This window comes from Actinomyces timonensis, from assembly GCF_040702965.1.
Taxonomy (GTDB): domain Bacteria; phylum Actinomycetota; class Actinomycetes; order Actinomycetales; family Actinomycetaceae; genus Actinomyces; species Actinomyces timonensis_A.
The window spans coordinates 749,521-862,451 of sequence record NZ_CP159989.1 but is presented as its reverse complement, the minus strand read 5'-3'; the positions used below and the strand labels follow the sequence as shown (position 1 = coordinate 862,451).

General features: G+C 71.3%; 104 protein-coding genes and 9 pseudogenes (1 of these 113 running past the window's edge). 23 read left to right on the top strand and 90 right to left on the bottom strand.

The window, feature by feature from the left end:
* Positions 1–265 carry the end of a heparan-alpha-glucosaminide N-acetyltransferase domain-containing protein gene (locus tag ABXS69_RS03780; protein WP_366181229.1) on the top strand. Its footprint begins 1,157 nt before the window's first position, so the window shows 265 of its 1,422 coding nt (coding positions 1,158–1,422); the start codon falls outside the window, past its left edge; its stop codon occupies positions 263–265.
* Between the two features lie 525 nt (positions 266–790).
* Here ABXS69_RS03780 and ABXS69_RS03775 read toward each other — a convergent pair.
* The 15 genes and pseudogenes from ABXS69_RS03775 to ABXS69_RS03705 form a co-directional block, all read right to left on the bottom strand.
* The gene (locus tag ABXS69_RS03775; RefSeq protein WP_366181519.1) at positions 791–1,195 is read right to left on the bottom strand and encodes a DUF2550 family protein; all 405 of its coding nucleotides are present in this window, start codon (positions 1,193–1,195) and stop codon (positions 791–793) included.
* 5 nt (positions 1,196–1,200) lie between these two features.
* Positions 1,201–1,536, bottom strand: a complete 336-nt coding sequence (locus ABXS69_RS03770; protein ID WP_366181228.1) for a F0F1 ATP synthase subunit epsilon — start codon at positions 1,534–1,536, stop codon at positions 1,201–1,203.
* 5 nt (positions 1,537–1,541) lie between these two features.
* A pseudogene (atpD, locus tag ABXS69_RS03765) lies at positions 1,542–3,012 on the bottom strand (F0F1 ATP synthase subunit beta).
* A 90-nt stretch (positions 3,013–3,102) separates the two neighbouring features.
* Positions 3,103–4,047 (bottom strand): F0F1 ATP synthase subunit gamma, encoded by a 945-nt coding sequence (locus ABXS69_RS03760; RefSeq protein WP_366181227.1) that lies wholly within the window; start codon positions 4,045–4,047, stop codon positions 3,103–3,105.
* A 3-nt stretch (positions 4,048–4,050) separates the two neighbouring features.
* The gene (gene atpA, locus ABXS69_RS03755) at positions 4,051–5,682 is read right to left on the bottom strand and encodes a F0F1 ATP synthase subunit alpha (protein ID WP_366181226.1); all 1,632 of its coding nucleotides are present in this window, start codon (positions 5,680–5,682) and stop codon (positions 4,051–4,053) included.
* A gap of 67 nt (positions 5,683–5,749) precedes the next feature.
* Positions 5,750–6,564, bottom strand: a pseudogene (locus tag ABXS69_RS03750) (F0F1 ATP synthase subunit delta).
* The gene (locus ABXS69_RS03745; RefSeq protein WP_366181225.1) at positions 6,561–7,163 is read right to left on the bottom strand and encodes a F0F1 ATP synthase subunit B; all 603 of its coding nucleotides are present in this window, start codon (positions 7,161–7,163) and stop codon (positions 6,561–6,563) included. Before ABXS69_RS03745 ends, ABXS69_RS03750 begins: the two are co-directional and overlap by 4 nt.
* 18 nt (positions 7,164–7,181) lie before the next feature.
* Positions 7,182–7,385: an ATP synthase F0 subunit C gene (gene atpE / locus ABXS69_RS03740; protein ID WP_073451362.1), complete on the bottom strand. Its 204-nt coding sequence runs from the start codon at positions 7,383–7,385 to the stop codon at positions 7,182–7,184.
* 114 nt (positions 7,386–7,499) lie between these two features.
* Positions 7,500–8,319, bottom strand: a pseudogene (atpB, locus tag ABXS69_RS03735) (F0F1 ATP synthase subunit A).
* 129 nt (positions 8,320–8,448) lie between these two features.
* Positions 8,449–8,928: a hypothetical protein gene (locus ABXS69_RS03730; RefSeq protein WP_366181224.1), complete on the bottom strand. Its 480-nt coding sequence runs from the start codon at positions 8,926–8,928 to the stop codon at positions 8,449–8,451.
* Entirely contained in the window at positions 8,925–10,151 is a 1,227-nt protein-coding gene (locus ABXS69_RS03725; RefSeq protein ID WP_366181223.1) for an MraY family glycosyltransferase, read from the bottom strand. The genes ABXS69_RS03730 and ABXS69_RS03725 overlap by 4 nt, the downstream gene beginning before the upstream one ends.
* The gene (locus ABXS69_RS03720; RefSeq protein ID WP_366181222.1) at positions 10,148–10,936 is read right to left on the bottom strand and encodes an L-threonylcarbamoyladenylate synthase; all 789 of its coding nucleotides are present in this window, start codon (positions 10,934–10,936) and stop codon (positions 10,148–10,150) included. Before ABXS69_RS03720 ends, ABXS69_RS03725 begins: the two co-directional genes overlap by 4 nt.
* A gap of 64 nt (positions 10,937–11,000) precedes the next feature.
* Complete coding sequence (locus ABXS69_RS03715) at positions 11,001–12,227, bottom strand: sialidase family protein (RefSeq protein ID WP_366181221.1); 1,227 nt, start codon at positions 12,225–12,227, stop codon at positions 11,001–11,003.
* Positions 12,228–12,243: 16 nt separating this feature from the next.
* Positions 12,244–12,972 carry a response regulator transcription factor gene (locus ABXS69_RS03710; protein ID WP_366181220.1) on the bottom strand — a complete coding sequence of 243 codons (729 nt, stop codon included), beginning with the start codon at positions 12,970–12,972 and terminating at the stop codon, positions 12,244–12,246.
* The gene (locus ABXS69_RS03705) at positions 12,969–14,438 is read right to left on the bottom strand and encodes a PspC domain-containing protein (RefSeq protein ID WP_366181219.1); all 1,470 of its coding nucleotides are present in this window, start codon (positions 14,436–14,438) and stop codon (positions 12,969–12,971) included. The genes ABXS69_RS03710 and ABXS69_RS03705 overlap by 4 nt, the downstream gene beginning before the upstream one ends.
* A gap of 134 nt (positions 14,439–14,572) precedes the next feature.
* Between ABXS69_RS03705 and ABXS69_RS03700 the strand changes: the two genes are divergently transcribed.
* A complete protein-coding gene (locus ABXS69_RS03700) occupies positions 14,573–16,231 on the top strand; it encodes a PspC domain-containing protein (RefSeq protein ID WP_366181218.1) in 1,659 nt (552 codons plus the stop codon).
* On the top strand, positions 16,228–16,794 hold the full coding sequence (locus ABXS69_RS03695; protein ID WP_366181217.1) for a hypothetical protein: 567 nt from the start codon (positions 16,228–16,230) through the stop codon (positions 16,792–16,794). Before ABXS69_RS03700 ends, ABXS69_RS03695 begins: the two co-directional genes overlap by 4 nt.
* Positions 16,795–16,885: 91 nt before the next feature.
* Here ABXS69_RS03695 and ABXS69_RS03690 read toward each other — a convergent pair whose 3' ends face one another.
* From ABXS69_RS03690 to guaA, 4 genes are all read right to left on the bottom strand, one after another.
* Positions 16,886–17,464, bottom strand: a complete 579-nt coding sequence (locus tag ABXS69_RS03690; protein WP_366181216.1) for a DJ-1 family glyoxalase III — start codon at positions 17,462–17,464, stop codon at positions 16,886–16,888.
* Between the two features lie 100 nt (positions 17,465–17,564).
* Positions 17,565–18,365 carry an alpha/beta fold hydrolase gene (locus ABXS69_RS03685; RefSeq protein WP_366181215.1) on the bottom strand — a complete coding sequence of 267 codons (801 nt, stop codon included), beginning with the start codon at positions 18,363–18,365 and terminating at the stop codon, positions 17,565–17,567.
* Positions 18,366–18,454: 89 nt separating this feature from the next.
* The gene (locus ABXS69_RS03680) at positions 18,455–19,273 is read right to left on the bottom strand and encodes a hypothetical protein (protein WP_366181214.1); all 819 of its coding nucleotides are present in this window, start codon (positions 19,271–19,273) and stop codon (positions 18,455–18,457) included.
* Positions 19,274–20,096: 823 nt separating this feature from the next.
* Complete coding sequence (gene guaA, locus ABXS69_RS03675) at positions 20,097–21,707, bottom strand: glutamine-hydrolyzing GMP synthase (protein WP_366181213.1); 1,611 nt, start codon at positions 21,705–21,707, stop codon at positions 20,097–20,099.
* A 233-nt stretch (positions 21,708–21,940) separates the two neighbouring features.
* Here guaA and ABXS69_RS03670 point away from each other — a divergent pair, with 233 nt between their 5' ends.
* On the top strand, positions 21,941–22,204 hold the full coding sequence (locus ABXS69_RS03670) for a hypothetical protein (protein WP_366181212.1): 264 nt from the start codon (positions 21,941–21,943) through the stop codon (positions 22,202–22,204).
* 105 nt (positions 22,205–22,309) lie between these two features.
* Here ABXS69_RS03670 and ABXS69_RS03665 read toward each other — a convergent pair whose 3' ends face one another.
* From ABXS69_RS03665 to iolC, 11 genes and pseudogenes are all read right to left on the bottom strand, one after another.
* Positions 22,310–23,464 (bottom strand): zinc-binding dehydrogenase, encoded by a 1,155-nt coding sequence (locus ABXS69_RS03665; RefSeq protein WP_366181211.1) that lies wholly within the window; start codon positions 23,462–23,464, stop codon positions 22,310–22,312.
* 137 nt (positions 23,465–23,601) lie between these two features.
* Complete coding sequence (locus ABXS69_RS03660; RefSeq protein ID WP_366181210.1) at positions 23,602–24,921, bottom strand: MFS transporter; 1,320 nt, start codon at positions 24,919–24,921, stop codon at positions 23,602–23,604.
* On the bottom strand, positions 24,918–26,507 hold the full coding sequence (locus tag ABXS69_RS03655; RefSeq protein WP_366181209.1) for a sugar porter family MFS transporter: 1,590 nt from the start codon (positions 26,505–26,507) through the stop codon (positions 24,918–24,920). Before ABXS69_RS03655 ends, ABXS69_RS03660 begins: the two co-directional genes overlap by 4 nt.
* Positions 26,508–26,634: 127 nt before the next feature.
* A pseudogene (locus ABXS69_RS03650) lies at positions 26,635–27,505 on the bottom strand (sugar phosphate isomerase/epimerase).
* Positions 27,506–27,545: 40 nt separating this feature from the next.
* Positions 27,546–28,556, bottom strand: a complete 1,011-nt coding sequence (locus ABXS69_RS03645; RefSeq protein WP_366181208.1) for a Gfo/Idh/MocA family oxidoreductase — start codon at positions 28,554–28,556, stop codon at positions 27,546–27,548.
* 69 nt (positions 28,557–28,625) lie between these two features.
* Positions 28,626–29,576 (bottom strand): sugar phosphate isomerase/epimerase, encoded by a 951-nt coding sequence (locus ABXS69_RS03640; RefSeq protein WP_366181207.1) that lies wholly within the window; start codon positions 29,574–29,576, stop codon positions 28,626–28,628.
* Between the two features lie 150 nt (positions 29,577–29,726).
* A complete protein-coding gene (locus ABXS69_RS03635; protein ID WP_366181518.1) occupies positions 29,727–31,220 on the bottom strand; it encodes a CoA-acylating methylmalonate-semialdehyde dehydrogenase in 1,494 nt (497 codons plus the stop codon).
* 290 nt (positions 31,221–31,510) lie between these two features.
* Positions 31,511–33,418, bottom strand: coding sequence for a 3D-(3,5/4)-trihydroxycyclohexane-1,2-dione acylhydrolase (decyclizing) (gene iolD / locus ABXS69_RS03630; RefSeq protein ID WP_366181517.1), 1,908 nt, complete (start codon positions 33,416–33,418; stop codon positions 31,511–31,513).
* 111 nt (positions 33,419–33,529) lie between these two features.
* Positions 33,530–34,433 (bottom strand): annotated as a pseudogene (gene iolB, locus ABXS69_RS03625) (5-deoxy-glucuronate isomerase).
* Positions 34,430–35,303: pseudogene (locus tag ABXS69_RS03620) on the bottom strand (deoxyribose-phosphate aldolase). Before ABXS69_RS03620 ends, iolB begins: the two co-directional pseudogenes overlap by 4 nt.
* Before the next feature lies 1 nt (position 35,304).
* A complete protein-coding gene (gene iolC / locus ABXS69_RS03615) occupies positions 35,305–36,294 on the bottom strand; it encodes a 5-dehydro-2-deoxygluconokinase (RefSeq protein ID WP_366181206.1) in 990 nt (329 codons plus the stop codon).
* Positions 36,295–36,534: 240 nt separating this feature from the next.
* On the opposite strand from iolC, the gene ABXS69_RS03610 reads away from it, so the two are divergent.
* From ABXS69_RS03610 to iolG, 3 genes and pseudogenes are all read left to right on the top strand, one after another.
* Positions 36,535–37,323: a GntR family transcriptional regulator gene (locus tag ABXS69_RS03610; RefSeq protein ID WP_366181205.1), complete on the top strand. Its 789-nt coding sequence runs from the start codon at positions 36,535–36,537 to the stop codon at positions 37,321–37,323.
* Positions 37,324–37,502: 179 nt separating this feature from the next.
* A complete protein-coding gene (locus ABXS69_RS03605; RefSeq protein WP_366181204.1) occupies positions 37,503–38,579 on the top strand; it encodes a transaldolase family protein in 1,077 nt (358 codons plus the stop codon).
* Positions 38,580–38,674: 95 nt separating this feature from the next.
* Positions 38,675–39,665 (top strand): annotated as a pseudogene (gene iolG / locus ABXS69_RS03600) (inositol 2-dehydrogenase).
* A 116-nt stretch (positions 39,666–39,781) separates the two neighbouring features.
* Here iolG and ABXS69_RS03595 read toward each other — a convergent pair.
* On the bottom strand, positions 39,782–40,906 hold the full coding sequence (locus ABXS69_RS03595) for a LacI family DNA-binding transcriptional regulator (protein ID WP_366181203.1): 1,125 nt from the start codon (positions 40,904–40,906) through the stop codon (positions 39,782–39,784).
* Between the two features lie 166 nt (positions 40,907–41,072).
* Here ABXS69_RS03595 and ABXS69_RS03590 point away from each other — a divergent pair, with 166 nt between their 5' ends.
* The 10 genes from ABXS69_RS03590 (at position 41,073) to ABXS69_RS03545 (ending at position 54,435) form a co-directional block, all read left to right on the top strand.
* Positions 41,073–42,071, top strand: coding sequence for a LacI family DNA-binding transcriptional regulator (locus ABXS69_RS03590; protein WP_366181202.1), 999 nt, complete (start codon positions 41,073–41,075; stop codon positions 42,069–42,071).
* 246 nt (positions 42,072–42,317) lie between these two features.
* Positions 42,318–43,514 carry a Gfo/Idh/MocA family oxidoreductase gene (locus ABXS69_RS03585; protein ID WP_366181201.1) on the top strand — a complete coding sequence of 399 codons (1,197 nt, stop codon included), beginning with the start codon at positions 42,318–42,320 and terminating at the stop codon, positions 43,512–43,514.
* A 141-nt stretch (positions 43,515–43,655) separates the two neighbouring features.
* On the top strand, positions 43,656–45,320 hold the full coding sequence (locus ABXS69_RS03580) for an MFS transporter (RefSeq protein ID WP_366181200.1): 1,665 nt from the start codon (positions 43,656–43,658) through the stop codon (positions 45,318–45,320).
* Between the two features lie 144 nt (positions 45,321–45,464).
* Positions 45,465–46,391 (top strand): myo-inosose-2 dehydratase, encoded by a 927-nt coding sequence (gene iolE / locus ABXS69_RS03575; protein WP_366181516.1) that lies wholly within the window; start codon positions 45,465–45,467, stop codon positions 46,389–46,391.
* A gap of 178 nt (positions 46,392–46,569) precedes the next feature.
* Positions 46,570–47,580, top strand: a complete 1,011-nt coding sequence (locus ABXS69_RS03570; RefSeq protein ID WP_366181199.1) for a LacI family DNA-binding transcriptional regulator — start codon at positions 46,570–46,572, stop codon at positions 47,578–47,580.
* A 195-nt stretch (positions 47,581–47,775) separates the two neighbouring features.
* Positions 47,776–48,978: a Gfo/Idh/MocA family oxidoreductase gene (locus ABXS69_RS03565; RefSeq protein WP_366181198.1), complete on the top strand. Its 1,203-nt coding sequence runs from the start codon at positions 47,776–47,778 to the stop codon at positions 48,976–48,978.
* 51 nt (positions 48,979–49,029) lie between these two features.
* Entirely contained in the window at positions 49,030–50,028 is a 999-nt protein-coding gene (locus ABXS69_RS03560) for a sugar phosphate isomerase/epimerase (RefSeq protein WP_366181197.1), read from the top strand.
* A 73-nt stretch (positions 50,029–50,101) separates the two neighbouring features.
* A complete protein-coding gene (locus ABXS69_RS03555) occupies positions 50,102–50,968 on the top strand; it encodes a sulfite exporter TauE/SafE family protein (protein WP_366181196.1) in 867 nt (288 codons plus the stop codon).
* A gap of 176 nt (positions 50,969–51,144) precedes the next feature.
* Positions 51,145–53,199: a phosphate acetyltransferase gene (gene pta / locus ABXS69_RS03550; protein ID WP_366181195.1), complete on the top strand. Its 2,055-nt coding sequence runs from the start codon at positions 51,145–51,147 to the stop codon at positions 53,197–53,199.
* A 45-nt stretch (positions 53,200–53,244) separates the two neighbouring features.
* Positions 53,245–54,435: an acetate kinase gene (locus ABXS69_RS03545; RefSeq protein ID WP_366181194.1), complete on the top strand. Its 1,191-nt coding sequence runs from the start codon at positions 53,245–53,247 to the stop codon at positions 54,433–54,435.
* Positions 54,436–54,624: 189 nt separating this feature from the next.
* Here the strand turns inward: ABXS69_RS03545 and ABXS69_RS03540 are convergent, their stop codons facing one another.
* The 3 genes from ABXS69_RS03540 to ABXS69_RS03530 form a co-directional block, all read right to left on the bottom strand.
* Positions 54,625–55,227 carry a ribonuclease H gene (locus ABXS69_RS03540; RefSeq protein WP_366181193.1) on the bottom strand — a complete coding sequence of 201 codons (603 nt, stop codon included), beginning with the start codon at positions 55,225–55,227 and terminating at the stop codon, positions 54,625–54,627.
* Between the two features lie 110 nt (positions 55,228–55,337).
* The gene (locus ABXS69_RS03535) at positions 55,338–55,604 is read right to left on the bottom strand and encodes an HPr family phosphocarrier protein (protein ID WP_366181192.1); all 267 of its coding nucleotides are present in this window, start codon (positions 55,602–55,604) and stop codon (positions 55,338–55,340) included.
* A gap of 76 nt (positions 55,605–55,680) precedes the next feature.
* A complete protein-coding gene (locus ABXS69_RS03530) occupies positions 55,681–56,856 on the bottom strand; it encodes a GuaB3 family IMP dehydrogenase-related protein (protein WP_366181191.1) in 1,176 nt (391 codons plus the stop codon).
* Between the two features lie 346 nt (positions 56,857–57,202).
* Between ABXS69_RS03530 and ABXS69_RS03525 the strand changes: the two genes are divergently transcribed.
* Entirely contained in the window at positions 57,203–57,967 is a 765-nt protein-coding gene (locus ABXS69_RS03525) for an exonuclease domain-containing protein (protein WP_366181190.1), read from the top strand.
* A 55-nt stretch (positions 57,968–58,022) separates the two neighbouring features.
* On the opposite strand, the gene ABXS69_RS03520 is transcribed toward ABXS69_RS03525, so the two are convergent.
* The 6 genes from ABXS69_RS03520 to groES all read right to left on the bottom strand — a co-directional run bounded on the left by ABXS69_RS03520 (position 58,023) and on the right by groES (position 64,097).
* Complete coding sequence (locus tag ABXS69_RS03520; protein WP_366181189.1) at positions 58,023–59,120, bottom strand: ABC transporter permease; 1,098 nt, start codon at positions 59,118–59,120, stop codon at positions 58,023–58,025.
* Positions 59,117–59,998, bottom strand: a complete 882-nt coding sequence (locus tag ABXS69_RS03515) for an ATP-binding cassette domain-containing protein (RefSeq protein ID WP_366181188.1) — start codon at positions 59,996–59,998, stop codon at positions 59,117–59,119. The genes ABXS69_RS03520 and ABXS69_RS03515 overlap by 4 nt, the downstream gene beginning before the upstream one ends.
* Positions 59,999–60,133: 135 nt before the next feature.
* Positions 60,134–60,778, bottom strand: coding sequence for a response regulator transcription factor (locus ABXS69_RS03510; RefSeq protein ID WP_366181187.1), 645 nt, complete (start codon positions 60,776–60,778; stop codon positions 60,134–60,136).
* Complete coding sequence (locus ABXS69_RS03505) at positions 60,775–62,085, bottom strand: sensor histidine kinase (protein WP_366181186.1); 1,311 nt, start codon at positions 62,083–62,085, stop codon at positions 60,775–60,777. The genes ABXS69_RS03510 and ABXS69_RS03505 overlap by 4 nt, the downstream gene beginning before the upstream one ends.
* Entirely contained in the window at positions 62,082–63,638 is a 1,557-nt protein-coding gene (guaB, locus tag ABXS69_RS03500; protein WP_366181185.1) for an IMP dehydrogenase, read from the bottom strand. The genes ABXS69_RS03505 and guaB overlap by 4 nt, the downstream gene beginning before the upstream one ends.
* Before the next feature lie 162 nt (positions 63,639–63,800).
* Positions 63,801–64,097: a co-chaperone GroES gene (gene groES / locus ABXS69_RS03495; RefSeq protein WP_366181184.1), complete on the bottom strand. Its 297-nt coding sequence runs from the start codon at positions 64,095–64,097 to the stop codon at positions 63,801–63,803.
* A 364-nt stretch (positions 64,098–64,461) separates the two neighbouring features.
* Here groES and ABXS69_RS03490 point away from each other — a divergent pair, with 364 nt between their 5' ends.
* Positions 64,462–65,706, top strand: coding sequence for a class I SAM-dependent methyltransferase (locus tag ABXS69_RS03490; RefSeq protein WP_366181515.1), 1,245 nt, complete (start codon positions 64,462–64,464; stop codon positions 65,704–65,706).
* A 33-nt stretch (positions 65,707–65,739) separates the two neighbouring features.
* On the opposite strand, the gene ABXS69_RS03485 is transcribed toward ABXS69_RS03490, so the two are convergent.
* Positions 65,740–66,252, bottom strand: a complete 513-nt coding sequence (locus ABXS69_RS03485) for a hypothetical protein (RefSeq protein WP_366181183.1) — start codon at positions 66,250–66,252, stop codon at positions 65,740–65,742.
* A 256-nt stretch (positions 66,253–66,508) separates the two neighbouring features.
* Here ABXS69_RS03485 and ABXS69_RS03480 point away from each other — a divergent pair, with 256 nt between their 5' ends.
* Positions 66,509–67,039: a PH domain-containing protein gene (locus ABXS69_RS03480; RefSeq protein ID WP_366181182.1), complete on the top strand. Its 531-nt coding sequence runs from the start codon at positions 66,509–66,511 to the stop codon at positions 67,037–67,039.
* Between the two features lie 27 nt (positions 67,040–67,066).
* Here ABXS69_RS03480 and tsaD read toward each other — a convergent pair whose 3' ends face one another.
* The 11 genes and pseudogenes from tsaD to glmS all read right to left on the bottom strand — a co-directional run bounded on the left by tsaD (position 67,067) and on the right by glmS (position 80,384).
* The gene (gene tsaD / locus ABXS69_RS03475) at positions 67,067–68,113 is read right to left on the bottom strand and encodes a tRNA (adenosine(37)-N6)-threonylcarbamoyltransferase complex transferase subunit TsaD (RefSeq protein ID WP_366181181.1); all 1,047 of its coding nucleotides are present in this window, start codon (positions 68,111–68,113) and stop codon (positions 67,067–67,069) included.
* 186 nt (positions 68,114–68,299) lie between these two features.
* Positions 68,300–69,070 carry a succinate dehydrogenase/fumarate reductase iron-sulfur subunit gene (locus ABXS69_RS03470; protein WP_366181180.1) on the bottom strand — a complete coding sequence of 257 codons (771 nt, stop codon included), beginning with the start codon at positions 69,068–69,070 and terminating at the stop codon, positions 68,300–68,302.
* Positions 69,067–71,100, bottom strand: coding sequence for a fumarate reductase/succinate dehydrogenase flavoprotein subunit (locus tag ABXS69_RS03465; protein WP_366181179.1), 2,034 nt, complete (start codon positions 71,098–71,100; stop codon positions 69,067–69,069). Before ABXS69_RS03465 ends, ABXS69_RS03470 begins: the two co-directional genes overlap by 4 nt.
* Before the next feature lie 9 nt (positions 71,101–71,109).
* Entirely contained in the window at positions 71,110–71,835 is a 726-nt protein-coding gene (locus ABXS69_RS03460) for a succinate dehydrogenase cytochrome b subunit (RefSeq protein ID WP_366181514.1), read from the bottom strand.
* Between the two features lie 311 nt (positions 71,836–72,146).
* Complete coding sequence (locus ABXS69_RS03455) at positions 72,147–72,704, bottom strand: GNAT family N-acetyltransferase (protein ID WP_366181513.1); 558 nt, start codon at positions 72,702–72,704, stop codon at positions 72,147–72,149.
* A 68-nt stretch (positions 72,705–72,772) separates the two neighbouring features.
* A complete protein-coding gene (gene tsaB / locus ABXS69_RS03450; RefSeq protein WP_366181178.1) occupies positions 72,773–73,519 on the bottom strand; it encodes a tRNA (adenosine(37)-N6)-threonylcarbamoyltransferase complex dimerization subunit type 1 TsaB in 747 nt (248 codons plus the stop codon).
* Between the two features lie 24 nt (positions 73,520–73,543).
* A complete protein-coding gene (locus ABXS69_RS03445; protein WP_366181177.1) occupies positions 73,544–74,557 on the bottom strand; it encodes a hypothetical protein in 1,014 nt (337 codons plus the stop codon).
* Positions 74,557–75,168 carry a tRNA (adenosine(37)-N6)-threonylcarbamoyltransferase complex ATPase subunit type 1 TsaE gene (tsaE, locus tag ABXS69_RS03440; RefSeq protein WP_366181176.1) on the bottom strand — a complete coding sequence of 204 codons (612 nt, stop codon included), beginning with the start codon at positions 75,166–75,168 and terminating at the stop codon, positions 74,557–74,559. Before tsaE ends, ABXS69_RS03445 begins: the two co-directional genes overlap by 1 nt.
* Positions 75,169–75,197: 29 nt before the next feature.
* Positions 75,198–76,572, bottom strand: a pseudogene (alr, locus tag ABXS69_RS03435) (alanine racemase).
* A gap of 51 nt (positions 76,573–76,623) precedes the next feature.
* Positions 76,624–78,321: an NAD(P)H-hydrate epimerase gene (locus ABXS69_RS03430; RefSeq protein ID WP_366181175.1), complete on the bottom strand. Its 1,698-nt coding sequence runs from the start codon at positions 78,319–78,321 to the stop codon at positions 76,624–76,626.
* A 137-nt stretch (positions 78,322–78,458) separates the two neighbouring features.
* Complete coding sequence (glmS, locus tag ABXS69_RS03425) at positions 78,459–80,384, bottom strand: glutamine--fructose-6-phosphate transaminase (isomerizing) (protein WP_366181174.1); 1,926 nt, start codon at positions 80,382–80,384, stop codon at positions 78,459–78,461.
* Positions 80,385–80,505: 121 nt separating this feature from the next.
* On the opposite strand from glmS, the gene coaA reads away from it, so the two are divergent.
* Positions 80,506–81,483 (top strand): type I pantothenate kinase, encoded by a 978-nt coding sequence (gene coaA, locus ABXS69_RS03420; RefSeq protein ID WP_366181173.1) that lies wholly within the window; start codon positions 80,506–80,508, stop codon positions 81,481–81,483.
* Between the two features lie 62 nt (positions 81,484–81,545).
* On the opposite strand, the gene glmM is transcribed toward coaA, so the two are convergent.
* The 5 genes from glmM to ABXS69_RS03395 form a co-directional block, all read right to left on the bottom strand.
* A complete protein-coding gene (glmM, locus tag ABXS69_RS03415) occupies positions 81,546–82,901 on the bottom strand; it encodes a phosphoglucosamine mutase (RefSeq protein WP_366181172.1) in 1,356 nt (451 codons plus the stop codon).
* A gap of 189 nt (positions 82,902–83,090) precedes the next feature.
* Positions 83,091–83,588 carry a 30S ribosomal protein S9 gene (rpsI, locus tag ABXS69_RS03410; protein ID WP_366181171.1) on the bottom strand — a complete coding sequence of 166 codons (498 nt, stop codon included), beginning with the start codon at positions 83,586–83,588 and terminating at the stop codon, positions 83,091–83,093.
* Positions 83,589–83,631: 43 nt separating this feature from the next.
* Entirely contained in the window at positions 83,632–84,075 is a 444-nt protein-coding gene (rplM, locus tag ABXS69_RS03405; protein ID WP_017177291.1) for a 50S ribosomal protein L13, read from the bottom strand.
* Between the two features lie 384 nt (positions 84,076–84,459).
* Positions 84,460–85,476, bottom strand: coding sequence for a tRNA pseudouridine synthase A (locus ABXS69_RS03400; protein ID WP_366181512.1), 1,017 nt, complete (start codon positions 85,474–85,476; stop codon positions 84,460–84,462).
* Between the two features lie 168 nt (positions 85,477–85,644).
* A complete protein-coding gene (locus tag ABXS69_RS03395) occupies positions 85,645–88,062 on the bottom strand; it encodes a GDSL-type esterase/lipase family protein (RefSeq protein ID WP_366181170.1) in 2,418 nt (805 codons plus the stop codon).
* Positions 88,063–88,257: 195 nt separating this feature from the next.
* Between ABXS69_RS03395 and ABXS69_RS03390 the strand changes: the two genes are divergently transcribed.
* The gene (locus ABXS69_RS03390) at positions 88,258–89,016 is read left to right on the top strand and encodes an ROK family protein (protein WP_366181169.1); all 759 of its coding nucleotides are present in this window, start codon (positions 88,258–88,260) and stop codon (positions 89,014–89,016) included.
* Positions 89,017–89,161: 145 nt separating this feature from the next.
* Here ABXS69_RS03390 and ABXS69_RS03385 read toward each other — a convergent pair whose 3' ends face one another.
* The 20 genes from ABXS69_RS03385 to rplN form a co-directional block, all read right to left on the bottom strand.
* Positions 89,162–90,724, bottom strand: coding sequence for an Ig-like domain-containing protein (locus tag ABXS69_RS03385; protein ID WP_366181168.1), 1,563 nt, complete (start codon positions 90,722–90,724; stop codon positions 89,162–89,164).
* Positions 90,725–90,979: 255 nt separating this feature from the next.
* Positions 90,980–91,714 (bottom strand): 50S ribosomal protein L17, encoded by a 735-nt coding sequence (rplQ, locus tag ABXS69_RS03380; protein ID WP_366181167.1) that lies wholly within the window; start codon positions 91,712–91,714, stop codon positions 90,980–90,982.
* A 31-nt stretch (positions 91,715–91,745) separates the two neighbouring features.
* Positions 91,746–92,744 (bottom strand): DNA-directed RNA polymerase subunit alpha, encoded by a 999-nt coding sequence (locus ABXS69_RS03375; protein ID WP_080461926.1) that lies wholly within the window; start codon positions 92,742–92,744, stop codon positions 91,746–91,748.
* A gap of 168 nt (positions 92,745–92,912) precedes the next feature.
* Complete coding sequence (rpsK, locus tag ABXS69_RS03370; protein ID WP_017177296.1) at positions 92,913–93,314, bottom strand: 30S ribosomal protein S11; 402 nt, start codon at positions 93,312–93,314, stop codon at positions 92,913–92,915.
* A gap of 66 nt (positions 93,315–93,380) precedes the next feature.
* Complete coding sequence (gene rpsM / locus ABXS69_RS03365) at positions 93,381–93,755, bottom strand: 30S ribosomal protein S13 (protein ID WP_366181166.1); 375 nt, start codon at positions 93,753–93,755, stop codon at positions 93,381–93,383.
* Between the two features lie 175 nt (positions 93,756–93,930).
* Entirely contained in the window at positions 93,931–94,044 is a 114-nt protein-coding gene (gene rpmJ / locus ABXS69_RS03360) for a 50S ribosomal protein L36 (protein ID WP_005987264.1), read from the bottom strand.
* A gap of 31 nt (positions 94,045–94,075) precedes the next feature.
* Positions 94,076–94,297 (bottom strand): translation initiation factor IF-1, encoded by a 222-nt coding sequence (infA, locus tag ABXS69_RS03355; protein WP_111835832.1) that lies wholly within the window; start codon positions 94,295–94,297, stop codon positions 94,076–94,078.
* A 230-nt stretch (positions 94,298–94,527) separates the two neighbouring features.
* Complete coding sequence (gene map, locus ABXS69_RS03350; RefSeq protein ID WP_366181165.1) at positions 94,528–95,433, bottom strand: type I methionyl aminopeptidase; 906 nt, start codon at positions 95,431–95,433, stop codon at positions 94,528–94,530.
* Between the two features lie 68 nt (positions 95,434–95,501).
* Complete coding sequence (locus ABXS69_RS03345) at positions 95,502–96,086, bottom strand: adenylate kinase (protein ID WP_366181164.1); 585 nt, start codon at positions 96,084–96,086, stop codon at positions 95,502–95,504.
* A complete protein-coding gene (gene secY / locus ABXS69_RS03340; protein ID WP_366181163.1) occupies positions 96,083–97,372 on the bottom strand; it encodes a preprotein translocase subunit SecY in 1,290 nt (429 codons plus the stop codon). The genes ABXS69_RS03345 and secY overlap by 4 nt, the downstream gene beginning before the upstream one ends.
* 406 nt (positions 97,373–97,778) lie before the next feature.
* Positions 97,779–98,282 carry a 50S ribosomal protein L15 gene (rplO, locus tag ABXS69_RS03335; RefSeq protein ID WP_366181162.1) on the bottom strand — a complete coding sequence of 168 codons (504 nt, stop codon included), beginning with the start codon at positions 98,280–98,282 and terminating at the stop codon, positions 97,779–97,781.
* Position 98,283: 1 nt separating this feature from the next.
* The gene (gene rpmD, locus ABXS69_RS03330; protein WP_017177303.1) at positions 98,284–98,487 is read right to left on the bottom strand and encodes a 50S ribosomal protein L30; all 204 of its coding nucleotides are present in this window, start codon (positions 98,485–98,487) and stop codon (positions 98,284–98,286) included.
* Positions 98,487–99,191 (bottom strand): 30S ribosomal protein S5, encoded by a 705-nt coding sequence (gene rpsE, locus ABXS69_RS03325; RefSeq protein ID WP_017177304.1) that lies wholly within the window; start codon positions 99,189–99,191, stop codon positions 98,487–98,489. The genes rpmD and rpsE overlap by 1 nt, the downstream gene beginning before the upstream one ends.
* Positions 99,192–99,225: 34 nt before the next feature.
* Positions 99,226–99,600: a 50S ribosomal protein L18 gene (gene rplR / locus ABXS69_RS03320; protein WP_366181511.1), complete on the bottom strand. Its 375-nt coding sequence runs from the start codon at positions 99,598–99,600 to the stop codon at positions 99,226–99,228.
* A 2-nt stretch (positions 99,601–99,602) separates the two neighbouring features.
* Positions 99,603–100,142: a 50S ribosomal protein L6 gene (gene rplF, locus ABXS69_RS03315; protein ID WP_366181161.1), complete on the bottom strand. Its 540-nt coding sequence runs from the start codon at positions 100,140–100,142 to the stop codon at positions 99,603–99,605.
* A gap of 23 nt (positions 100,143–100,165) precedes the next feature.
* On the bottom strand, positions 100,166–100,564 hold the full coding sequence (rpsH, locus tag ABXS69_RS03310) for a 30S ribosomal protein S8 (protein ID WP_017177307.1): 399 nt from the start codon (positions 100,562–100,564) through the stop codon (positions 100,166–100,168).
* A gap of 58 nt (positions 100,565–100,622) precedes the next feature.
* Positions 100,623–100,808, bottom strand: a complete 186-nt coding sequence (locus ABXS69_RS03305; RefSeq protein ID WP_017177308.1) for a type Z 30S ribosomal protein S14 — start codon at positions 100,806–100,808, stop codon at positions 100,623–100,625.
* 1 nt (position 100,809) lies between these two features.
* Complete coding sequence (gene rplE / locus ABXS69_RS03300; RefSeq protein ID WP_366181160.1) at positions 100,810–101,367, bottom strand: 50S ribosomal protein L5; 558 nt, start codon at positions 101,365–101,367, stop codon at positions 100,810–100,812.
* Positions 101,367–101,711: a 50S ribosomal protein L24 gene (gene rplX, locus ABXS69_RS03295; protein ID WP_080461935.1), complete on the bottom strand. Its 345-nt coding sequence runs from the start codon at positions 101,709–101,711 to the stop codon at positions 101,367–101,369. The genes rplE and rplX overlap by 1 nt, the downstream gene beginning before the upstream one ends.
* A 2-nt stretch (positions 101,712–101,713) precedes the next feature.
* Positions 101,714–102,085, bottom strand: coding sequence for a 50S ribosomal protein L14 (rplN, locus tag ABXS69_RS03290; RefSeq protein WP_366181159.1), 372 nt, complete (start codon positions 102,083–102,085; stop codon positions 101,714–101,716).
* 363 nt (positions 102,086–102,448) lie between these two features.
* On the opposite strand from rplN, the gene ABXS69_RS03285 reads away from it, so the two are divergent.
* Positions 102,449–103,546, top strand: a complete 1,098-nt coding sequence (locus ABXS69_RS03285; RefSeq protein ID WP_366181158.1) for a hypothetical protein — start codon at positions 102,449–102,451, stop codon at positions 103,544–103,546.
* Between the two features lie 181 nt (positions 103,547–103,727).
* Here the strand turns inward: ABXS69_RS03285 and rpsQ are convergent, their stop codons facing one another.
* The 13 genes and pseudogenes from rpsQ to ABXS69_RS03220 form a co-directional block, all read right to left on the bottom strand.
* Positions 103,728–104,015 (bottom strand): 30S ribosomal protein S17, encoded by a 288-nt coding sequence (gene rpsQ, locus ABXS69_RS03280; protein WP_017177313.1) that lies wholly within the window; start codon positions 104,013–104,015, stop codon positions 103,728–103,730.
* A complete protein-coding gene (gene rpmC, locus ABXS69_RS03275; RefSeq protein WP_017177314.1) occupies positions 104,012–104,257 on the bottom strand; it encodes a 50S ribosomal protein L29 in 246 nt (81 codons plus the stop codon). The genes rpsQ and rpmC overlap by 4 nt, the downstream gene beginning before the upstream one ends.
* Complete coding sequence (gene rplP, locus ABXS69_RS03270; RefSeq protein WP_017177315.1) at positions 104,257–104,676, bottom strand: 50S ribosomal protein L16; 420 nt, start codon at positions 104,674–104,676, stop codon at positions 104,257–104,259. The genes rpmC and rplP overlap by 1 nt, the downstream gene beginning before the upstream one ends.
* A gap of 3 nt (positions 104,677–104,679) precedes the next feature.
* Positions 104,680–105,492, bottom strand: a complete 813-nt coding sequence (rpsC, locus tag ABXS69_RS03265) for a 30S ribosomal protein S3 (RefSeq protein WP_017177316.1) — start codon at positions 105,490–105,492, stop codon at positions 104,680–104,682.
* Positions 105,492–105,869, bottom strand: a complete 378-nt coding sequence (gene rplV / locus ABXS69_RS03260; RefSeq protein ID WP_366181157.1) for a 50S ribosomal protein L22 — start codon at positions 105,867–105,869, stop codon at positions 105,492–105,494. Before rplV ends, rpsC begins: the two co-directional genes overlap by 1 nt.
* A gap of 31 nt (positions 105,870–105,900) precedes the next feature.
* Positions 105,901–106,179 (bottom strand): 30S ribosomal protein S19, encoded by a 279-nt coding sequence (gene rpsS, locus ABXS69_RS03255; RefSeq protein WP_009748893.1) that lies wholly within the window; start codon positions 106,177–106,179, stop codon positions 105,901–105,903.
* 12 nt (positions 106,180–106,191) lie between these two features.
* On the bottom strand, positions 106,192–107,028 hold the full coding sequence (gene rplB / locus ABXS69_RS03250; protein ID WP_366181156.1) for a 50S ribosomal protein L2: 837 nt from the start codon (positions 107,026–107,028) through the stop codon (positions 106,192–106,194).
* A 27-nt stretch (positions 107,029–107,055) separates the two neighbouring features.
* Positions 107,056–107,361 (bottom strand): 50S ribosomal protein L23, encoded by a 306-nt coding sequence (gene rplW / locus ABXS69_RS03245; protein WP_366181155.1) that lies wholly within the window; start codon positions 107,359–107,361, stop codon positions 107,056–107,058.
* Positions 107,358–108,009, bottom strand: a pseudogene (gene rplD, locus ABXS69_RS03240) (50S ribosomal protein L4). The gene rplW and the pseudogene rplD overlap by 4 nt, the downstream one beginning before the upstream one ends.
* 4 nt (positions 108,010–108,013) lie before the next feature.
* Complete coding sequence (gene rplC / locus ABXS69_RS03235; RefSeq protein WP_366181154.1) at positions 108,014–108,682, bottom strand: 50S ribosomal protein L3; 669 nt, start codon at positions 108,680–108,682, stop codon at positions 108,014–108,016.
* Between the two features lie 11 nt (positions 108,683–108,693).
* Complete coding sequence (rpsJ, locus tag ABXS69_RS03230) at positions 108,694–109,002, bottom strand: 30S ribosomal protein S10 (RefSeq protein ID WP_005987219.1); 309 nt, start codon at positions 109,000–109,002, stop codon at positions 108,694–108,696.
* 345 nt (positions 109,003–109,347) lie between these two features.
* Positions 109,348–110,772, bottom strand: a complete 1,425-nt coding sequence (locus ABXS69_RS03225; protein WP_366181153.1) for a class C sortase — start codon at positions 110,770–110,772, stop codon at positions 109,348–109,350.
* 216 nt (positions 110,773–110,988) lie between these two features.
* The gene (locus tag ABXS69_RS03220) at positions 110,989–112,632 is read right to left on the bottom strand and encodes a SpaH/EbpB family LPXTG-anchored major pilin (RefSeq protein ID WP_366181152.1); all 1,644 of its coding nucleotides are present in this window, start codon (positions 112,630–112,632) and stop codon (positions 110,989–110,991) included.
* Positions 112,633–112,931 lie beyond the last annotated feature (299 nt).

Sequence of the window (112,931 nt, the reverse complement as noted above, 5' to 3'; positions counted from 1 at the left end):
CGCTCAGACGAACAGGCCGCTGATGACCATGATGGGCATCCTGGCGGCCTTCGCGATGGCCTGGCTGGCCGTCTTCACCCGCGGGCCGATGGAGCACGTCGTGCATGTCATCTCCCTGCGGGCCACCCGGGCCCCCAGCACCCGCCCCCTCTCCCTCCCCCTCACCGAGACCGGTCGAAAACAGGAGCGAGACCGGTCCACCTCCCGCACTCCCGAAGGCGTCCCTCGCGGCGCCGCGTCTCGCTCAGATCACGGAAAGGTCTAGCGCGTCAGCGGGGCTCTGCTGTGAGCCCGACGGCGCAGGCGCTGGCGTCCGACCTCCAGCGGCGCGGCGAGCTCAGCGTCGTCGTGCGCTGAGCCCAGGCGCGCCAGGAACCTGTCGCGACGGCCTTCCTTGACCGCTATCCGCACGGCCGGAGGCAGTACAAGCCTCGCGCAAGTACGGGCTCATGGCGTAGGAGGGGCAGACCGGGCCCATTAGTGCGCCAAACACCCAAATGCTCGTCGCCATCGCAACGAAGAGTCCCCCTCTGGGCACCAGAACCCAAAACGTCAGGAGCCAGGCTCGGATCCGCCCTCTCAGCCATGTCACGCGCCTGTCGAGAATCGCGCAGGAGCGTCGATTCCGCCAGGGCCGACCACCGACTCGCGCATCTCGCACTGAGTGGTGCCGTTTGCACCGAGCGGTGCGCGCTACCCGCACCGCTCGGCGCGAATGGCACCAGTGGGTGCGAAAGGCACCGCTCGGCGCGAATGGCACCGCTCAACCGGTCTCGCTCATCAGAGGGGATTAGAAGAGGGTGGGCTGGGTGGGGGCGGCCGACTCCAGCCAGGCGACGAGAGCGGAGTGGGAGGCCTCGTGCATCGCCAGCTTGTAGCGCTGGCCCGCGATGGCGCAGGGGACCTCGAGGACCTTGCCGCTCTCGAAGCGCCTCACGGCCTGGCCGAGCTCGATCGACTCCCGGGCCCAGAGGGCGGCGGGCCGAGGGGACACCGAGACGAGCCGGTACCACCGCAGGGTGTCATCGGTGAACAGCGCGAGCCCGGAGGTCCAGGTCATGCCTCCCGGCCGCAGCAGAGCGCACTCGAAGGAGCCCACGCGCCCGGCGATCGAGCGCAGCCGGGTCAGGAAGATGACGAGGGGGACGACGACGAACAGGGCCACCAGCGCGAGAGCCATCAGCACCTGCCCCATCTTCGTCACTCCGCGCTCGTCATCGTGCCGCTCGACTCGCCAGCGCTCCCGGGGGCGGCCCCAGCGGCGGCGACCTCAGCCCCTGCCAGATCGGCCGCCACGGTGATCGTGTTGTGGTCCACGGAGCAGAAGCCCCTGGCGACCGGCACCTCGACGGGCGTCCCCTCCACGGTGGTCAACCGGACGGTCCCGGTGCCCAGCAGCGCCAGGACCGGCTGGTGCCCGGGCAGGATGCCCATCTCGCCGTCGTCGAGCGGGACGGAGACCTGGGAGGCCTCGCCCTCCCAGGCCGTGCCCCCGTTGCGGGAGACGATCTCGACCGTGAGCACTGCGGGCGCCATGGCGCTCACTTCCCGGCGAGCTCGGCGGCCCGGCGCTCGAGGTCCTCGATGCCGCCGATGTTGTAGAAGGCCTGCTCAGGGTAGGAGTCGTAGTCGCCGTCGCAGATCCGCTTGAAGGCCTCGACGGTCTCGGCCAGGGGCACGGTAGAGCCGGGCACGCCGGTGAACTTCTCCGCCATGTAGGTGTTCTGGCTCAGGAACTGCTCGATGCGCCGGGCGCGGGCCACCGTGACCTTGTCCTGCTCGCTCAGCTCATCGACGCCGAGGATGGCGATGATGTCCTGGAGCTCCTTGTTCTTCTGCAGGATGGACTTCACCCGGGTGGCGACGTCGTAGTGCTCCTGACCCACGTACTGGGGGGCGAGCAGGCGCGAGGAGGAGGCCAGGGGGTCCACCGCGGGGTAGATGCCCCGCGAGGCGATCTCGCGGGAGAAGCTCGGTGGTGGCGTCCAGGTGCGCGAAGGTCGTGGCCGGGGCGGGGTCGGTGTAGTCGTCCGCGGGCACGTAGATGGCCTGAAGGGAGGTGATGGAGTGGCCGCCGGCCGACGTGATGCGCTCCTGGAGCAGGCCCATCTCATCGGCGAGGTTCGGCTGGTAGCCCACGGCGGAGGGCATGCGGCCCAGCAGCGTGGAGACCTCGGAGCCGGCCTGCGTGAAGCGGAAGATGTTGTCGATGAACAGCAGCACGTCCTGGTTCTGGACGTCGCGGAAGTACTCGGCCATCGTCAGGGCGGACAGCGCCACGCGCAGGCGCGTGCCCGGCGGCTCGTCCATCTGGCCGAAGACGAGGGCGGTCTTGTCGAAGACGCCCGCCTCCTCCATCTCGACGATGAGGTCGTTGCCCTCGCGGGTGCGCTCGCCGACGCCGGCGAACACGGAGACGCCCCCGTGGTTCTGGGCGACGCGCTGGATCATCTCCTGGATGAGGACGGTCTTGCCCACGCCGGCGCCGCCGAACAGGCCGATCTTGCCGCCCTGGACGTAGGGGGTGAGCAGGTCGATGACCTTGATGCCGGTCTCGAACATCTGCTCCTTGGACTCCAGCTGGTCGAAGCTGGGGGGCTGGCGGTGGATGGGCCAGCGCTCGGTGACCTCAAGGGTCTCGCCCTCCTTGAGGTTGAGGACCTCGCCGGTGACGTTGAAGACGTGGCCCTTGGTGATGTCGCCGACCGGCACGGAGATGGGGGCGCCCGTGTCGCGGACCTCGGTGCCGCGCACGAGCCCGTCGGTGGGCTTGAGGGAGATGGCTCGCACGATGTTGTCGCCCAGGTGCTGGGCGACCTCGAGGGTGATCTCGCGCGCCTCCTCGCCCTCGCTGGTGGCCTGGATGGTCACCTTGAGGGCGTTGTACATGGCGGGGATCGCGTCCGGCGGGAACTCGACGTCGACGACGGCGCCGATGATCCGCGTGACGCGGCCGGTGCCGGGGCCCGCCTCGGTGGTGTCCGGGGCGGCCTGGGTGGTGGTGTCATCCATGATGCGCTCTTCCATGTCTGAGTCTGTCGATGCCTATTGACGTTGAGTCGGGTCTTGCTGGCGGCGGGGCCGCCGGGGTTGTCGGTGGGTCTATTCGGCGGCGAGGGAGTCGGCACCGGAGACGATCTCGGAGATCTCCTGAGTGATATCCGCCTGGCGGGCCGCGTTGGCGAGCCGGGTGTACGTGGTGATGAGCTCCTCGGCGTTGTCCGTGGCCGTGTGCATGGCCTGCTGGCGGCTGGCCAGCTCGGAGGCCGCCGACTGGAGCAGGGCGTTGCGGATGCGCGAGCCCACGTAGCGGGTGAGGAGCGCATCAAGCACCTTGGAGGTGGAGGGCACGAACTCGTAGAGGGGCTGGGTTCCTTTGATGGCGGAGAGGTGGACCGCCTGGGTGGCGGCGATGTCCTCGCGGTTGATCTCGCCCGGGCCGCCCAGGTCCACGACCGTCAGCGGGAGCATCCGGCGGACCTCTGGCACCTGGGAGACCATGGAGACGTAACGGGTGAAGACGATGTGGACCTCGGCCACCCCCCCGGCGTCGGCGGGGGCGAGGAAGTGCTTGAGGAGGACGGAGGCGACCTCCTCGATGTGCTCGGCGCTGGGGCGGTCGGAGTCCCCCGTCCAGGAGTGCTCCACGGTGCGACCGCGGAAGGCGAAGTAGCTCTGCGCGCGGCGCCCGTAGGTGAACAGGATCGGCTCCTTGCCGTCCTCCACGAGCTGCTCGATGAGCCGCTCGGACTCGCGCAGGATGGTGGCGGAGTAGGCGCCGGCCATGCCGCGGTCGGAGGTGACCACGACGACGGCCACCCGATCGGTGTCCTCACGCTCGCGAGTGATGGGATGGTCGAGACCGGAGTAGGTTCCGACGGCGGCCACGGCCTGGCTCAGCGCGTGATCGTAGGGCCCGGCCTCAGCGGCGCTGCGGCGCGCGGCGCCGATCCGGGAGGAGGCGATGAGCTCCATGGCCCGGAACACCTTCTGGAGGGTCTGGGTCGACCGGATGCGCTGCTTGTAGACGCGCTGGTTGCCTGCCACGGGTCAGCCCCTCTTGAGCACGATCTGCTCGCTCGTGCGCTCGGCGACGGCCTCGTCCCCGGCGTCGGCGACCTCGCCGGAGAGCATCCGCCCGCCGGAGAGGTAGGTAGTGCGGAAGGACTCGACGGCGGCGCGCAGCTCGGCCTCGGTCTCCTCTGAGAGCTGCCCGGTGTCTCGGATGGTCGCCAGGACGGTGGAGCTGCGGCGCAGGTGGTCCAGGAGAGCCGCCTCGAAGGGCAGGACATCGGCCACCTCGAGGTCGTCAAGGTACCCGTTGGTGCCCGTCCACACGCTCACCACCTGCTCCTCAACCGGGTAGGGGGTGAACTGGGACTGCTTGAGCAGCTCCATGAGGCGCTCGCCGCGGGTCAGCTGGGCGCGGGTGGTGGCGTCCAGGTCGGAGGCGAACATGGCGAAGGCCTGCATGGAGCGGTACTGCGCCAGCGTGATCTTGAGGGTCCCGGAGACCTTCTTCATCGCCTTGACCTGGGCCGCTCCGCCGACTCGGGAGACCGAGATGCCGACGTCGACGGCGGGGCGCTGATCGGAGTTGAACAGGTCGGACTGCAGGAAGATCTGCCCGTCGGTGATGGAGATGACGTTGGTGGGGATGTAGGCCGATACGTCGTTGGCCTTGGTCTCGATGACCGGCAGGCCGGTCATCGAGCCGGCGCCCAGGTCGTCGGAGAAGCTGGCGCAGCGCTCGAGCAGGCGCGAGTGCAGGTAGAAGACGTCACCGGGGTAGGCCTCGCGGCCCGGCGGGCGGCGCAGGAGGAGGGAGACCGCCCGATAGGCCTCGGCCTGCTTGGACAGGTCGTCGAAGACGATGAGGACGTGCTTGCCGGCGTACATCCAGTGCTGGCCGATGGCCGAGCCGGTGTACGGGGAGAGGTACTTGAAGCCGGCGGGGTCGGAGGCCGGGGAGGCGACGATGGTCGTGTACTCCAGCGCGCCGCGCTCCTCCAGGGCCGCGCGCACGGCGGCGATGGTCGAGCCCTTCTGACCGGTGGCCACGTAGATGCAGCGGACCTGCTTGTCGGGGTCGCCGGTCTCCCAGGCCTCCTTCTGGTTGAGGATGGTGTCCAGGGCGATGGCGGTCTTGCCGGTCTTGCGGTCGCCGATGATGAGCTGGCGCTGACCGCGGCCGATGGGGATCATCGAGTCGATGGCCTTCAGCCCCGTCTGGAGCGGCTCGTGAACGGACTTGCGGGCCATGACGCCGGGGGCCTGGAGCTCCAGGGCGCGGCGCCCCTCGGCGGCGATCTCGCCCAGGCCGTCGATGGGGCGGCCCAGCGGGTCGACGACGCGGCCCAGGAAGGCATCGCCCACCGGGACGGACAGGACCTCACCGGTGCGGCGCACGACCTGGCCCTCGTCGACGCCGGCGAAGTCACCCAGGACGACGACGCCGATCTGGCGCTCGTCGAGGTTCATGGCCAGTCCGGCGGTGCCGTCCTCGAAGGTGAGCAGCTCGTTGGCCATGACGCCGGGCAGGCCCTCGACGTGGGCGATGCCGTCGGCGGCGAAGACGACGTGGCCGACCTCCTCGGCGGCGACCCCCGCGGGCTTGTAGGCCCGCGCGAAATCACTGAGCGCCGAGCGGATCTCCTCGGCCTTGATGGTCAGCTCTGCCATCTTTGGTCTCCTTTGCAAAGCATTGAGTCGGTGGGGGCGGCCTGCGCCCGGTGGTGGGGCGCGGGGCTCATCCCGCGAGCTGGGCGCGCAGGTCGGCGACGGCGCTGCGCACAGTGTGATCGATGATGTGGCTCTTGATGGCGATGCGCGCCCCGCCGATGACAGCGGGGTCGATCGAGGTGTTGAGCTCGACCTCGGTGCCGAGCCGCTTGGTGAGGATGGCCAGCAGCCGGGCCTCCTGCGCGCTGGTCATGGGGGCCGCGGTAACGACGTCGGCGATGGTGCGGCGCTGGAGGGCCGCGGCGCGCTCGACGACGCGGCGCAGGTTGCGCCGGGGGCCGCCCTCCGCGTGGTGACGAACGCACCAGCGCACCAGGCTCATGGCGGGCGCGGACAGGTGCGGGCCGAAGACCTCGTCCGTCAGGCGCACTCGCTGCTCGGTGGTGGTGCGCCGCGAGGGCTCCAGCGCCTCGCGCAGCTCGCGGTCCTGGCCGATGATCTCCGAGGCCTCGAAGACCTCCCGCTCGACGTCGGCCACGGTCCCATCGGCGTGGGCGCCGACGAGGATCGCCTCGATGCCCAGGTCATGCAGGGCCGAGACGAGGTCGACGGGCTTGGACCAGCGCCCGCGCGCCATACCGCGCAGGAGCTCGACGACGCGCTCGTCGAGGCGGCCGGAGAAGAGCCGGGAGGCGAGCGCGGCCTTGTCCTCACCGCTCCGACCGGGGTCGGTCAGCGGCCCGCGCAGTCGGTGCTCAGCGATCTCGTGGGCCATGGCCAGGATCTGCTGGCCCAGCCCTGGCCGTAGGCTCCCGCGTCGCGCAGGACGGGAGTCCATGCGGCGCGGGTAGCGGCGCGGGTCGCGGATGTGCCCTGGTTCACCGGAGCTCCTCCACGGAGGCGCCGCCGTCCACGCCCGGGGCTACGGGGGCGGCCTCGAGCTCATCGAGGAAGCGATCGATGACACGGCTGGACAGCTCGGTGTCCTTGAGCTGCTCGCCGACGATCCGCTCGGCGAGCGTGGAGGCCAGCAGGCCGACCTCCGCGCGCAACGAGATCTGGGCGGCCTGGCGCTCGGCGAGGATCTGGCGCTGGGCGGCGTCAAGGGCCCTGCCCGCCTCCCCCTGGGCCTCGGCGCGGGCGGCGGCCACGATGGAGGCGGCCTCGCTCTGAGCCTTCTCCCGGATGGAGGCCGCCTCGCGGCGCGCGTCCTCCACGAGGCGGGCGGCCCGCTGCTCGGCGCCGGCCTGGTCCTTCTTGGCCTTGTCCGCGATGGCGAGGCCCTCCTCGATGCGCGCGGTGCGCTCGTCGAGGACCCTCGTGAAGCGGGGCAGGACGTACTTGATGAGCACCAGCGCCACGATGGCGAAGGAGATCGTGCCCCAGACCAGGTCATAGGCGTGGGGCAGGAGGAGGCTGTGCTCCTCCCCGGACGCCGTCTCCGAGGCCGCGGCGAGGGTGGTGATCATGACGGGGGCCATGGGGATGACCGTCGCCGATCAGAAGGCGAAGCCCGCGGCGAAGCCCAGCAGACCGAGGGCCTCGATGAGGGCCGCGCCGATGAACATGTTGGTGCGCAGGGCGCCGGCGACCTCGGGCTGGCGAGCGGTGCCCTCCTGCGTCTTGCCGACGAGGATGCCGATGCCGATGCCGGGGCCGAGGGTGGCCAGGCCGAAGCCGATGGTGGCGATGGATCCGGTCATGTTGCTTCTCCTTGAGAGTCTGAACGAGGGTTCTCGTCGTCCCCGGGTGGGCCCGGGTGGCTTGCTGGTGAGTGGGTTGTCGGTGGGGGGCCGATGCCCCCCCTACGGGAGCGATCAGTGGGTGTTGATCGATGAGTCGATGTACACGGCGGTCAGCAGGGCGAAGATGTAGGCCTGGAGGGCAGCGACGAAGATCTCGAAGAGGACGAACGCGAGCGAGGTCCCGAAGGTGAGCGCCCCCAGGCCCTTGAGCGCCCCGGCGGCGTGGATGAACAGGGCGTTGGTCGCCGCGTAGCACAGCGCCAGGAGGAAGTGGCCCGAGACCATGTTGGCCAGGAGCCGGATGGTCAGGGTCACCGGTCGCATGACGAGGTTCGAGAAGAACTCGATGGGGATGATGAGGATCCACAGCGCCTTGGGCACGCCCCCGGGGAGCACCGGGGAGCACCTGGGAGCGCAGGTACCCGAGGACGCCGTGGTTCTTGATGCCCGCGTAGGTGAAGGCGATGTAGGCGACCACGGCGAAGACGATCGGCATGCCGATGACGCTCGTGGCCGCGATGTTGAGCCCGGGGATGACGCCGGAGATGTTGAGGAACAGCACGCCCAGGAAGATCGTGGTGATGATCGGGACGTAGGGCGCGGCCCTGCGCTTGCCGATGATCTCCTCGGCGATGTTGACGCGGGCGAAGTCGATGAGCATCTCGCAGGCGCCCTGGAAGCGCCCCGGCACGACGCGCGCCCGCGAGGCGCCGATCGTGAAGAGGAGGACGAGGACTCCGGTCATGATGAGGCGGATCATCATGATGCGGTTCATCTCGAAGGGCGTGCCGACGAAGGCGAAGCCCTCCGGGAAGAAGTCGGAGATCGACGGCGGCTCGAAGCCCTCCCGCGAGGCGGGCGCGAGCGCGCTGACCACGAGAGTTGCGCTCATTGGCACAGGGCCTCCTCAAGGCAGTCCGGGGCGATCGACCAGGGCGAGAGTGCCGGCGCCGTCCGCCGGGGGCGGCGATCACTGGCATCGCGTCACAACATTACTCCACGTTGCCCGGCGCGACGACAGCTATCTCACATCGGTGGGGCGCGGCAGGGCGAGATCGGCGCCCCTGTCGCTCTCGACGGTCAGGGCTTGCCCGACCGCCAGGGTCACGACCTCCACGATCGTCACCACGATGAGGATGAGCGCCAGGCAGGCGAGGAACCATGGGCGGGAGAGCCCCTCCCGATGGGGCCCGGCCAGCAGGACCACTGCCACCATGACGGCGATCTTGGCCGCGAACGAGAGCATGACCCCGGCCGAGGCCATGAGGGGGAAGCGCTGCCACGGCATGAGCAGGACGACGGCGGTGATAGCGGTGACGACCAGGCCCGCGCCGGCACCCCAGGCCGCTCCGGCCAGGGCCCGGCCGCCACTGGCCGCCCCGGCGGCGAGGCAGGCGACGGCCAGTGCGGTGCCGATGGCCGCGACCCGCCGCCCGGCGGCGCGGAAGGCCGTCTCGGCGGTCCGGGCGGTGGGGGGCCTCACTCCGTCGGGCGCGCTCACGGGCGCTCCCCTGCCGCGGGGACGGCGTCGGGCGCCCGGGACCCCTCGGCGGGGTCGGGGGCCGCGCGGGGGTGGGATCTCCGGGGCGACGCGGATCGGAGCGCCCGGGAGGCCTGGTGGCGGGCGCGCTTCCTGGCCCCGGGACCGACGCCGGGGATGAGGTCGGTGGTCAGGGCCAGCGCGATGACGACGGCGACGAGGGCGCCGCAGGCCACGCGCGGCCAGGGCTGGATCGCGAGCGCCACGACGGAGAAGGACCCGATGGCGGCCCACAGGTACATGGTGAGGACGGCCTGGCGATGCGAGTGCCCGCCCGCGAGGAGCCGGTGGTGCAGGTGGAGCTTGTCGGGGTGGAAGGGGCTCTTACCCGCCAGGGTCCGACGGGTGACGGCCATGAGCATGTCCGTCAGGGGGATGAGGAGGATGGCGACGGGCAGGATGAGGGGCAGGAACACGGGCACGGCCGAGGAGCCGGTGATCGTGCCGGGGTCGATCTGGCCGGTGACGATGATCGTTCCCACCGCGGAGACGAGTCCGAGCTGCATGGAGCCGGAGTCGCCCATGAAGATCGTGGCGGGGTGGAAGTTGTGGGGCAGGAAGCCCAGGCACACGCCGATGAGGGCCGCCATGACGGTGGCAGCCAGCGAGGTGTAGGCCTGGGGGCTGGTGGCCCTGGTGAGGATGTAGACGTAGATGAAGAAGGCCGTGGCGCCGATCCCGATGATCCCGGCGGCCAGCCCGTCGAGCCCGTCGACGAAGTTGACGGCGTTGATGGCCACGATGATGACCAGAACGGTGGCAGCCAGGGAGAGCCGGGAGGAGCCGATGGTCAGGCCCCCCACCGGGAAGGTGATGAGCTGGATCCCCATGGAGGCCATGACGCCGGCGGCGAGGATCTGGCCGGCGAGCTTCGTCATCCAGTCGAGCTCCCACAGGTCGTCGACGACGCCCAGGAGGCACACGAGCCCCGCGCCGATGACCACCGCCCCGGCGCTGGCGTCGATCGTGCTGGCGAGGTAGGGGATGCGCGAGGCCACGGCGATGGCGGTGGCCAGGCCGACGAACATGGCGACGCCGCCGAGCCGGGGGACCGGCGCGGTGTGGACGTCCCGGTCCCGCACGGGGGTGAGCGCGTGGGAGACGAGGGCGATGTGCCGCACGATCGGCACGGAGACGTAGGTGGCCGCGGCGGCGATGAGCAGGATGAGCAGGTAGACCCTCATGCGCGGCCCCCCTCTGCCGGCCCGGGCGCCGCGCCCGCCTGGGCGGCGAGCAGGGGCGCGAGGACCTCCTCGATCCGGCGGGCCGGGATGAGGCCCTCGCGCAGGACGCGGGGCCTGGAGGCGTCGTCACCGGCCAGGGAGACGATGGTCGAGGGGACGGGGCCGGGCGTGGGCCCGCCGTCGATGAGCAGGATGCTGGGCCGGCCGTCCTCGGCCACGAGCGCGCCGGGGGCATCGGTCACGCGACCGGGGAAGGCCCGCCTGGCGCTGGCGGCATCGGTGGCCGGCGGCTCCCCCGTGCGGTTCGCGCTGGTGACGGCCATGGGGCCGGTGGCGCGCAGGAGGGCGAGGGCCAGGGGGTGGTCGGGCATGCGCACGGCGATGGTCCCGCCGGTCGCCCCCAGGTCCCATACCAGCGCGGGCGCGGCGTCGAGGACGAGGGTCAGGGCGCCGGGCCAGAGGGCGTCCATGAGGGCGCGCGCCGCGTCGGGGGGATCGGCGACGACGCCGTCGAGCTGGTCTCTCCCCGCCACGAGGACGGGTGGGGGCATCTGGCGGCCGCGCCCCTTGGCCTCCAGGAGGCGCGCGACGGCGGTCGCGTCGGCGGCGGTGGTGCCGATGCCGTAGACCGTGTCGGTCGGGGTGATGACCAGGCCCCCGGCCCGGGCGCGCTCCGCCGCGGCGGCGATGACGCCCGCGCGGTCGTCGGCGCTCTCGCCGTGGCCGCCGCCGTCGCCGTCGCGCTCGGGGACGGCGGCGCCCATGGGGGAACTCGTCTGGGTCACGCCCCGTATCCTCGCACGGATCGCGTGACGGCCCAGGCGCTGCTCGCGGCTTGTCACGGGGCGATCATCGCAAGTCGATGGCGAGGATCGCCAGGCGCGTCGCGCTCTCGTCGGCACCGGGCTCCTCGGCGGCGACGAGGGCGCGCACCGGGCCCGGCTCACCGGGGGCCCCCTGGGAGCCGGGCAGGATCACCAGGTCGGAGTAGCCGAAGGGCTCGTCAGGACCGGTCAGCCCCGCTAGCGCGCGCCACTGGCCGTCGGCTCCCCGCGTGGACAGGCGGCCGGCGCGCCGGGCGGCGGGGTCCGAGGAGTGAGACAGGAGGAGCGAGCCGTCGGGCAGGCCCGCCATGCCCGCGTTGCAGCCGGGGTCGCTCAGGGCGGGGACCGCCTCGGGGCGCGCCCACGTCATGCCCCCGTCGACGCTCGTGGACTCCAGGCGGGTGCCGCCGTAGGAGGCGTCGCGCGCGCTCATGACGAGCAGGTCCCCAGCGGGGGTCGCGGGGGCGACGGCGTGCTCGTCGGTGCCGCTCGTGGCGGCGCCCCCGGCCAGGCTCGCGGCGGCGCCGTCACCCAGCGGGACGGGGTCGCCGAGGCGCCAGGCGGCGCCGTCGCTGGACAGGAGGCAGGCCGAGCGCAGGGGCCGCGAGCCGTCCTCGCGCGGGGCGAGGGCGACGACCACGGGCTGGACGAGGCCGGCCGGCGTGGCGATGCCGTGGCCCGAGACCGGGAAGAGGACGGCGCCGTCGGGCCACCGCGCGCTGGGCAGGGCCGCGTCGGTGGCGTCGCGCCAGCGCCAGGTGGCGCCCTCGTCGGAGGAGACGGCGTGGAGGAGGCGCATGGTGCCGGGCTCGGGGGGCTCGCCGCGGCTCCAGGGGAGCCGGGGAGGGCGGGCGCCGAAGAGGCCCACGCCCGAGCCGGCCGCGGCCAGGAGGTGGAGGGCGCCGTCGGGGGCGGCGATGAGGGAGGGGTCCGAGATCCCCGTGATCCCGGGCAGGACGGCCGGGTCGGGGTCCAGCGGGACCGGCTCGTCCCAGGTGGCGCCGCCGTCTCCGGAGCGGCGCAGGAAGAGGCGGTTCGGGTTGGGCAGGTCGTCCGGGAGGGCTCCGCCCGCGGATCGCCAGGCGTCGCCGTCGGGGCGCGGGCGCAGGTCGTGGACGAGGAGCAGATCGCCGCCCGGGCGGGCGAGGAGCGCCGGGACCCGCAGGGATCCGGCGGGGGCGCCGTCAGCGCCGCGCGGGGCGGCCAGGACGGCCAGGCGCTCGACCCGGCCGGCGCGCCAGGGATGGGACATGGGGCTCGGGATCCTCTCAGACGATCCGGTGGGCGGCGGCCCAGCGGGTGAGCTCGTTGCGGTTGGACAGCTGCAGCTTGCGCAGGACGGCGGAGACGTGGGTCTCGACGGTCTTGACGGAGATGAAGAGCTCGGAGGCGCACTCCTTGTAGGTGTAGCCGCGGGCGATGAGACGCATGACCTCGCGCTCGCGCGCGGAGAGGCGGTCGAGCTCGGAGTCGGCCACGGCCACTTCCCCGGCCTGCGCGCCGAAGGCGTCGAGGACGAACCCGGCCAGGCGCGGGGAGAAGGCGGCGTCCCCGGCGGCCACGCGCCTGATCGCCATGACCAGGTCGGTCGTGGAGATCGCCTTGGTGACGTAGCCGCGCGCGCCCGCGCGGATGACGGCCACGACGTCCTCGGCGGCGTCGGAGACGGACAGCGCCAGGAAGCGGGTCCCCGCGGCGTCCGCGCAGCTGGCGGCGACCTCCGCCCCTCCCCCGCCGTTGCCGCCGGGCAGGTGGACGTCCAGGAGCACCACGTCGGGGGCCAGGGCCCGCACGGCGGCGATAGCGCCCTCGACGTCGTCGGCCTCGGCGATGACCTCGATGCCCGGGGCGTGGGCGGCGAGCTCGGAGCGCACCCCGGAGCGCACGAGGGCGTGATCGTCGACGACGAGGACCCTCAGGCGCGGGGCCGCCGACTGCGCGGGGAAGGCGGAGGGGTCGGATCGTGGCCCGGCTCCGGGCGGCTGGGCATGGGTCATGACGGGCTCTCCTGGGTCGCGCGGGAGGTCGCATGGGTGGGGAGCGCGAGCCGGACCTCGGTGCCGTTGCCGAGGCGGCGGATGCGCGCGGTTCCACCATATCGCTCCATCCTGCCGATGATGGACTCGCGCACGCCGTGGCGGTCGGGCGGGGCCTCCCCGGGGTCGAAGCCGGGGCCGTGGTCCCGGATGAAGGCCTCGATGAGGCTCTCGGAGGCCTCGACGTACAGGGAGACGGGGGGCTCCCCGTGGCGCACGGCGTTGGACAGGGCCTCGCGGCTGGCGGCGACGACGACCTCGGTGCCGCGGTCCGGGGCGCGGTCCCCGACGCAGACGACGTCGACGGGCACCCCGTGGAGGTCCTCGATCTCCCCGGCGAGGTCTCGGAAGGCGTCGGCGGTGGAAGTGCCGGCCTCGGGGCGGTCGGTGTAGAGCCAGGCCCGCAGCTCGCGCTCCTGGGATCGGGCCAGGCGCGCCACCGTCTCGGGCTCACCGGCGCGCTTGCGGATGAGGGTGAGGGTCTGCAGGACGGAGTCGTGGAGGTGGGCGGCGATATCCGCGCGCTCGGCGGCGCGGGCCTCGGCGGACCTCGTGGCGGCCAGGTCCCGGCTCGTGCGCAGCCAGAAGGGGGCGAGGATGGTCGCGATGCCGAGGACGAGGGCGCCGCCGGTCAGGCCGGCTGTGAGCATGGCGCGCGGGGGGACGTCGGAGGCGAGCCGTATGAGGATGCCGGTCGCGGCCAGGACGAGTCCGACGGCCAGGCGGGCGAAGGCCCAGCGGTCGCGGGGCCCGCCGGGGCTGGTGACGGCGTCGAGCTGGGACCACGCCAGGCCCGCGCCCATGGCGATGACGAGCGCCGGGAGAAGCGCCCCCTCGCGCGGCAGCAATTCGAAGCGCCAGGACGCGAGCAGGAGCGCCGCGGCGAGGAGGATGACGGCGCCCTGGAGCGCCCGATTGCCCTCTCCGCTCGCGCCGCGGCGCAGTGAGCGCCAGGCGCGCGCCGCCCGGTGCTCGTCGCCGGGGCCCCTGCCCGGCACGGCCGCCTGGCGCGGAGCGAGGCGGGAGCGGTCCGCGGGCAGGGCGGGCTCGGATCGGGCCGCCTCGGCCCAAGGGTCGCCCGCGGGGACGAAGATCCACAGCACCGCGTAGAGCATGGGCCCGATCCCCGTCTGCGCGCTCAGCAGGACGAAGGCGAGGCGGATGAGGAGGGGGCCGGCCCCCAGGTGGGCCGCGAGGCCCGCGGCGACGCCGCCGAACCAGCGCCCGGAGCGCCGGCTGCCGTCGGGGGCGAGGGGGGAGCGGCGGCCCGGCCTCCGCAGGGGCAGGCGCTGAGGGAGGGGGGACCGCGGCACCGGAGCGCCCGGCAGGGAATCGTGATGAGAGCCCGGCGCGGGGCCTCCCTCCGGGAAGGGGGCGGCCCCGGGCCTCCCCCAGGGCTCGGGGGCGGGGGCGCTCGTCGTGCTCACGGCGCCATCGTGGCACGCGGGCGGGCGCAGGGGGGCGCTTGAGAGGGGGAACCAGGGACGCCCCGGGAGGATTCAGGGTCGGCTCAGGGTGTCCCCCGATCGATCGCGGGGCCGGCGGGAGCCAGGATGGAGACATGAGCACGACCCCCTCTCCCCCAGGAAGCCCCTCCCAAGATCCTCTCGGCGGGCAGGGCGGGCCGTGGGTGGGCCCGCAGGCCGGGCCCGCCCAGCCCGACCGCCCCTTCATGGCGGGCCTGTTCGACTCCCTGCGCCGCAGCGGCGCGGTGCGCGCCGAGAAGCGCGTCGTCGGCGGCGTGTGCGGGGGCCTGGCCCAGCGCCTCGGCATCGACCTCATCCTCGTGCGCTGCGTCGTCTCCGTCCTCTGCCTCGTCATGGGGCTCGGCCTGCTCGCCTACGGCCTGGCCTGGGCCCTGCTCCCCGAGGAGCGCGACGGGCGCATCCACCTGCAGCAGGCGCTCAGCAGTGATATGAGCGCGGGCTTCCTCGGCGCGGTCGTCTGCGTCATCGCCGGGGCGGCCCGTCCCGACTGGGGCCTGGGCGAGGGCGTGGTCCTCGGCGTCGGCTGGGCCGGCGCGACCTGGGGCCTGCTGTGGACGGTCGGCGTCATCGGATCGCTCATCTGGCTGATCAGCTCGCGGCGCCAGCGGCGCGCGGATCGGTCCCCGCAGTCGGCCCGGCCGGTGGCCGACGGGGCATGGTCGGCCCCGACAGGGCAGCCCCTGCCCGCATGGGAGGCGGATCAGGGCGCGCCGGCCAATGGGGCGGCGAGCGGTCCCGCCTGGTCGGAGCCCATCCCGGGCGGTCCCCACCCGCGGTCGCCGTACGGACCGCGGGGTGTCGGCCCCGCTTACGCCCGCCCGCCGCGCCGTCCTGGTCCCGGGCGCAGGCTGAGCGCCGTCGTCGGCGGCCTGCTGCTCCTCGCCCTGGCGGGCATGGCGCTGGCCGAGCGGCATCACATGCTGGACAGGCTCTCCTACTCGCACGCGCTCATCGCCGTCGGCACGGTGACGGCCCTCCTGGGCGCGGGGGTCCTCATCGCAGGGCTGATCGGGCGCCGTGGGGGCTGGCTGAGCGCGCTGGGCGTCCCAGCGGCCCTGCTCGCCCTGCCCATGCTCGCCGCCAACCCCCTCGCGAGCCATGGCCTGGACCGCCTCGTCGCCGACGACGTCGTCATCGCCCCCTCTGATGAGCGGCTCTCCACGGGCGACGTCGACCTGGGGTCCTTCGGCGCCGGCCATGCCGTCATCGACCTGCGGGGCCTCGGCCGGGCGCATAGCGGCGCCACGGCGCGCGTGTCCCTCGGCAGCGGGGAGCTGCGGATCCTCGTGGATCGCGATCAACCGGTGAGGATCCGCGCCAGGGTCGGCGCCGGCGAGGTGAGAGCGCTCGCCGAGCGGAAGTGGGAGATCGAGGGGGCCCGGGGCAAGCGCGGCGCCGGCTCCACCTGGCGGGGCGCTGACGATGACGGGCCCGGCGGGGCGGCGTCCATCGACGGCGTGCGCATCGACGCCGTCCTGGCCCCCGAGGGGGCCCCCTCCGATGCCCTGACGATCGACACGAGCGTCGGCGCTGGTGACATCACGGTCGAGGAGTCCGCCCGCGCCTGGGCCCCCTCATCGGCCACGGCCTCCCCCTCCGCGACGCCGAGCGCGTCGTCCCCAGCGCCCTCGCCGGGCGCGAGCCCAACGGCTCCCTCCGGCGCGGCGGCCCCGAGCCCCGCCGCGCCCAACCCCCACGCACTGACCGCGCCCACGGAGACGAGACAGCCATGAGCAGCAGCACGAGCAGCATGAACGACCGGGACGACCTGTCGGTCGACGGCACCCCGACCGAGTCCCTCGCCGAGCCGGTGACCGAGTCCCTCCCCCGGCCCGAGGCGCCCGCTGAGAGCCCCGATAGCATCGAGAGCCCGCGGGAGCCCGTCCCGGGGGGCGCCCCGACCGGGCCCTTGAGCGCAGCGGCCCCGGCGACCGCGCCGCTCGGCACCCGCCCTGGGCCGGGCGCGCCCACGGGGGGCGTGTGGTCGGCCGCCACCGCGAGCGCCACGGGAGCGCCGGACCGTCCGGGGACGGCGGGCGCCCGGTCGGCGGGCGGTTGGACTCCCGCCCAGGCGCGGGGCCCGCTCCCGGGCGCGCCTGAGACGGGTCGGCGCGCCAGCACGGGCACGATCATCTGGGGGGCGCTGCTCCTCGCCCTGGGAGCCCTGGCCATCGCGGCGGGCGCGGGCCTGCGCGTCGACCTGCAGCTCGCGATGATCGGGGTCCTGGGCCTCCTGGGCGCGGCCCTCCTGATCGTCGCGGTCATGCCGCATCGAGGCCGGAGGGATCATCCCTGAACGGCAGTCATCCGCGTCCGACGTCAGCGGCGCTAAGAGCGGCCCCGCGCCGCCCCTCCGCGGGGGCGGCGCGGGGCCGCCGGCACGCACTTCAGCGCTGGAAGACGACGGCCTTCGCCACGGCCTCGGCGGCGTCGTCGCCCAGGTAGTGCCGGACGATCTCGAAACCGAGCTCGGCGGCGGTGGCCATGCCTCGGCTGGTGAGGATGGTACCGTCGACGACGACACTGTCCTGGCTGGTGATCGCGCCGTGCTCCTCCAGCACATGCATGAAGCCGGGGTTGGAGGTGGCGCGGCGCCCCTCGAGCAGTCCCAGCTCGGCGAGGATCGAGGGGGCGGCGCAGATCGCGGCCACCGGGCGCCCGGCGCGCGCGCGCTCGGTGACGGCATCGGTGATGGCCCGGCTGGCCTTGAGATTGGGGGTGCCGGGGACCCCTCCGGGCAGGAAGAGGAGGTCGTAATCGTCCAGATCTGTCTCGGCGAGGGTCTTCGCGCAGGTCAAGATGATCTCGTGGGAGGACACGACCGCGCGCTCCTCGGCGACGGCGATCATGTCGCAGGGAATGCCGGCGCGGTAGAGCACATCGACGACGGCGAGCGCCTCGACCTCCTCCAGTCCCGGTGCGATGAGGGCCGCCACCCGCTTATCGGTCTTCGCCTCGAATGCCATGGCGCTGTCCCTTCCCGCGCGCGGCGCGCGCTCGACTGTCCTGCTGCGGCTCCCGCGCCGCGCCCCCAGACTACTCCCGTCCGCGGGCACGGCCCCGGGCTCAGTCCTCAAGGATCCCGTTCCAGGCCAGGAACGCGGCGCTGGCGGACACGGCCGTCTCCCAGCGCTCATCGCCGAAACCGTGGCCGGCGCCGGGGATGACACGCAGCTCGGCGTCGCGCAGCTCGCGCTCGGCGCGCCGGGAGAGCGCCAGGGGGACGGACCCGTCGCGATCCCCGTGGACGAGGAGGACGGGTCGCGGGTAGCGGGCGAGCTCGGTGACGGCGTCGATGTCCCAGGCGTCGCGGGCGTAGGCCTTGGACAGACGGCTGCCCTTGTGCTCGAAGCGGTCGGGGACCTCGGTCAGGCTCCGGAAGCGGGCGCGCAGGCCGGCTCCGGGCTGGAGCGCCGGGTACCACAGGACGAGCGCGCCGATCTGCGTGGGCCGCCGGGCGGCCGCGAGCGCGGCGACCGCCCCGCCCAGGGAGAGCCCGAGCAGGGCGATGCGAGAGGAATCCGCTTCGGGCCAGGCTGCCACGGCGTCGATGACGGCGAGCAGGTCGGCGAGCTCGGTCAGCGGCGTCATCGCCATGGGGTCACCGCCGTTGTCGCTCCCGCCGCCGCCCCGGAAGTCGGGGCAGGCGGCGATGGCGCCCGCAGCGGCCAGGCGCCGGGCGATGGGGGCCACGCGCATCCAGGAGCCGTCCATGCCGTGGCAGCACACGACGAGTGGGCGGGGGCCGGGCAGGGGCCGCCCGCTGGGCCCGGAGGGCAGGTAGGCGGCGCCCCCGAGCCGCTGCCCGCCCACGGTCAGGTCCAGGGCGCGAGTGGCGAGGGGAGCCGAGGGGGATGCCGGGTTCACCGGCTCATCCTAGGGGCGCGCCCGCCCCGCCTCCGCGATCCCCCCTTGACCCCGGCGATCCCGGGCCCCTCGATGACGAGCGCGCCGGCCTACTTCACGCTCACGAACTTCTTGTCCACGAGGAGCCCCGGCCGCACCGAGAGAACCCCGTTCTCGACGCCGTCGGACGGAACCTCGAGAACGGTGCTCCCTGTGACGGATCCTCCGTTGTACAGCGTGGTCAGCGTGTCGATCTCGTCGGAGGCGACGGCGAATGTGCTCGAGGTGCCGATGGAGACTCCCCCAGGGGTGACGTACTCGACGCTCTCGAAAGGCGTGGACCCACTGGGATCGTCACCGGTGTAGGTCACGGTGTAGTTGACGAGGATGTACTCATTCCCCTCCGCCGGCGGTTGATTGAATCTATTCGCGGCAGCGACCTGGTCATTCGCGTGCAGAGTCACGGAATTGACAACGATCTTCCAGTCCTTGGAGGAGATCTCCATCCCCAGCGGAAGCGGGTTGTCCCGGCTGGTTCCTGCGGCATCCGAGGCGGCACTCCCACTACCAACCCCGGCGGAGCCGCTGGGGGCCGCCGCGGACGCGGTAGGCGAGAACGCCTCATCAACCGCCTTGTCGACTGCCTCGCCCAAGAAGGCGATGAAGACGATCACGCCGACGATCGTGCCGACAACGGCAAGCACGACGGCTGTGACGGCCTGCCATTGGGTCTCGCCCTTCCGGAAGAGCGCCACCAGCCCGAGGATGAATGACACCGGGAGCAGGATCCAGCCGATGATGAGTGCCCCTGGGACGCAGGCGAAGATGAAGCCGATGATCGCCAGGATCATGGCGACCAGTCCGAGGGTGTTCCTGCGGCGCGGCCCCGCTTGAATGGGAGCAGGGTATTGGAGGGAGGAATTCGACATGGAAACTCCTGCGTTCAATCTCGGAAGGAATGAATTCGCAGGAATCGCCCCCCCCCGCGAGAGGACCCCCATCGCCCATATGGTCATAACGCAACCTGGATGAGATCGCTTCGAGACGCCGGGCTCGAGGGCCCGGGCGATGACGGACCGAGCCCCCTCAGGGCCGATCGCCCACTGGCGCCTGTCGAGGAAGACCTCGCCGAAGCTCATCCCGCCTCTGCGCAACCGGGGGATCGTGACGTCCGGCCCGACCCAGGGTGGTGCGCTCCATGATCGCCCTTCAGGGCCGTCAACCGGCGCTTCGGCGGCTGCTGCGTCCGGGCGAGGACTCGGCGCGCACCCTCCTCTCAGTCGGCCCGCGCCTTGTGCGGGCAGCGGGGCGCGGGGCGCCGATTCCGGTGGATCGGGTTCGCTCTCACCCGCGCGTCCTGCGCGGGTCCACGCCAGCCCGCCGCTACCACCTTTGCCCAGCAATGGCGGAGCGCAGCCACTAGTCGCGGCGCTCCAGGATAGGCTCCACGGCCAGGTCCGGTAGCGTGGAGCGGCTCCTGCGGCGGCCCGTGCTCCCGGGTTGCACGCTCACGCTCTCCGCCCTTCGACAGAATCCGCGGAATCCCGCAGTTTTATGGATCGACGCTCTCGAGTCATCGTGCTCCCATGTGCACGAGCGGCCTTCACGCACACGGGAGCCTCAGAGGCTGTTTCAACCAAAAGGCCTAAACGGCGGAATATCAATGAAAAGTCCGAATCGGCCGAATCGCACCAGTGCCGTGAGCGTGCGAGCCCCCGCCCGACGCCCCGCGTCACCGGCCAGCGCCCGGCCTCACTCCCACTCGATGGTGCCCGGGGGCTTGCTGGTCACATCCAGCACCACCCGGTTGACCTCGGGGACGGTATTCGTGATGCGCGTGGAGATGCGGGCCAGCACGTCATAGGGCAGGCGGGTCCAGTCCGCCGTCATGGCGTCCTCGCTGCTCACGGGTCGCAGCACCACGGGATGGCCGTAGGTGCGCCCGTCGCCCTGGACGCCGACGCTGCGCACGTCGGCGAGCAGGACCACCGGGCACTGCCAGATCTCCCCGTCCAGCCCGGCAGCGCTCAGCTCCTCGCGGGCGATGGCGTCCGCCGCGCGCAGGACGCGCAGGTTCTCGCGCGTGACCTCCCCGATGACGCGGATGCCCAGTCCCGGTCCGGGGAAGGGCTGACGGGCCACGATCTTCTCCGGCACGCCCAGCTCGCGGCCGATGGCGCGCACCTCGTCCTTGAACAGCTCGCGCAGCGGCTCGATGAGCTCGAAGTCGAGATCCTCGGGCAGGCCCCCCACGTTGTGGTGGCTCTTGATGTTGGCCGTACCCTCTCCGCCGCCGGACTCGACGACGTCGGGGTAGAGCGTTCCCTGGACGAGGAATCGGATCTCGCCGCCGGCGGCGCCCACCTCCTCCACGACGCGGCGCTGGGCGGCCTCGAAGGACCGGATGAACTCCCGGCCGATGATCTTGCGCTTGGCCTCGGGCTCCGTCACTCCCGCGAGCGCGGCGAGGAAGCGCTCGGACTCGTCGACGGTGATGACGCGGATGCCCATGCCCTCGGCATAGTCGCGCTCGACCTGCTCGCGCTCGCCGTCACGCAGGAGGCCGTGGTCGACGAAGATGCAGGTCAGCTGATCGCCCACGGCGCGGTGGACGAGGGCGGCGGCCACCGAGGAGTCCACTCCCCCGCTCAGCCCGCAGATGACATGGGCGCCCCCCACCCGCTCGCGGATCCGGGCCACCTGCTCATCGATGATGCTGCCGGCGGTCCAGGCGCCGGGGATCCCGGCGCCCACGTGGAGGAAATTGGCCAGGGCGGCCTGACCGTGCTCGGAGTGGAGCACCTCCGGGTGCCACTGGAGGCCGAAGAGGCGACGGCCCTGGTCCTCGAAGGCCGCCACGGGGGTCTGGGACGTGGAGGCGGTGACGGCGAAGCCCTCGGGGGCGGCCTGGACGGCGTCGCGATGGCTCATCCAGACCGCCTGCTCGGCGGGGGCCCCGGCGAAGAGGCAGGACCCGGGGGCCACCGCGGCGTCGGTCCGCCCGTACTCGCGGGTGCCGGTGCGCCCCACCGACCCGCCCAGGGCCTGGGCCATGATCTGGAAGCCGTAGCAGATGCCGAGCACCGGCACCCCTGCGTCGAAGATGGCGGGATCGATGCTGGGGACGCCCTCCTCGTACACCGACGACGGACCGCCGGACAGGATGATCGCCGCGGGGCGCCTGGCGAGCATGGCCTCCACGGGCATCGTGTGGGGGACGATCTCGGAGTAGACGGAGGCCTCGCGGACGCGGCGGGCGATGAGCTGGGCGTACTGGGCGCCGAAGTCGACGACGAGGACGGGGCCCGTGGCGCCCGCGGGAGCCACGGCGTCGGTCGCCTGGGCAGTGCAGTGGGTGATCACCGGGCCAGGATAGCCGCCCGGCGGCCGGTGGCGCCCATCACACGATCGACATCACATACAGTTGTCTAGACAATTGGTGGACGAGAGTCCTAGATTATCAACCAGCGGGGGAGCCCATCCCCCACCCCGGGGCCACCCGGACGCACAAGGACCGTGCAGGGACGCACGGCCCGAAGGCCGACGAGGATCCCTGCGCGGCACGCAGACAGACCGCGCAGTCAGAAGGAATCATCATGACCACCACCCTCGAGCGCACCGCCGAGCCCACCGCGACCGCCACCCAGGTCCAGACCACCCCCGCCGCCACCCAGACGGCCGCGGAGGCCGACCGCCTGACCTTCGCCATCGCCATCATCGCCGTGGCCACCACGATCCTGCTCATGGCCGTCATCGGCGCCATCACCGCCTCCCCGGCGATCCTCTTCACCTCCGCCGTCCTGGGCGTCATTACCGCCCTGGTGGGCGTCTACACCAGCGTCAACCTGCTCGCCCGCTGAGTCCGGGCTCTCGACAGACCGGGTCCCCCGGCGCCTCACCGGCGCCGGGGGACCCGCGCGCTCCAGGCCGGCCGGGACGATCGGTCGGCGCCCCCGGGCGCGGCCCTACAGGGACATGTCGACGACGGCGCGCCCCTGGATCTGACGGTTGCGCAGCGCCTCGTACCCGACCCCGGCGTCCCGCAGGGGGAAGCACCGGGACACCACGTCCTTGTAGTTGATGACGCCGCGCGCCGCGAGGTCGACGACGGCCGGCAGGTCCTGACGGGTACGGGCGCCGTAGGAGCCGAGGATCCTCTGGCTGCGGCGCACGGTGCGGTTGATCTCGACGCCCGCGGTCTGCACGCCGGCGCCCAGGCCGATCGGCACCATCCGGCCGCCGTCGGCCAGCACGTCGAGGGCGGTGGTCCAGGTGGCGGGGACGCCCAGGGCCTCGAAGGCGACGTCGACCCCCTTGCCCCCAGTCAGCCTGAGGACCTCCTCGCGGGCGTTGTGGGTCGCGGAGTTGACCACGGCGGTGGCGCCGTAGCCCGGCATGGGGGCGAGCTTGTCATCGGAGACGTCGATGGCGATGACCTGGCTGGCCCCGAAGGCGCGGGCGATCTGCACGATGTTCGTGCCAACCCCCCCGGTGGCGACGACGGCGACCGTCTCCCCGAAGCGCAGGTCCGCGCCACGGCGCACGGCCCCGTAGCCAGTCATCGCGGCGCAGCCGAGGATGGCGGCGGGCACCATGTCGATCGAGTCGGGCACGACGGCCACGGAGGTGGACGGGACGACGGCGTACTCGGCCAGGCCGCCCATGGAGTACATGGCGACGCTCTCGCCCTCCGGGGTGGCCAGCCGGGTGGCGCCGTCGTAGAGGACGCCCTTCAAGCGGTTGAGCTCGAAGAAGGGGCCGCACAGCTCGTCACGCCCCTCGGCACAGGCATCGCACTGCCCGCACGGCATGAGGAAGCCCCCGGCGACGTTCTGCCCGACGGCCAGGCCGGTGCGCTCATTGCCGGGGCCCACCTCGACGATGGTGCCGGTGACCTCGTGGCCGAGGACGGCGGGCAGGGGGAAGGCGATGGCGCCGCCGATGACGTGAAGATCGGAGTGGCACAGGCCGCAGGCAGCGACCTTGATGAGGACCTCACCGACCTTGGGCCGGGGAGTGCGCAAGGTCTCGATCTCGAGGCCCTTGGCGGTGTCGCGCAGGACTGCCGCGCGCATGGTATCGGGGATGACAGGGTTCTGGACTGCGTCGTTGCTGGTCATGACCGCAAACCTCTTTCGGTGGTGGCAGGCCCGCCGCGCAATGGCCGGCCTCGTTGGCATGCGCCTCCAGCCTATCTTGTTTGTCCGGACATTTATCGAGGGACTAATGGCCTGAGTCCCGGCACTCCGGGACCGCGTCATCCCCCGATGACGCTGCGCGGCAGGCGCAGGAGGACGACGACGAGCACCAGGGCCTCGAGGCCGAGCAGCGCGTAGGCGGCCGTCTCCGCGCCGAGCCCCTGGACGACGACGATCGGGAGCAGGATGGTCACGAACCGCGCGATCGACTCCCCCAGCGCGGTAGCGCGCCGCTGCGCCGCGACGAGCCACGGCGGCACCCTGGGGTCGATCGCTCCCCGGCAGGCGGGCTCGACGCCGATCCACTGCGCTGCGACGAGCCCGAGCAGGCCCACCGTCGCCCCAGCGCCCCGCCCAGCCCCCGTGGGCGCCGAGGCGCTGGCGACGAGGACGGTCGCTGCCAGGACCGCCAGGGCCACGCCGAGGACGATCCTCGCGAAACGCAGCCCGTCCACCCTCAGGACGAGGAGCAGCGCCAGGGAGGAGACGGCGATCCAGCCGACGCTCAGGGCGAGGACCCATGCCGTGGGAGCCGTGCTCGCGCCTACGGCGTCGGCCACCGCGCGCAGTCCCAGCACCAGCGCCGCGGCGCCCAGGGGCGCCTCTCGCGCGAGCACGAGGACGACGCCGGTCAGCACGGCGCCGCGCACCTGGGGGACGCGCAGGTCCGTGCCGGTCAGGGGCTGCTGCTCGGCGAGCATCTCGGCGTCGAGGCGCACCCAGTCGATGGCGACGGCGGCCTCAAGGGGGCCGTGGAGCGCCTTGAGGGCGGCTACGGAGTGCTCGAGGCGTCCTCGCGAGGCGTTCCACACCGGGGATTCCGGCAGGCCTGCGGCCAGGATCGCGTGGACCGCCCCCAAGCCCAGGACGAGGAGCCAGGCGGTCATGACCGCGTCCGGCGTCCACCCGCAGATGAGGGCGCTGGCCGCCGCCCCGGCGGGGATGAGGGCGAGGGCCTGCGGGGTGAGGCGGCGGTGCCCGCGCAGGGAGAGCTCGTGGGCGATCTGGGGCAGGACGAGCAGGAGGGCTCCCGCGCCCAGTCCCGCGATGGCGGCGCCCGCGAGCGACCAGGGGCTGGGCAGGAGGGCGGCGCCCAGGGCTGCGGGGGCGATGAGCAACCCGCTGGCGAGGTTGACCGGTCTGCGCCCCAGGTGGTCGCTCGGCCAGCGGGCGACGAGCGCGCCCAGGGCCATCCCCAGCCCGAGCGCGATGACGAGCGCGGGCACGCCCTCGGCGCGGGCGCCCAGGCTGATGGCGATGACTCCGTGGAAGGCGCCCAGCAGCAGGCCGGCGAGCCAGGCGCAGGCCCGCAGGCGCAGCGGTCCGGGCGCCGGGGCGACCCCGGCGCCCGGACGCGCGTGGGAGGGGCTGGCGATCAACTGTACTCCTTCTCGAAGCGCATCTCGAGCTCCTCGAGGGAGTCGTACTTCGTCTCGGGCACGACCTTCCAGTAGAAGAGGAGGGAGCCGACGTTGATGAGGGCGAAGATGAGGTAGGTGCCCGCCGCGCCGATGCGCTCCATCATGACGGGGAAGACGTAGGCGACGATGCCGTTGGCGATCCACAGGGCCGCGACCGCCAGGCCGAGCGCGGTGCCGCGGACCTTGGCCGGGAAGATCTCGGACACGAGCACCCAGGTCACCGTGCCGGACTGCTTGGCGAACACGAACAGGCACACGATGATGAGCACGAGGATCGGCGCGAACGAGTTGAAGCCCGCGGCACTGGTGTCGATGAACCCCTCGGAGTCCTGGAAGGGCTCGACCATGAAGTAGAAGACCGCCGCGAGGGCCGTCAGCGAGACCACGATCGAGGCCTCCTGGTAGATGCCGACGTGACGGCGGGCGAACTTGGTCACCAGCCACAGGCCCACGGCGGAGCCGATGAAGGAGATGCCGCCGGAGATCACGTTGAGGGAGATCGAGTCGGTCACGGAGAAGCCCGCGGCGGCCAGGACCTTGGGCGTGTAGTACATCGCGGTGTTGATGCCGGTGAACTGGTCCGCCAGGCCCAGGATGATGCCGATCCACAGCAGTTTGCGGGTCCACGGGGTGGCCCAGATCTGGGACAGCCCCCACTTCTCCTGCGCCGCCTCCTGGCGCTGGACCTCGATCATCTCGTCGACCTCGTTGGCGATGGGGCCGTCCTTGGCCTCGTCCCGCACTCGCTTGAGGGCGCCGATTGCCTCGGGGATGCGCAGGTTCGCCACGTACCAGCGGGACGACTCGGGCATCATGCGGATGCCGATCCACAGGAAGATCGCGGGCAGCGAGGCGATGACGAGCATGTAGCGCCAGGCCGCGCCGTTGCCGCCATCGATCATCGCCAGGTTGACGGTGTGCTTGACAGTCTCCCACTGCTGCTCCTCGCCGTTGACGTGGACGGCGGGGCCACCGTGCACCTGGGCGAGGGCGGCGTTCATGGAGAAGGCGACGAACTGCCCGAAGACGATCATCATCTGATCGAGGGCAACGAGGGTGCCGCGAATGCGCTTGGGCGCCGTCTCGCCGAGGAAGACGGGCACGGTGGCCGAGGCGCCGCCGACGGCGAAGCCCAGCACGACGCGGAAGAAGTAGAGGATCCAGATGTTCGGGGAGAAGGTGCATCCCAGCGCGCCCACGAGGAACACGATGGCCAGGACGGTGATGTTGTGGCGGCGCCCGTACATGTCGGACAGGCGCCCGCCGAGCCAGGCGCCCAGGGCCGCGCCCAGGCACAGCATGGCGCCGACGAGCCCCTCCTCGGTGGCGTTGATGTTCAGGCCGCCCGCATCGGTGGGCAGGTACATGTAGGGCAGCGCCCCGGAGATCACGCCGGTGTCATAGCCGAAGAGCAGCGATCCCAGCGTGGCGACGATGGCGATCGCACCCAACGAGCGCTTCTTGCCGGATGGTGGCGTCTTGTCCACCAGCTCCTTGATCTTGTCATGGGTGTAGTAGTCCACCGACGTCGTCTGATCGGACATGGATGCGGTACTCCTTGATTGGGTCCGGCCCGCGCCTGTGCGGGCCTGGGGTGAAGTATCGCGGACTCAGCGCTGAGACCGCCAGGGCCCGGGTCCGGCCCGCCGGACGGGCCGGACCCGGGCAGACTCAGCCGAGCTCGGTCTTGAGCCGGTCGAGCATGGCGCGGTTGATGTCGTCGGCCCGCTCGTGCCAGCCGAAGACGCATACGGAGACGACGCCGTCAAAGCCCACGTCGCGCAGCGTGGAGAAGACGGTCTCCCAGGGGACCTCGCCGTTGCCGATCTCATTGTGCTGGTGCACGGTGACATCGGCGCCCGGCGGGTTGATGATGTAGCGGTTGCCGTCGTTGGCCCTGTGGTTGAACACGTCGGCCACGTGGACCTCGCGGAGCTTGCCCGCGTCGGAGGCCGTGCGGATCATGCGCTCCACGTCGCCCGCGCCGTCGGAGAGGTGGAAGGCGTGCGGGCAGCAGAACTCGTAGCCGATCCAGTCCTTGTTGACGGCGCGCACGAGGCGCAGGGCGTCGTCGTGCAGCTCGATGAAGTCGTAGGGGTGGGCCTCCATGTTGAGGCGGATCCCGTACTTCTCGAAATGCGGGATGAGCTCCTCGATCGAGCGGAACCACTGCTCCTCGCTGCCCTTGGCGTTGTTCCGGTCCCCGGAGAACTCCGAGGTGATCTCCCGGACGTCCAGGGCGTCAGCGAGCTTCGAGCAGGCGCCGCCAGTTGGACACCTGGGCGGCTCGCTCGCGCTCGTCGAGGGAGGACCAGTTGAACACGGGGTTGAGGGTGCGGACCTTGACGCCAGTCTCCTTCTGGGCCTTGTTCAGCTCGGCGACGAAGGAGTCATCGGCGGCCGGGCGGTGGTGCCAGAAGTGGAAGTCGGCGTTCGGCGAGAGCTCCACGTGCTCGAAGCCCAGCTCGGCCGCCTTGTGGAGGGTCCGCGGCGTGGGCATCGTGCGGTAGTACATGTTGGGGTCGAGCGCGATATCGACCATGTCGATCTCCTTGTCTCCTTCGTGTGGCGCGGAGCGGGGCTCAGGCGTAGAAGGCCGGCTTGTCGATGAGCTCGACGTCGACCAGCGGCGAGCCGCCATCCTCATGGGACTTCACCGCGGCGTCGACGACGCAGGTGGCGGCGTAGCCGTCCCAGGCGGTGGATCCGGTGTGGCGGTCCTCCGCGACCGCGTTGATCCACTCCTGGACCTCGCGGTTGAAGGCGGCCTGGAAACGGTCGATATGCGACTGGCACATGGCGTTGCGGTTGCCGTGGGAGTCGCGGATACGGATCTTCTCCTGGTCGCCCAGCCGCACGGCGGCGGTCTCGAGGACGAGCTCGCACTCGATGGAGTAGGCCCACTGGAGGTTGACGTTGACCTCGTCGTCGATGCGGACGCCGGACTCGGTGTAGGCCACGACGACGATGGGGTCGATGAGGTGGTCGAAGCGGTGGGTGGTGGGCTTGGGGCGGTCGACGCGCACCTTGACGATCTCCTCGCCCAGCAGCCAGCGCATCGTGTCGAACTCGTGGATGGCGGTGTCGTCGATGGCCATGCGCGAGGTGTAGTTCTCCGGCACGGAGGGGTTGCGGTGGCGGTTGTGGACCATGAGGGCCTGGCCGTGCTCGCCGGAGTCGAGGACCGCCTTCATCTCGTTGTAGGCGGCATCGAAGCGGCGCATGAAGCCGACCGTCACGAGCCTCTTGCCGGCCCTCTGCTCCGCCTCCATGATGGCGACGCAGTCCTCAGCGGTGGTGGCCAGAGGCTTCTCGCACAGGACGTGCTTGCCGGCCTCGATGGCCTTGATGACATCGGGGGCGTGGACCTTGCCGAAGGTGGCGATGAGCACGGCGTCGACGCCGGGATCATTGATGAGCTCATCGGATGTGGCGTAGGCCTTGGCGCCGTAGGGCTCGGCGGCGGACTTCGCGGCGTCGAGGTTGATGTCTGCGACGGCGACGATCTCACCGCCCGAGAGATCGTCGTGGATGCGGGCCAGGTGGGCGCGGCCCATGCCGCCGGCGCCGATGAGGCCAATACGGACAGTCATTGTCTTCTCCTCGTTGAGAGTCGTGGTACGGGGTCGTGGTGGGCAGGGATCGGGCTCGCCGCCCCGGGGTCAGGCCAGCCCCAGGCCGCACTCGGCCAGGTACGTTCGCATGTTGATGGCGTTGGCCTTGGGGAAGGACGGGTCGCAGGGGTAGCAGTCCTGCTCGCAGATGGCGTAGATGGGCTTGTCGAGGGCCGCCAGGGCGTCGACGAACTCGTGCATCTCGGGCAGGCCGGCGGGCGGGCAGACCGAGGCGCCCTTGGTGACGGCCTCGCCGAAGGGCCAGTCCTTCTCGTGGGCCTCGCGGGTGATGGCCTCATCGAAGGCCTTGATGTGGACGTAGGTGATGCGCTCGGGGTACTTCCGGCACAGCTCGACGGGGTCGCCGCCGCCGTAGACCACGTGGCCGGAGTCGAGGCAGAGGTTGACGTAGGCCGGGTCGGTGGCGTCGAAGATCCGGGCGATCTCCTCAGGGGTCTCGATGTGGGAGTCGCCGTGGGGATGGAGCACCATCTTGAGGCCGTACTCGTCCAGCAGCATCTGGCCCAGGGCGTTGGCGTGCTCGACGTAGAGCCTCCAGGCGTCGCCGGACAGGACGCGGTCATCGGTCCACTCCCAGGTCTTGTCATCGCGGTAGAGCGGGGGGAGGTGGACGATGTACTCCGCCCCGACGGCGGCGTGGGTCTCGGCGATGGCGCGGAAGGTCTTCAGCGTGGTCTCCCAGGCCTCCTGCTTGTGCAGGATCCCCCAGCCGGTGCCGGCGACGACGCGCATGCCGAACTCGTCACACCACTTCCGCAGCTCCTTGGGGTCGGTCGGGAAGTAGCCGTAGGGGCCGGTCTCGATGACCTCGAAGCCGGCCTCGGCCATCTCCTCCCAGGCCTGGCGGGGGTCCATCTGCTTGGGGTCCTCGGGGAACCAGACGCCCCACTGGTCCGGGCAGACGCCGATCGTGAGCTTCGAGTACTTCGGGTCGTTGGTGTTGACAGCCTTCGAGTTCGTCGTCGTTGTCGTCGACATCGTGGTGCTCCTTCGCAACAGATGTTCCGAATCGTTTCGGAACCGCGCTCAGCATACAGTCCCCACCGTCACAGGGGAAGGTTTTGTGCGGACAAACCTGCCCGATGACGCCGCGGGGCGGCGCGCTCCGGATCCGCCCTCAGCGCGCCATCACTCCTCGCGCTGGAAGGACATGGTGGCGGCGTAGGTCTTCTCGCTGGGCCAGCGAGCCGTGACGGCCTTGGCGCGGGTGTAGAACCTGACGCCCTCGGGGCCGTGGATGTGGGTGTCGCCCAGCAGCGACTCCTTCCAGCCCCCGAAGGAGTAGTAGGCGACCGGCGTGGGGATCGGCACGTTGACGCCGACCATGCCCGCCTCGACGTCGAGCTGGAAGCGACGGGCGACGCCGCCGTCGTTGGTGAAGATGGCCGAGCCATTGCCGAAGGGCGAGGAGTTGACGATCTTGATGGCGTCGTCATAGGTGTCGGCGTGCACGATGGAGAGCACCGGGCCGAAGACCTCCTCGCGGTAGAGGTCGGAGTCGAGCGGCACGTTGTCCACGATGGTGGGGCCGAGGAAGTGGCCGTTCTCGTGGCCGGGGATCACCAGCCCGCGACCGTCGAGGACCACCTGCCCGCCCTTCGACTCGCCCTCGTTGATGAGGCCGACGATGAACTCCTTGGACTTGGCATCGATGACGGGGCCCATCTCGACGCCCTCGTCCATGCCGTAGCCGACCTTGATCCTCTCGGCGTGGGCCTTGACGCGCTGAGCGAGGTCGGGGCCGCAACCGCCCACGGCCACGACGACCGGCAGGGCCATGCAGCGCTCGCCCGCGGCGCCGAAGGCGGCGGCGGAGATGTGCTGGGCGGCGAAGTCCAGGTCGGAGTCGGGCATGACGATGGCGTGGTTGTTCGCCCCGCCCAGGGCCTGGACGCGCTTGCCGTTGGCGACGCCGGTGTTCTGGATGATGTGGGCCACCGGCGTGGAGCCGACGAAGGAGATCGCGTCGATGCCCGGGTGCTCCAGGATCTTGGTGACCAGGGCGCGGTCGCCGGACACGACGTTGAAGACGCCGTCGGGAAGGCCCGCCTCCTTGTAGAGCTCGGCCGTCAGCAGCGCCGCCGACGGCGTGGCGGAGGCGGGCTTGAGGATGAACGCGTTGCCGGTGGCGATGGCCACGGGGTGCATCCACATGGGCACCATGGTGGGGAAGTTGAAGGGGCAGATGCCGGCGACGACGCCGACGGGCTGGCGGACGGTGTGGATGTCGACGCCGGTGGAGATGTCGAATGAGTACTCGCCCTTGAGGGCCAGGTTGATGGCCGTGGAGAAGTCGAGGGTCTCACGGCCCCGCTGGATCTCGCCGATGGCGTCGGAGTAGTTCTTGCCGTGCTCCTCAACGATGAGCCGGGCCATCTCGTCGGTGTGGGCCAGCACCAGCTCGCGCATCTTGAACATGATGGCGGTGCGCTTGGCCAGGGAGTAGCCGGCCCAGCTCTTCTGGGCCTCCCTGGCCACCTCGACGGCGTGGTCGAGGTCGGCCTCAGAGGCGTGGAGCAGCTCCTTCTCCACCTCACCGGTGCCGGGGTTCTCGACGGGGAAGCGGCCGATCGGGCTGCCCTCGTAATACGCCCCATTGATCCAGTGCTGGATCGTCTTCATCGTCATTGACTCCTTCGATTCGAGGGGTGGGGCCGGCGATCGTCGCTGGCCGCCGTCGAGACCGGCCGCTTCGCGCGGGCGCCGGGTGTGACGTCCTCACACTACGACATCCTGGGACCTTTGTCAGCACATTGTGACCTTCGGCCCAGAGTCCGGACGGCGCCCGTGAGACCCTCCCGCGCCCCAGGCGCCACGATGGCCCGACGCGCCCGCGCGGTGCCTGGCGCATTGGCCAGCGGATCACGCAGATCCGGGTTCGGCCCGACGCGCCCGCGCGGCGCCTGGGGCGGTCACAGGTAGTGGCGCTGCGGCTTGCGGTCGCGGCAGTAGTCCTCGTAGGCCCTCTGCGTGGACTCCAGGCGCGAGACGCCCGAGACGGGCACGTCCCACCAGCTCGACCCGGGCGGGTTGGGCCCGTAGAGGTCGGTCTCGATGTGGATCATCGAGGGCTTGTCACTGGCGACGGCCTTGGCGTAGGCCTCCCGGAACTCGGCGATGGAGTGGGCCTCGTGGACCTCGAGGCCCCACGAGCGGGCGTTGGCGGCGATGTCGACGCCGGGGATCCGCTCCTCGTCGGCCAGGTGGCCGCCCGCCCCGCGCCTGCGGTACTTGGTGCCGAAGCGCTGGGAGCCGCGGGACTCCGATAGCGCCCCGATGGAGGCGAAACCGTAGTTCTGCAGCAGGACGTAGATGACCTTGACGCCCTCCTGGACCACCGTGGCCAGCTCCATGGGGAGCATCTGGTAGGTGCCGTCGCCGACGATCGAGACGACCTCGGACTCGGGGCGGGCGAGCTTGCAGCCCAGGGCCGCGGGGACCTCGTAGCCCATGCAGCTGAAGGCGTACTCCACGTGGTACTGGACGGGGGTGCGGGCCTGCCACAGGGCCTGGAGGTCACCGGGCATGGAACCGGCGGCGTTGATCATGATGTCCTCGTCGCCCATGAGCTCGTTGAGCGCCCCGAAGACCTCCGTTTGGGCGGGCAGCGGGCCGTGGCCCAGGTGGTAGCACTCGGCGGTGCGGGCCAGCCACCCCTCGCGCTCGGCGGTGATCTCGGCCGAGTAGGCCTCGTCCACGCGGTAGCCGTCCAGCGCCGCCGTCAGGGCGGCCAGGGCCTCGCGGGCGTCGGCCACGACCATCTCGGCGCTCTCCTTGGCGGCGTCGAAGGCGCAGACATTGATGTTGACGAAGCGGACGTCGGGGTTCTTGAACTGCGTCTTGGAGGCCGTGGTGAAGTCGGAGTAGCGGGTGCCCACGCCGATGACGAGATCGGCCTTGTCGGCGATGTGGTTGCCCGAGTCGCCGCCGGTGGACCCCACTCCCCCGATGGCGCAGGGGTGGTCGAAGTTGATGGCCCCCTTGCCCGCCTGGGTGTCGGCCACGGGAATGCCCGTGGCGGTGGCCAGCGCCCGCAGCTCCTCGCTGGCCTCCGAGTAGATCGTGCCGCCGCCGGCGATGATCATCGGCCTCTTGGCGGCCTTGATCATGTCCACGGCGCGCTCCAGGGCGGCCGGCTCGGGCACGGGACGGCGCACGTGCCACACCCTCTTGCGGAAGAGCTCCACCGGCCAGTCATGGGCCTCGGCCTGGACGTCCTGGGGCATGGCGATGACGACGGCGCCGGTCTCGGCGGGGTCGGTGAGCACGCGCATGGCACCGAGGAGCGAGGGGATGAGCTGCTCGGGCCGGTTGATGCGGTCAAAGAAGCGCGAGACGGGACGGAAGGCGTCGTTCACGGTGACGTCGAGCGTCGTCGGGTCCTCGAGCTGTTGGAGCACCGGGTCCGGCACGCGGGTGGCGAACTGGTCGGAGGGGAAGAGCAGGACGGGGAGGCGGTTGGTGGTGGCCAGGGCGGCCCCGGTGACCATGTTGAGGCTGCCCGGGCCGATGGAGGCGGTGCACATGTAGGTCTGCATCCGGTTCTTGACCTTGGCGAAGGCGGCGGCCGCGTGGACCTGGCCCTGCTCGTTGCGGGGCATGATGTAGGGCATCGGCGCCTCGCCGTCGACGGGCTCGATCTCGTTCTGCAGGAGCGCCTGGCCGATGCCGGCGACATTGCCGTGGCCGAAGATGCCGAAGGCGCCGGCGATGAGGCGCTGCTCGACGCCGTCGCGCTCGGAGTACTGGTTGGACAGGAAGCGGATAGTTGCCTGCGCCACGGTCAGGCGGATGGTTCCCGAGTAGGCCTCATTGCTCACGTTCGCGGTCTCTCTCTCGTGCGGCATCGGACGATGCGCAAAGCATGTCATATCAAACGGTCATTTGGAATGGAGGGGCCGCGGGCGGCACCGGGCCGGCCCGCCCGGGCCTCAGCGCGCCATGGGCAGCCTGGGGTCGACCTCCTGGGCCTCCCAGGTGGCGCGGATCCAGTGATGGGACGGGTCATCGGGGGCGAGCCAGACGAGGTCCTCATCCGGTCCGGCCATGACGTTGAGGTAGTACATGTCGTAGCCGGGGGCCGCGACGCAGGGGCCGTGGTAGCCGTAGGGCACGAGAGCCACGTCCCCCTTGCGCACGGGGACGCACAGGTCGATCGGGCGGTCCTGGCGCGCGGCGTAGGTCGCGTGGAGGCCGAAGCCGGGGTTCCCCTCCGGGCTGTCGGCGATCTCGAAGTAGTAGATCTCCTCGAAGCTCGCGCTCAGCCTCGGAGCGCTCGTCGTGCTTGTGGGCGGGGTAGGAGGACCAGTTGCCCCCGGGGGTGAGGACCTCACAGCACAGCAGATGGCTGGTCTCGACCCCATTGGCCAGGCAGTAGTTGTTGACCTGGCGCGAGCAGTCGCCGGCGCCGCGCAGGTCCACCCGCACCTGCTCGCGCCCGTAGTAGGCCACGGGCAGGTCGCGCGTGGCGATCGCCGAGGGGAGGGCGAAGCGCCCGCCTCCGGGCGAGGAGAGGGTGAAGTCCTTGCGGCGGGGGATGTAGAGGAAGTCGGTGATGCCGGTGAAGACACTGGCACGCCCGTCGAGCTCGTAGCCCTGGCCATCGACCTCGACGGCGCAGCCGCCCTCGAGCGGGAGCACGAGCAGCTCGGATTCCCCGGTGGACAGGGCCTGCGAGGCGCCCGGCTCGAGCACGGCCACGCGCAGCCCGGAGTAGGTCCACCCCGCACGCTCGGGGGTGATGTCGACGGCGAGGCCGTCGTGGCCGGAGGAGCCGGCAGGGATGTGGATATCGGAGACGCTGGGGACGGGGATCGCGGTGTGTCCAGTGGTCATGAGAGCAGTCCTACGGTGGAGTCGACGGCGGCGGCGACGTCGTCGTCGGGCGGATAGAGAAGTGAGCGGCCGATGACGAGGCCCTTGACCGTTGGCAGGGCCAGCGCCCGCGCCCAGGCCTCGCGCGCCTCGCCAGCGCGCTCGCTGACCGCGCCCCCAAGGATGAGGGCCGGCAGTGTCGACGCCTCCATCACCCGCTCCATCTCCGCCACGGCGGGGAAGCTTGAGCCAGGTGCGGGCCGAGGTGCGCCCCAGTCCGGAGGCGATGGCCATCGATGAGATGACCGCGTCGGGGCTCAGGTCGTTGATGATACGTCCTCCCTCCCAACGGGAGATGAAGGGCTCGACCATCGCCATGACCCGGTTCTCAGCGAGCTCGTCGACGGCGCGCGCGCAGGCCGCCAGGGTGCTGGCCGTGGCCGGGTCGGAGTAGTTGATGCGAAGGAGCATCTTGCCGCCGTCGAGACCGGCCCCGACGACGCCGCGGGCATCGTAGCCGGTGAAGCGGTCGTCCATCTCGAAAGAGGCCCCGGCCAGACCTCCCCGGTTCATCGAGCCGTAGACGAGCTTGCCGTCCAGGGCGCCCAGCAGGGCGAGGTCCTCGATGAGGTCGGCGGTGCCCAGGAAGCCGTTCACACCGGGGCGGCCCAGGGCCTCGACGCAGCGCGCGAGGACATCCTCGCGCGAGGCCATGGCCATGGGATCAGGCCCGGCCGAGAGCGCGCCGCGGGCGGGGTGGTCGCAGGCGATGATCATGAGCTTGCCGCCATCAGCGGGCAGGGCGCCGCGGGGACGATCGGCCAGGGCCCGGGCGATGCGCCCGGGGTCATTGGCCCGGATCTCGACGAGTCGTTCGGTCAGTCCTGACATGTCACAGATCCTTCAGGCTCGGGGCGCACCGGTCGCGGTAGCGCCGCATGACGTTGAGCAGCTCGGGCTCAGTGGGCATCGCCGTCGAGCACTCGATGCGCTCGCAGACGATGGCGCCCGCGGTGGAGGCGGCGAAGATCGTCTTCTCCAGGGACCAGCCGGACAGCAGGCCGTGGCAGATGGCCCCGCCGAAGGCGTCCCCGGCGCCCAGGCCGTTCTTGGTCTCAGCGGGGGTCACGGGCATCTCGATGCGCTCGTCGCGGGTCTTGGCCAGGGTGCCCAGCGGCCCCTGCTTGACGATGGCGAGCTCGACGCCCGCCTCCAGGAGGGCGTCGGCGGCGCGGTCCGGCTCGGTCTGACCCACGGCGACCTCGCACTCCTCGCGGTTGCCGATGGCGACGGTGACCTTGGGCAGGATCCTGGCGACCTCCTCGTGGGCGGTGGCGCGGTCGGGCCAGAACATCTCGCGGAAGTCGAGGTCGGCGATCGTGTGCGCCCGCCGGCCCCGGGCCTCGAGCGCGGCGTGGTGCGCCTCGCGGGACGGCGACTTGCTCAGCCCGGTGACGGAGACCCAGAAGATGCGGGCGTCGCGCACCGCGTCGAGGGGGATGTCGGCGCCATCGAGCTCGAGGTCCGGGGCGGAGGGCTCGCGGTAGAAGTAGAGGGGGAAGTCGTCCGGCGGGAAGATCTCGCAGAAGGTGACCGGCGTGTTCATGCCGGGCTTGGGCACGACGTAGTCGTCGTAGACGCCCAGGGCGCGCATCTCCTGGCAGACGAAGCGGCCGAAGGGGTCGTCCCCCACGCCGGTGATGACGGCCGAGCGATGGCGGTAACGGGCGGCGGCGACGGCGACATTCGTCGGGCTGCCGCCAAGGAACTTGCCGAAGGACTCGACATCCTCCAGGCCGACGCCGATCTGGAGGGGGTAGATGTCGACTCCGCAGCGACCGATGGTCAGGACATCCAGGGGCGGGGTGGTCGAAATGGTCATGGCTTCCCTTCCACGTCGTCGGGGCGGGGCGGGAGCCTGCTCAGCGCCCCCGGCCCAAGCCTGCCCTCGCCCCTCATCGCTGTCAACATTTGTCCGAACAAATGCTGAACATGACAAACGCGCACATAGTCAGGTAATATCACTGGGCGCCCCGACCATCAGGACAGGGGCGCGCCACCACCCATCGCGCCCGGGCGAGACCCGCCGGGCCCACGAGCCGAAGACCAGAGAACGCCGATCATGCCTGATCCGAGCCCCACGCCGCGCCAGACTCCCCCCACTGGGGGCAAGGCGCCGAGGGTCGTGGAGATCCAGCTGGACCGCAAGAGCCCGGTACCGCTCTACTTCCAGATATCCGAGCCGATCGCGGAGGCGATCCTGAGCGGGGACCTCCCCGTGGGCACGCGGCTGGAGGACGAGCTGTCCATGGCCAAGAGGCTCGCGGTCTCCCGGCCCACGGCCCGCCAGGCGCTCCAACGGCTCGTGGACCGCGGACTGCTCACCCGCAGGCGGGGCGTGGGCACCCTGGTCTCCCCCACGCGGGTCCACCGCCCCATGGAGCTCACGAGCCTCCACTCGGACCTGGAGTCCGCCGGCCACAAGGTGTCCACCGAGGTCCTGGAGCACGACGAGCACCCCGCGGACGCGGCCGAGGCCGCCAGCCTGGAGGTGGCCGAGGGGACGCCGATCGTGAGGCTGTCCCGCCTGCGCACGGCCGACGGCGAGCCGATCGCGATGCTGACCAACCTCATCCCGGCGGACATCTGCCCCTCCCGCCAGGCCCTGGCCACCGGGGGCCTGTACGACCTCCTGCGCGCCGAGCAGGTCATCCCGACGACGGCGCGCCAGACCATCGGCGCCCGCCCCGCCACAGCCTCCGAGGCAAGGGCGCTCGGAGAGAATCGCGGCGCCGCCCTCCTCTCCGCCACGCGCACCACCTACGACGCCTCGGGCAGGGTCATCGAGTACGGCACCCACGTCTACCGCGCCTCGCGCTACTCCTTCACCACCACCCTCTTCTCCACCTGACCCCACCCCCCTGAGCGAGACCGGTCGAAATCAGGAGCGAGACCGGTCACGGTGAAGGATTTGTCTGGACAATCGGTTGACAGGGGCGACGGCGTCGGCTTGAATGGGACCCGCAGCCAGGCAACGCCGCCAGGCGACTGCGGTTGAACACTGCGGGAACCCGACCAGGAGAGCAGCAGATGACCATCGAACACACACCCGGCCCACTTCTCGAGGCCGCTCAGAGCTTCCCCACGGCGCTGTGGAACGACTCAGCGGATCCAGACGAGCTCCGCCAGTCCATCTCCTTCGGAGGCGTGGGCGCCACCTGCAACCCGACCATCGCCTTCACGTGCATCAACCAGCGCAAGGACGTGTGGCTGCCCCGGATCGCCGAGCTCGCCGAGGAGATGCCCGACGCCTCCGAGTCCCAGATCGGCTGGCAGGTCGTGCGCGAGCTGAGCCTCGAGGCCGCCAAGCTCCTCGAGCCCGCCTTCGAGGAGCACAAGGGCCGCAACGGCCGCCTCTCCATGCAGACCGACCCCCGCCTGGCCCGCTCCGCCAAGGCCCTGGCCGACCAGGCCGAGGAGTTCTCCAAGCTGGCCAAGAACATCATCGTCAAGATCCCCGCCACCTCGGTGGGCATCGAGGCGATCGAGGACGCCACCTACCGCGGCGTGTCGGTCAATGTCACCGTCTCCTTCTCGGTCCCCCAGGCCGTGGCCACCGGCGAGGCCATCGAGCGCGGCCTCAAGCGGCGCGAGGCCGAGGGCCTCGACACCTCCACCATGGGCCCGGTCGTCACCCTCATGGTCGGCCGCCTCGACGACTGGATCAAGACGGTCGCGAAGAAGGAGGGGCTCTTCCTCGACCCCGGCCACCTGGAGTGGGCCGGCATCGCCGCCTTCAAGCGGGCCCACGCCGAGTTCCAGGCCCGCGGCCTGCGCGCCCGTATGCTCGCCGCCGCCTTCCGTAACGTCATGCACTGGTCCGAGCTCGTCGGCGGCGACGTCGTCATCTCCCCGCCCTTCAAGTGGCAGGAGATCATCAACAAGTCGGGCTACAAGCCCACCAACCGCCTGGACGTCCCCGTCGACGACGCGATCATGACGACCCTGCTCGGCATCCCCGAGTTCGTGCGGGCCTACGAGCCCGACGGCATGACGCCCGTCGAGTTCGACGCCTTCGGCGCCACGGTCAACACGCTGCGCGGCTTCCTCCAGGCCGACGCCGACCTGGACGCCCTGGTCCGCGACGTCATCATGCCCAAGCCGTGAGCCGGAGCCGGCCGGGGGAGGCGGCGAGCGCCCCTCCCCCGGCCGGTCCCGCCCGCGCCCCGTCCACACCCCCGCGAACAACCTGAGGAGCAACGATGCTCAGAATCGCCGTCATCGGCGCCGGCCGCATCGGCCACGTCCACGCCAAGACCATCGCCGCCCACCCGCAGGCCGAGCTCGCCCTCGTCTGCGACCCCATGGGCACGGCCGCCGAGGACCTCGCCGGTCTCCACGGGGCCCGCTCGTGCAAGGAGGCCGAGGAGGTCTTCGCCGACCCGGACGTCGACGCCGTCGTCGTCGGCTCGCCCACCCCCCTGCACATCCCCCACCTCCTCGCGGCCGCCAAGGCCGGCAAGGCGGTCCTGTGCGAGAAGCCGATCGCCCTGGACATGAAGGACGTCGAGGCCGCCCGCGCCGAGCTCGATGCCGTGACGACCCCCGTCATGTTCGGCTTCAACCGCCGCTTCGACCCCTCCTTCGCCGCGGTCCACGCGGCCGTGGCCGACGGCCGCATCGGCGCCCTGGAGCAGCTGACCATCATCAGCCGCGACCCCGCCGCCCCGCCGGTGGAGTACATCAAGGTCTCTGGCGGCATCTTCCGCGACATGACGATCCACGACTTCGACATGGCCCGCTTCTTCCTGGGCGACATCGTCGAGGTCCACGCCGTGGGCCAGAACTTCGACGAGGACATCAAGGCCGCCGGCGACTTCGACGCCGCCGTCGTCACCCTCAAGTCCGCCTCCGGCGCGGTGGCCACGATCATCAACAACCGCCACTGCGCCTCCGGCTATGACCAGCGCCTGGAGGCCTCGGGCCGCGACGGCGCCCTGTTCGCCGAGAACATCCGCGCCACCACGGTCCGCCTGTCCAACGCGACGGTGACCGACGCCCAGGAGCCGTACCTCGACTTCTTCCTGGAGCGCTACGCCGACGCCTACCGCCTGGAGCTTCTCCGCCTTCATCGAGGCCGTCGAGGCCGGTACGACGCCGCCCACGAGCATCGACGACGCGATCAAGGCCCTGCGACTGGCGGAGGCCGCCACGGCCTCCGCCAAGAGCGGCCAGCCCGTGCTCCTCGACTGAGCCGCCGCGCTCCCGCTCAGGCGGGGCATCCCAGCGGGCGCCGTCGCCTCCCGCGTCCTCGCGGGCGACGGCGCCCGTCGCACGTCATCACCGGGGCGCGCCCGCCGGGGCCGGGCTCAGCGCGGGGCCCGGGCGGGATGAGCGGCCGGGGCCGCCTGGCTGGTCCCCCGCATGACGAGCCTGGGCATCACCGAGTACAGGAGCCCTCCCTCGGGGCGCTCCTGGACGACGACGCCGTCGGGCATCGCCGGGGGCGCCACCGCCGGGGCTCCCGCGCCGCGACCCCCCGCTCCCCCGCCCTGGTCGCGCACCTCCATGCGCGCGACCAGGGCCCGCACGGCGACCTCGGCCAGGAGCAGCGCGTCCTGCTCGATGGTGGTCACGGAGAAGGCCGTCAGCCCGGTGGCGGGAATGCCGTCATAGCCGGTGACCGCGACATCCTCCGGCACGCGGACCCCGCACCGGCGCAGCTCCATGAGGGCCCCGATCGCCTGGTGGTCGTTGAAGCACAGGATCGCGTCGGGCAGGGCGCGGGCGTCGAGGATGACGCGCACGGCCCTCGTGCCTGACTCCTCGTCGGAGCCGCCTTCGAGCACGCGTGCCCCGTCGCCCAGGCCGTGCTCGGCCGTGGCCGCGAGGAACGTGGCGCGGCGCATGGGGGCGGAGCTCGCCCCTCCGCCGTCGACATGGGTGATCCGACGGCGCCCGGTGAGCACGAGATGGTCGACGAGCGCGGTGATGCCCACATCGTCGCGAGAGCGCACGAGGTCGGCGTTCGGCAGTCCCGACTCCCGGCACACCATGACCACCGGCACGCGCGCGGCGGCGTCGGCGACGATGTCGTGCCCCACCCAGGGATCGACGAGGATGAGCCCCTCACAGCGCTCGGTGAGCAGGGAGCGCAGCCCCTCGGCCTCGTCGCGGTGCGGGGTCGAGGCCGCCAGCACGAGGGAGCGCCCGTGCTGGGAGCAGCTGCGGTAGAGGCCGTCGATGATGCCGCCCTGGAAGGCCTGGTTGATGTCGAAGCTGGCGCCGATGAGGCCCGTGCGCCGCTGCCGCAGGAGGCGCGCCCGGGGGTCGGCGTTGTAGCCGAGCTCAGCGGCCACGGCCAGGATCTCCTCGCGGGTCGCGGGGGCGACGCCGGCCGCGCCGTTGAGCGCGGCGGAGACGGTGGAGATCGAGCGCCCGCAGCGCGCTGCCACCGTGGAGATCGTGACCCGTCCGTCACGGCCTGTGGTCATAGGGCTCTGTCCTCCTCGAGGGTCGCTGGCCGGCTCGCCCCTGGCGGGGTCGCCCGATCGTATCCTGGCCCCGTGAGGAGGCCCGGGACCCGTTCCGGGCCGATCGATCATCCGTCGAGGCGTGGCCCCGGGGCGGGGCGGCGCGGACCGCTGGGGGGGGGACGATATGGCGATTGCCGACGGCGCGCCGCGGGAGCACGCGACCCAGTCCGACGTGGCGCGGGCGGCCGGCGTGTCCCGGGGGCTCGTCTCGCTGGCCCTCAAGGGCGGCGGGCGGATGTCCAAGCGCACCCGTGAGCGGATCCTCCAGGCGGCCCGGGACCTCGACTACCAGCCCAACGGCGCGGCGGCGCAGCTGGCCGCGCGCCGCTCCAGCCGCCTCGTCATCGTGCTGCCCTACCTGGACAACCCCTTCTTCGACATCCTGGTGCGCCATATCCGCCGGGAGGCGGCGCGGGTGGGCCACAGCCTGGTGGTGCTCGTCTCCGATCTCGAGGCGCACCTGGAGGGGAGCACGATCGCCGACGCCCTGCGGATGCGCCCCGCCGGCCTCATCCTCCCCGGCACGCGCATGGGGGCCGAGGCCCTGGAGCGGCTGGGGGGCCGCCTGCCGGTGTGCCTGCTGGACCGCGCCCTGCCCGGGCACGTCGTGGCGACGGCCCATATGGACGAGACGAGCGCGGCCGACCAGGTCATGGAGCACCTCGCGGGTCTCGGCACCAGGCATATCGCCTACCTCACCCCCGCGCGGATCCTGCATGAGCGGCTCGTCGACGCTCGCGGTCTCGCCTGCCGCGCGGCCGCCCACGCGCGCGGGATGTCCTTCTCCTCGGCCTCCTGCGCGGGCGGCGCGCCGCCAGCCCTGGACGCGGCTCTCACCGGCGCCGCGGGGCCCGCGGCGATCGTGGCCTACAACGACCTGCTGGCCATCGACGTCGCCGCGGCCCTGTACCAGCGGGGCGCGCGCCTCCCGCTGGCCAGCTATGACAACACGCGCTTGGCCTCGCGCCCGGAGTTCTCCCTGACGAGCGTCGACCAGGACCCTGCGGCACTGGCGAGGGCGGCGGTGGGGATGGTCACCGGCGCGGGGCCGGCCCCCCGCGTCGCCACGATCGCCCCGAGCCTCGTCATCCGGGCGTCGACGACGCCGGCGGCACCGGCCTGAGCGGCGCCCCTCGCGCGCGGCCCCGCGGCTCATCGACTCCCTCTCGCGCGGACCCGCGACGGGGCCGGGAACAGCCCCGAACCGGTCTCGTCGCTGTTTTCGACCGGTCTCGGCGGGAGGGGGAGGAATTCCTTGCGGAGCCGCCGAGCTTCCTGCTATTGTCAGGACAACGCCGTGATGACGCGCGTTACCATCATCACTCCAGCACTTCTATGACAGAGACGTCGGAAGGAAGAAGGAAGTCGGATGAGTACGAAGAAACCCTTGGGAATCGGCGTGATCTCCCTAGGATGGATGGGGCGGCTCCACGCGCGCTCCTACCGGTCCCTGCCCGAGCACTTCCCTGAGCTCGGCATCGCCCCCCGCCTCGTCGCCGCGGCGGACCCCCTCAAGGAGGCCCGCGCGGCGGCCGTCGAGGACCTCGGGTTCGAGCGCGCCTACGCCGACTACCGCGAGCTGCTGGCCGACCCGGACGTCGAGGCCGTGTCCATCTGCTCCCCCAACTTCCTGCATCACGAGATCTCCATGGCCGCCATCGAGGCGGGGAAGCCCTTCTGGATCGAGAAGCCCATGGGGGTCAGCGCCCAGCAGTCCAAGGAGATCGCCCAGGCGGCCGAGGCCGCCGGCCTCGTGAGCGCCGTCGGCTTCAACTACCGCCACACCCCCGCGATCGAGTACATGCGCCACCTGGTGCGCTCGGGCGAGCTGGGCCGCATCACCAACGTGCGCGTGTGGTTCATCGCCGACTACAACTCCTCCCCCATGGGCCCGCTGACCTGGCGGGCCTCGCGGGAGAAGGCGGGCGCCGGGGTCGTCCCCGACCTCATGAGCCACGGGGCGGACCTCGCCCAGTACGTCGTCGGGCGGATCGCATCGGTCTCGGCGGCCACCGGCACCTTCATCACCGAGCGCCCCATCCCCACGAAGATGGGCATCGGCCACTCCGGCTTCGAGATCGGCGATGAGGTCGGCCCCGTGGAGAACGAGGACTACGTCGCCATGCTCGTGCGCTTCGACGACGGCGCCATCGGCACGATGGAGTCCTCCCGCGTCAGCGTGGGACCGCGCGCCGAGTACGTCGTCGAGGTCTACGGCACGCGGGGATCGGCCCGCTGGAACTTCGAGCGGCTCAACGAGCTCGAGGTCTGCGTGGGCGTCGACGGCGGCCCCACCCACGGCTACACCCGGGCCATGGCGAACCCCGCGTGGGGCCAGTGGCACCGCTACCAGCCCGCCATCGGCACCTCCATGGGCTTCGACGACATGAAGTCGATCGAGGCCGCCCAGTTCATCGAGTCCGTCACCACGGGCGCCCAGATCGCCCCCTCGGCGGCGGACGCCTGGTGCGCGGCGGAGGTCGATGAGGCCGTCGTCGCCTCCGCCGCCGACGGCCAGTGGCACGAGGTGGCGCGAGTCGACGGCGCGACGACCTTCGACCGCTGAGACGCGCCCCCAGTCCCCCGGCGGCCCTCCGCCGGCGGCTCCCCGGCCCCCGGCACCGTTGCCGGGCCGGGGGACACCCGGGCGATCCCGCCCATATCTCGATTCCCCGGCGCCCCCGCCGACCACCCAAGGAAGCCATTCATGAGTCAGACCAGCAGCGGCCTCTCCCTGAGGGGCATCACCAAGGACCAAATACGCCAGGCGGTGGCCGAGACGCCGCCGTCGGGCAAGCACCGCGGCATCGGCGCCGTGGCGGCCGTCGCCACCCTCGGCTCCCTCCTCTTCGGCTACGACACCGGCGTCATCTCCGGGGCGCTGCCCTACATGTACATGCCCCATGACGCCGCCGGTCTCCAGCTCACCAGCGGCCAGGAGGGCGCGATCGGCGGCACGCTGCTCATCGGCGCGGCCCTCGGCGCGCTCTTCGGCGGGCGCCTGTCCGACCGCTACGGGCGCCGCCACAACATCACGATCCTGGCCATCGTCTTCCTCCTGGGGGCGCTCGGCACGGCCACCGCGCCCAGCATCTGGCTGATGTACGTCGCCCGCTTCATCCTGGGGCTGGCCGTCGGCGGCGCCTCCGCCACCGTGCCGGTCTACCTGGCCGAGACCGCGCCCAAGCGCATCCGCGGCTCCATCGTCGCCATCGACCAGCTCATGATCGTCACCGGCCAGCTCCTCGCCTTCGCCATGAACGCCGCCATCAGCGCCGCCAGCGGCGGCCCGAGGATCACCGTCGAGGCGGACCCCTCGGGCTCTGGGCTGGTCAGCCTCGGCGAGCAGTCCTTCGACAACCTCGCCCACCTCCAGGCCTCCCAGGGCGGGCCGCTGTCATCGGCCGAGTACCACGAGTTCCTCAACCAGCTCGTCATCTCCCACGGCAATGGCGAGACCTGGCGCTACATGCTCGTCCTGTGCTCCATCCCGGCCGTCGCGCTGTGGATCGGCATCCGCCTCATGCCCGAGTCCTCCCGCTGGTACGTGGCCAAGGAGCGCCTCTACGACGCCATCGGCGCCCTCAAGCGGGTGCGCGACGAGGCCAAGGACGGCCCCCTGGAGGACGAGCTCATGGAGATCGCCGAGGCCCGCCAGCACGAGCTGGAGATCCAGTCCAAGCGCCTCGGGCTCGGCTACGTGTGGAGCACCCCCTGGCTGCGCAAGCTCATGCTCGTCGGCATCTTCCTGGCGATCGTCAACCAGACCACGGGCGTCAACACGGTCATGTACTACGCGCCCAAGGTCCTGGAGTACGCCGGCATGTCCTCCTCCTCGGCGATCATCGCCCAGGTGGCCAACGGCGTCATGAGCGTCATCGGCTCGGCGATCGGCATCTGGCTCATCATGCGCTTCCGCCGCCGCCAGATCCTCATCGCCGATGTCACCGGCGTCGGCGTCTGCCTGCTGGGCATCGCCGCCACCTTCACCCTGTTCATCGCCCCGCACATGGACAACGGCACGCGCCCGCCGTCCTGGGCGGCCTTCCTCATCCTGGGCCTGATGTCCGTGTTCATGCTCATCGTCCAGTCCTCCAACGGGACCGTCGTGTGGACGATGCTCGGCGAGATCTTCCCCGCCAACGTCCGCGGCATCATGAACGGCACCGCCGTGTTCTGCATGTGGATCGCCAACGCGATCATCACCTGGACCTTCCCGCGCATGATGGAGACCCTGGGCGGCGGGATCACCTACACGATCTACGGCGTGCTCAACCTCGTCATCGCCCTCATCCTGCTCAAGATGATGCCGGAGACCTCCGGCAAGTCCCTGGAGCAGATCGAGCACGAGATGGAGGAGCGCTACTCCTGACGGCCCCACGGCCGCCAGAATGCCCCGCAATCGTCCTGACAAATCGGCACGCCCGCCGCGGCGGGCTCGCGAGGAGGGCCTCGTGAGCCCGCCCGGGCGCCACCGACGGCGCCCGGGAGCACCACCCAGCGAAAAGGAGCAATGATGTCCTTCACCCTCGACCCCACCACCGCCATCACCGACCCCCACGGCATCACCTGGGGCATGCACCCCATCACCTGGCGCAATGACGACATCCCCGAGGTCGGCGCCTTCAACACCCTGGAGGACATGCTCCTCGACCTGGCCGACACCGGCTACCGGGGCACCGAGTGCGCCGGCTTCTTCCCGCCCAAGGAGGAGGTCAAGGCCGCGGCCGAGGCCCGGGGGATCAAGATCGTCGCCCAGTGGTTCTCCTCCTTCATCGTGCGCGACGGCGTCGAGGCCGTCATCCCGGATTTCGAGGCCACCTGCTCCTACCTGGAGTACCTGGGCGCCACCCGCGTGGTGGTCTCCGAGCAGACCGGCTCGGTGCAGGGCAAGCGCGACGTCTGCATCTTCACCAACAAGCCCACCTTGACCGACGAGGAGTGGGGCGTCCTGGCGGACGGCCTCAACCGCTTGGGGGACATCGCGCACGCCCACGGCCTGGAGCTCGTCTACCACCACCACCTGGGCACGGTCGTCCAGACCAAGGCCGAGACGATCCGCCTCATGGAGGCCACCGACCCGGCCAGGGTCTCCCTCCTGTTCGACACCGGGCACGCCTACGTGGGCGACGGCGACGTCATGGGGCTGCTCGAGGCCTGCATCGACCGCGTCAAGCACGTCCACTTCAAGGACGTGCGCCCCGAGAAGATGGCCGAGTCCAAGGCCGCCGACCGCTCCTTCCTCGACTCCTTCCTGGCCGGGATGTTCACCGTGCCCGGGGACGGCACGATCGACTTCACCGAGCCCTACCGCTTCCTCGTGGACCACGGCTACGACGGCTGGATCCTCGTCGAGGCCGAGCAGGACCCGGCCATCGCCAACCCGCTGGAGTACGCCCGCAAGGCGCGCGCCTACATCGAAGGCACGCTGCTGAAGGCGTGATCCCACCCCGGGGCCGCGCCAAAGGCCCCCGGGGCCAGCACCCGCGCCGATCGCGTCGGCCGCGGTCCCTGACGGCGCCCCCATCCGGACAGCGGATGGGGGCGCCGTCGTCCCCGTGGAGCCCGCCCCACGACCCCGGATAGACTGCTACCGCACGCAGTCGCCAGTCAGGAGCCGCATGAGCCCGCACGCCGCCACGCAGAGCGATATCGCGCTCGCCGCGGGCGTCTCCCGCTCGCTGGTCTCCCTGGCCCTCGCCGGATCGCCGAAGGTGGCCCGCCACACGCGCGAGCGCATCGAGGAGGTCGCCCGGGACATGGGCTACCGCGTCAACGTGGCCGCCTCCTCGCTGGCGCGGCAGAGCTCGTCGATCATCGGGCTGGTGCTGCCCAACCTGCGCAACGCCTTCTTCGAGCGCATGGCCAGGTGCCTCAACGAGGCGACCTCCCAGCGAGGCATGACGCTGTTCGTCACCGTTGGCTCGGAGGACCCCGTGGCGCTCCACCGGGCGATCGACTCCCTCCTGGGCGTGCGGGTGGCGGGGATCGCGATGGTCTCGCCGTGGCTGCCCGCCCAGGACGTGGTGGCCGTGGGCGAGGAGGTCGCCACCTGCGTCATCGGGCGACGGAGCCCCGGCGGCAGGATCGACGCGGTGCACATCGATGAGCGGGCGGCGGCCGGGCTCGTCGTGGCTCACCTGCGCGAGCGAGGGGCATCGTCGCTCGTCTACGTGCGCCCCGGGACGGGCGACGGGGCCTCCCGCCTCGAGCGGGAGATCGCCCTGGCCGACGCCGCGCGGGAGGCGGGACTGCCGCTGGCCGTCCACTGCTGCGCCGACGAGGCGGGGCCCATCGTGCGGGCCGCCGAGAGCGCGCACCCCGAGCCACTGGGCCTGGTCATGCACAACGACGTCCTGGCGATCGACGCCGTTGCCGCCCTGCGCGCCGCGCGGCGCGGCCAGGACTCCCCCGTGCTCATCGCCTCCTACGACAACACCTACCTCGCCCAGCGCGAGGAGTTCTCGCTGACGAGCGTCAACCAGCCCGAGCCCGTCATGGCGGCACGGGCCATCGAGTTCCTCTGCCAGCGGGCGGGACTGGGGGCCCAGGGCCCCCTGGCCGACGACGAGCCGGCGCGCAGCGTCGTCCTGGCCCCCACTCTCGCGATCCGCTCCTCCTCGGCGCGATAGCGGCGCGGCGGGAGCGCCGCCCGGCGACACCGAACCCCATGTCAGGACAAAAGATCAGACCTCCGGCCGGGCCCTTGACACCGAATGACGCCGGTGAAAGCATCTCCCATACCGATTCACGCGCGTGAATCACGGGGGTCCCGCACCAGCGGGCCCCCATCCGCATCCGTCAATGAGGACAGGAAGGCCAACCCCATGAGCGCACCACCCGCCCCGCTGTCCGTCGCCGTCATCGGCGCGGGCATGGCCGGCACCACCCACGCCAACGCGTGGCGCCAAGTCGGCACCGTCTACGACCTCGGCCTGCCCAAGGTCCGCCTGGCCGCCATCGCCGACGCCTACGGACCCTTCGCCGTCGACGCCGCCGAGCGCTACGGCTACGAGAAGGCCGTCACCGACTGGCGCGACATCGCCGATGACCCCAGTATCGACATCGTGTCCATCGTGGTGGGCAACGCCGCGCACCGCGAGATCGCCGAGGCCCTCATCAAGGCCGGCAAGCACGTCCTGTGCGAGAAGCCGCTCGCGGACACCCTCGACAGCGCCAAGGCGATGGCCGAGGCCGAGCGGAGTGCCGGCGTCGTCACCGCCGTGGGCTTCACCTACCGGCGCAACGCCGCCGTCGCCGAGCTCGCCAAGCTCGTCGACAGCGGGCACCTCGGCGAGATCAACCACTTCGACGGCCGCTACTGGTGCGACTACGGCGCCGACCCCGCCACGCCCATGGCCTGGCGCTACAAGGGCCCCATGGGCTCGGGCGCCCTGGGCGACGTCGGGAGCCACCTCATCGACACCGCCGAGGTCATCTGCGGGCCGCTGGTCAGCGTCGCCGGCGCGGCCATGACGACCTCGATCAAGCGGCGCCCCGTCGCCAGCGGCCACGTCACCCGCGGCACGGCCCTGGACACCGCCGACGCCGTCTACGAGGACGTGGAGAACGACGACGTCGCCACCTTCACCGCGCGCTTCGCGGGCGGCGCGGTGGGCACCTTCTCCTGCTCGCGCGTGGCATGGGGGCTGCCCAACTCCCTCATGGTGGACGTCCTGGGCTCCAAGGGCCGAGCCTCCTGGGACCTCGCCCGCTGCGGCGAGATCAAGATCGACGACACCAACTCCCCCGCGGGCCTGGGCGGGGCGCGACGGGTCCTGGTCAACCCGGACTTCCCCTACTTCGCCCGCGGGTCCTCGATGGCCTTCGGCGGGGTGGGCCTGACCCAGATCGAGCAGTTCACCTACCAGGCCCACGCCTTCCTCCAGCAGGTCGCCGGCGTCACCGGCGAGGGCGCCCTGCCGCCCTGCGCGACCTTCGCCGACGGCTACCGCGAGATGCTCATCGCCGACGCCATCGCCCGCTCCGCCGCCAACGGCGGCGCCGAGGTGGACGTCTCGGCCTTCTGAGCCCCGCCCGCCCCCTCCCGCCCACCTCTTGATCGAAGGAGATCACCCACCATGGCACTCAATTACGGCGCCTACACCGCCTGCCTGTCCGACCGCCCCCTGACCGCCGCCCTCGACGTCCTCAAGGAGGCGGGGCTCACCGGCGCGGAGGTCAACGTCGGGGGCTTCATCCCCTCGCCCCACTGCCCCGTGGACGCCCTGCTCGCCTCGAAGGCCGCGCGGGAGGACTACCTCGGGATATTCACCGAGCGCGGCATGAGGCTCTCGGGCCTCAACACATCCGGCAACCCCACCTCACCGCTGCCCAATGAGGGTCTCAAGCACGCCGAGGACATCCGCAACGCCATCCGCCTGGCCGGGGCGCTGGGCGTGAGGGAGATCGTCACGATGTCCGGCACGCCGGGCACCGACCCCACCGCCAAGTACCCCACCTGGGTGGTCAACCCCTGGAACGGCATCGACATGGAGATCCTGGACTACCAGTGGGGCGTCGTCGTGCCCTTCTTCAAGGAGATCGACGCCCTGGCCCGGGACAACGACGTGCAGGTCTGCCTGGAGCTCCACCCGCGCAACCTCGTGTTCAACGTGCCCTCCTTCGAGAGGCTCGTCGAGGAGACCGGCGCCACCAACATCAAGGTGAACATGGACCCCTCGCACCTCTTCTGGCAGCAGATGGACCCCATCGCGGCGACCAAGCGCCTGGGCGGGCTCGTCGGGCACGTCCACGCCAAGGACACCAGGATCTTCCCCGGCGCCGCCTACCGCGGCGTGCTCGACACCGACTTCGGCCACGTCGCCGCCGACGCCGAGGGCAGGGTCCCGGTGGCGTACGGCTACTGGTGCAACGCCTGGCCCCAGGACCCGGCCTGGCGCTTCGTCGCCTTCGGCCTGGGCCACGACGCCGACTACTGGGCCGAATTCCTGCGCGCCATCGAGCAAGTCGACCCGGAGATGAACGTCAACATCGAGCATGAGGACGCCGAGTACGGCAACGTGGAGGGCCTCAGGCTCTCCGCCACGAACCTCCTGGCGGCCGCCGCCAAGCTCTGACGCGCCGCGACCAGGGCGTAGTGTTCCGCTAGATCCCCTCATCGACACCTTCTCACCCGACGGCGGGCCAGTCATGCACGCATCCCTCCTCACACGAGCGCTCGTGGCCGCGCCCGCCGTCGGCCCCCTCCCCGACGTCGTCACCACGGGGCCGGCGGCGGCCTGGACCCTGCTCATCGTCAGCGCCCTGCTCGTGGGCCTGTCCAAGACCGCCCTGCCCGGCGTCACCACGATCGCCGTGGCCATGCTCGCCCAGGTGCTCCCCGCCAAGGAGTCCACCGGCGTCATGCTCCTCCTGCTCCTGAGCGGGGACCTGCCCGCTATCTGGGCCTACCGCCGTGACGCCGACGCCGTCATGCTCAAGCGGCTCCTGCCGGCCGTCGCCTGCGGCGTGCTGATCGGCGCCCTCTTCCTGCGCGCGGCCTCCGACGACCTCATGCGCCGCGTCATCGGCTGGCTGCTGATCGTCCTCATCGTCATCACCCTCGCGCAGCGCGGACGCGGTCGGCGCCGAGGCGGTCCCGCGGCTCGGGCCGCGAGCGGGGGAGCCCCATCGAGCGGCACGGGCTCGGACTCCCGGGCCGGCTCCTCGCCCGTCGCCCGCATGGTCCACGGGGCGCTCGCGGGCTTCTCCACGATGGTCGCCAACGCCGGCGGGCCCGTCACGAGCCTGTACTTCCTGGCGTGCCGCTACCCGGTCAAGGCCTTCCTGGGGACGACCGCCTGGTTCTTCTTCCTGGTCAACCTCACGAAGCTCCCCTTCAGCATCGCCCTGGGGATCATCCACGCGGACGCCCTGGCGCTCGTGGCGATCCTCATCCCGGCGGTCCTCGTGGGAGCGCTGGCCGGCAGGCTCCTGGCCGACCGCATGCCGCAGCGCGTCTTCGACCCCGTCGTCATGGTCCTCACCATCGTCGCGGCCCTCCCCCTCGTCGCCTGACCGCCTCCCGGCCCGGGCCCCTCCGGAGCCGCCTGTGGGTGTTCCCACAGGCGCTGGGGCGCGCGCTTGGAGGGCCTTGGTCGCCCTCGGGCGCGGAGAGGGGCACAATCGGTCATGAGCGCCGGCCGCCTCCCGGCGCCGCCGCTCGACGTCGAGATGAGAGAAGGACCAACACCGTGGCGCGCAGCATCTACATCGCATCCCCCAGCGCAGGAACCGGCAAGTCGACCGTGGCCCTCGGCCTGGTCACCGTGCTCGCCAAGGTCGTCGCCAAGGTCGGCGTCTTCCGCCCCTTCGTGAACTCACGCGCCGAGCACCCCTTCCTCGACCTCCTCCTGGCCAACTCCGGCTCCTCGCTGCCCGCCGAGCAGTGCCTCGGCGTCACCTGGGACGAGTTCCACGCCGACCCCGAGGAGGCGCTGCCCCGGATCGTCGACGCCTACCGCGCCGTCGCCCGCGAGCACGACGTCGTCATCATCGACGGCTCCGACTTCACCGACGTCGAGGGCAACCCGGAGCTGTCCTTCAACGCGCGCGTCGCTGCCAATATCGGCGCCCCCATGCTCCTGGTGGTCTCCGGCGCCGGGGCCCCAGAGGATGTCCGGGCCAGCGTCGAGGTCTCCATGGCGGAGATCTCCGACAACCTCGGGCGCACCGCCGCCGTCCTGGCCAACCGCTGCCCCGAGGCCTCCCGCCAGGCGATCGCCGAGGCCCTGGCCGGCATCGGGGGCGTCACCGCCTCCACCCTCCCCGAGGTGCCCCTCCTGTCCGCCCCGTCGGTCGGGGAGGTCCTGGGCGCGGTGGAGGGCACCCTCATCTCCGGGGACCCCGCCCTGCTGGAGCGCGAGGCGGAGTCCGTCCTCATCGGCGCCATGGACATCTCCCACCTCCTGGACCACCTCAAGGAGGGCCAGCTCGTCATCGTGCCGGCCGACCGCTCGGCCGTGCTCATCTCCCTGGCGGCCGCCCAGGCCTCCTCCACCTTCCCCACGCTGTCGGGCCTCGTGCTCAACGGCGGCTTCGACGTCGCCCCGCACGCCCTGGACATCGTCAAGGGCCTCGGGCTGACCCTGCCGATCATCGCCTCGCCCATGGACACCTACGCCGCCGCCTCAGCGGCCGGCTCGGTCAAGGGCTACCTGGCCAACGCCTCGAAGCACAAGCTGGACGTCGCCATCACCGCCTTCGAGCAGGAGGCGGACATCGCCTCCCTCATGGCGGCCCTCGAGGTCGAGCCCTCCGACGTCGTCACCCCCATCATGTTCCAGGCCGAGCTCGTGGAGCACGCCAAGGCCCGCACCACGACGATCGTCCTGCCCGAGCCCGACGACGACCGCGTCCTGGAGGCCGCCGACGCCATCCTGCGCCGGGGCATCGCCGCCATCGTCCTGCTCGGCGAGGAGACCACGGTCCGCTCGCGCGCCGCCGAGCTCGGCCTGAACATCTCCGCGGCGCGAGTCGTCTCGCCCTCGGACCCCGAGCTGCTGGAGAAGTACGCCGCCGAGTTCGCCCGCCTGCGCGCCAAGAAGGGCGTCACCCTGGAGCAGGCCCGGGAGAAGGTGCAGGACGTCTCCTACTTCGGCACGATGATGGTCCACATGGGGGACGCCGACGGCATGGTCTCCGGCGCCGCCCACACCACCGCCCACACGATCGTCCCCTCCTTCCAGATCATCAAGACCAAGCCGGGGACCTCCATCGTCTCCTCGGTCTTCCTCATGCTCCTGGAGGACCGCGTCCTCGTCTACGGCGACTGCGCCGTCAACCCCGAGCCCACCGCCGAGCAGCTCGCCGACATCGCCATCTCCAGCGCTCAGACCGCCCGCCAGTTCGGCATTGAGCCGCGCGTGGCGATGCTGTCCTTCTCCACCGGGACCTCCGGCCAGGGCGCGGACGTGGACAAGGTCCGCGAGGCCACCGAGCTGGTGCGCGCCAAGGCGCCCGAGCTCGCCGTGGAGGGCCCCATCCAGTACGACGCCGCCATCGACCCGACGGTCGCGGCGAAGAAGGCCCCTGGTTCGGCGGTGGCCGGCAAGGCCACGGTCTTCATCTTCCCGGACCTGTCCAGCGGCAACATCGGCTACAAGGCCGTGCAGCGCTCATCGGGCGCCGTCGCCGTCGGCCCGGTCCTCCAGGGTCTCAACAAGCCCGTCAACGACCTGTCCCGCGGGGCGCTGGTCGAGGACATCGTCAACACCGTGGCCATCACCGCGGTCCAGGCCCAGGGCTGACCGGCCCGTCGCGGTCTCCCCTCCCCCTCCCCACGAAAGGCAGATATGACCACCCGAACCGTCCTCGTCATCAACTCCGGCTCCTCCTCCATCAAGTACCAGCTCATCGACCCGGACTCCGGGGCATCCCTGGCCTCCGGCCTCGTCGAGCGCATCGGCGAGCCCGAGGGCGCCATCAAGCACAAGCACGGCGAGGAGGTCACCGAGCTGACCGAGCCCGTGGCCGATCATGGCGCCGGCCTGACCGAGGTGCTGCGCCTCTTCAACGAGAAGGGTCCCACGCTCGCCGAGGCGAACATCGTGGCCGTGGGCCACCGCGTCGTCCAGGGCGGCAAGTACTTCTCCGGCCCGGCGCTCATCGACGACGACGTCGTGGCCACCATCGAGAGGCTCGTGCCGCTCGGCCCCCTGCACAACCCCGCCCACCTCAAGGGCATCGAGGTGGGCCGCGAGCTCCTCTCCGATGTCCCGCACGTCGCCGTCTTCGACACCGCGTTCTTCCAGGACCTGCCCGAGGAGGCCGCCCGCTACGCCCTCAACCGGGAGGTCGCCGACGCCTACGAGATCCGCCGCTACGGCGCCCACGGCACCTCCCACCAGTACGTCTCCGGCGTCGTCGCCGACATGCTGGGCCGCGACGACCTCAAGCAGGTGGTCCTCCACCTGGGCAACGGAGCCTCCGCCTCCGCCGTCGTGGCCGGACGCGCCAAGGACACCTCCATGGGACTGACCCCGCTGGAGGGCCTCGTCATGGGCGGGCGCACCGGTGACATCGATCCCGCCGCCGTCTTCCACCTGGCCCGTGTGGCCGGCAAGAGCGTGGACGAGATCGATCGCCTCTTCAACCGCGAGTCAGGAATGAAGGGCCTGGCCGGGGACAACGACATGCGCGCCGTCAGGGCCCGCATCAACGCCGGGGAGTCCCAGGCCCGCGAGGCCATGGACATCTACCTGCACCGCCTGGTCAAGTACGTCGGCGCCTACACCGCCGTCATGGGCGGCCTCGACGCCCTCACCTTCACGGCGGGCATCGGCGAGAACGACGCCATTCTTCGCGCCGAGCTCTGTGAGCGCCTCGCCTACATGGGAGTCAGGATCGACGGCGAGGCGAATGCCCTCCGCTCGGCTGAGGCGCGTATCATCTCGACTCCGGAATCCACTGTCACCGTACTCGTGGTTCCCACCAACGAGGAGCTCGCCATCGCGCGCCAAGCGATGACCCTGGTTCGAGGCTGATCTGAGGCGTCCTCCGGCGCTGGCGACAGCGGCTCCTCGAACGGGCCCGGCCGCAGCACCCCGCTGCGGCCGGGCCCGCTGGTTCCTCCCAGGAGCCCGGGGCGCATACGACCGCGCGGGATCCCCCGCACGAGGGCCGTCGGGCACCGGGGCACGCCCGGGGCGGATCGGCCTGAGGGCCGGGGCCCCTCAGAAGAGCGTGCCGCGCTCGGCGCGCAAGCGGGCGCGTCGGGCGGCAGTGGCGCCGGGCACCACGGTGGACGTCTCGGTGGGTGCTGCAGGGGCGCCGGGTGCGCTGGCCGGCCGCGCGGTCGAGCCGGCGCCGGGCCAGCCCGGCCCACTGGGAACCGCGCAGCCCCGCTGGTAGGCGGTGGCGGCGGCGCGGGCGCGGGTATCGGCGGCCTCATTCATGGGATGGCCCACGTGCCCCCGTACCCACTCGAAGCGCACCCGCCGGCCGGCCAGGGCCTCGTCGAGGGCGCGCATGAGGTCCTCGTTGAGGACCGGCTTGCCGTCGGCCTTGCGCCAGCCGCGCCTCTTCCAGCCGTGGCGCCACTTGGTCAGGGAGTTGATGACGTACTGGGAGTCCGCCTGGATGAGGAGGTCCTCGCCCGCCAGCCCGGCGGCGGCGGTCGCCCGCAGGAGCTCGAGGACGGCGGTGAGCTCGCCCCGGTTGTTCGTGGACTCGGGCCAGCCACCGGCGGCCCAGCAGTCGTCGCTCACGTACCACGCCCAGCCGGCGGGTCCGGGGTTGCCAAGGGCCGAGCCGTCCGCGGCGGCGATGATCGTCATGGCGCACACCCTACCGGGGCGATGACGGTTCCCCGGAGGGGCGCCCCAAGCCTGTGGGGCGCCCCTCCGCCTCGGGAGGGGCGCCCCACAGGCGCGAGACGCGCGAAGCCTCAGGCGTCGAGGTCGGTCTCGAGCAGGGCCTTGAGGTCGGCCAGGGCGGAGTCGGCGCCGTCGGCGTCCGAGGCCAGGGTGACGACGTCGCCGAAACCGGCGCCAAGGGTCATCACGCCGAGGATGGAGGAGGCGTCGACCGGCGCACCGCCCTCCTTGGCGATGGTGACGGGGACGCCCGTCTCGGCGACGGCCTTGACGAAGGTGGCGGCGGGACGGGCGTGAAGACCGACCTTGGAGGCGATGGTGGCGGTGACCTGAGCCATAGTTGTGCTCCTTAGGATGAGGGACAGGCGCGCGGGCGCAGCGTCCTGATGGTGTGCAGCGATCCCGCTGAACGTGTCACAGCCTATCCGTTTTGCTTCTCCGCGGCATGTCGCGCGTGGGATCAGTCACGGATGGCATGTAGGGGGCGACGACGATCTGGGCCCGCTGGAGCTCCTTGACGTCGCCGTAGCCGGTGGTGGCCAGGGTGCGGCGCAGGGCGCCCATAATGTTGAGCGTGCCATCAGCGCGGTCCGAGGGGCCGTTGAGGATCTCCTCCAGGGTCCCCACGGTGCCCACATGCGTGCGGTAGCCGCGCGGGAGCCGGTCGTGGTAGGCCTCCGAGCCCCAGTGGTAGCCGCCGCCCGGCGCCTCGGCCGCCCGGGCGAGCGCCGCTCCGAGCATGACGGCATCGGCCCCGCAGGCGATGGCCTTGACGACGTCACCGGAGTTGCCCACCGAGCCGTCGGCGATGACGTGCACGTAGCGGCCGGCCGACTCGTCGAGGAAGTCGCGGCGTGCGGCGGCGACGTCGGCGACGGCCGTGGCCATGGGCATGTGGCGGCCGAGGACCTGGCGGATGGACGAGGACGCCCCGCCGCCCTGCCCCACGAGGACCCCGGCGGCCCCGGTGCGCATGAGGTGGAGGGCCGCGGTGTAGGTGGTCACCCCGCCGACGACGACGGGCACGTCGAGCTCGTAGATGAAGCGCTTGAGGTTCAGGGGCTCGACCGTGCCAGAGACGTGCTCGGCGGAGACGGCGGCGCCGCGGATGACGAAGAGGTCGACGCCGGCGTCAACGACGGTGCGCCAGTGCCGCTGCGTCTGGGCGGGGCTGAGCCGACCGGCGACGACGACGCCAGCGTGACGGACCTGGGTGAGGCGGGCGGTGATGAGCTCGGGGCGGATCGGGGCGCGGTAGACCTCCTGCATGACGCGCGTGGCCTCACCGGGACCGGCCTGGTGGATGCGGGCGTAGGCCTCTGAAGGGTCCTCGTAGCGGGTCCACAGGCCCTCGAGGTCGAGCACGCCGACGCCGCCGAGCCGGCCGACAAGGACGGCGGTCTCGGGGCTCATGACGGAGTCCATAGGGGCGGCCATGATGGGAAGGTCGAGGTGGTAGGCGTCGAGCTGCCAACCGACACGCACGTCCTGGGTGTCGCGGGTGCGCCGGGCGGGCACGAGCGCGATGTCGTCGAAGGAGTAGGCCCGGCGGGCGCGCTTGGAACGCCCGATCTCGATCTCACCGCTCATGGGCTGATGGTAGCGGCGGGACGGCAGCGGCGGGCACTGGGTGGTTGGGGCAGCAGCGGCAGGCGCATCGAGCGAGGTCGACGTGGCCTTCCCGGGCGCACCTCTCCCCCACTTCGGAACGTGGTCCGTATCGCGGGAAAGCTGTCCATTCCGCGCGGAGCTGGTCCGTACCCGGCGCCAGCCGCGTCACCAGCATGGCCACACGCGCTGCTGGAGTCTGACTACTACCACCCCGCGCGCACGCCAGATAGCCGACCAGCCCACCACTGGACAAGGTCTCTGCGCCCCACCACCCCCGCACGTCGGGCAGGCATTCACGTCCGAGGGTAGTGGCACACTCGGTGCCATGAGCCACACGACGCGTAGCGCCCCTGCCCCTTTGCCCGTCGGCAGCTGGGCCCACGGCCCACTGCTGGGCTTCGACACGGAGACCACCGGGGTGAGCCCCACCCAGGACCGTCTCGTGACAGCGGCACTCGTTTCCCGGGGTCCGCTGAGCTCCGACGGCACCCGCGCTCAGCAGGTGCGCACCTGGCTGGCGGACCCGGGTGTGGAGATCCCCGCCGCGGCGGCGGCCGTGCACGGGATCACCACGGAGCGCGCCCGTGCGCAGGGGCGGCCTGCGGCTGAGGTGCTGGAGGAGGTCGCCGGGACCCTGGCCACGGCGATGGCCCAGGGCACGCCGGTGGTCGCTTTCAACGCCTCCTTCGACCTGACGCTCATGGAGGCCGAGCTGGCCCGTCATGGCCTGGCCACCCTGCGCCAGCGCCTGGGCGGTCAGATCGCCCCGGTGCTGGACCCGCTCGTCCTGGACCGGGCGGTGGACCGGTGGCGCAAGGGCAAGCGCCGCCTGGGGGACATGTGCGCCGTCTACGGCGTGCAGGTGGACGAGGCACTGCACACGGCGGAGGTGGACGTGGCCGCCACGCTCGACGTCCTTGAGGCGATGGCCCACGCGCACCCGCAGGTGGCCGGCACGGACCTGGCGGCCCTGCATGACATGCAGGCTCAGGCCCACCGCGCCTGGGCACAGTCCTTCAACAGGTGGCTCACCCGCCAGGGCCGCACCCCCGACGCCGACCCTTCCTGGCCGCTGGCCAGCAGTAACTGATGTGGCGTCCGGCCCCGTGGCCCGGCCGCCCCGTCGCTCGGGACTCCGACGCGACTCAGGAGGCCCGGGATAGGGCCGCCTTCCAGGCCATTGCCTTGCCGGTGTGGAGCAGACCGCGGTCGTAGACGCGCGCGCCCAGGATGATGACGGCGGCTGTGGTGGCGATCAGCAGCGCCACGGACACCACCGGCTCCCACCAGGACACGCCGCCTAGGTACATCCGCACAGGCAGCGCGATGGGCGAGCTGAAGGGGATGTAGCTGAGCACCGTCATGAAGGTCGCGTTCGAGCCGCCGAAGACCACCCCGAAGTAGGGCAGCATGATCATCCAGATCATCGGCTGCAGAACACTCTGCAGGTCCTCGTTGCGCGAGACCAGGGCCGCGCCGGCGGCGAACATGGAGGCGATCATGACGAAGCCGATGATGAACAGCACGATGAACCACAGCACCGGCCCCACGAGGTCACCCGCGGGCAGGACCTCGTCATTGATGGCCAGGCCCAGCAGCACGGCCCCCGCAATGAGGAGGAGCTGCGCCAGTGCCGCCAGCGAGTTGCCCAGGATCTTGCCGGTGAGCAGGGCCGTGGAGCTGATGGAGGCCAGCAGGATCTCGACGATGCGCGTCTCCTTCTCCTCCACCACCGACTGCGCGATGGTCATGCCGAAGCCCAGGGCGGCGGTCATCCACACGAGGGCGAAGCCCAGCGGCAGCAGGTAGCGGATCACAGGGCTCGGGGCGTCGGGATCGAGCAGCTCCACCGCCGGGGAGACCGACAGCCCCTGGATCAGCTTGTTCGGCGCGTCGCTGAGCGCAAGGACCCGCAAGCCCACGGGGTTGCCCGCCTCGGGCACGACGGCGGCGTCGGCGCTCTCGTCCAGGACGGCCTGGCGGGCGGCCTCGGCGTCGGCAACCGCCAGGACTTCCACGTCCGGCAGGTGCTGCAGCACGGTCGCCTCACCGGGTGCCGCGGCGACGGTGGTCGGCCCGCCGGCGATGAGGTCGCCGATCCGCGGGCCCAGCACCACCCCCAGGAGCATGAGCACCACGGTGATGAGCGTGGAGATGATGAAGGCCTTGGACAGGAACCTGGCCGTGATCTCTCGGCGTGCGACGACGGCGACAGTGGTCCTGAAACTGGGTCGGGTGCTCACTTGGTCATCTCCTTGTAGGTCTCGTGCAGGGAACGGGTCACACGCCCGAAGGCCGTGACGGTGCCGCGCCCGAGCGCCTGCGCCAGGACCCGGTTGGCGGCGTCGACGTCGGCGGCCCGGAAGCGGACGTAACCGCCGTCGTACTCGACCACCTCGGTGCCGGTGCCCCCCACCCACCCGGTGTCCGAACCGGTCTCCATCTCCCACTCGTTCGTGGTGGCGGCCTCCAGCAGCTCGGCACGGGTGCCCGCGGCCCGGATCTCGCCGTCGCGGATGATGATGAGCCGGTCGCACAGGCGCTCGACGACGTCGAGCTGGTGGGAGGAGAAGAGCACGGGGGCACCGGCGGCGGCGTACTCGCGCAGCACCTGGACGGTTGCGTCCACGGACTCAGGGTCGAGCCCGGAGAAGGGCTCGTCGAGGATGAGGGCTGCGGGCCGGTGGACGAGGGCCGCCGCGATCTGCACGCGCTGCTGGTTGCCCAGGGACAGGGACTCCAGGGTGTCGGTCGGATCACCCTTGAGCTGGAGGCGCTCTAGCAGCTCCAGGCCGTGGCTGCGGGCCTCCGCGGCCTCCAAGCCGTGCAGGCGCGCGAGGTAGACGAGCTGGTCGATGACCTTCATCTTGGGGTACAGGCCCCGTTCCTCGGGCATGTAGCCGATGGCGGCGCGCTGATCCGCGGTGATGGGAGCGCCGTCGACGAGCACCTGCCCGCTCTGAGCCGCCAGCACACCCAGGATGATGCGCATGGCGGTGGTCTTGCCTGCGCCATTGCCGCCGACGAAGCCGGTCATCATCCCGCGGTGGACATCGAAGGACACGTCCTTGAGGACGTGCTTGTCACCGTAGTACCGGTGAACGTTGCGTACGCTGATCATGACATCAGGCTAGGCGGAGCCCTGCCCCGCCACCTCCCGCAGCAGGGTGAGAGCGCCCCTCCCCCGTGCGGGGGACGTGCGGAGGATGAGTATCGGCCTTGGAGACGATGTCCTGGGCGTCCAGGCTCCCGGGGATCAGGCGGCGATGCCGTGCTTGAAGGCCCAGATGACGGCGGCCACCCGGTCGCGCAGGCCGAGCTTGGCCAGGATGCTGGACACGTGCGTCTTGACGGTCTCGGTGCTCACGTACAGCTCGGCCGCGATCTCCGCGTTGGTCATCCCTCTGGCCAGGCACCGCAGAGTGTCAACCTCCCGTTCCGTCAGTTCCGACGGCGCCCGCGCGCCCCGGCCCGCGCCCTGGGTGCCGGAGTAACGGGTGAGGACCCGACGGGTGACCTCGGGCATGAGCAGGGCGTCACCGCGCCCCAGAACCTGCACGGCCTCGATGAGCTTCTCCGCCTCGGCCGTCTTGAGCAGGAAGCCGCTGGCCCCGGCGTCCAGGGTCTCGAAGAGGAAGTCGTCACGGTCGAAGGTGGTGAGGATGAGCACGGCGGCCCGGCAGCCGCGTGCGACGAGCTCGCGGGTGGCGGCGATGCCGTCCATGACCGGCATCTGCACGTCCATGCAGATGACGTCGGGGTCCAGCCGCGCGGCCAGGTCCAGGGCCTCGGCCCCGTTGGCCGCCTCCCCCGCCACCTCCAGGCCTGGCTCGCTCTCCAGGATGGTGCGGAAGCCGGCCCGGATGAGCATCTGGTCGTCCACGAGCAGCACCCGGGTCATACGGCCGCTCCCACCGGGATCCGGGCGCGCACGCGGAATCCACCGCGGGGCTTGGCGCCCGCCTCCAGGGTGCCGCCGACGGCGAGGACCCGCTCACGCATGCCAACCAGGCCCGTGCCGGTCCCGGGAACGGGGCTGGGACCACCGTAGCCGTCGTCGGAGACCTCCAGCTCCACGAGGTCAGGACGCACCCGCAGGCGCACCGCCACACTGGCCCCGGGGCCCGCGTGCTTGGCCGCGTTGGTCAGACCCTCCTGCGCCACCCGGTAGAGGACCAGCCCGATGACGGGGCTGACCCGTACCTCGCCGCCGATCTGCTCGAAGGTGGTGCGGGTGCCAGCCTGGCGGGACTGCTCCACCAGGTCCGGGATGTCATCCACGGTGGGCGCTGTGTCCTCCTGGCCGTCGCTGCGCAGGGTGAGCACCAGGGTGCGCAGCTCGGCCACAGCCTGGCGGGCGGCGGACTCGATCTGCTTGAGAGAGCCGACCGCCTGGTGGGGCTCGTGCGTCTGCGGGCTGCGTTCCAGCAGGCGTCTGGCCGCTGCGGCCTGGACGGACATCGTGGTGACATGGTGGGCGACGACGTCGTGCAGCTCGCGGGCGATGCGCAGCCGCTCCTGCCCGACGGCGGCGTCCACGAGCTCGGCGCGCAGCTCGCGGATGTCCGCGTAGGCGTGCTCGAGCTCGACGAGCGCCACGGCCCGCGCCCACTCCCGGTTGCCGAAGTACCAGGCCCCGGTGAAGAAGGCGACGTTGATGAATAGCCGGTACGCCAAGCCCGCCAGGAGTGGGCGGACGGCGAAGGCCTCCGTCGAGCCCAGGGCCTCGAAGTACAGCCAGATGCCGGCGGCGACCAGCCACACCCCCATGCCCACGCAGATGATCACGCGCACGCGCGTGGCCCACTGACGCTGCGCGGACCAGGCACCGATCGAGAAGAAGGACATGAACAGCAGCACCTGAGAGGTGTTGGGGTCGAATCCGGTGAGGTAACTGAGCACCCCGTAGGCCAGCGCGTGGATCAGCCCGACGCTCAGCGGCCACCGCCGACGCCAGATGAGCGGCACTGCCAGCAGCACGCTGCCCAGCACCTGCAGGTGCACCTCGTGCTTGAAGAAGCCGACACCGCCCGTGAGGGACAGCCAGGACATCAGGGCGCCGAACAGCGCCAGCCCGGAGGCGGAGATCGCGTCGGCGCGCAGGTAGTCGGCGGGCAGTGGCCGGGCTGACGCCACAGGGCACTGCAGCCCGGCCGAGGCGTCGGCGTCGCCCGGGCCCCCGGCCTTACCCGCCGGCAGCCTGGTCACCCGCGGCCCGAGTAGTTCGGGGCCTCGACGGTCATCTGCACGTCGTGCGGGTGGGACTCCTTCAGGCCCGCGGCAGTGATGCGCACGAACTGGCCGTTGGCCTTGAGCTCGGGGATCGTGCGGGCGCCGACGTAGAACATCGACTGGTGCAGGCCGCCGATGAGCTGGTAGACGACGTCGGCCAGCGCACCGGAGAACGGCACCTGCCCCTCGATGCCCTCGGGCACGATCTTGGAGTCGCTGGACACGTCCGCCTGGAAGTAGCGGTCCTTGGAGTAGGAGCGGCGTCCGCGCGAGCTCATGGCGCCCAGTGACCCCATGCCGCGGTAGCGCTTCCACTGCTTGCCGTTGACGAAGACGAGGTCCCCAGGGGACTCGGTGCAGCCAGCCAGCAGGGAGCCGAGCATGACGGTGTCCGCCCCGGCGACCATGGCCTTGGCGATGTCGCCGGAGTACTGCAGGCCGCCGTCGGCGATGAGGGGCACACCGGCGGGGGTGCAGGCGCGGGCAGCCTCGTAGACGGCGGTGACCTGCGGGACGCCGACGCCGGCGACGACGCGGGTGGTGCAGATCGAGCCCGGGCCGACCCCGACCTTGACGGCGTCGACGCCCGCGTCGATGAGTGCCTGGGCGCCCTCGCGGGTGGCGATGTTGCCGCCGATGACCTCGATGCCGGCGAAGCCGGAGTCGTTCTTGATCCGCGAGATCATGTCGAGGGCGAGGCGGGCGCCGCCGTTGGCGGTGTCGACGACGAGGACGTCAACGCCAGCCTCGGCCAGGGCGGTGGCCCGCTCCCAGGTGTCACCCCAGTAGCCGACGGCGGCGCCGACGACGAGGCGGCCCTCGGCGTCCTTGGTGGCGTTGGGGTACTGCTCGGTCTTGACGAAGTCCTTGACCGTGATGAGGCCGGTGAGGTGGCCCTCGCTGTCGATGAGGGGCAGCTTCTCGATGCGGTGCTCGGCGAGCAGGGCCTTGGCGTCGTCGCGCGAGATGCCGGCGGGGCCGGTGATGAGTCGCTCGCGCGGGGTCATGCAGTCGCGCACGCGCAGCTCGGTCCAGCGCTCGGCGGGAACGAAGCGCAGGTCGCGGTTGGTGATGATGCCGAGCAGGTTGCCGCCGCCGTCGACGACGGGCAGGCCGGAGACCTTGTAGTGGCCGCACAGCTCGTCAAGCTGGGCGATGGTGGCGTCCGGGGTGATGGTCACGGGGTCGGAGACCATCCCGGACTCCGAGCGCTTGACCCGGCGCACCTGGTCGGCCTGCTCCTCGATGGACAGGTTGCGGTGGAGGATGCCCATGCCGCCCTGCCGGGCCATGGCGATGGCCATCTCCGACTCGGTGACAGTGTCCATGGCGGCGCTGAGCAGCGGCGTCGACAGGGTGATCCCGCGGGTCAGACGGGAAGTGGTATCGACCTCGGAAGGGATGACGTCCGTCAGCCTGGGCAGGAGGAGCACGTCGTCGTAGGTCAGTCCGGTGGGGGCGTAGATATCGGGGCTGGTGATCGAGTCGCTCACGGTCGCATCGTAGGTCGGCGGCGGGGCCGGGCGCATCCCAGGTCCGCCTGCCGCGATGAGGGCCGCTCACCGGGGCGGGCGGCAGGGCCGGTCCCATGCCCCGCGGACCGGACCGGGCGCCCGAGACGCGCGGATCCCCCGGCGGCCGAGACGGCCCCTCCGGGGGATCCGTAGAGACGCGGGCAGGGCCCGCGGGAGTCACTTCGTGACGATCGCGAGGACGTCGCGGGCGGAGAGGATGAGGTACTCCTCGCCCTCGTACTTGACCTCGGTGCCGCCGTACTTGGAGTAGATGACGACGTCGCCCTCGGCGACATCGACCGGGACCCGGTTGCCGTTGTCGTCGACGCGGCCGGGGCCCACGGCCACGACCTTGCCCTCCTGCGGCTTCTCCTGGGCGGTGCCCGGCAGGACGATGCCGGAGGCGGTGACCTGCTCGGCCTCGACCGTCTGGACGACGATCCGGTCCTCGAGCGGCTTGATGGAGATCGACATTGCGGACCTCCCCTTCTCGCTAGTGGGTGGATGACATTGTCTGCCGCGCTCGATGCGCGCTGTGCCGCCGTCGCGGGGTTCGGCAAGCGCTCCTGAGTGCGAGCCGCGGGGCCGGTGGGCCCCGTGCCAAGAACGAATCTACGTCCGCGATTAGCACTCAGTCAACGCGAGTGCCAAGCAGGCGGGAGGCTTTCGCCGACGGCGTGGCAGGGGCGGCTCAGCGGTGCTCTCGGGTCCAGGCGACGGCGAGCGCCGGGCCCATGACATGATCGGGGGGATGACTGACTCCCAGCGCGGCGCCTCCCCGACCGAGCCCGCCCAGCCCGAGCCCGCTACCCCCTCCGACCCCGCGGCGCTGGCCCTCATGCCCCTGCTCACCCCGGAGGGCTGGGCGCTGCTCGGCTCGCTGCCCCCATACGACGAGGCCGAGGCGCTCCGCCTCGCCGAGTCCCTGCGCGAGGAGGGCCACTCCCCCGGGCTGGTGGCGGCGGCGCTGTCCCAGCAGCGCCTACGGGCTCGGGCGGAGGCCAAGTTCGGCCCCTTCGCCGCCTCCATGCTCTTCACCCCCGACGGGCTGGAGCAGGCCACGCGCCTGTCCGTCGCCGCCAGGCACGCCGCCCGCTACGCGGCGGCCGGGGTGGGCGGGGTCGCGGACCTCGGATGCGGCATCGGCGGGGACGCCATGGCCCTGGCGGGACTGGGACTCGATGTGCTCGCCGTCGAGCGCGACGAGGCGACGGCGGCGCTTGCCACGGTCAACCTCATGCCCTTCGACCGGGCGCGGGTGCGCTGCGCCGACGCCCTGGGGATCGACCTCAGGGCCGAGGGCGTCGACGCCGTCTTCGCCGATCCCGCCCGCCGCGCCGGCGGGCGCCGCGTCAAGGACCCCGAGCAGTGGTCCCCCGCGCTGTCCGAGCTGCTGGCCATGCGCCAGGCGGTGCCCGCCCTCGGGCTCAAGGTGGCGCCGGGCCTCGACCACGGCGCGATCCCCGACGACGCCCACGCGCAGTGGGTGAGCGTGGATGGCACCGTCGTCGAGGCCGGCCTGTGGTTCGGGCCGCTTGCGCCGGAGGGCCCGGGGCGCTCGGCCCTGGTCCTGTCCACGGGCGCCGACGGCGAGCCACGGGCCCGGCGCCTGACCGACCCGGCCTGCACGGACCCCTCCGCAGCCCCGGAGCAGCTCGAGCCCGTGTCCTCCACCGCGCAGATCGGCGAGCTCCTCCTGGAGCCCGACGGCGCCGCGATCCGTGCCGGGCTGGTCGCCGAGCTGGCGCGCCGCACGGCCTCGCGCCCCGTCGGCACGCGCATCGCCTACCTCACCGGCGACACGCTGCCGGACGAGTCGCTCACCGCCTTCCTGCGCTGCTGGCGCGTGCGCGAGGTGCTGCCGCTCAATCTCAAGGCCCTGCGGGCGCGGGTGCGCGAGCGCGGCATCGGGCGCCTGGAGATCCACAAGCGGGGCCTGCCCGTGTCCCCCGACACCCTGCGAGCCTCCCTGCGTCTCAAGGGCGACGGGGCGGAGACGTGGGTGGCGACCCGGGTGGGCGTGCGCGACGAGCGCGACCGGGGGGCCGTGCTCGTCGTCGAGCCCGTGCCCACGAAGCGCTGAGCCCGCAGGCAGGTCGGGCCGACGACGGGCGGTTCACGACGCCGTCGGCTCCCAGCCGACCCGCTGCTCCCCCTCCTCTCGGATGACCGTCGCCAGGCTGACGCCGGGCAGGCCGAGGACGCGGGAGTCGATGGCGATGGGCGCCTGGTTGCGGGAGGCTCGCTTCAGCATCGCCTGCCGCCGTCGCGGGTCCGCGATCATCTGCGCCAGCGCCTGCTCGGGGTGGCGGAGGAAGACGTGCACGTACTGGTTGCGGCCTGAGTTGGCCGACACCACGCGCAGCCCGGCGATCTCCTCCCAGGGAATGAGTCCGACAGCCTTGGGACCCGTGGCGTCGTGGACGCCGCGGTCGTCGATGACGACGCGCGGGCGCGGCCCCTTCTCGTGGCGCGCAAAGGACACGAGGGTGGCGAGCGCGCCGACGGCGCCGGCCACGACCAGGCCCGGGCCGAGCACGGACCCTCGTCTGGTGCTGTAGATGAAGTCCGGCTGCCACACCATGAGGACGATCCCCGCGCATATTGTCGCGAGGGCGACGGCGATCATGCGGATATCGTTGCTGCGAGCCTGCGAGCCTCGTTCGAGGACGCGCGCCGGGGCGCCGGCGGACGAGGGAGTGGGGGACTGGGTCATCGTGGGTCCTGTCTGCGTGTTGGCGCGCCGGTCCGCGGGCTTTCACACGGGCGCCGGCGCGCGCACCGTCGCGAGGCGAGCGACGGCTGCGAGCGAGCGGGCACGGAGGACAGGAGCGGGAACCGGCGGGAACGGTTTGCTTGCACGGGTCACCTTATACTTCGTGTCTATGTCCTCCCCCGTGTCCAGCTCCCCGCACGCCCCCGCCGCCCGACCGCCCCTCGTCATTCGCCCCGGAGCCACCGCCTGGGTGAGCGCATCGATCCTGTCCGTCGTGGCTCTGGCCCTCCTCGCCGTCGCCGTCCTGCTGGCCGGTGCCGGTGTCGCGGCCGAGGGAGCGGGCCCCCAGGACGTGCCGAGCCCTGCCCTCATCACCGTGCTCACGGCGATCGGCTTGGGGTTCCTCCTGCTGGCCGTCGTCCCCCTGCGTGCGCGTCTGATCGTCGACGCCACCGGGCTGCACGCCCGTACGGCGCTGCGCACCCGTCACTACCCCTGGGACGAGGTGCACGGCCGCCTGTGGATCGAGCGGGTGAAGATCCACCGCGGGTTCACCGTGCACGTCCACAGGCTCGCTCTCGCCACCGAGACGGCGGAGGTGCGCCTGCCCGTCGCCCGCCAAGGGCTGTCCCGCAGGCGGACCGCCCGGGCCATCGACGCCATCCACGAGCGGATCACGTCCTACGACCCACTGTCCTGACCCGCGCCGTACGCCCGGTAGAAGCTGTCAGCGGGCGACGACGGTCTCCAGTGGCATACCTGAGTCGGGGGCGAAGTCGAGCGGGCTGGGCGCCACGCCGGCGCGCACCGCGGCGGCCCCGAGCGCCGCGATCTGGGCCCCGTTGTCCGTGCAGTAGCGCAGCGGCGGGATGCGCAGAGTGATGCCCGCCGCCTGGCAGCGCTCAGCCGCGAGCTCCCGCAGCCGCGAGTTCGCGGAGAACCCTCCGCCGATGACGAGGGTCCCGCAGCCCGTGTCGAGGCAGGCGGCCACCGCCTTGGCGGTCAGTGAGTCGTTGACGGCCTCGGAGAAGGCGGCGCAGATATCATCCACCGGCACTTCTCTCCCGCCGTCCTCCAAGGACTCCACATAGCGGGCCACGGCCGTCTTGAGGCCGGAGAAAGAGAAGTCGTAGCGGTGGCGCTCGCGGTCCTTCGCGGCGGCCAGCCCCCTGGGGAAGCGGATCGCCTCGCGGTCGCCGTCCCGGGAGCAGCGGTCCACGTGCGGCCCGCCGGGGTAGGGCAGCCCGAGGAGGCGGCCGACCTTGTCGAAGGCCTCCCCCGCAGCGTCGTCGAGGGTGCCACCGAGCTCGATGACGTCGGTGGCGATGTCGCGGATGCTCAGGATGCTCGAGTGCCCGCCGGAGACGATGAGCCCGATGAAGCGGTCGGGCAGGGGCCCGTCCACGAGCTCGTCGACGGCGAGGTGGCCGATGACGTGGTTGACGCCGTAGACGGGCCTGCCCAGGGACGCCGCCAGGGCCTTGGCCGCGGAGATACCCACGGTGAGCGAGCCGATGAGGCCGGGGCCCGCGCACACGGCGATGGCGTCGATCTCCTCAAGGCCCACCCCGGCGCGCTCCAGGGCCGCGTCGAGGGTGGGGACGAAGGCCTCCAGGTGGGCGCGGGAGGCGATCTCGGGGATGATCCCGCCGAAGCGGGCGTACTCATCCATGGATGTGGCGGTGACGTCGCCGAGCAGCTCGCGGCCGCGGACGAGGGCCACGCCGGTCTCGTCGCAGGTGGACTCGATGCCGAGGATCAAGGGGGCGCTCACGGCGCTCAGCCTATCCCCTGCCCGGCGGGTGCCCGCACCGCGCCCACCACAGAGCGCGGCGGGGCCCGGTGGCGGGCCCCGCCGGCGACTCGGCACGGGCGCCGCCCGGCCGCCGTCATAGCGAAGCGGGGCGCGGACTCCAATGCGCCTCCGGGCGTCAGCGGGCCCGCGGGCCTCAAGTGCGGCCTAGTGGGCCTTCTGCCCCTTCCACAGCGCGTGGCCGAGGTCGCGGTTGAGTCGCGAGATGACCTCGATCGGGACCGACTTGGGGCACACCGCGGCGCACTCGCCGATATTCGTGCAGCCGCCGAAGCCCTCGGCGTCGTGCTGGTTCAGCATGGAGACCACGCGGGCGAGGCGCTCGGGCTGGCCCTGCGGGAGCAGGCCCAGGTGGGAGATCTTCGCCCCGGTGAACAGCATGGCGGAGGCATTCGGGCAGGCGGCGACGCAGGCGCCGCAGCCGATGCAGGCCGCGGCCTCGAAGGCGGCATCGGCCTTCTCCTTCTGGACGGGCACGGAGTGGGCCTCGGGGGCGCCCCCGGTGTTGACCGAGATGTAACCGCCGGCCTGGACGATGCGGTCGAGGGCGGAGCGGTCGACCATGAGGTCCTTGAGGATCGGGAATCCCGTCGAGCGCCAGGGCTCGATGGTGATCGTGGAGCCGTCCTTGAAGGAGGGGTCCTCGGCGAGGTGGCGCATGTGCAACTGGCAGGTGGTGGAGCGGATCGGCCCGTGGGCCTGCCCGTTGATGACGACGCCGCACTGGCCGCAGATGCCCTCGCGGCAGTCGGAGTCGAAGGCGACAGGCTCCTTGCCCTCGGCGAAGAGCTGCTCGTTGAGCAGGTCGAGGACCTCGAGGAAGCTCATGTGCTCCTCGACGCCGGTCATCGAGTACTCCTCGAAGCGGCCCTTGGCGCTCGTGTTCTTCTGGCGCCAGATCTTCAGCTTGATGTTCACTTGTAACTCCGCTGCTTGAGCTCGATGTCCTTGTAGATGAGGTCCTCCTTGTGGAGGATCGGGGGCTGGTTCTCGCCGCCCCACTCCCATGCGGCGACGTAGAGGAACTCGTCGTCATGGCGCAGCGCCTCGCCCTCGGGGGTCTGGGACTCGGCCCGGAAGTGCCCGCCGCAGGACTCGCGGCGGTGGAGGGCGTCGACGCACATGAGCTCGGCGAGCTCGAAGAAGTCGAGCAGGCGCCCGGCCTTCTCCAGGGCCTGGTTGACCTCCATGGCCTCGCCGGTGACGCGGCCGTCCCTCCAGAACTCCTCCTTGAGGGCGCGGATCTGCTTGATGGCCTCGCGCAGTCCGGCGTCGCGGCGCTCCATGCCGCAGTACTCCCACATGATGCGGCCCAGGGCCATGTGGAAGTCGTCCACGCTGCGGTTGCCGCGCAGGGCCATGAGGCGGTTGACGCGGTCCTCGGCCGAGGCCTTGGCCTCGGCGATCTCGGGGGCGCTCGGGTCGACCTTGCCCAGGCGGAGCATGTCGGCCAGGTAGTCGTTCATGGTGTCGGGCAGGACGAAGTAGCCATCGGCCAGGCCCTGCATGAGGGCCGAGGCGCCGAGGCGGTTGGCGCCGTGGTCGGAGAAGTTGGCCTCCCCGCCGACGTAGAGGCCCGGGATGTTGGACTCCAGGTCGTAGTCGACCCACAGCCCGCCCATCGTGTAGTGGACGGCGGGGTAGATGCGCATCGGGACCTCATAGGGGTCGTCGCCGGTGATGCGCTGGTACATCTCGAACAGGTTGCCGTAGCGGGCGGACACGGCGTCCTTGCCCAGGCGGCCGATGGCCTCGGAGAAGTCGAGGTAGACGCCCCGGCGCATCATGCGCTCGGTGCCGTCAGCGTCCTTCTCCTTGATGGCGGGGCCGACGCCGCGGCCCTCGTCGCACATGTTCTTGGCCTGGCGCGAGGCGATGTCGCGGGGCACGAGGTTGCCGAAGGCCGGGTAGATGCGCTCGAGGTAGTAGTCGCGGTCCTCCTCGGGGATCTGGCGCGGGTCCTTGTCGCAGTCCTCGGCGCGCTTGGGCACCCAGATGCGCCCGTCGTTGCGCAGCGACTCGCTCATGAGGGTGAGCTTGGACTGGAAGTCGCCGGACTGCGGGATGCAGGTCGGGTGGATCTGCGTGTAGCAGGGGTTGGCGAAGTAGGCGCCCTTGCGGTGCGCGCGCCAGATGGCGGTGCCGTTGCACCCCATGGCGTTGGTGGACAGGAAGAAGACGTTCCCGTACCCGCCGGTAGCCAGCACGACGGCGTCGGCCAGGTGCGTGGAGATCTCGCCGGTGACCATGTCGCGGGAGACGATGCCGCGGGCCCGGCCGTCCACGAGGATGAGCTCGACCATCTCGTGGCGGCGGAACTCCTTGACCGTCCCGGCGCGCACCTGGCGCTCCAGGGCCTGGTAGGCGCCGATGAGGAGCTGCTGGCCCGTCTGGCCGCGGGCGTAGAAGGTGCGGGAGACCTGGACGCCGCCGAAGGAGCGGTTGTCGAGCAGGCCGCCGTACTCGCGGGCGAAGGGGACGCCCTGGGCGACGCACTGGTCGATGATGTTGGCGCTGACCTCGGCGAGCCGGTAGACGTTGTCCTCGCGGGCGCGGTAGTCGCCACCCTTGACGGTGTCGTAGAAGAGCCGGTAGACGGAGTCGCCGTCGTTGCGGTAGTTCTTCGCGGCGTTGATGCCGCCCTGGGCCGCGATGGAGTGCGCGCGGCGGGCGGAGTCCTGGTAGAAGAAGACCTGGACGTTGTAGCCCTGCTCGCCGAGCGAGGCCGCCGCCGCGCCACCGGCCAGGCCGGATCCGACGACGATGATGTCGAGCTTGCGGCGGTTGGCGGGGTTGACGAGCTTGGCGTTGAACTTGCGCTGCTCCCAGCGCCGCGCGATCGGGACGTCGTGCGGGGCCTTGGTGTCGGCGATGCTGTCGCCCTCGTAGTAGAGGCCGTCGACGAGCTGCGCCGTCGGGGCGGGGGTCGATGCGGTGGTGTTGCTCATGTCTTTCACTTACCTACCCATCCAGTTGATACCCGCGTTCGCGGCCTCGACGGCGTACCTCGCGGCGTCCATCGGCTCAGGGGTCAGGCCCAGGAGGATCGCGGTGGGCACGCACATGAAGACGAGGAAGAGCCCGAAGGCGACGATGAACGCGATGAGGCGGACGAAGGGGATGACGTTGCCGCGGATCGCCCCGAGGGTCTGCAGGGCGGACCACACGCCGTGCCACACGTGCAGGCACAGGGCGACCAGCGCCACCGCGTAGATCAGCCAGACCCACCACAGCTGGAAGCCGTAGTACATGTTCATGTAGGCGCGGCCGTGCTCGTAGTGCCCGCCGGGCGTCAGGTGGAGGGTGGTGAACTGCAGGATGTGCCAGATGATGAACAGCAGGAGGATGACGCCGCCCCAGCGCATGGTGCGCATGGCGTAGCGGGAGGCGAAGTACTCCGCGTTGGACTTCTTCACGGCGTAGGCGTCGTTGCCCCGGGCCTTGACGTTGCGGTGCCACAGGTGGAAGGCGCTGCCGGCGTGGGCCGCGAGGCACAGCAGGAGGGCAACGCGCAGGATCCACAGGAACCCGCCGAAGGGGAGGATCGGGACGAGCAGCTCGCGCAGGAAGTACGCGTAGTGGTCGTAGGCGATCTCACCCTCGAAGTAGTGGGTGTTGCCGTAGGCGTGGAACAGGACGAAGAGCAGGAACACGATGCCCGAGACCGCCATCATGCGCTTCATGAAGACGGTCGTCGTCAACGCGCTCCGCTTCTTGGGGGGAACAGTCGCTTTGGTCACGTGACGAGCCTACGGACCCGCCGGGACAGATGTTCGGGACCCTTGGGCCCAGAACGTCAGATAAGCCTTCTGACCGCGCGCTTCCAGGCGAAACCCAGGACGATTCGTCGCCACGGGGCCCCTGACGCACCCCTGGAGGGGGCCTGGTCACCGCCGGAGGCGCCCGGCATTTCGTCACGCCCGCGTCAAGGAAATAGTGATGGAGATCCTATTCGACGGCGCCCCCGGGCGACGCGGAGGACGCCTCAAGCCGGTCAGACCACTTCCGAGCCCACGGGGCCGATGCCCGCGGGGCGGTCAGCGCCGCCGGTGGCCTGACGACCGGGCTCGCTGAGCGCCAGGCGCATGACGACGGCGTCCTCAGTGGGGGCGGAGTAGTAGCGGCGGCGCCGGCCGATCGGCGCCAGGCCCCGCGAGAGGTAGAGCGCCTGGGCGGCTTCGTTGGAGGCGCGGACCTCGAGCAGGACGGCGCCGCAGCCGGCGCCCCGCGCCCGGTCGATCAGGTGGTCGAGCATGGCCCGGGCCAGGCCGAGGCGCCGGGCGCGCGCCGCCGTCGCGATGGTGAGCAGGTCAGCGTCCCCCCGGCCGTCCCCGAACCAGAGCCCCGCGTAGCCAAGGATCGCGCGCGAGCCGTCGACGCCGTCAGCGCCATCAGCCCAATCAGCGCCGCCCTCGACGACGACGTAGTGGCGGTCCGCCCCCTGGCCCTGACTGGCTGCGAGCTCGGCGCTCAGCAGCTCCGGGCTCCAGGCCTCGCCCCCGAAGAGCTCGGCCTCGAGGGCGGCGACGGCGCCGAGGTCGCCGGCGCGCATCTCGCGCAGGCGCGCGCCGGTGCGCGCGAGGCGCTCCAAGGACCCGGGGAGCATCTGGGCGCGCGGGCTCAGCACGCGAGGGGGCGCTTGCGGCCGGTGGGCGCCTGGGCGTCCGCCAGACGCAGGTAGAGGGGCTCCGTTCCGAGCCCCTCCCCCTCGGTGAGCCGGGCCAGCGCGATGCGGACCTGCGTCTCAGCGCTGCCGGAGGCCGGGGCGAGCACAGGGCGGCCGTCCGCGATCTCGGGGTAGAGGACGCAGCCCGAGCCGGCGGGGACGGCGGCGGGGCCGAGCCCGGCCAGGCGCTCGGCGGCGGCCAGCGGGGTGGTGACCGCGGGGGCCGTGAGGGGCTCGACGTCGTCGGCGCCCCGGCCGCGGTAGACGGCGCAGTAGACCTCCTTGCGGCGCGCGTCCGTGGCCACGAGGACGGTCGCGGCATCGGCCGCCTCGCGCCCCTTCTCGGCGGTGAGCTCGTCGAGGGCCCGGCGGGCGACAGCGTCGAGGCTCGGGACTCCGCGCGCGGGGATGGAGCGGGAGCGGGCGAGCGCGCGGGCGGTGACGAGTCCGGCGCGCAGACCGGTGAAGGGCGCGGGGCCGGTGGCGACGACGACGGCGTCGAGCGGGGCGCCGTCATCGGGGGCCGCGAGGGCGGCGGCGAGCATCGGCCCGAGCGACTCGGCGTGACGGCGGGAGTCCTCCTGCGCCCGGGCGGACAGGATCCTCAGGGCGCGCGGAGCGCCGTCGGCGGGGGCGCCGGGCTCGGCGTCGCACAGGAGGAGCTGGGTTCCGAGGGATGAGTCGATGGAGAGGATGCGCACGGGGCGAGCCTATCCCCGCACGCGTCAGGGCTGCTCGGGCGTCCTGGCCATCTCGGGCGTCTTGATGGTCTCCGGGGCGTCGTCGTCCTGCTTGGCGGGGGCCCGGTCCGGGCGGACGGGGGCGGGCGCCCTCCACGGCCTGGTCCTGGCAGGGGGCCTGGAGGGGGCGAGGACCCGCCGCTCCCGGCGCACGGTGAGGATGATGAGGAGCAGGCCGATGGCCACGGCGACGGCCACCTCCGCCTGCTGATCCGGGCTGAGCGCGGAGTCCTCGCCCTTGCCGATGGCGGGGGCGGGGGGCGTCGTCTGGGAGCGCTGGAGAATGGCGGCGGAGTAGTCGCGCAGGGAGATGGGACCCGCGAGCATCGCCTGGGCGCCGTGGGAGGCCGCCCGGACCTGCCCGCCCGAGACCAGGTACCAGTCGGTGGACTGCCCGAGGACGATGATCGCGCCCTGGGCCTCCGAGGGGGGCGCAGCCGACGTGGAGGAGGGCGCGGGGCTGGTCGGACGCGTCCGCGCGGTGGAGGGCGCCTGGGAGGCGGGGGCCGCGGCCCGGGGAGAGGCGGCCTCCACGAGCGCGGCGGCGAGGAGGCCGTCCTCAATAGTGGTCCCCTCGGCCGTGGAGTCGGCGACGATGACGACGATGGCGCCGACGGGGTCGCCGTCGACCAGGACGGGCGCGGCCCAGAGAGCGGCCGCCGGCAGGGGAGCCTCCGGCGCGCTGCCGTCGAGGAAACCGGCGGACCAGCGGTGGACCTGGACGGGCTCGCCCAGTGCCGCCTGGCCGTCGGCCGCGGCCAGGCCGGAGGCCAGGGATGGCCCCTGGGCCTGGAGCCAGGCGCGCGCGATGCCATCGTCCCCGGGGGCGGGATCGGCGGCGGCGCGCGGGTCCGGAGCCGATGAGGGGGACGGGGCGAGGGCCTCGGGCGCCGCCGGGCGCGCGGGCAGCTCGGGTGATGCGGCGGCCCTGGGGGCGATGAGCATGACGATGAGCACCGTGAGCGCCGCGGGCGCCAGGAGGCGGAGGGCCGCGCGCATCAGCCGACCAGCGCGCCGAGGTCCACGCCCGCCCAGCGCCGCCCGTGGGCCTGGATCGTGATGGCGCGGCGCCCGTCGTCGACGCCGTCGAGGTCGAGGACCGGACGGGCTGCGGGATCGGCGGGCTGACCGGGGGCGGAGGATGGGGCGCCGTCGGCGGCGCCATGGCCGCCCTCAGCCGCGCCCCCCGGGGCGGGGAGGCCTCCGTGGGGGCGGTCCACGGAGATCTCGAGACGGTCCTCGGCGAGGCCCTCGACCTTGTTCTGGCCCCACTCGACGAGGGTGACCGAGCGCTCCATGGAGGAGTCGAGGTCGAGGGCGTCGACCTCCTCGAGACTGGACAGCCGGTAGGCGTCAACGTGGATGAGGTCCGGCCCGTCCCCGAGGGCGGGGTGGGCGCGGGCGATGATGAAGGTGGGCGATGAGACGCGGCCCCGCACGTCCATGGCGGCGCCGATCCCCTGGGCGAGGGTGGTCTTGCCAGCGCCGAGCCCGCCGGTGAGGAGCACGAGGTCGCCGGCTCGGAGCAGGGCCGCGAGGCGCGCGCCGAGGGCGCGGGTGGCCTCCGCATCGGCCGTGCGCACCACGATCTGGCGCGGGCTGTCTGACATCTCGGGTCCTCTCAACGGGGAACGGCGGATCAGACTCTATCCTCCCAGCCAACTCCCAGGTAAACCCGGGGCACGCGCGCGCCGAGACGGGTGACGATCTCATAGTTGATGGTGCCGCATGCGCCGGCCCACTCATCCGCGGTCGGGATGCCCGCCGGATCAGCGCCATCGCCCCACAGGACGGCGGTGTCACCGGCACGGGCCGGAGCCTCATCCCCGGCGGCGCCATCGACGGGGGCCGCGGGCCCGAGGTCGATGACCATCTGGTCCATGCACACGCGGCCCACGATCCTGGTGTGGATCGGGGTCGGGGCGGCGCCGTCGTCGGCGCTGGCTGATGAGCGGGCCGGGGAGGGGATCACCGTGACGGGGGCGCCGGAGGCCGCGCGCGGGATGCCGTCGGCGTAGCCGAGGGGGACCAGGCCGATCCAGCGGCTGGTGGGAGCGGTCCAGGTGCCACCGTAGGATACTGCTTGGCCAGCGAGGATGCGCTTGACGAGCGTCAGGGGGGCTTCCAGGCGCATGGCGGGGCGCAGCCCGAGCTCGGCGCTGGTGGCGACGGCGGGGTCGGGCGAGAGCCCGTAGAGCCCGATACCCGCGCGCGCGAGGCCGAGGCGCGCGCCGGGGTGCCAGAGCAGCCCGCCAGTGGCCGCGAGGTGGCGGACGACAGGCGCGAGCCCCGCCGCGGTGACGACGGCGTCGGCGGCGCGGAAGCGGGCCAGGTGGTCCTCGGTGGAACCGGAGCGGGGCTCGTCGGCGCGCGAGAGGTGGGACCACAGGCCGACGACGGCGAGGCTCCCGGCGCGCTCGGCCTCGGAGAGGGCGGACGCCAGCGCGGGGGAGCTCGGCGTCGGTCGCGCCGGCGCGGGACATGCCGGTATCGGCCTTGAGGTGGACGCGGGCGGCGCGCCCCTCGGCGTCGGCAGCGGCCGCGATGGCGCGGGCCTGGTCGGGGGTGGAGACGGAGAGGTCGAGGTCGGCGGCGATCGCCGCGCGCAGGGGGGAGGCCGGGGCGGCGGCGCCCTCCGGGGTGAGGACGGGGGCGAGCCAGGTGAGGATGCGCGGAGCGCCCGGCGTCGGTAGTGAGCGGAGCGCGGGGGCGGGGCGCGCGGTGCCCGTGGCGTCGAGGAGGGAGCGCAGGTGGAGCGCCTCGGCGAGCTGGGCGACGCCGAGCCAGGTGGCGCCGGCGCCGAGGCAGGCGCGCGCGACGGGCTCCAGGCCGTGCCCATAGGCATCGGCTTTGACGACGGCCATCCAGGGGGTGCCGGCGGCCCGGGCGAGGACGCCGGCATTGTGGGCGATGGCGCCGAGGTCGATGACGGCCCGGGAGGTGGTGGCGGGGACCGGCGGTGCGGTGGGAGGTGCTGTCGCGCTCACGCCGCGATTCTCCCACTCCCCTTTCATCGAGACCGGTCGAAAATAGGAGCGAGACCGGTCCGCGGACCGGTCTCGCTCCTATTTTCGACCGGTCTCGGCGAGGGCGCGGAGGCGCTGGCGGGCGCGAGGGAGGTGATCAGCGACGTCGAGGGCCGCGATGGGGCGGCCCTCATGCCCCCGCCCCGACGCCTCCCCGCTGGCCAGGCGGCCGGCGTCGGCATGGAGGCGCACGGCCGCGGACGCCGCGAGCGCGACCGCGTCCCCCAGGGGCAGGCCCGCCGCGCCGATGCCGGGCTCACCGCGCTGACGGCCCTCACCGCGCTCGCGATCGGCGCGCACGGCCGCGAGCACCGCCCCGAGGGCGCCCGCGAGAACGTCCCCGCTTCCCGCGGTCGCCAACCAGCCCGGCCCGGCGTCGAGCGAGAGCAGGGGCCCGCCGCCGGGGCGCGCGATGAGCACGGGCACGGCTTTGAGGATCACCGTCGCCCCGGTCGCCTCGGCGAGCCCTCGCGCGGCCGAGGCGGGGGCGGCCTCGACCTCCTCACGCGTCGTCGGCAGCCCGAGGCCGCTGAGGAGAGCGGCGGCCTCCCCCGCGTGAGGCGTGAGGACGTGCTCTGGGCCGCAGACGAGCCCCTCGATGAGCAGATCGGGCAGGAGCGGGAGCGCCCCGGCGTCGATCACCGACCACTGGCGCTCGCCGCTCCCCCGGCGCAGCGCGGCGCGCAAGACGCCGCGCACCTCCTCGGCCCGGGGCTGATCGGCGGGATGAGTGCCGGGACCGACGACGATCGCCTGGCACCTCCCAGCAGCGGGGACCGCCTCGGGGCGGGAGGCGAGGACGAGGTCGACGGCCCGCCGGGGCGCCTGGACACGGGCCATGCCGGCGCCTGCTCGGATGGCGCCGCTGACGGCGAGCACCGCGGCCCCGGGATAGGCCTCGCTCCCCGCGTGGAGGCCGACGACGCCGCGCGTGTACTTGTGGTCGGCGGCGCCGGGGGCGCGCAGGAGCGCGGCGAGCAGCACCGGGTCGGGGGCCGAGGCGAGGGGCTCGCTCCCCGCCGGCACCGGCAATCCGAGATCGACGACGTCCACGCGCCCGCTCAGGGGCGCGGCGGGCGGCAGGAGGTGGGCGCCGCGCGGGCAGGTGAAGGTGACGGTGCGGTCGGCGGCGAGCACGGGGCCCGGCAGGGCGCCGTCGTCCACGCCGACGCCGGACGGGACGTCGACGGCGAGGACGCGGAACGCCCGTTCCCCGGGCGCGCCCGCGGCGCCGAGGGGCACGATGAGCGCGGCGGCTGGCGGGCGCAGGGGCCCGCTGGCGCCGATGCCGGTGAGCCCGTCGATGACGAGGTCGGCCGCGGCGCCGCCGACGACGGGTGCGGGGGTGGGGGCGACCGCGACCGTGACCCCGGCGGCGCGGGCCTCGCTCAGCGCCGGCCCGTGCGGGTGGTCGGTGGCCAGTCGGGCCTCCACGCGGGCGCCGCGGCGGGCGAGGAGGGCCCCGGCGAGGAGGGCGTCGCCCCCGTTGTGCCCTCCGCCGGCCAGGACGAGGACCCGGCTGCCGGCGACCGCGCCGCGCGACTCGCGCAGCTCGGCGAGGCAGGCGCTGGCGACGGCGTGGGCGGCCCGCCGCATGTACTGGTCGGTTCCGGTGGTCAGCGGGGCCTCGGCCCGTGCGATAGCCCGAGCCGGGTGAGCGTCGCGGCGGGCGAGCGTGAGGATGGTCGCGGGCTCGGCGGCCTCGGGGACGCGGGCGTCGCTCATGGCAGTGGTCATGCGCCCATCCTCGCCCGCAGCGGGTATCTCATGCCAGGGGATCCCTGGGAGGCGTGACGATCCGAGACGCCGCCCAGGGCACGCGCTCTGAGCGGCGTTGGACGGGAGCGGAACGGCTGGCGGTGGCGCGCCCCTCCTCACTCCACGGTGACGGACTTGGCCAGGTTCCTGGGCTGGTCGATGTCCAGTCCCTTGGCGCCCGCGAGCGCGGCGGCGAAGATCTGCAGCGGGACCACGGTGAGCAGCGGCGCCATGAGGGTGGGAGTGGCGGGGATGCGGATGATGTGCTCGGCGAAGGCGTCGACGGCGTCGTCCCCCTCCTCGGCCACCACGATGGTGCGCGCGCCGCGAGCGCGGATCTCCTGGATGTTGGACAGGACCTTGTCGTGCAGGACGGGGCGGCGCGGGGTGGGCACGATGACGAAGACCGGCAGCCCCTCCTCCACGAGCGCGATGGGCCCGTGCTTGAGCTCTCCCGCCGCGAAGCCCTCGGCGTGGACGTAGGCGAGCTCCTTGAGCTTGAGCGCGCCCTCGAGCGCCACCGGGAATCCCACATGGCGGCCCAGGAACAGGAAGGAGGAGCGATCCGCGAGCTCGGCGCCCAGCGCCCGCACCGCGGTCTCCTGCTCATCGAGGATCCACTGGACCTTCTCGGGCATCTCGCCGAGCTTGGCGAGGTAGTCGGACACCTCGTCGGGCCACTTGTTGCCGCGCAGCTGCGCCAGGTAGAGGCCCAGGAGGTAGCAGGCGGTGATCTGGGCGAGGAAGGCCTTCGTGGAGGCCACCGCGACCTCGGGCCCGGCGTGGGTGTAGAGCACCGCGTCGGCCTCGCGGGCGATGGTGGAGCCGTAGGTGTTGACGATGGCGAGCACGCGGCTGCCCTGCTCGCGGGCGTGGCGGATGGCCTGGATGGTGTCCATGGTCTCCCCGGACTGGGAGACCGCCACGGTGAGGGTCTTCTCGCTCACGACGGCGTCACGGTAGCGGAACTCGTGGGCGAGCTCGATCTCCACCGGCACGCGGCACCAGTGCTCGATGGCGTACTTCGCGACATGACCGGCGTAGGCGGCGGTGCCGCAGGCGATGACGATGATCTTGTCGACGCTGCGCAGGACCGCGGGGTCGATGCGCATCTCGTCGAGCTGGATCTCGCCGCGCTCGTCGACGCGCCCCCGCAGGGTGTCGGCGACGGCGGCGGGCTGATCGTGGATCTCCTTGTCCATGAAGGTCTCGTAGCCGCCCTTGACGGCCGCCGAGGCGTCCCAGGACACCTCCCAGCGCTTGGGCTCCACGACGCCGCCGTCCTTGTCCCACACGGTGACCGAGTCGGGGCGCAGGAGGAGGATCTGATCGTCGTCGACCTCTGCGGCGCGGGAGGTGAAGGCCACGAAGGCGGCGACGTCGGAGCCCAGGAAGTTCTCGCCGTCGCCCAGGCCGATGACCAGCGGGCTGGAGCGGCGGGCGGCGACGATCGCCTCGGGCGCCAGGGGCGTGACGGCCAGGAGGGCGAAGGCGCCTTCGAGGCGCTCGGTGACGGCGCGCATGGACTCCACGAGGACCCGCGCGGGATCGGCCGAGGGATCGGCGGCGGTCGCCTCGGCCAGGCGGGCGGTGAAGTCCATGTCGAGGATGTGGGCGGCGATCTCGGTGTCCGTGTCGGACAGGAGCGCGCGGCCCGCCTCCTCGACCTCGGCGCGCAGGGCGCGGAAGTTCTCGATGATGCCGTTGTGGACGACGGCGATGCTGCCGGCGCGGTGCGGGTGGGCGTTCTCCGTCGTCGGCCCGCCGTGGGTGGCCCAGCGGGTGTGGCCGATGCCGGCGGTGGCGGGAGCGGGCGGCTCGGCCGCGAGGGCGGCGCGGAGGTTCTCGAGCTTGCCCGCCGCCTTGGCGACCTGCATCCCGGACGGGCCGACGAGGGCGACGCCGGCGGAGTCGTAGCCGCGGTACTCCAGGCGGCCCAGGCCGTCGAGGAGGACGGAGAGGGTGCGCCCCTCCTCCTCTGGGGTCGCTGCGGAGGAGATGACGGGGGCGAGGGGGCGGACGTGCCCGACGATTCCACACATGGGGTGATCGAATCATGAGTGGAGCGCTCAGGAAAAGATCATCCGCCGGGTCTTCTGTGATTCACGGCAATCGACTGCGCGGACCTGAGCGCGATCTTGACGCATGCGTCAGACTTGGGCAGTGACCTCCTCGCTCTCCCCCTACATCGAGTTGTCGCGCGAGCAGTGGCGGGCCCTGGCCTCCTCCACCCCCCTGCCCCTGACGCAGGACGACGTCGTCAAGCTCCGCGGCCTGGGGGACCCCACGGACCTCACGGAGGTCGACGCCGTCTACCGCCCCCTGACCGCGATCCTCCAGGACTACATCCTCACCTCCCGGGAGCGGGCGCGCCGCACGGCCGATTTCCTGGGCGTTGATACCCGCCCCACGCCCTTCGTCATCGCGGTGGCCGGATCGGTCGCGGTCGGGAAGTCGACGGCAGCCCGCCTCATCGCCCACCTCCTGGCTCGCTTCCCGGGCACGCCTCGCGTGGACCTGGTGACTACCGATGGGTTCCTCCTGAGCAACGCCGAGCTGGAGGCGCGCGGGCTCATGTCGCGCAAGGGCTTCCCCGAGTCCTACGACCGGCGCGCGCTCGTGGACTTCGTGGCCGCGGTGAAATCCGGGGCGCCCCGCGTGGAGGCCCCCGTCTACTCCCACAAGGTCTACGACATCGTCCCGGGTCGCAGCGTCATCGTCGAGAGGCCCGACGTCCTGGTCCTGGAGGGGCTCAACGTGCTCCAGCCCGCGCCGAGGGGACGCGCGGCCGCCGAGCACCCCGATGAGCCGGGAGGCCACCCGATGGCCTCCGCGCTGGCGGTGTCGGACTTCATCGACTTCTCGATCTACGTCGACGCCGATCCCGCCGATATCCGCCGCTGGTACCTGGAGCGCTTCCTCACCCTCAAGCGCACCGCCTTCAATGACCCGGACTCCTACTTCCAGCGCTTCGCGTCGATCCCCGATGACATCGCCCTGACGGCGGCCAGTGGGATCTGGGAGTCGGTCAACCTGGTGAATCTGCGGGAGAACATCGCCCCTACCCGTGGGCGGGCGACCCTCGTGCTGGTCAAGGGGCCCGATCACCACATGCGCCGCGTGCTGCTGCGCAAATCGTGAGCCCGTCGGGCGCGGGGCCCCGGCGCGATGCCGGGGCCCCGCGCCCGCCTCCACGACTCGGCTCAGAGCGCGAGGCGCTCCTTGACGACGCCGGCGAGGCGGCCGGCGACGGCGTCGGCCCGCTCCTGGGTGGCGGCCTCCACCATGACCCGCACGAGGGGCTCGGTGCCCGAGGGGCGCAGGAGGACCCGCCCGGTCTCGCCGAGCTCGGTCTCAGCGGCGGCGACGGCGTCCTGGACGCCCTGGTCCGTGCCCGCGGCGCCCTTGTCCACACCCTTGACGTTGATGAGGGTCTGGGGCAGGCGGGTGACGATGCTGGCGAGCTCGGCGAGGCTCTTGCCGCTGCGCTTGACGCGGGCGGCGATGTGCAGGGACGTGAGCACGCCGTCACCGGTGGTGGCGTGGATGGTGTCGATGACGTGGCCGGACTGCTCGCCGCCGAGCGTGTAGCCGCCGGCGAGCATCTTCTCCAGGACGTAGCGGTCGCCCACGCCGGTCTGGACGGTGCGGATGCCGTGGTCGCGCATGGCCAGGATGAGGCCCAGGTTGCTCATGACGGTGACCACGAGGGTGTCGGAGCCGAGCGTGCCGTCGGCTTTCATGCCCAGCGCCAGCAGGCCCATGATCTGGTCGCCGTCGACGAGGTTGCCGTCGGCGTCCACGGCGAGGCAGCGGTCCGCGTCACCGTCGTAGGCCACGCCCATGTCCGCGCCCACGGAGGGCACGTAGCGCTGGAGCTGCTCGGGGTGGGTGGATCCGCAGTCGGCGTTGATGTTGAGGCCGTCCGGGGAGGCGTTGATGACGATCACCTCGGCTCCCGCCGCGCGCAGGGCGGCGGGGCCCACGGCGCTGGCGGCCCCGTTGGAGGCGTCGACGACGATCCGCAGGCCCGACAGGTCCGTGGCCACGGAGTCGACCAGGTGGTTGATGTAGTTCTGGTCAGCGACCGTCTCGCCCTTGATGACCCGGCCGACGTCAGCGCCGGTGGGGCGGTCCTCGACGCCCCCGAGCAGGGCCTCGATCTCATCCTCGACGGCGTCCTCGAGCTTGTAGCCGCCGCGGGCGAAGAACTTGATGCCGTTGTCGGGGAAGGGGTTGTGGGAGGCGGAGATCATGACGCCCAGATCGATGTCCTGGGTGGCGGTCAGGTGGGCGATCGCCGGGGTGGGCAGGACGCCGACGCGAGTGACGTCCACGCCGGAGGAGGCCAGGCCCGAGCTGATGGCGTGGTCGAGGAACTCGCCGGAGGCCCGGGTGTCGCGCCCGACGATCGCGCGGGGGCGGGCGCCGCGGGAGCGCGCGCGGGCCTCCTTGGTCAGCACGCGGGCGGCAGCCTCGCCGAGCTGGACGGCGAGGGCGGGGGTGAGCAGGTCGTTGGCCAGGCCCCGAACGCCGTCGGTGCCGAAGAGTCGTGCCATGGATGGGCTCCTCTCGTGTCTGGATTCCGAGGATCATCCTCCCACTGTCCGCCGCCTCGCGCACCGGCAATGGCGCTGTCAGCGCGCCAGCGCATGACGAGCATCGCCCCGTCGGCCTCGCACGAGAGCGGGCGGACGGGGCGACGTCGTCGGTGAGGCGGCGGCGTGGGGCCGCCGACTCGGGACGGATCAGCGCTTGGAGTACTGCGGGGCGCGGCGGGCCTTGTGCAGACCGGCCTTCTTGCGCTCGACGATGCGGGCGTCACGGGTCAGGAAGCCGGCCTTCTTGAGGGCCGGGCGGTTGGCCTCGCGGTCGATCTCGTTGAGGGCGCGGGCGATGCCCAGGCGCAGGGCGCCGGCCTGGCCGGAGACGCCACCGCCGTTGATGCGGGCGACGACGTCGAAGCGGCCCTCGAGGTCGAGGATCGTGAAGGGGGCGCGCACGAGCTGCTGGTGCAGCTTGTTGGGGAAGTAGTCCTCCAGAGTGCGGCCATTGAGCGTCCACTTGCCGGTGCCGGGGACGAGCCGGACGCGGGCGACGGCCTCCTTGCGGCGGCCAAGGCCCGCCCCGGGAGCGGTGATGGACTGCCCGCGGCCCTCCACAGAGGTGCCGCCGGTCTCGGTGGTGTAGCTGGAGGGGGCGTTCTCCTCATCCAGCGCGTCGATGTCGACAGTGGTCTCAGCCACGATGTGTCCTTTGCTTGTCGCGGGGTGCCGAGCGCTGGAGCGCTTACTGGGCGACCTGGGTAATCTCGAAAGCCTGCGGGTTCTGCGAGGCGTGCGGGTGCTCGGGGCCGGCGTACACCTTGAGCTTCTTGAGCTGGGCGCGGCCGAGCTTGGTGTGAGGCACCATGCCCTTGATGGCCTTCTCGACGGCGCGCTCGGGGCGGGTCGCCAGCAGGTCGCGGTAGGAGACGGCCGTCAGACCACCCGGGTAGCCGGAGTGGCGGTAGGCGAACTTGCGGTCAGCCTTGCCGTTGGTGAGGGCCACCTTGTCGGCGTTGATGATGACGACGTAGTCACCGCAGTCGGCGTTGGGCGTGAACTGCGGCTTGTGCTTCCCACGGAGCAGGTTCGCGGCCTGAGCCGCGAGGCGGCCGAGAACGACGTCGGTGGCGTCAATGACGTACCAGTTCTTCTCGACGTCGCCGGGCTTCGGTGTGTACGTGCGCACGGGCGTTGCCTTCGTTTCTCTTGGCGAGCGGTCACGCCGATGAGCGTTGAAGCATCGCTGTTCGACGGGACCGCCATGGTCAGGTGAGGTGGTCGGAGCACTCGCGCCCCGGGGCGAGTGGGATGGCACCGCGGTGGCGCGTTCAGCGTGCTGCACGACGGTTGCTCACACTACCGGCGCTTGTCAGGGGGGTCAAAAGGAGGGGCCGTGCTCCTGCCGTGAATCCCGCCACGCCCGCTCCCGCCCCTCGTCACCGAGACCGGTCGATATCACGATCGAAACCGGTCGCGCATCCACAGCCCGACCGGGACGGAGCGAGCATCGCCGTCCCTGTGGACGGTGAACCGGTCTCGCTCCTGTTTTCGACCGGTCTCGCTCCTGATTTCAACCGGTCTCGGCGCAGGGGGCGGGGAGGGTTCGCAGGGCCCTCGCGCGCTCGGCCCGGGCGGCCAGCTCGTCATCCGCGGGGTAGCTCACCCGCTCCAGGGTGAGGCCATGGGCGGGGGCGACCGGCGCCGCGGCGTCCCGGCTCGCGCTCAGGAGGATCCGCGCGGGCCAGTCCTCGTCCCTGCGCCCCTGGCCGACCGCGAGGCAGGCGCCCACGAGAGAGCGCACCATCGAGTGGCAGAAGGCGTCGGCGACGACGTCGAGCACCACGAGGCCCTCATCGGCCCCATCGCGGCCAGTGGCGCCACCGGGGACGCGAGACCACTCCAGGCGCTTGAGCGTCCGGATCGTCGTGGCGCCCTCTCGGGGCTTGCAGTAGCCGAGGAAGTCGTGCTCGCCGAGCAATGGCGCGGCAGCGCGGCGCATGGCCCCGACGTCGAGGGCCTCGGGGATCCACAGCGCGCTCCCCCGCCGCCCGGGGTCCCACGACCCGGCACCGGGACCGCCGTCGGCGACCCGGTACCGGTAGGCGCGCTCCGTGGCGGAGAAGCGCGCGTCGAAGCCCTCGGGCGCGATTCGCGCGCCGGTGACGACGACGTCGCTGGCGCCACGCGGGACGGGGCCGGTCAACCCGACCTCAGCAGCCGCGCGGGCCTGGCGGGCCAGGACCCCGGCCAGGCGGGTGAGCAGGGCCTCCTCGGGGCGCCGCCCGGAGCGTCCGGGCACTGCCCGCCACGCGGCCAGCGGCACGTCAAGGTGGACGACCTGTGCGGCGGCGTGCACGCCCGCGTCGGTGCGCCCGGCGACGGTCAGGCGCACGGGGACGCGCAGGACCGTCTCGAGGGCGCCGGTGAGCTCGCCCTCGACGGTGCGCAGGCCGGGCTGGGCGGCCCAGCCGGCAAAGCCGGCGCCGTCGTAGGCGAGGTCAAGGCGGAGGCGGACCAGGCCCCCCACTGCGTCCCCCACCGCCCCGAGGTCATCCCGCACATGCGGCGAGCCACCACGCACCCTCATCTTCACCCGCGGAATTCTACTCGGGCCCTCGCCCGCACCATGGGCGCGCACGCATGCCGCGGTGAGCACCGCGTTGACAAAGATGACACCGTCCCTGTCTCCTCAGGGCTGGGTCAGCCCTGAGGAGACAGGGACGGTGAGATGGTCACGCGTGCGCGCAACCAGGTGTCACCGGCGGCAACGACGCAGGAGCAGGAGACCACCGGCAGCCAGAAGCCCGCCCGCCGCCATCACGAGCAGGATGGACGAGCCCGTGCGGGCGAGGCCGCGATCCTGTGACGCGGACGGCGCCTGGTCACCGGGCGCCGAGGAGGGGGAAGCGGCGGCGGTAGGAACGGCCTGCCCCGTTCCCTCGGCACGGGGCTCCTGGGGCCCACTCGGCGTCGCGGACCCGCCCGGAGCAGGCGTCGCGCCCGGTGCCGGAGTCGCGTCCGGCTCCTCCCCCTCTGGGCGGGTGGGCGCCGGATCGCTCTTGTCGAAGTAGAGGCTCTCCAGGGCGTAGAGCTGGGAGGAGGCAGGGCGAATACCCATCTGCTCAGCGAGGTACTGCGCCAGCATGAGGTGCCCGGCGTGGTTGAGCACCCCATCGTTCCACCACAGGGAGTCCAGCGTCGGGTACTCGTGCTTCATCTGCGCCATCCACTGGGCGGCATCAATCAGGTGAACGCCTTCGGAGGCCGCCAGCTCACGCATCGCCTGGGCGTAAGGAGCCACCTGATGGCCGGTCTGCGGCGGGGTCACGAGGACCACCACCGCGCCGTCACCCCTCGCCCGCTCCACCAGGGAGGCGAGGTTGGAGCGGAAGTCCTCCACAGAGGACTCGGTGAGCGTCCCACGGTCCAGGACCTCGGGCGCCGCCATCAGCACTGCGGGTCGTTGAGACTCATCCAAAGAGCGGTACTCGGCCAGCAGATCGGCGCTGGAGGAACCCGCACGACCACGGTTGACCACGAATTTCATCCGGCGCACCAGGGATGAGCGGTCGTAGTCCCATCGGAGCACCTCGTCGAGGAGCTCGACGTAGCCTCGCGTGAACACAGGCGCACCCGCCTCAGGCACTCCCTGGGTCGCGCGCCCGCCCAGGAAGAGCCAGGAGCTGGGGGCGTCGTTGGCGACCAGCGGGCGCAGGTCGCCTTGCAGCGGCGTCACACCGTTGCCTGGCAGCATCTGGTGCTCCTCGGCGCGCAGCTGACGGTCGTAGACCGCTGCGTAGGCGACCTCTCCGCGCAGGAACAGGGCCCCACCGGGCGCGGCCGAATCCTTGCGCGCCCCCACGGTCACCTCGCGGGCTCCCAAGAGGTCGGGCGCCAGGGCGGCACTCTCATCCAGGGTCAATGCCCGCAACGGGGAGCCGTCAACGTAGGAGCGGATCGCGGAATGGGTCAGCGTCACGGAGACCGTGTGCCAGTTCCCGTCGCGCAGGCCCCCTCCCACGGTGTAGTAGGCGTCCCGCTGCCCGAGGTTGCCGTTGACGCGGAGCTGACCGTTGCTCAGCACCTTGAGCTCGACCTTTTTGGAGCCGTCTGGGTTCACGGCGCTGAGCAGCACCTCCTCGGTCGCCGACGCTCCCAGCTTGACCCTCGCCACGAAGGTCGCCTCCTCGGCCTCAGCGAGCCACGGCACCTGGTGCGTCTCGACCCCGCTGCCATCACCGCTCATCGTCCGGTTGAGGTTCAGGCCCAGACGCGCGTCAGCGGGCGCACGGGTCTCATCTTGCTTCAGCACGCCCGGATCCGCCCAGCGCAGCTTGTCAACGGTCAAGGCCTGCGGGCTCGCCTGGGCCAGCGCGCTGGAAGCGTCGAGCAGTCCCAGGTTTCCCAGCAGGAACTGCGCCCACATGAGGTGCCCGCGCTCGTTGGGGTGGATGGGGTCGCCCATGAGCGCGCTGTTGATCTGCTGCCCGCCATTGGCCTCCTTCCACATCCGCGCCACGTCCACCAGGATCGTGCCAGTCTCCAGCGCGACCTCGCGCACCACCGCGAAGTACTCGTCCAGGTTGGTGTTGAAGTCGGGTTTGGCGGTGTAGTTCTGGGTCTGCAGGACCGGGATGCCGCCCTGCTCCCGGACCTTGGCGACCGCAGAGCGCAGGTTCGCCCGATACTGCTCGATCGGGGTGAGCGCGGGACGCGTACGGCCGTCATTCATGCCGACCGACATGATGACCACCTGCGCGCGGTGCCCGAGCACCCACGAGTCGAAATAGCTCATGAGGTTGCCACTGGTGGCTGAGGAGACACCCGTGTTGATGATGGTGTCGTTGGCGCGGGGGCGCCCGTGCGCACCAGCGGTACGGACATAGTCGTGGACGTAGTCCGTGAAGCGGTTGAGCCCGTGGCTGTGCAGGACGCCCTGGGTGATCGAGTCTCCCGTGAGCACCCAGGTCATCGGCTCAGGACGCGAGACTCGCCGCTGCAAGGTCGCGAAGTCCTCCAGCCCCGCGTTGCGAACGGCCCATTGAGCGGCCGTCGTCGGCGCGTCAGCCCTGACCTCCTCACTGGTGGCGCTAGCCCCCGGTGGCTCAGCCGCAGCATGCGCCGCGGGGACCAGCAGGCCGCCGGAGAAGAGCAGTGCGGCAGACGTGATCAAGGCAGGAGCCCAACGGGCTCGGGAACGGGGTGGGGTCATCGTGCGTCCTTTCTCTGAGAGGCGCCATCGCCTAGGACTGTGGGAGGCACAGCGTCGTGCCAGAATCTGCGACGCGCGACCACGCGAGCCGACGTCACAGGCATCATACATCTGACCACCGAGACCGGACCCCCACCGTGCGGGTACCGTCACACCATGACCAACCCCACGACCCTCACCGTCGACTGCGGGGGCGGCGGCATCAAGGCCTCCGTCCTCGACGCGGAGGGGACCATCTGCTCTCGCGCCGTGCGCACGCCCACCCCCTACCCGCTCCCACCGATGAAGCTGGTGGAGACGATCGCCGGCCTCGCCGAGCAGCTGCCCCGGGCCGGCCGGGTCACGGTGGGGATGCCGGGGATGCTCCGCCACGGCGTCGTCGTCGCCACCCCGCACTACATCACGAAGGACGGCCCGCGCTCCAAGGTGCTCCCCGAGCTCGCCGAGGCGTGGCGCCGCTTCGACATGGGCGCGGCCATCGCGCAGCGCCTCGGCCTGCCCTCGCTCATCCTCAATGACGCGGAGGTCGCCGGCGCCGGAGTCGTCACCGGCCACGGCCTTGAGATGATCGTGACCCTGGGGACGGGCCTGGGCAACGCGGTCTTCGACAACGGCGTCCTGGCCCCGCATGTCGAGGTCTCCCAGGGCCCCGTCCGCTGGGGGCTCACCTACGACGACTACATCGGCGAGCACGAGAGGCTCCGCCTGGGGGACGCCCACTGGTCGCGCAGGGTACGCCACGTCGTCGACGGCCTGCGCCCCATGTACCTGTGGGACCGCCTCTACCTCGGGGGCGGCAACTCCCGGAGGATCACGGCGCTCCAGCTCGCCCGCATGGGCGACGACGTCGTCGTGGTGCCCAATGAGGCGGGGATGACCGGCGGGGCGCGCTGCTGGACCATGGCTCGCCCCTGAGCCCAGCCGCACCTGGCGACTCCCGCGACCAAGGCGGGCCGATCCGCCCGCCTGCTGCAAAGGCGCGAGGGGCCCACCCGGATGATCCGGGTGGGCCCCTCGTGTCAGTCCGGCTCAGCTCTCACCGGCCGGGACCGTGCGGGGATCAGGCGCGGCGCCCGCGACGAACCAGGAAGACACCGCCACCGATGACGGCGCCCGCGATGAGCGCCGGGGCCACGATGCTGGCACCGGTCTTGGCCAGCGAGGGCTTGGAGGCGGGCTGCCTGGTGGACGGGGCCGGGGCAGCGGGGGCCTTGGGAGCCTGCGCGCCGGGCTGCTGCGGGGCCGGGGCAGCGGCCTCGGTGGTGGCCGGAGCGGTCGGATCCGCCGGGGCGGGAGCGACCGGAGCGGTCGGATCCGCCGGGCCGGCCGAGTTGGAGCCCGGGGCCTCGGTGGTGGCCGGGGCGCTCGGCAGCGGGGCCGGGGCGGGGGCCGTGGCGTCAGGCGCCGACGGCGTCGGGGCGGGGGTGGTCTCCTCGGGAGCGGTCGGCGCGGTGGCCGTGGGCGACGGAGTCGTGGTCTCCGGGGCGGAGGGGGCCGCGGTCGGCGCGGTGGCCGTCGGCGTCGGAGTCGTGGTCTCCGGGGCGGAGGGGGCCGCGGTCGGCGCGGTGGCCGTCGGCGTCGGAGTCGTGGTCTCCGGGGCGGAGGGGGCCACGGTCGGCGCGGTGGCCGTCGGGGTCGGGGTCGGGGCCGGGATGGCGTTCTTGCCGCCCTGGGCGTTGCCGAAGCCGGCCTGGGTGGCGGTGATACCGCTGCGCGAGAAGGTCTGGCCGTTCACCGTGGCGGTGTTGGCCTGGGCGGCCTTCGTGGGCTCAGTCGTGGTGTAGAAGCGGACGCGACACACGGAGTCAGCGGACGGGGCGTCGAACTCGACCTGCTCCTTGGGCCAGCCGGGGGCGACCTTGACGTTGGCAACGCCCTGGCCCGCCTGCCAGGAACCGGTGGTGCACAGGACGGAGTTGTCGACGTAGTTGGCGCCCGGGTCCTTGACGACCCAGTGGGTGTTCTTGGCGCCGCCGGTGTTCTGAGCGCGCACCTCCCACATGAAGACGTACTTGCCCTGCTCGTTGACGCCGTTGAACCAGCCGGACTTGAAGGGGTTGGCCTCGGGGTAGTTGGGCTTGACGCCGTCGCAGGCGGCGTCGCAGGTGCCGTCGCCGTCGGAGTCGCCGAAGACGATGGGCGCGGTGGTCGGGCCGACCTTGACGGTGCTCTGCTTGCGCTCGATGCCCTTGTTGTTGATCTGGGCCTGAGCGGTGAGCGTGCCGTCGGTGAGCTTGTCCCACTTCTCCGCGCCGGCGGTCAGGGTACAGGTCATGTCCTGAGAGCCGACGGCGAACGTGCAGTTGCCGACGTCGGAGCCGTCCTGGTCGAGGAGATCGAAGCCGAGCGAGCCGGACCACTCCAGGCCCTCACCGAGCTTGACGGCGAAGGAGTCCCCGGCCTTGGGGGCGTCGGCCTCCCACTTGGCCTGGAGGCTGACCTTGTCCCAGGCCTCAACGGCGGCGCCGTTGACCGGGCGCTGGCGGGCCTCGGAGGTGACCTTGACGTCGGTCACCTTGATGTTGCTGGAATCGGCGGCCTGAGCCTGCGTGCTCACGGCGGCGGGAACGAAGGCGCCTGCGGCGACAAGCGCGCCGGCGGCCAGAGCGGAAGACCGTCTCATGACTCTCCTCATGCGAAAAAGGGACTGGTATGGCTGATCTGGGCACACCGCGCCTCAAGCGCGGTCACACGCCCAAACTAACGGATTGAGAGGCGGATGTCTCGCCTATGTCACGGATTAACTGACGGGTCACATCTCCATAACGAGGTGGCGCGCCATCGCAGGTCAGCAAGATTCCGCGAAATAACGGAGGGCTGGGAGCCTCGCGGCCTCCAGCCCTCCATAACTATGCGATACGAATCACATGCGTGCGCCTCAGGCGTCGACCTTCTGCGCGGCCGCGCCACCGGCGGGGGCGAAGCCCGCGGCCTCGGCCTCCTCCACGGTGGCGAACCAGACCTCGGCGACCGTGGCGTCGTACCAGCGCGAGCCGGGGACGTGATACTTCATCGAGTCCTCGTTGCCCTTGATGCGGTGCTCGTCGTCGGGAGCGTCGGAGGAGCCCTCGTCGAGGCGGACGGCGCCGGCGAACGCGGCCTTCTCCGCCTTCGGGCTGGCCTCCTTAGCGGCGGGCGCGGCCTTGGCGTCCGCGTCCTTCTCGCCCTTGGCCTCGGCGACGGCATCCTGCGCGGCCTTCTTCGCGGCGGACTTGGCGGTCTTGACCGCGTCCTCGACGACAGCCTTCTTGGCCACCGGCTCGAGCACGAGGGAGATGACGGCCATGGGGGCGTTGTCGCCCTTGCGGGGGGCGGTCTTGATGATGCGGGTGTAGCCGCCGTCGCGGCCCTCCATCTTCGGGGCGATCTCCTCGAAGAGGCGGTACACGGCGTACTTGTCCGTGATCTTCTTCATCACGGTGCGACGGGCGTGGAGGTCCCCGCGCTTGCCCTTGGTGATGAGCTTCTCGGCGTAGGGGCGCAGGCGGCGGGCGCGGGCCTCCGTCGTCGTGATGGACTCGTGGATGAAGAGCTGCCGGGCGAGGTTGGCCAGCAGGTGGCGCTCATGCTGGGCGGAGCCGCCCAGGCGGGGTCCCTTGGTGGGGCGAGGCATTGTTGTCTCCTAGATCGTGACGAGCCGGGGCTCAGGCCTGCTCGTCGCTGAAGGTGGGGTTGGTGTAGTCGTCCTCGGCGAGGTAGTCGAGGGGGGAGCCCTTGAGGGACAGGCCCAGCTCGGCGAGCTTGTCCTTGATCTCGGAGATCGACTTGGCACCGAAGTTGCGGATATCGAGCAGGTCCGCCTCGCTGCGCGAGACGAGCTCGCCGACCGTGTGGATGCCCTCGCGCTTGAGGGCGTTGGAGGAGCGCGCCTGGAGGTCCAGCTCATCGATCATGAGGGCGAGGTCCTGCTGGAGGGCCTGGTCCATGGGCGACGGGCCCACCTCGATGCCCTCGGCCTCGACGTTGAGCTCGCGGGCCAGGCCGAAGAGCTCGACGAGGGTCTTGCCCGCCGAGGCGAGCGCGTCGCGAGGCGTGATGGAGGCCTTCGTCTCGACGTCGACGATGAGTCGGTCGAAGTCGGTGCGCTGCTCGACGCGGGTGGCCTCGACGGCGTAGGAGACCTTCTTGACCGGCGAGTAGATGGAGTCGACCGGGATCCGGGAGATCTCCGCGTTCGGGTCCTTGTTCTGGTTGGCCGAGACGTAGCCGCGGCCGCGCTCGACGGTCAGCTCGATCTCCAGCTTGCCCTTCTCGTTGAGGGTCGCGATGACCAGCTCGGGGTTGTGGACCTCGACGCCGGCGGGCGGGGTGATGTCGCCGGCGGTGACGGCTCCCGGGCCGGACTTGCGCAGGTACATGACGACCGGCTCGTCGTTCTCACTGGAGAGGACGATCTCCTTGATGTTGAGGATGATCTGGGCGACATCCTCCTTGACCCCGGGGATCGTGCGGAACTCGTGGGGGACCCCGTCGATGCGCACAGAGGTGACCGCCGCGCCCGGGATGGACGACAGCAGTGTGCGGCGCAGGGAGTTGCCCAGCGTGTAGCCGAAGCCGGGCTCGAGGGGCTCGATGATGAACCGCGCGCGGCGGTTCTCCTCGACGACCTCCTCCGTGAGAGTGGGACGCTGTGCGATGAGCACTGTCGGTTTCCTTTCGTCGCGGCGCCCGCTATATGACGCCGTTCCTCATGGTTCTCGCCGCAGGGCCCGGTGCTACCGGGGCGGCGGCCCCGCGCGACGGGGCGGTGCGCGGGCCGACGGCGCCCGCCGCGCCGGGAGGGAGGGCGGGGCGCCGTCGAACCGGCCGTATCAGACGCGGCGGCGCTTCGGGGGGCGGCAGCCGTTGTGGGCCTGGGGGGTGACGTCCGTGATGGAGCCGACCTCGAGGCCGGCGGCCTGGAGGGAGCGGATCGCGGTCTCACGGCCGGAGCCGGGGCCCTTGACGAAGACGTCGACCTTCTTCATGCCGTGCTCCTGGGCACGGCGCGCGGCGGCCTCGGCGGCCAGCTGGGCGGCGTAAGGGGTGGACTTGCGGGAGCCCTTGAAGCCGACCTGGCCGGAGGAGGCCCAGGCGATGACGGCGCCCGCCGGGTCCGTGAGGGACACGATGGTGTTGTTGAAGGTGGACTTGATGTAGGCGTTGCCGTGGGTGACGTTCTTCCGGTCCTTACGACGCGGCTTGCGCACGGCGGTGCGGGTCTTCGGAGGCATTCTTCCTTCTTCTTCTCAAGATCGGGTTGCGCGGCGGGCATCGGCGCCCGGGCCGCGGCTCAACTGTTACTTGGCCTTCTTCTTGCCGGCCACGGTGCGCTTGGGGCCCTTGCGGGTGCGCGCGTTGGTCTTGGTGCGCTGGCCGTGCACCGGGAGGTGACGGCGGTGGCGCAGGCCCTGGTAGCAGCCGATCTCGACCTTGCGACGGATGTCGGCCTGGACCTCGCGGCGCAGGTCGCCCTCCACCTGGTAGGTGGAGTCGATGTGGCCGCGCAGAGCCACGAGCTCGTCCTCGGTAAGGTCCTTGACGCGGGTGTCGGGGTTGACGCCCGTCGCCTTGAGGGTCTCGTCCGCGCGGGTGCGGCCGATCCCGAAGATGTAGGTGAGCGCGACCTCGACCCGCTTCTCGCGGGGGAGGTCGACGCCGGAAATGCGTGCCACGGTGGTGGTTCTCCTGTGTGCTCCCGGAGGTCGTCACCCACCTCCCCCGCCTCCTTCGGGCGGCCCCGGCCTCCAGGAACCGGGGGTTGCGCAGTGCCGGCCGGCAGGGCTCGGCGCTGATCGCTGGGATGGGTGCTGGTGGTGGCCACGGATCGCGTGGCCGGTGCGCGGGGCCTCAGCCCTGGCGCTGCTTGTGCCGCGGGTTCTCGCAGATGACCATGACACGGCCGTGGCGACGAATCACCTTGCAGTTGTCACAGATCTTCTTGACGCTCGGCTTGACCTTCATGATTGTCCTCCGCCGGCCCGGGGCCGACTTGTCACTTGTACCGATAGACGATGCGACCACGGGTCAGGTCGTAGGGGCTCAGCTCCACGACCACACGGTCCTCGGGGAGGATGCGGATGTAGTGCTGCCGCATCTTTCCGGAGATGTGCGCGAGCACGACGTGCCCGTTGCTCAGCTCCACCCGGAACATCGCGTTCGGAAGGGCCTCGACGACCGATCCCTCGACCTCGATGACGCCGTCCTTCTTAGCCATGTTCCTCCGTCGGTTCTCTCGCTCGAGTTCTCCGGCGACGACGCCGCCGGCTGGGCGCGCACGCCCCGGCCCGGCCGGAGGGCTCGGGTCAGGAGCGCTGGGCGCACCAAGGGTCAACGATACGGCACCTCGATACCGCGCCACCACGCGGGAAGGGGCTCCCGGCCGGTGTTCCCTGACACATCGGCGAACGTGCTCGGCGGCGGCGGGCGGGGGGCGTCGAGGCGCGCTCAACCGCGCTCGGGCAGGGGGCGGGGCTCGATGCCGAAGGGCGCCAGGCCCTCGGCCCCGCCGTCGGGAGCGGTCAGCACCCACACTCCCCCGGGCACGATCGCGACGGTGTGCTCCCACTGGGCGGCGCGCGAGCCGTCCCGGGTGACGACCGTCCAGCCGTCGTCGAGCTCGCGGACCTCGGGCCCGCCGGAGGTGAGCATCGGCTCGATGGCCAGCACCATGCCGGGGCGCAGCCTGGGCCCCTTGCGCTTGATCGAGTAGTTGAGGACGTCGGGGGCCTGGTGCATGGCGGTACCGATGCCGTGGCCGACGTACTCCTGGAGGATGCCGAGCCGGGCATCGGGAAGGCCCTGGCGGGCGGCCTCGACCAGGGCGCGGTCCACGGTGGCCTCGACGGCGTCGCCGATGGCGTTGAGCCTCGCGGCGTGCCCGCTCGTGAGGCCCTCGGCGGCCCGGGCGACGGCGGCGATCGCCTCCCACAGGGCCTGTCGGGTGGTGGTGTCCAGGAGGCGATCGGACGCCGAGGCGTACTGACCGCCGACCACGGTGGTGAAGGCCGCGTCGCCGTGCCACTGCTCGCCGCCGTCGAGGATGTAGGCGCCGCAGTCGAAGGTGACGAGGTCGCCCTCCTTCAGGACTCGTGGCCCGGGGATGCCGTGGACGACCTCGTCATTGACCGAGACGCACACCGTGGCCGGGTAGTCGTGGTAGCCCAGGAAGTTCGAGTGGGCGCCGGCGGCCTCGATGGTCGCGGCGCACACGGCGTCGAGCTCGGCGGTGCTCACCCCCGGGCGGGCCGCCTCTCTCAGGGCGGCGTGGATATCTGCGACGACGAGGCCCGCTCGCCGCATGAGCCGGACCTGGTCCGGGGTCTTGATCTCGATCTGCTCGCGCGCCAGCACCGCGCCCCCCTTCTCTCACACGCAGTGGCGCGGGCCCGACCGGTCCCGCGCCACTGAGGATCGCCCGCTCAGGCCCTGACGCCCGCCGAGGCGAGGGCCGTCATGATGCGCTCGGTGACCTCGTCGACGTCGCCGATGCCGTCGACGCGCACGAGGAGGCCCTTGGCCTCGTAGAGGGCGGCCAGCGGCTCGGTCTGCTCGGCGTAGACCTCGAGGCGGCGCCGGATGACCGGCTCGGTGTCGTCGGCGCGGTTCTGCTCGGTGGCGCGCTTGAGGAGGCGTTCGACGACCACCTCGGAGTCGGCGGTGATCTCGAGGACAACGTCGAGGGCGAGGCCCTCGGCAGCCAGCATGGAGTCGAGCTCGTGGACCTGGGCCTCAGTGCGCGGGTAGCCGTCGAGGAGGAAGCCGGAGGCGGCGTCGTCGGCGGCGATGCGGTCGGCGACCATGGCGTTGGTGACCGAGTCGGGGACGTACTCGCCCTTGTCCATGTACTCCTTGGCCTTGAGACCGAGCTCGGTGGCGCCGGCCACGTTGGCGCGGAAGATGTCGCCGGTGGAGATCGCCGGGACGGACAGGCGCTCGCTGATGCGGGCCGCCTGGGTGCCCTTGCCTGCCCCCGGAGGGCCGAGGAGGACCATGCGTGCGCTCATGAGAGGAACCCTTCGTAGTGTCGCTGCTGGAGCTGGGAGTTGATCTCCTTGACAGTCTGGAGGCCGACTCCCACCATGATGAGGATAGTCGTGCCGCCGAAGGGCAGGGACGCCGACAGTCCCAGCTCGATGACCGCGAGGGTCGGCAGCAGCGCGAGGACCACGAGGTAGATCGAGCCGACGACGGTGACCCGGTTGATGACGTAGGAGAGGTACTTCACGGTGGGCTCGCCCGCGCGGATGCCGGGGATGAAGCCGCCGTACTTCTTCATGTTGTCCGCGATCTCCTCGGCGTTGAAGGTGATCGCCGTGTAGAAGAAGGTGAAGAAGAGGATGAGCAGGCCGTAGGCGACGAGGTAGATCGTGTCCGTCTGACGCAGGTTCTGACCCACCCAGGCCGCCCAGGAGCTCCGCGGGGAGAACTGGGAGACGAGCTGGGGCATGGCCAGGATCGAGGAGGCGAAGATGACGGGGATGACGTTCGCCGTGTTGATCTTGATGGGGATGTAGGTGGTGGAGCCCCCGTACTGGCGCCGCCCGATCATCCTCTTGGCGTACTGCACCGGGATGCGCCGGGTGCCCTGCTCCACGAAGATGACGGCGATCGTGGCCACGAGGATGACGGCGATGACGAGGGCGAACTTCGAGACGCCGCCGCTGCCGGTGAGGATCGAGCCGAGGTTCTGCGGGAAGCGCGCGACGATCGAGGTGAAGATGAGCAGCGACATGCCGTTGCCGATGCCGCGGTCCGTGATGAGCTCGCCGAGCCACATGATGAGGCCCGTGCCGGCGGTCATGGTGACGATCATGAGGGCGAGGTTGACCGGGCTGCTGTCCGGGATGACGGGCACGTTGCAGGTGGGGAAGAGCTGGCGGTTGGCGGCCGTGGCCACGATGGTGGCGGACTGCAGGACGCCCAGGCCGATCGTCAGGTAGCGGGTGTACTCGGTGAGCTTGGCGGTGCCGGACTGGCCCTCCTTGTGGAGCTCCTCGAAGCGGGGGATGACCACGCGCAGGAGCTGGATGATGATGGAGGCCGTGATGTAGGGCATGATCCCCAGCGCGAAGACGCTCAGCTGCAGCAGGGCGCCGCCGGAGAAGATGTTGATGAGGCTCAAGAGGCTCGCGTCGTCGGCCTGGCCGACGCAGGTCTGGACGTTCTTCAGGCTCACGCCCGGCGTCGGCAGGACCGAGCCCAGGCGGAACAGGGCCATGATGCCGAGGGTGAAGAGGAGCTTCCTCCTCAGGTCAGGCGTCTTGAATGCCTGGACGAAGGCGCTGAGCACGCGGTCTCCTGTGAGCTCGGGGAATCGGCGTCGGATGGCCCGGATGCGGGCGCGACGGCGGACGCGCAGGCGCGCGCCGGGCTCACACTACCCCGGAGCAGGGGTGCCCTTCGAGGCCGTGACCCTTTCGGAAGGCAAGGCGTACATCACGCGCCCGGCTCCCCGCCCCGTCCCCCTCCCCATCCCCCTCCCCTCGCCGAGACCGGTCGAAATCAAGAGCGAGACCGGTCGAAAACAAGAGCGAGACCGGTTCGGGCCCAGGAGCTCCTCCTCCCCCGCCCCCGGGCCGCGCCCACCCGGGGCGCGACGGCTGGCCCGCCGGCGGCACGAGGCCCCGGTGAGGTGGGCCGAAACCCGCCCTCACCGGGGCCTTGCCTTGCTCGCTTGGAGCAGATCAGGTGTCTGATCAGGCCTCGGAGAACTCGATCGTGCCGCCAGCGGCCTCGATCTTCTCCTTGGCGGAGGCCGACCAGGCGTCAGCCTTGACCGTCAGCTTGACGGAGACGTCCCCGCCGCCGAGGACCTTGACCAGGTGCCCGTGGCGCACGGCGCCAGCGGCCACGAGGTCGGCCACCGTAACCGTCCCTCCGGAGGGGAACAGCTCGGCGATGCGGCCGACGTTGACCGGCTGGAACTCCACGCGGTTCGGGTTGCGGAACCCGCGGAGCTTGGGCAGGCGCATGTGCAGCGGCATCTGGCCGCCCTCGAAGCCGGGGCGCACCTGGTACCGGGCCTTCGTGCCCTTGGCGCCACGACCGGCCGTCTTGCCCTTGGAGCCCTCACCGCGACCCACACGGGTCTTGGCCTTCTTGGCTCCCGGGGCGGGGCGGAGGTGGTGCAGCTTGACGACTCGCACCTTCTCCGTCCCGGACTCAGCGGCCTTCTCAGAGGCCTTCTTGGTGTCTGCCATCTCAGACCTCCTCAACGGTCACGAGGTGGTGCACCGTCGCGATCATGCCGCGCACGGTGGGGGTGTCCTCGCGAACAGTGGACTGGCGGATCTTGCGCAGGCCGAGGGACTTGAGGGTCTCGCGCTGGCGGTGGGTGCCACCGATGCCGGAGCGGACCTGGGTCACCTTGAGCTGCTTCGTGCTCGCGGTCTTGGTGTCAGCCATCACGCCTCCACTCCTTCAGCGGCCTTCTCGGCCTCCTTCTTCTCCGCCTCGGCGCGCTTCTCAGCCTCTCCCTCGGCGCGGGCCCGCAGCATAGACTGCGGGGCGACGTCCTCCAGGGGCAGGCCGCGGCGGGCGGCAACCGTCTCGGGCTGCTCGAGCCTCTTGAGCGCGTCGACCGTCGCGTGGACGATGTTGATCGCGTTCGAGGAGCCGAGCGACTTCGACAGGATGTCGTGGATGCCGGCGCAGTCCAGCACGGCGCGCACCGGGCCGCCCGCGATAACCCCGGTACCGGGGGAGGCCGGGCGCAGGAGGACGACTCCGGCGGAGTCCTCGCCCTGGACGAGGTGGGGGATGGTGCGGCGGATCATCGGGACGCGGAAGAAGTTCTTCTTCGCGAACTCCACGGCCTTGGCGATCGCGGCGGGCACCTCCTTCGCCTTGCCGTAGCCCACGCCGACCGTGCCCTCGCCGTCACCGACGACGACCAGCGCCGTGAAGGTGAAGCGGCGGCCGCCCTTGACGACCTTGGACACGCGGTTGATGGTGACGACGCGCTCGATGTACTTGTCGTCGTTGCCGCGGCCGGAGTTGCGGTCACGGCGGTCATTGCGGTCACGACGGCCGCGGCTCTCGCCACGGTTCTCGTCGTTGCGGGCCGAGCCGTCGGACGACGCGGACCTGTCTCGCTGCGGTGCAGCCATCAGATTCTCCTTTGCTTTCTCGTCGTCTCAGCGCTCAGAGCGCCAGGCCGCCCTCGCGGGCGCCGTCAGCGACGGCGGCGACGCGGCCGTGGTACTTGTTTCCACCGCGGTCGAAGACGACCGCCTCGATGCCCAGGGCCTTGGCGCGCTCGGCCACGAGCTCGCCGACCTTGTGGGCGGCGCCGACCTTGTGACCCTCGACGCCCTTGCAGGCCTCCTCGAGGGTGGAGGCGGAGCACAGGGTGTGGCCGATGGTGTCGTCGACGACCTGGGCGACCATGTGGCGGTTGGAGCGGGTGACGACGAGGCGCGGCCGCTCGGGCGTGCCATTGACGTGCTTGCGCACGCGCTGGTGGCGGATCTTGCGGGCAATCGCCTTGGACTTGCCCCTCTTGATCGAGTAAGCCATGGTCACTTACCAGCCTTTCCGACCTTGCGGCGCACGTTCTCGCCGGCGTAGCGCACGCCCTTGCCCTTGTAGGGCTCCGGCGGGCGGATCTTGCGGATGTTCGCGGCGACCTCGCCGACCTGCTCCTTGGAGATGCCGGAGACGGCGAGCTTCAGGTTGCCGTCGACCTTGAAGGTGATGCCCTCGGGGGGCTCGACGACGACGGTGTGCGAGAAGCCGAGGAAGAGCTCGATGGCCGAGCCCTTGGCGGCGACGCGGTAACCGGTCCCGACGATCTCGAGGTTCTTGGTGTAACCCTCGGTGACGCCGATGACCATGTTGTTGATGAGCGTGCGGGACAGGCCGTGGAGCGAGCGCGAGCGGCGCTCGTCGTCGGGACGGGTCACGAGGATCGTGCCGTCTTCCTGCTTGGTCACGCTCAGGGGCGCGGAGATGACGCGGCTCAGGGTGCCCTTGGGGCCCTTGACCGTCACCTCGTTGCCGTTAATCGTGACGTCCACTCCGGCGGGAACCGGAACGGGGAGTCGTCCAATACGCGACATGGTGTTCCCTCCGTTCCTTTCTCTCACCAGACGTAGGCGAGGACTTCCCCGCCGACGCCCTTGTTCTCAGCCTGGCGGTCGGTCAGGAGGCCGGAGGAGGTGGACAGGATGGCCACCCCCAGGCCGCCGAGGACCTTGGGCAGGTTCGTGGACTTCGCGTAGACGCGCAGGCCGGGCTTGGAGATCCGCTTGAGGCCCTGGATGGCCCGCTGGCGGTTGGCTCCGTACTTGAGGCTCAGCGTGAGCGTCTTGCCGACCTCGGCGTCCGTGACCTCGTAGTCGGCGATGTAGCCCTCGGTCTTCAGCATCGCGGCGATGTTGACCTTGAGCTTGCTCGACGGCATCGAGACGGTGTCGTGGTAGGCGCTGTTTGCATTGCGCAGACGGGTCAGCATGTCTGCGATCGGGTCTGTCATAGTCATGAGTGGGCCTTGGCCCTTCCTCGTCGTGGTTTCCTCATCGGACCTGCGACGTAAGTTCTTACCAGCTGGACTTGCTCACGCCGGGGAGCTCGCCACCAAGGGCCATCTCCCGCAGGCAGATACGGCACAGGCCGAACTTGCGGTACACGGAGTGCGGGCGGCCGCAGCGCTGGCAGCGCGTGTAGGCGCGAACACCGAACTTCGGCTTCCGGTTCGCCTTCTGGATGAGAGCGGTCTTCGCCATGTCACTTCTCCTTGAAGGGGAAGCCGAGCCGCGTGAGCAGCGAGCGGGCCTCCTCATCGGTCTTGGCCGTGGTCACGATGGTGATGTCCATGCCACGGACGCGGTCGATCGAGTCCTGGTCGATCTCGTGGAACACAGCCTGCTCCGTGAGACCGAAGGTGTAGTTGCCATTGCCGTCGAACTGCTTGGGGCTCATCCCGCGGAAGTCGCGGATCCGAGGCAGCGAGATCGAGATGAGGCGGTCGAGGAACTCCCACATCCGGTCGCCGCGCAACGTGGCGTGCGCGCCGATCGGCTGGCCCTCGCGCAGCTTGAACTGCGCGATGGACTTGCGGGCCTTCGTGATCTGGGGCTTCTGGCCGGTGATGGCGGCGAGGTCGCGAACGGCGCCCTCGATCATCTTGGAGTCGTGGGCGGCCTCGCCCACACCCATGTTGACGACCACCTTGGAGACGCGGCCGATCTCCATGACGTTGGAGTGCTTGAACTCGTCGCGGAGGGCGGGGAGCACCTCCTCGGCGTACTTGGTCTTGAGACGGGGGGTGATCTTGTCGCTCATCAGAGGTCCTTCCCGCTCGCCTTGGCGTAGCGGACGCGAACGGTGCGCTTGCGGCCGTTGGGCCGCACGCCCTCCTCGACGCGGAAGCCGACGCGAGTGCGCTTCTTGGTCTGGGGGTCGATCGGCATCACGTTCGAGATGTGGATCGGGGCCTCGACGGTCTCGATGCCGCCGGTGCGGGCGCCCTGGGCGGACTGCCCGACCTTGACGTGCTTGGTGACGCGCTGGACGCCCTCGACGACGACGCGGTCGGTGGCCTTGATGACTTCCAGGACGCGGCCGGTCTTGCCCTTGTCCTTGCCCGCGATGACGATGACCTGGTCGCCCTTCTTGATGCGTGCCATATTCAGATCACCTCCATGGCGAGCGAGACGATGCGCATGAACTTCTTCTCGCGAAGCTCACGGCCGACGGGGCCGAAGATGCGCGTGCCGCGCGGCTCCCCGTCGGCGTTCTTGAGGATGACGGCCGCGTTCTCATCGAAGCGGATGTACGAGCCGTCCGGACGACGGCGCTCCTTGCGGGTGCGGACGACGACCGCCTTGACGACGTCGCCCTTCTTGACGCTGCCGCCCGGGACGGCGTCCTTGACGGTGGCGACGATCGTGTCGCCGATGCCCGCATAGCGCCGACCCGAGCCGCCGAGCACACGGATGCACAGGATCTCCTTGGCACCGGTGTTGTCGGCGACCTTCAGTCGCGACTCCTGCTGGATCATAGGGTGTTCTCCTTCGTCGAGCCGGTTCTCGGGTCCCCCCGAGCCTTGCCGAACGTTCTTGGTGCTCTTGCGCGCTGCTCCCCCGGCCCGGAGGCAGGAGGAGTCCACGAGGCGTGGGCCCCATCAGACACAGGCGCAGGAGCGCGGGGTCTCTGATGGGCGCGCCGAGGGCGCACGCAACTGTTCCAGCCTAGTGCAGCGCCGAGGCGCCGGATACCACAGGCCCCCTCCTGCCCCTGTGCCCTTCCTCACCGCCCTCCCCCTCCCACCGAGACCGGTCGAAATCACGAGCGAGACCGGTCGGTTTTCCACAGATTGCCCAGCCCTCTTTCATGAGCGAGCCCCAGCGGCGACGCTTGAGAGATGCACACCACCACTGACTCCGAGCGCACTCCCCCTCCCCACCTCGGCACACGGGGTTCCCAGCCGGATCGCGAGACCGGCGCGATCCACGCGATACGCCGCGGCACCGTGATCCGTGCCGACCCGGATGAGCCGCACTGGCGCACATGCTCCCGGGCGAGGGACGCGATCATCGAGTCCTGCGGCGCCGAGGGGCTCAACGGCGTCGTCTGCCAGGAGGCTGCTGCGCGCGTCCACGGGGCGAGGGCAATGTCCGAGACTCAGACGATCCACCTCGTGACCTCGTGGAAGCCCGGCGGTCTGCGACGTCGATCGGGCCCGCGCGACCCCGGCAGGGCCTCATCCCGCGACGCCTCGCGAGCCGAGCGCCGTCGCCTCCTCGCGGCCAGGCCGATCGTGCGCCACCACATGCCGCTGGATGAGCGCGATGTCGTCGACCTCGGCGGCCTGCGCGTCACCGGCCTGGAGCGGACGATCCTCGACTGCGCGCGCTTCCTGCAGCCCGATCGGGCCCTCGCCGTCGTCGATTCCCTCTTCGCCGTGGCAGTGGACGCGGGCGAGCGCCCGTGGCACCGCCGCCGCCGCCGGATCGATGCGGCGTGCGCGGAGCTGCGCCGTGGGCTCCTCGCGCGGTTGGAGGAGTGGGCAGGTCAGCGGGGCTACCGGCGCGCTCAGGCGGTTGTGCTCGCCGCGACCGCGATGAGCCAGTCGGTGTGGGAGTCCGAGGCCCGACGCCTGTGCCTGGCCTCGGGCATCACTGCCCCGCAGGCGCAGATGCCGGTGCGCGGGGCCGACGGCCGCGTGTACTTCGCGGATCTCGGGTGGCTGCCCATTCGTCTCCTCCTGGAGGTCGACGGCGAGGTGAAGCTCGCGGAGGATCCCGACGGCGAGCTGCGGCGCCGGGCGGCTCGGGAGGAGGCGATCCGCGACGCCGGGTTCGACGTGCTGCGCATGAGTCCCGGGGATCTGAGGGACTCCCGCGCGGCGGCGCGCCGCATCTGGGACACGCTGCCGCCGTCGGCGCGCGATGCTCTCCCGATCACGGCGCTGCTGACCACCCAGGAGCGCGCTTCCGGAGGCCTGCGACCCGTGTTCTGATGCGCGGCCTCCCGCCGAACCGGTCTCGTTCGTATTTTCGACCGGTCTCGTTCGTGATTTCGACCGGTCTCGCTCGTGGGGGTGGGGGTGGGGATGGGGGGGGGGAGGAACGACGGCGGCGCCGCGGCGGCCCGCTGGGTGCGGGCGCCGCGGCGCCGTGATGCTGTTGATCAGCGGAGGGTCACTTGGCCTTCTCGATGATCTCCACGAGGCGCCAGTGCTTGGTGGCGCTCAGGGGACGGGTCTCCATGATCGAGACGAGGTCGCCGACCGCGGCCGTGTTGTTCTCGTCGTGGGCCTTGACCTTCTTGGACCGACGGATGACCTTGCCGTACAGGGAGTGCTTGTAGCGCTCCTCCACGAGGACGACGATGGTCTTGTCCATCTTGTCGGAGACGACGTAGCCGCGGCGGACCTTGCGCTGGTTGCGCTCGGGGGCGGCCTCAGTACTGGTGGTCTGCTCGCTCACTTGGACTCCTGGCTGCTCGGAGCGGTACGGATGCCGAGCTCACGCTCGCGCACGATGGTGTAGATGCGGGCGATGTCGCGGCGCACGGCCTTGAGCCGGCCGTGGTCCTCGAGCTGGCCGGTCGCCGAGGCGAACCGGAGGTTGAACAGCTCTGCCTTCGCCTTGGTGAGCTCCTCGGCGAGGCGCTCGTTGTCCATGCCGTCGAGGTCGGCGGGGGTCAGCCCCTGGGATCCGATAGCCATCAGACGTCACCACCCTCACGAGTCACGAAACGGGTCTTCATCGGGAGCTTGTGCATCGCGCGGCGCATGGCCTCACGGGCGAGCTCCTCGGGGACGCCCCCGAGCTCGAACATGATGCGACCGGGCTTCACGTTGGCGATCCACCACTCCGGGGCGCCCTTACCGGAGCCCATGCGGGTCTCGGCGGGCTTCTTGGTCAGCGGGCGGTCCGGGAAGATGTTGATCCACACCTTGCCGCCACGCTTGATGTGGCGGGTCATGGCGATACGGGCCGCCTCGATCTGGCGGTTAGTGATGTAGGCGGGCTCGAGGGCCTGAATGCCGAAATCACCGAAGGCGAGCTGGTTGCCGCCCTTGGACATGCCCGAGCGGTGCGGGCGGTGCTGCTTGCGGAACTTGGTCCGGCGGGGGATGAGCACGGCTCAGGCCTCCGTTCCCTGCGTGGCGGCAGCGTTCTCGGTGGCCGGCGCCTGCTCGACCTGCTGCTCGCCGCCCTGACGCGCGCCGCGCTCGCCGCGTCGCGCACCGCGGCGGTCGCCTGAGCGCCCACCGCGGCCGCGCGGGGCGGACTCGGCCTGCTGGCGGGCGAACTCACGCTCGGTGAGGTCGCCCTTGTAGATCCACACCTTGACGCCGAGACGGCCGAAGGTGGTCTTGGCCTCGTAGAAGCCGTAGTCGATGTTCGCGCGCAGGGTGTGCAGCGGCACGCGGCCCTCGCGGTAGAACTCGGAGCGGCTCATCTCCGCGCCGCCGAGGCGGCCGGAGCACTGGACGCGGATGCCCTTGGCGCCGGCGCGGATGGCGGACTGCATCCCCTTGCGCATCGCGCGGCGGAAGGACACGCGGGAGGCGAGCTGCTCGGCGATGCCCTGGGCGACGAGCTGGGCGTCCAGGTCGGGGCTCTTGACCTCGAGGATGTTGAGCTGGACCTGCTTACCGGTCAGCTTCTCCAGCGAGCCGCGCAGGCGCTCGGCCTCGGCGCCGCGGCGCCCGATGACGATGCCCGGGCGGGCGGTGTGCAGGTCGACGCGGACGCGGTCGCGCGTGCGCTCGATGTCGACCTTGGAGATACCGGCCCGCTCCATGCCATCGGCCATGAGGCGGCGGATCTTGACGTCCTCCTCGACGAAGTCGCGGTAGCGCTGACCGGGCTTCGTCGAGTCCGCGAACCAGCGCGAGCGGTGGTCCGTGGTGATGCCCAGGCGGAACCCGGTCGGGTTGACCTTCTGCCCCATTACCGGGCTCCTTCCTTGCGTGCGATGTCGGCGCGCTCGCCGACGTAAACGGTGATGTGGCTGGTGCGCTTGAGGATCCGGCTCGCGCGGCCCTGGGCCCGCGGGCGGAACCGCTTGAGGGTCGGGCCCTCATCGGCGAACACCTCGGTGATGTACAGCTCGCTCTCGTCGAACCGCACTCCCGCGGCCTCGGCCTTGAACCGGGCGTTGGCGATCGCGGACTCGATGACCTTGCGCACCGGCACGGCAGCGGCCTGCGGGGCGAAACGGAGCACGTTGACAGCCTCGACGGCGCGCTTGCCGCGGACGACGTCCACGACGCGGCGAGCCTTCATCGGCGTGCAGCGCACGTACTTGGCCTGCGCCTTAGCTTCCATAGTTCTTCTTTGCCTCTCAACTCTCCGCGCGTCAGCGGCGCGACTTGCGGTCGTCCTTGACGTGCCCGCGGAAGGTGCGGGTCGGGGCGAACTCGCCGAGCTTGTGGCCCACCATGGACTCGGTGATGAAGACCGGGACGTGCTTCCGGCCGTCGTGGACGGCGAAAGTGTGTCCGAGGAAGTCCGGCGTGATGACCGAACGGCGGGACCAGGTCTTGATGACGTTCTTGGTGCCCTTCTCGTTCTGGGCGTCCACCTTCTTCTGGAGGTGGTCGTCGACGAAGGGGCCCTTCTTCAGACTGCGCGGCATATCAGGCTCCTATCAGCGCTTCTTGCCGGTCCGACGACGACGCACGATGAGGCGGTCGCTGGACTTGTTGGGACGACGGGTACGGCCCTCGGGCTTGCCCCACGGAGAGACGGGGTGGCGGCCACCGGAGGTCCGGCCCTCACCACCACCGTGCGGGTGATCCACCGGGTTCATGACGACGCCGCGGACGGTCGGGCGGACGCCCTTCCAGCGCATGCGGCCGGCCTTGCCCCAGTTGATGTTGGACTGCTCGGCGTTGCCGACCTCGCCGACCGTGGCGCGGCAGGCGACCTCGACCATCCGGATCTCACCGGAGGGCATGCGCAGCGTGGCGTACTTGCCCTCCTTGGCGACGAGCTGGACGGAGGTGCCGGCAGAGCGGGCGATCTTCGCGCCGCCACCGGGGCGCAGCTCGACGGCGTGCACGACGGTACCGGTGGGGATGTTGCGCAGCGCGAGGTTGTTGCCGGGCTTGATGTCCGCGTTCGGACCGGCCTCGACGACGTCGCCCTGACCGAGCTTGTTCGGGGCGATGATGTAGCGCTTCTCGCCGTCGAGGTAGTGCAGGAGGGCGATGCGCGCGGTCCGGTTGGGGTCGTACTCGATGTGAGCGACCTTGGCGGGCACGCCGTCCTTGTCGTGACGACGGAAGTCGATCACGCGGTAGGCCCGCTTGTGGCCACCTCCCTTGTGGCGGGTGGTGACGCGGCCGTTGTTGTTACGGCCACCGGTCTTGTGGAGCGGGCGAACGAGGGACTTCTCGGGCTCGCTGCGCGTGATCTCGACGAAGTCGGCCACGGAGGAGCCGCGGCGACCCGGCGTCGTCGGCTTGTACTTACGGATTCCCATGTCGATCCTTTACCTTCCGTGTCCGTGTCAGTTCGCCACGTCGCCGAAGATGTCGATGCTGCCTTCGCGCAGCGTGACGATCGCGCGCTTGGTGTCCTTGGACTTGCCGAGCCCGGTGCGGGTGCGGCGGGTCTTGCCCTTGCGGTTGGCCGTGTTCACCGAGTCGACCTTGACGTTGAAGATGGACTCGATGGCCATCTTGATCTCGGTCTTGTTGGAGCCCGGCGCGACGAGGAACGTGTACTGGCCACGGTCCATGCAGGTGTAGGACTTCTCGGAGACGACCGGCGCGATGATGATGTCGCGGGGGTTCTTGGACTTCTCGAGGCTCACTTGGACTCCTCCTCGCCCTTGCCCAGGAACGAGTCCAGGGCAGCGGAAGTGAAGACGACGTCGTCGTTGACCAGGACGTCGTAGGTGTTGAGCTGGTCGGCCCACAGGACGTGCGCCTCGGGGGCGTTGCGCAGGCTCAGGCGGCTCAGGTCGTCCTCGCGGGTGACGACGACGAGGGCCTTGCGGTCCGTCAGGTTGCGCAGGGCGCCGAGGGCCGACTTGGTGGAGGGCTTCTCGGTGGTGACGAACTCGGTGATGACGTGGACGCGGCCGTTGCGGGCGCGGTCCGACAGGGCCGAGCGGAGGGCGGCGGCCTTCATCTTCTTGGGCGTGCGCTGGGTGTAGTCGCGCGGCTGCGGGCCATGGACGGTGCCACCGCCGGCGAACTGGGGGGCGCGGGTGGAGCCCTGGCGGGCGCGGCCGGTGCCCTTCTGGCGGTAGGGCTTCTTGCCACCGCCGCGGACCATGCCGCGGGTCTTCGTGGCGTGGGTGCCCTGGCGGGCCGCGGCGAGCTGGGCCACGACGACCTGGTGCATGAGCGGGATGTTGAGGTCGACGTCGAAGATCTCCGCGGGGAAGCTCGGCGGTGCCCTTCTTGGCGCCCTTGGAGTCGACGATCGCGACGGTGAGGGTCTGCTTCTCAGCCATGGTCTCAGGCTCCCTTCACGGCCGTGCGGACGACGACGACCTGTCCCTTGGGGCCCGGGACGGCGCCGCCCACGAGAAGGTATCCCTTCTCGGCGTCGACGCCGCGGACCTTGAGGTTCTGGACGGTGGTGGTGGCGTGCCCCATGTGGCCGGCCATGCGCAGGCCCTTGAAGATGCGGCCGGGCGTGGCGCAGGCGCCGACGGAGCCGGGCTTGCGGTGGTTGCGGTGCGCACCGTGGGAGGCGGAGACGCCCTTGAAGCCGTGGCGCTTCATGACGCCCGCGAAGCCCTTGCCCTTGGAGGTGCCGGTGACGTCGACCAGCTGGCCGACCTCGAAGGTGTCCGCGCCGAGCTCCTGGCCCGGGGTGAACTCCGAGGCGATGGAGGTGCGCAGCTCGGCCACGTGGCGGCGGGGGGCGACCCCGGCCTTGGCGAAGTGGCCGGCGAGGGGCTTGGTGACCTTGCGCTCATCGATCTCGCCGAAGGCGAGCTGGACGGCCTCGTAGCCGTCGGTCTCGACGGTGCGGACCTGGGTCACGACGTTGGAGTCGACGCGCACGACCGTGACGGGGCGGAGGACTCCGTTCTCGTCCCAGATCTGCGTCATGCCGAGCTTGGTGCCGAGGAGCGCCTTGGCAGGCGCGGCGGCTGCCGGCTTGTTAAGCGTAGTCATGGCGATGGTCCTCAGAGCTTGATCTCGATGTTGACATCGGCCGGGAGGTCGAGGCGCATGAGCGAGTCAACGGCCTTCGGCGTCGGGTCGATGATGTCGATCAGCCGCTTGTGCGTGCGCATCTCGAAGTGCTCGCGGCTGTCCTTGTACTTGTGGGGCGACCGGATGACGCAGAACACGTTCTTCTCGGTCGGCAGCGGCACCGGGCCCACGACCGTCGCGCCAGCGCGGGTCACGACGTCGACGATCTTGCGCGCCGAGGAGTCGATGACCTCGTGGTCGTAGGACTTGAGCCGGATGCGGATCTTCTGTCCCGCCATGGCGCCTAACCTCTCTTACTTTCGGGCGACCGGTCCACGCGCTCGGGCGTGTCGCAAGCGCGACGCCCCACGAGGCTCTCTGGTGAGGGAGGGTGGGCCGGTCTGGACACACGGAAACTCGATCGACGATCGGCTCCGTCAGACTGGTTCCCGGAGCGACTCCGGGAGGTGACTGCCGGGACTGGTGGACGCGGCCGCGACGAGCGCGGCAGCGGGGCCAGGCCCGGCGGCTGACCTACGCTATCAGGGCGGGGTGCGGGCCGGTCAACCTGAGAGCGGGGCGAGGACTGTGAGACCGACCACCGGCCCACGCGCTCGGGCGTGTCGCGCCGGGCCGTGGCGTCGTCACCGGGTCGCGAGCTCATTGACGTGCTGGCTCGGCGCGATGGCGCCTGAGGCGGCGGAGCCGCTTGGGACCAGGGGCGCCCATCGGATCTCCTCGGGCGAGAGGGCCGACCAGCCCTCCTCCGGGCAGGGGGGCGCCCCGGCGCCGGGGTGCTCGGGCGTCACGGCGCTACGGAGCCAGACCGCGGCCTGGACCTCGATCTGCGAGGGCGTCGCCCCTGCGCTCTCATTGCCGCCTCCATGGCCATCGGCCGCGCCGCCGACGGCGCTGCCGGCGGCCGCCGTGATCGCGCTTATCCGGGGGCCGGTCCAGTAGCCCTCGTCGGCGGTGGTCCCGCCGCGCTCCGATGCGCCGTCCGCGTCCTTCGCGTCGGGGCGGGGGCCGTTGTCGTCGCCATCGCCCTTGGGGGCGGCGGCCTTGGGCGGGTAGCCGGTGCGCCAGAGGTAGAGGCCGACAGCGATGACGCCAGCGGTGATCCAGACCGTCCACCAGGGGAAGCCGGGGACCTCGGGCTTGGCGCCGGCCGCGGCGATGTCGTGGGCGGGGGTGGGGGTGATGCGCTCGGCGGTGACGAGGATGCGGTGGGTGTTGATGCCGAGGGGGGTGCAGGTGACGAGCGTGACGAGGTCGCGGTCGGGGTCGGCTCGCAGGGACTCGGTCTCCTCGGGGGCGACGACCTTGGTCTCGATCACCTGGTAGCTGAGGACCTCGCCGAAGACTTCGAGGGTGAAGGTGTCTCCGACTCCGACGTGGTTGAGGTTGGTGAACATGGTGGCGTTGGCGAGGCCGCGGTGGCCGGTGATGACGGAGCGCGTGCCCTTGCCGCCGACGGGCAGGGATGTGCCTTGGAGGTGGCCGAGGCCGGCGAGGAGGACCTCGTCGGAGGTGCCGTGGTAGATGGGGAGGTCGAGGTCGATGGCGGGGATGCGTAGGCGCCCCATGAGGCCGACGGCGTTGGCGGAGAGGATCTTGTTGTAGTCGAGGGTCTCGTCGGGGTGCTCGCCGGCGCCGGTGGGGATGTTGGTGTTGGCCTCGAGGACGGCTCCGGAGGAGAGGGCGTCGTTGTAGGCGTGGGCCTGGGCTAGCTGCTCCTCGGCGGCGGGCCTGGCGTTGTCGACTTGCTCCTCGTAGCTGGCGACGACCTTGGACTGGTTGTACTGGCTGATCCAGGAGGCGACGCCGGGGTAGGAGAGGAGCGCGAGTCCGGCCAGGGCGAGGACGGCGGGGATGAGGTTGATGACGCGGAGCCGCCAGCGGCGCGTGGATGGGCGCGTGGCGTCGGCGGGGGCGGCGCCCGGGGTGGCGGGCGCGCTGCCGGGGGTGATGGGCGCGCTGCCGGGGGCGTCCGCGCAGTCAGCGTGGTCGGGGCTGCCGGGGCCGTGGGTGTCGCTTGTGGCGTGCGCTGTGCCGTTGGTGCTGCTCATGGCGGCTCGGGCTCCTGGTGGGTGGGGGTGGCGCGGGGAGGGTGATCGGGGGCCGGTGGTCGGCCAGATGGAGGGCGGCTGGGGGCGCGGGATCGGGGCGTGGGCGCGACGCGCGGAGGTGGCGGGGAGGCTGGTGCCTCCCCGCCACCTCATGCGTGGTTGAGGGGCTGGTGCCGTCCGGCGTGGGGCGCGGTCACGCCCTCGCCGGAGTGGTCATCAGGCCTCGTTGACGTGGCGCTTGCGGGCTGCGAGCACGAAGCCGACCGCGATCGCCATGAGCGACAGGCCACCGACCGTCATGAGGACCTTGCCCGCCGCACCCGTGAGCGGCAGCTGGGGGACGGTGGTCTTGGTGTTGTCGACCGTCACCTGGTTGGCGGTGGTCGCATCGCCCGCCTTCACCTTGAGCGGGGTCAAAGCGGCATCGCCCGTCGGAAGAGTGAAGCCCGCGGGAGCCTTGACCTCCTTGAGCACGTAGCAGCGCGTGGTGTGGTCCACGGCCACCTGATCGACGCCAGGGGCCCCCACCTTCGAGTCGACGAACAGGCCGGCGATGTCGAACTTGCCCTGAGCATCGGTGGTGAAGACATCCTTGCCGCCCACCATGACCTTGGCCGACTCATCGACAGCCGTGCTCGGGTCGTTATCGGCGATCTCAGTGGTGCAGGTCCCCTCCCACGGCTTCTTCGCGTTGTAGATCTCGAAGGCCGCCCCCTCAAGCGCCTGCTTGCTCTGGCTGTCCTGCTTCAGCAGGGAGGCAGCGCCCCAGGCGGTGACAACCTTGTTGGAGGGCACGGGGGTGTCGCCACCAGGAGGAGTGGTCGGCGGGGTCAACGGAGGAGTGAGGCCCGGAATGGTGTCGACGTAGAGCTGCGCCTGGTTGTTAATGGCGCTAGAGACCGACTGCGTCTTCGCGGTGAAGGTGACTGAGATGACGCTTCCGGCCTTGTCCTTCAACTTCTCCAGGCCAGTCTGGGTGAAGGAGATGTTCGCCTCGTTGTTCGCCGCATTGACTGTCGCTTTGTACCATGTCGGATCAATCGCGACTCCATCGATGGTCACGGAGTTGGGCTTCACGGCAGGAGACGTGTAACTCGCGTCCATCGGGTCCGAGATGATGAAGTGCTTGAAGGAGGTGTTCGCGCCGATCTTCGGGACAGTCGCGGTCACGGGGAACTCAACCTGAGCCTCCCCGTTCAGGCCGTAGGAGACGACCTTGACGTCCTTCTTCGGAGCCTCGACCACCACGTTCTTCGGGTAGACGTGGACGTCGTAGACCCACTGGCCGTTAGCGTTCGCCGCAGCGCCGTTCTTGATGTTCTGCGCGGTGTTGGGGAAGGGAACGGTCACGACGAAGGGGGCGGCCTTCTCAGCGACGTTCGCAGGAGCCTCGGTCTCGCAGACGAGGTAAGCGCCAACCGCGAGACTGCCGATGCTGGCCTGACCCTGGTCATTTGTGGCACCAGACTCGGAAGACTGCGCCTGCTTCTTCACCTTCACACCGCCGAGATCCTCCACAGGTCTTCTGAAGTCAGGTCCACAGGCCTCGTTCGACACCACCAGATTGGACAGGGAGTCCCATGCGTCCTTGGTCTTGAGGTCGACATCCAGCGGATAAGCAGTGAACTTCACCCCCGCGACCGGCGCGCCCTTGGTACCGGTTTCCGTTCCGTCAGCGGTGCCCGGAGTAGCGTTATCAGCCTGGACGTGCTTGTGGATGACGATCGATCCAGTCTTGTCGAAGTCGATGTTTCCAGGCCCGGAGGGAGCGGCCAGGGCCGTGGCGCCGAGGCCGGACAGGCCCAGGCAGAGGATGCCGGCAACGCCGATCGTTCCTCGGGAGAAGCGTGTTGCACGCATGGGTGGCTTCCTTTCAGGATGTGCCCGGGGATGGGCCGGCGCCACGATTTGGGAGTACCGTGTGGGCTCTCTTGCGAGATGCCCGCGCGCCATGAATGTTGGAGACTTGCGGGAGGAGCCGACGAGCACTGCCCCTGGGATCAAGTATCCGTTCGATCAGCCCACCCCTTAACGGCGGACGAGCGCCGGCTCAGGACTGGGGCTATCAGGATGGAGCATATCCGCTCTCCTGCTCGGCAGAGGCCCAGGACGATTGCGATCCGATCTCTCATCGTCGTGCCAGCCCGCCTCATGGCCTC

Bases quoted from the DNA above. Each gene is read 5' to 3' on its own strand.
- rplV (WP_366181157.1), bottom strand. From the start codon at position 105,869: ATGGAAGCTAAGGCGCAGGCCAAGTACGTGCGCTGCACGCCGATGAAG.
- rplF (WP_366181161.1), bottom strand. From the start codon at position 100,142: ATGTCGCGTATTGGACGACTCCCCGTTCCGGTTCCCGCCGGAGTGGAC.
- ABXS69_RS03570 (WP_366181199.1), top strand. From the start codon at position 46,570: ATGAGCCCGCACGCCGCCACGCAGAGCGATATCGCGCTCGCCGCGGGC.
- ABXS69_RS03745 (WP_366181225.1), bottom strand. From the start codon at position 7,163: ATGGCCCCCGTCATGATCACCACCCTCGCCGCGGCCTCGGAGACGGCG.
- rpsS (WP_009748893.1), bottom strand. From the start codon at position 106,179: ATGCCGCGCAGTCTGAAGAAGGGCCCCTTCGTCGACGACCACCTCCAG.
- rpmD (WP_017177303.1), bottom strand. From the start codon at position 98,487: ATGGCTGACACCAAGACCGCGAGCACGAAGCAGCTCAAGGTGACCCAG.
- tsaE (WP_366181176.1), bottom strand. From the start codon at position 75,168: ATGTCAGACAGCCCGCGCCAGATCGTGGTGCGCACGGCCGATGCGGAG.
- ABXS69_RS03665 (WP_366181211.1), bottom strand. From the start codon at position 23,464: ATGACCAGCAACGACGCAGTCCAGAACCCTGTCATCCCCGATACCATG.
- ABXS69_RS03635 (WP_366181518.1), bottom strand. From the start codon at position 31,220: ATGAAGACGATCCAGCACTGGATCAATGGGGCGTATTACGAGGGCAGC.
- ABXS69_RS03540 (WP_366181193.1), bottom strand. From the start codon at position 55,227: ATGACGATCATCGCCGCCGCGGACGGCTCGGCCCTTGGCAACCCCGGA.
- rpsJ (WP_005987219.1), bottom strand. From the start codon at position 109,002: ATGGCGGGACAGAAGATCCGCATCCGGCTCAAGTCCTACGACCACGAG.
- rplR (WP_366181511.1), bottom strand. From the start codon at position 99,600: ATGGCTTACTCGATCAAGAGGGGCAAGTCCAAGGCGATTGCCCGCAAG.
- ABXS69_RS03515 (WP_366181188.1), bottom strand. From the start codon at position 59,998: ATGATCAGCGTACGCAACGTTCACCGGTACTACGGTGACAAGCACGTC.
- iolC (WP_366181206.1), bottom strand. From the start codon at position 36,294: ATGACCATTTCGACCACCCCGCCCCTGGATGTCCTGACCATCGGTCGC.
- ABXS69_RS03530 (WP_366181191.1), bottom strand. From the start codon at position 56,856: ATGAGCGGTGAGATCGAGATCGGGCGTTCCAAGCGCGCCCGCCGGGCC.
- ABXS69_RS03565 (WP_366181198.1), top strand. From the start codon at position 47,776: ATGAGCGCACCACCCGCCCCGCTGTCCGTCGCCGTCATCGGCGCGGGC.
- ABXS69_RS03525 (WP_366181190.1), top strand. From the start codon at position 57,203: ATGAGCCACACGACGCGTAGCGCCCCTGCCCCTTTGCCCGTCGGCAGC.
- ABXS69_RS03585 (WP_366181201.1), top strand. From the start codon at position 42,318: ATGAGTACGAAGAAACCCTTGGGAATCGGCGTGATCTCCCTAGGATGG.
- rpsH (WP_017177307.1), bottom strand. From the start codon at position 100,564: ATGACTATGACAGACCCGATCGCAGACATGCTGACCCGTCTGCGCAAT.
- ABXS69_RS03690 (WP_366181216.1), bottom strand. From the start codon at position 17,464: ATGGCATTCGAGGCGAAGACCGATAAGCGGGTGGCGGCCCTCATCGCA.
- rplE (WP_366181160.1), bottom strand. From the start codon at position 101,367: ATGAGCGACAAGATCACCCCCCGTCTCAAGACCAAGTACGCCGAGGAG.
- ABXS69_RS03555 (WP_366181196.1), top strand. From the start codon at position 50,102: ATGCACGCATCCCTCCTCACACGAGCGCTCGTGGCCGCGCCCGCCGTC.
- atpA (WP_366181226.1), bottom strand. From the start codon at position 5,682: ATGGCAGAGCTGACCATCAAGGCCGAGGAGATCCGCTCGGCGCTCAGT.
- groES (WP_366181184.1), bottom strand. From the start codon at position 64,097: ATGTCGATCTCCATCAAGCCGCTCGAGGACCGGATCGTCGTCCAGACG.
- ABXS69_RS03775 (WP_366181519.1), bottom strand. From the start codon at position 1,195: ATGGGGCAGGTGCTGATGGCTCTCGCGCTGGTGGCCCTGTTCGTCGTC.
- glmS (WP_366181174.1), bottom strand. From the start codon at position 80,384: ATGTGTGGAATCGTCGGGCACGTCCGCCCCCTCGCCCCCGTCATCTCC.
- glmM (WP_366181172.1), bottom strand. From the start codon at position 82,901: ATGGCACGACTCTTCGGCACCGACGGCGTTCGGGGCCTGGCCAACGAC.
- ABXS69_RS03225 (WP_366181153.1), bottom strand. From the start codon at position 110,772: ATGAGCAGCACCAACGGCACAGCGCACGCCACAAGCGACACCCACGGC.
- ABXS69_RS03610 (WP_366181205.1), top strand. From the start codon at position 36,535: ATGCCTGATCCGAGCCCCACGCCGCGCCAGACTCCCCCCACTGGGGGC.
- ABXS69_RS03655 (WP_366181209.1), bottom strand. From the start codon at position 26,507: ATGTCCGATCAGACGACGTCGGTGGACTACTACACCCATGACAAGATC.
- ABXS69_RS03710 (WP_366181220.1), bottom strand. From the start codon at position 12,972: ATGACCCATGCCCAGCCGCCCGGAGCCGGGCCACGATCCGACCCCTCC.
- ABXS69_RS03590 (WP_366181202.1), top strand. From the start codon at position 41,073: ATGGCGATTGCCGACGGCGCGCCGCGGGAGCACGCGACCCAGTCCGAC.
- ABXS69_RS03695 (WP_366181217.1), top strand. From the start codon at position 16,228: ATGAGCAGCAGCACGAGCAGCATGAACGACCGGGACGACCTGTCGGTC.
- ABXS69_RS03680 (WP_366181214.1), bottom strand. From the start codon at position 19,273: ATGTCGAATTCCTCCCTCCAATACCCTGCTCCCATTCAAGCGGGGCCG.
- rpmC (WP_017177314.1), bottom strand. From the start codon at position 104,257: ATGGCTATCGGATCCCAGGGGCTGACCCCCGCCGACCTCGACGGCATG.
- ABXS69_RS03345 (WP_366181164.1), bottom strand. From the start codon at position 96,086: ATGAGCGCACGCATGGTCCTCCTCGGCCCTCCGGGGGCAGGCAAGGGC.
- rplX (WP_080461935.1), bottom strand. From the start codon at position 101,711: ATGGCACGCATCAAGAAGGGCGACCAGGTCATCGTCATCGCGGGCAAG.
- ABXS69_RS03560 (WP_366181197.1), top strand. From the start codon at position 49,030: ATGGCACTCAATTACGGCGCCTACACCGCCTGCCTGTCCGACCGCCCC.
- ABXS69_RS03595 (WP_366181203.1), bottom strand. From the start codon at position 40,906: ATGACCACAGGCCGTGACGGACGGGTCACGATCTCCACGGTGGCAGCG.
- infA (WP_111835832.1), bottom strand. From the start codon at position 94,297: ATGGCTAAGAAGGACGGCGTCATCGAGGTCGAGGGATCGGTCGTCGAG.
- ABXS69_RS03305 (WP_017177308.1), bottom strand. From the start codon at position 100,808: ATGGCGAAGACCGCTCTCATCCAGAAGGCGAACCGGAAGCCGAAGTTC.
- ABXS69_RS03725 (WP_366181223.1), bottom strand. From the start codon at position 10,151: ATGAGGGTCTACCTGCTCATCCTGCTCATCGCCGCCGCGGCCACCTAC.
- ABXS69_RS03445 (WP_366181177.1), bottom strand. From the start codon at position 74,557: ATGCGCGCGGCCCTCCGCCTCCTGGCGCCCGCGGCGCTCACGGTGCTC.
- ABXS69_RS03605 (WP_366181204.1), top strand. From the start codon at position 37,503: ATGACCATCGAACACACACCCGGCCCACTTCTCGAGGCCGCTCAGAGC.
- rpsK (WP_017177296.1), bottom strand. From the start codon at position 93,314: ATGCCTCCGAAGACCCGCACCGCCGTGCGCAAGCCGCGTCGTAAGGAC.
- rpmJ (WP_005987264.1), bottom strand. From the start codon at position 94,044: ATGAAGGTCAAGCCGAGCGTCAAGAAGATCTGTGACAACTGCAAGGTG.
- ABXS69_RS03385 (WP_366181168.1), bottom strand. From the start codon at position 90,724: ATGAGACGGTCTTCCGCTCTGGCCGCCGGCGCGCTTGTCGCCGCAGGC.
- ABXS69_RS03455 (WP_366181513.1), bottom strand. From the start codon at position 72,704: ATGCGCGCCGGCGACCTCGGCGCCGTCGCCGCCCTCGAGGCCGAGCTC.
- ABXS69_RS03545 (WP_366181194.1), top strand. From the start codon at position 53,245: ATGACCACCCGAACCGTCCTCGTCATCAACTCCGGCTCCTCCTCCATC.
- rpsE (WP_017177304.1), bottom strand. From the start codon at position 99,191: ATGGCTGCACCGCAGCGAGACAGGTCCGCGTCGTCCGACGGCTCGGCC.
- ABXS69_RS03485 (WP_366181183.1), bottom strand. From the start codon at position 66,252: ATGATCGCCGTCGCCCTCGCGACAATATGCGCGGGGATCGTCCTCATG.
- ABXS69_RS03535 (WP_366181192.1), bottom strand. From the start codon at position 55,604: ATGGCTCAGGTCACCGCCACCATCGCCTCCAAGGTCGGTCTTCACGCC.
- ABXS69_RS03645 (WP_366181208.1), bottom strand. From the start codon at position 28,556: ATGACTGTCCGTATTGGCCTCATCGGCGCCGGCGGCATGGGCCGCGCC.
- rpsC (WP_017177316.1), bottom strand. From the start codon at position 105,492: ATGGGGCAGAAGGTCAACCCGACCGGGTTCCGCCTGGGCATCACCACG.
- iolE (WP_366181516.1), top strand. From the start codon at position 45,465: ATGTCCTTCACCCTCGACCCCACCACCGCCATCACCGACCCCCACGGC.
- rplN (WP_366181159.1), bottom strand. From the start codon at position 102,085: ATGATCCAGCAGGAGTCGCGACTGAAGGTCGCCGACAACACCGGTGCC.
- rplQ (WP_366181167.1), bottom strand. From the start codon at position 91,714: ATGCCTCGCCCCACCAAGGGACCCCGCCTGGGCGGCTCCGCCCAGCAT.
- ABXS69_RS03460 (WP_366181514.1), bottom strand. From the start codon at position 71,835: ATGAAGCGCATGATGGCGGTCTCGGGCATCGTGTTCCTGCTCTTCGTC.
- ABXS69_RS03715 (WP_366181221.1), bottom strand. From the start codon at position 12,227: ATGTCCCATCCCTGGCGCGCCGGCCGGGTCGAGCGCCTGGCCGTCCTG.
- ABXS69_RS03510 (WP_366181187.1), bottom strand. From the start codon at position 60,778: ATGACCCGGGTGCTGCTCGTGGACGACCAGATGCTCATCCGGGCCGGC.
- ABXS69_RS03490 (WP_366181515.1), top strand. From the start codon at position 64,462: ATGCCCCTGCTCACCCCGGAGGGCTGGGCGCTGCTCGGCTCGCTGCCC.
- ABXS69_RS03700 (WP_366181218.1), top strand. From the start codon at position 14,573: ATGAGCACGACCCCCTCTCCCCCAGGAAGCCCCTCCCAAGATCCTCTC.
- ABXS69_RS03770 (WP_366181228.1), bottom strand. From the start codon at position 1,536: ATGGCGCCCGCAGTGCTCACGGTCGAGATCGTCTCCCGCAACGGGGGC.
- ABXS69_RS03220 (WP_366181152.1), bottom strand. From the start codon at position 112,632: ATGCGTGCAACACGCTTCTCCCGAGGAACGATCGGCGTTGCCGGCATC.
- ABXS69_RS03480 (WP_366181182.1), top strand. From the start codon at position 66,509: ATGTCCTCCCCCGTGTCCAGCTCCCCGCACGCCCCCGCCGCCCGACCG.
- ABXS69_RS03285 (WP_366181158.1), top strand. From the start codon at position 102,449: ATGCACACCACCACTGACTCCGAGCGCACTCCCCCTCCCCACCTCGGC.
- rplC (WP_366181154.1), bottom strand. From the start codon at position 108,682: ATGACTACGCTTAACAAGCCGGCAGCCGCCGCGCCTGCCAAGGCGCTC.
- rplB (WP_366181156.1), bottom strand. From the start codon at position 107,028: ATGGGAATCCGTAAGTACAAGCCGACGACGCCGGGTCGCCGCGGCTCC.
- rplO (WP_366181162.1), bottom strand. From the start codon at position 98,282: ATGGCAGACACCAAGAAGGCCTCTGAGAAGGCCGCTGAGTCCGGGACG.
- ABXS69_RS03640 (WP_366181207.1), bottom strand. From the start codon at position 29,576: ATGTCGACGACAACGACGACGAACTCGAAGGCTGTCAACACCAACGAC.
- ABXS69_RS03390 (WP_366181169.1), top strand. From the start codon at position 88,258: ATGACCAACCCCACGACCCTCACCGTCGACTGCGGGGGCGGCGGCATC.
- ABXS69_RS03670 (WP_366181212.1), top strand. From the start codon at position 21,941: ATGACCACCACCCTCGAGCGCACCGCCGAGCCCACCGCGACCGCCACC.
- atpE (WP_073451362.1), bottom strand. From the start codon at position 7,385: ATGACCGGATCCATCGCCACCATCGGCTTCGGCCTGGCCACCCTCGGC.
- ABXS69_RS03430 (WP_366181175.1), bottom strand. From the start codon at position 78,321: ATGACCACTGCCATGAGCGACGCCCGCGTCCCCGAGGCCGCCGAGCCC.
- ABXS69_RS03400 (WP_366181512.1), bottom strand. From the start codon at position 85,476: ATGAGGGTGCGTGGTGGCTCGCCGCATGTGCGGGATGACCTCGGGGCG.
- ABXS69_RS03465 (WP_366181179.1), bottom strand. From the start codon at position 71,100: ATGAGCAACACCACCGCATCGACCCCCGCCCCGACGGCGCAGCTCGTC.
- guaB (WP_366181185.1), bottom strand. From the start codon at position 63,638: ATGCGCCCGGCCCCGCCGCCGACCTACGATGCGACCGTGAGCGACTCG.
- ABXS69_RS03580 (WP_366181200.1), top strand. From the start codon at position 43,656: ATGAGTCAGACCAGCAGCGGCCTCTCCCTGAGGGGCATCACCAAGGAC.